This is a genomic window from Altererythrobacter sp. B11 (assembly GCF_003569745.1).
In the GTDB taxonomy this organism is placed as follows: Bacteria; Pseudomonadota; Alphaproteobacteria; order Sphingomonadales; family Sphingomonadaceae; genus Croceibacterium_C.
The window spans coordinates 3,329,262-3,444,604 of sequence record NZ_AP018498.1; the positions used below are offsets into that span (position 1 = coordinate 3,329,262).

Sequence of the window (115,343 nt, forward strand, 5' to 3'; positions counted from 1 at the left end):
ATGAGATCACATTGGACAATCAGATCGACAAATGAAGTCGGATTCTGGCGAACGTTTATTATAATTACATCTTTACTGCCCAACATATTCACCATATTCCGCATCTCTTCTTCATCAGAAAAATGCGGCACTATCCCAACAGCGAATCTCTTGTCTGCGCCGGTGGGATAATATTTTGGCATCAGAAGCGCCGGGTCACCCATCGGTATTCCCTCCAAGCGCTGTCCTGTCGCAGCCTCGAGGACGCCTCGAGTGAGCGGCCCGCGAACGGCAAAGACATTCTTGGCCTTGATCGGCCTCTTTGGAATCGCTCCGTCGATCGAGCCACTCCCCCAGATCCTGCTGCGCGGTCCGGCGGAACCCACCACACTTCCTATTGCCCGGAGATGAGAAACCGCATTGCCGTGAACCTTGAGAATTTTCCGGCCACTCACGAGAGGAAGAATAAATTCGTTCAGACGATCTCCAACATTTGGTGTATTGGTAAAATATACCGTTGGCGTTCTGAAAGGGTTATGCCAAACGGATAATATATCACTAATAGATCTAGAACAAATTTTCATCCTACGGGCGGGCATTTTTGCCTCCCATACGCATAAAAGATAACTTCATAAGATGCACTATAAGCCGCATCATTTCACCTGATTTTATCTCGCTTAGGAGGATTCCAACACTTAGCCGCAAACGCTGGCTCAGCGTGGTCATGCGGAACGCACGCCTAAGGGAGGATACGGTGATCCAACTCTCAACCTCGGCGGCTTGAGCGGGCGATGCCACCCCAGCAGCCTGCGCGACGTGAATGTCAGCTCGGTATTGGGCCCATATTCGGGGCATATCCATTCGTGCGATAGCGTCGGGGCCAGATGCATTGTTCGAGTGCGAGCGCCTCCTGACCCCAATCTCGCCAAGATAGGCGCCATCTCCGATCAACAAGCTGCGCAAGAGAAGCACGCTGTCTTCCGTGGGACAGCGGGCATTGATTCCCGGATATATCAGCAAAGCATCTTTGTTGTAGGTTCGCGCCGCCCCCACAAAATTCCTGCCCCGGCCCTCTGTGACGTCCTTCAAACTCACGCTGCGGTCAGATGGGAACGCGCCTTTGCGGGCGTGTAGGACCGCCCCGTCCTGATCGATCGCTTCATAGGCCGTCTCGACAAACGTCGGGCGGTCGGGTTGCAACATACGTCTCACGGTGATGGCTGTGCGGTCCGGCACCGCGATGTCATCCCCGGCGGCTAGAACCACGAACCTTCCGCGCGCTTGCTCAAACAGCACGTTGACATGCTCCGCAATTCCGAGGTTGACGCGATTTCGCTGGACGGTGAGCTTATGCGGCCCCCGGTATCGTCGGGACACAGCCCGCAGGATATCGAATGTGCCGTCAGTCGAGCAATCGTCGGACGCGATGATCTCGAGAGGCTGGTAAGTCTGAGCGAGCGCCCCCTCGACCGCCTCCAGGATGTACCGTTCCTGGTTATAGGCCATGAGCGCAAACGTCACGAGCGGACGTTCTGCCGGAAAACTCTTATCCATGATAGCTGCGGATCGGCCAGCCGCATTTTGCGTATACGCGTGCGACTTGAGAAGCGTATGGATGGGGGCCGATTTTCCCGAGCAGAATACGACCTCCCGCCAGAGCACCGGCCGTTGCCGCCAAGCCAGATGCCGCCCCACCAGCGATCGGTAGAGAAAGGGAAAGGACTAAGAGCCCCACCGCGACCGTGGAGTATGCCGCAAGGAGGCGCAAAGACAGCCGGCTCATCCTGAAATCGGTCACTTTGCCTGCAAGCCTGAGCGTCACAGTGAAGTAGACGGCGTAGGAAGCAAGGAACGCGATACCTGCAACAACAAGGCCAAGCCGAGGAAGAAAAATGTATATCAGCCCTGCATAGGGAAGCAAAAATCCAAGCTCCATTAAAAGGTAGAGCTTAGAACGTCCTGCAGCTACTACAGAGAAACTAAGAGCCCAGCTGGCGATCTTCAGCATGTTCCCAACGGCCTGCCATTGCACCAGAATGACCGCGAGAAAAAATTCCTTAGTGTATAGCACTGAAACTGCGAGCGGCGCGAAACCAATCAATAAGAACAGAATTGGGCCAGCGAGCAAAAGGCTGATTTGCATTTGCTCGTTCATCAGATGCGCCGACGCGGGCCGATCGTGGGCGATTTCTGCTAGGCGAGGGTAATAGTCCATTGCCATCGCGTTGAGTAAGAAGCCGACATAGGTGACCGTTATGCCCCAGGCGGCCGCGAACTGACCTGCCGCTTCCAGACCAAGTTCGCGCGCTATCCCGCCTCGAACGATCAGGAGTGTTCCAGTGGTGGCCAAGCCCCCCAGCATGAACACGAAACCCAAACTCGCCATTCGCTTCCACACGCGCCAGCCGTCCGAAACCGAACCTGTCGCATCCTTTACCGAGGGCAACTTGCGCACGTACCAAACAGCCACGGTAACTGCAGTTAAGGGCTGCAGGAGCACAAACCAGAGCAGTCCACGCGAGCCAAACTGCCATATAGCGAAAATGCCACCGATGGTGCCCACCAGAGAGCCCAGCACGGTTACCCGCCCCAAGCTACCCACAAGACGCATCCCGCGTAGAAGAGCAGTCTGCGAGCTTGAAACCAGCGCGAGCAGCACTGCTACACCTATCAGGCCAACCTCGATGTCGTGATCTGGCCGGCCGAAGAGGGCGCGGGCCAGAGGCTCCCGAAACAGCCAGATAGCGAGGAGAGCAAGGGTGCCCTGAACCAGATTGGCCGTCAGCAACACACGGCGCACCAAGCCCAGTTCGCTTTCATTCTTCTTGGCTTGGGCAATCTCGCGCACACCGGAATTCCCGACGCCCAAGCCAGCAACAGCAGTCGCCGTGGATTGCAGACTATTGTAAATGCTCAACGCCCCGACCCCAGCAGGCCCGAGGAATACCGCCACTGCCTTGACGCGGAGAATGGACAACACAATGCCGACAGCTTGAGTGCTGCCAGTGATCGTCATAGCGCGCAACAAGCCGCGGGCCGAGATTAGCCGCCTCCTGTCATGGGCGTTTCGAGAGCCTGCGCCGTGGCTGCGCTCACCATCATACTGGATCTTGCGTCGACATGAGGCCCTATGGGAAGGCTGAGAACCTCGCGCGACAGTTGTTCAGCGAGAGGCTGCTTGCCAAACGAGAGTGGTTGCGAAGCATATGCCGCCTGCCGGTGGGGCGGTATCGGATAGTGGGTGAGCGTAGCGATCCCAGCGCTCTGAAGGGCATTCTGCAACTCGTCGCGGCAAAGGCTGCGTATCACGTATAGGTGCCAGACGGGCTCAGCCCACGCTGGCACAAGCGGCAAGACCAAGTCGGTCTTCGCGAGCTCTTGAGTATAGATGGCAGCGATGTCCCGGCGGCGACGTGTCCAAGTATCAAGATACGGCAGCTTCACGCGCAGAATCGCCGCTTGGATCGGATCGAGGCGCGAATTCACGCCAACGGCCTCGTGCACGTATTTCTGGGGGCTGCCATAGTTTCGCATGATGCGGATGCGCTCCGCAAGCGCTCCGCAGTTGGTAGTAACTGCCCCTGCATCTCCCATCGCACCGAGATTTTTGCCCGGATAGAAGCTCCAGCACACCACGTCCCCATGGGCACCGATCCGCCGGCCCTTGTATCTTGCGCCATGTGCCTGTGCCGCGTCCTCGATCACGAAAAGACCACGGTCGCGCGCGATGGCGAGTATCGGATCCAAGTCGACCGGCTGACCGTATAGATGCACCGGCAACAGCGCACGCGTGCGCGGTGTGATGGCCTCTGCGATCATCTCATGATCGAGATTATAGGTTCGAGGATCGGGTTCGACCGGCACCGGGACAGCGCCGACGGCAGTCACTGCCAACCAGGTGGCGATGAAGGTGTTCGAGGGAACGATGACCTCATCGCCTGGACCGATGTCTAGCGCCCGCAACGCAACTGTGAGCGCGTCCAGACCGTTGGCCACGCCCACGCAGTGGTCTGCCTCGCAATACTCTGCCCAATCATCCTCGAACGCGTTCACCTCTGCACCGAGGATGTACCAACCGCTATCCAGTACGCGCTCCACGGCCGCGTCTATCTCGTTTTTCAGTTCAAGATAGGCTGCCCGCAGGTCGAGGAACGGGACGTTCACGAAGCACCCCGAACTTGCTCAACGAACTCTGCATGGCTGCGAAAATAGTCGCCTTCCTCGTACGGCCTTGAGGCGAGAACCATGCAAACCGCCCCTTGGCTGAAACTGTCCATTTCACGCCAGACCAAACGGCTGACGTACAAGCCTTTTCGTGGATCGCGCAGCCAGAATTCCGTTCTGGCCGTGCCATCATCCAACTTGATCCTGAAGCTTCCGGAAAGGGCGAAGATGACTTGTTCGAGTTCCCTGTGTGCATGCCCTCCCCGCTCGGCGTCCACCGGCACATTGTACAGGTAGTAGACCCGTCTGATAGGAAACGGGACGTGCGTCTCGCCTTCGACGAAGGTTAGATCGCCTCGAGGATCCGATACTACCGGCAGGTCTATCAGACGGATCAGATCTGTGCCTGAATCCGGCGTCATGCCTCTGCTCCGGCCGCCAGAATTTCGTGAAACGTCGGCTCAGCGCGATCGAAATGTTCGCGCAGATACTCGAAATAGAGGTTCAGCTCATCCTCATGGGTCTGGTTCATGCCGAAGCGCCGATAGAACGCGATCGCCCGCTCATTGTCCTTGCGGACATCGAGAACTGCTTTTCGCCTGTTCAGTGCATGAAAGCCGATGTGGAATGAAAGCATTGCGCTTTCGTAGGCGGCCTTCGGCGGTTTGCCCTGCGCGAGGACCCAGCTTCCCCAGGTGAATGCGTCCTCTTCGATGTTATATATCCGAACCAGCCCACAACGCATGTCATCGATCTTTCGCTCGATGACATAATAATATTCCAACGCCGCCGTCTCACGGCGCTTGTATTCGGCGAGCCAGGAACGCTGCTCTGATAATTTACCGCTCACAGATGACAAATGCGCATTATAATTCGAATTCGTTCTCAAGCTAAATATGAACTGAGCGTCCGTAATCTCGACGAGGCGCAGGCGTAGGCGCACACCTTCGATCCCTTTCATCGAGTCAGGTTCCATTGCTGATATTGATTTAGCGCCTGACGTAATCATTGGATGATCGCATCGGTTCTTCCCATAGCTACCGCAGTCGGTCGCAATCGCTCCCGACTGATCACTGAACCTCTAACGCGCCTCGATCGCGACCGCCCTCAAGCGGCGATCAACCTCGCAGCCGCTATCTCCACCCGCATTTCTCTGTTCATCAGTTCGATGAGGACGGCCACTCGTTCGGCTCCGGACCTGCCGATCAAGGTTCCGCAAAAACTGTCCAAGGTGCCACCTACGACGCGCACGCGGTCACCCGCTGCAAGATCACCAGGATAGGCGATTTCCCCGTCCGCGATGCACCAGTCCGTCATTGCCTCCACGAAGCCAGTCGGCAGGGCCGCCGGGCGCGCTCCAAACGAGACGAGGCCGACACATCCGATCGTACCGTTGACCGACCGCCAGCGCTGGACGTCGAGATCCAGCTTTACAAAAACGTAAGATGGAAACAGCGGTGACAAGGTCGCCTGGACCTGGCGTCCCGGCCGTTTCGCCCCACGCCACATGGGGCAGAAACTCTCGAAGTCCTGCCGTGCGAGGTGCTGAAGCGCCAGCTTCTCCCGACGAGGTTGTGTGCGCACCGCAAACCACCGAGCGGCATCCCTAATAGTCACGTCGGCCGTCTGTGGCCGTGACGAACGCGTGCCGAGCTTCGGCGGACGATGCAGCATCACTTCGCCCCGAACCCGGTAAGCATAACCCTGACCGTGCGGAACGCGATAAGAATGTCGATCCAATACGAGAAGTTCTTGATATAGTAGAAATCCAGTTGAAGCTTGGTGTCGATGTCGCCGACCGAAGTGACGTGGCCTTGGCTCACCTGGGCCCAGCCGGAAATGCCCGGCCGCACGATGTGACGATAGCGATAGAACGGGATTTCCTGCTCGTACCATGCGGACAATGCGAGCGCCTCAGGCCGCGGTCCAATCCAGCTCATCTCGCCCCGGACGATATTGAAGACCTGCGGCAGCTCGTCGAGGCGGGTACGGCGCAGGAACCCGCCGACCCGGGTAATGCGATCGTCACCTTCCCGCGTCATGAAAGCGTCACGCCCGGGCGAGTCTGGCGTGCCGCGCATGGTGCGGAACTTGAGCATTTCAAACGGGCGCCCGCGATAGCCCATGCGCCCTTGGCGGATCATCGCGGGTCCGGCGCTGTCGCGCTTAATCAGGAGCGCGATCAGCCCCATTGCCGGTAGGAGCAGCGGCAAGGCCGCCAGCGCCAGAACCAGATCCCCGGCACGCTTGATTTTTCCGTAGGCATTCCCGGGCACCAGCGAGCCGAAGCTGTTCTCGGACAGGTGCTCTATCTGGACTTTGCCGGTCTCAGCCTCCCACACCTGCTTATAGTGGTAGACCGGAACGCCGCTGATCGCGGCGTCTGCGAGAAAGCGCTCCCAGTCGGGTTCGTGGTCGTGATGAAGGTCAGCGACGATCGCCGCGCCGTTGCGAGGCAGATCGGGCGTTATTAGAACGCCGTGACGCAAGGTCGGCAGGCTACACAGGTAATTGACACGACCTCCCGAAACGAGCGCGTAGTGCCGAGGTGGACGGAGCGACCGAAACGAAGCGAGCGTCAAGAGCGCCGCAAGCGCGCCAATGAAACCGCCGCCGAGAAGAAAGACCGAATAAGGCAGGCGCAAGATTGCGACCAAAACCACGTCTAGCGCGAAGGCCAGGCCGACAACTGGCATCACATAGGCATAGGCGTTGACGCCCGGATAGGACTCAAGCCGGCGCAGCAGCAGCAGCGAGACAGTGGAGCAAAGTCCCACACCAACCAGAGAATAGGAGATCACCTCGCGCTCGAGCGACAGCCCGCCGCGCATCGTGAGGAAAGCGAGGAACGGCATACCGACCGCGCAAACAAGCGTGAACGAAAGCGCCAGGCGCAACGAACTAATGGCACGCGCACTTAATGACGGCACCTCGAAAGCCGCCATGGGGAGCATGCGTGACATATCAGCTACCCCCAATCATGATACCATAAGGAATATCGGAGATTCCAGAGACAATTTTGATAAACTAGGTTCTTTCCCGTATCGAAACAATAGGAAATATTTATACTTAATTATTATAGTTAACATGCTCAGGTGCAATAACGAGGATGACAAAGCGTCGTTCGACTTCGGGGCATGTTTCCTCACATGCGGCTCGAACGCAGTGCCGTGTATGTGAAGCGCGCCGCCGACCTTCCCGCGGGCGGCGTCGGCGCTAGGGCATTTGGCCTCAATCCCATCGCCATACGCGCACCCGCTGCTACCCATCGCAACAGGGCCGTCGCTAGGCGGCTTCGGTATTGTCGCCGACCACATGCGCCAGCGCCGCCTCGCCTAGGCCCGCTGGAGCTGCCTCTCCTCACTCATCCAGTCAACGGCGTGTGGACCTCGGCCGGGATCAATTTGGCGCTGGCCCTGATCGAGGCTGATCACGGCAGCGAGGTGGCGCTTGGCGTCGCGCGGGAGCTTATCGTGTATCACCGCCGTTCAGGCGGGCAGTCGCAATTTCCCTCGCTTTCCGAGCTGGCTCTGGATTCCGATCGCATTCGACGCTCTGACGTTTGCAAGGGAGCATCCGCACGAGGTCCTAGACGTGGAGCGATTAGCAGATGCGGTTCATCTGAACCCGCGCCAGCCAGCCGGGCGTTCCGCCGGGAAACCGACGAGACGCCTGCGCGCGCCGTGGAAGGCCTGCGCGCCGAAGCTGCCAGATCGCGCCTCCAAGATGGCTCGGAGCCAGTTGAACAGATCGCCCGCTCGTTCGGGTTCGCCGATCCCCAGCGCATGCGTCGCGCCTTCATCAAGCTCTATGGCGCTCCGCCTTAGGCTATCCGCCGGGCCGCTCGACAAGGCCGGGCTTAATTGCGGCGGCCGGGATGTTCTCGTTGTCAACGCCACGAGCGATGCGGGGGCTGCCCCCTGATCTCAAAAAGATCGTGCCGTTCAGGCGGGCGCCCTTACGGCGGCACGGGGCTTCAGCAAAGGCTGCGGGTATCCGTAGGTGAGAGATCGCCATACCCATTCGGCGAGGCCGAACCGAAAAAACCGCAGCCAGACCGCGCTGAACGCGCAGAGCCCGGCGAAAATCGTCAGGCCGAGCAGGCAGAGCCCGGTGATGCTCCAGCGGGACATCGATCCCAAGCCCCAGCCGTAAAAGACGAACGCGCCGATGAGGTTGGAGGCAAGGTAGCCGGTCAGCGCCATCCGCCCCATCGGCGCCAGCACCTTCTGGATCTGGCGACCGCGGCCGCGCGTCAGAAACAGGCAGAGCAGCGCAATATAGCCGAAGGCGGCGAAGGCGAGCGCGGCATAGGAGGCAGTAACGACGCCATAGGCCGCGCCATGCGCCGCTATGCCCAGGTGCCGGGTGCCCTGCACGACGCTCAGCAGCAAGCCCGCAGGGAGACACCACCAGACGACCCGACGGAGGAAGGGACGCCAACGTTCGATGTCGGTCAGTACATTGCTGCGCGCTGCCCACAACCCTAGCAGGAAGAGCCCGAGCACGCTGGCATTGTAGACAAGCGTATCGGCCGTATGGACCCGGTACATGTCGAGATAGTATCGCCAGTTCGCCATCGCATAGGTTGAAAAGCTGCTCCCTCGATAGGCTTGGACGCTGGCCGGCATCAGCCCCTCGATCTGCGCCGGGCCAAGGCCGGCGAGATTAGGCAATGGGCCGCCGACGGCGGCCTCGGCGATTCCCTGCGCCACCGGCGGCAAGACGACGAGGGCTAGCCCGCCAACCAACAGCGCACGGTTGCCCCAGCCACGAAACAGCAGCATTGAGATGCCGAGCAATGCATAGAGGATCAGGATATCGCCGAAAAACAGGAAGGTGAGATTGCATAGGCCGATCGCCAGCAATACGGCCATACGCCGGAGATAGAAGCGCGTGAAATCCTGTCCGCGCGAGTTGGCGCGCTCCATTAGGATGCCGAAGCCGACCCCGAACAACAACGCAAAGCACGACCGCGCCTTGCCTTGGATTAGCAGAACGTCGACCGCCGCAAATCCCAGGTCGACGGGGCTCGCCCTCAGCAGAAGCTCTCGGCTGAGAAACCCCGCGACCATCGCGACGATATTGAACAGGATCACACCGCAGAGCGCCGCCGCACGTAGGCTGTCGATGAGATGGATCCGGTCGACAACGGGCGTCATGTCAGCGGTTTGGCTCTCGCTAGGATCTGGCATGGATTTCCCCCTTGGGCGAACCGCTATGCCGAATTGATGAGCGCGAAAAGTGTCTTCTGCACGAAGCTGTGGCGACTCACGAACTTGTATCTCTAACCATGATTGGACATCAGCCCCGACTTGGCGGTCGAATAAGTCGTCCCATCCGCGACTTCATGCGTTGTCATCGCAAGCTTACTAGGCCGTGAACCCATAAATTCGAACGAACGCACGTGGTGGGAGTAGCTCTGATGCTGCGGCGATGTAGCCGGCACGGGTAGCGGTCAGTGGCTCGATCGGATCTCGCATATCCCTAGATTTTTACAGCCTGATTCAGCTGTCGGGGATAGGGTGGTGGCGGAGAGGGAGGGATTCGAAAATCGACCCTATCTCACTGGCCAACATACCATTTTCCCAAGCCGAGAAGCTTTTCCCACAGCTTTCCCCACGCGAGCAAGATAATCGCGTGATTTTAAACAATTTTTTGCTCTTTCCGAGGTCCATTTTAATACATGTGCGGCTGCCCGCAACCAGCGATCTTTGCATCTCGACCGAGATTTCACACGCTATTTTTCCCGGGGGGCAGATAAGGGGGGGCCCCAGTAGCGAAACCGGTCGCAAAACGCAGACGACGTGGCTCTTCCCACCATCGTGCTCGCCAATAGGATTATGATGCCCCGCGTCCGCCTGCTGATCGACAAAGGGGGCCTCGTAGCCGACCCACCGACGCAAGGGCTTTTGTTTGGCGATGAGTACCGGCCGGCTCCACGTGTTTGGCCTGTTCGGGCAGCACCGGCATGATCGATGGCCGTGATGAAGCCCGCGGATCGGCTCCTAATCACTTCATCGCGCTCGAGGCGCTCTGTCCTTGGGTTATCGATCCCGATAGAGCTTGCGGGTCTTCCTCCGCTTGGCGATTACGCGCTTTCTCGCAGCAGGATACACAGGCGGCGACAGTCTAGAAGGCGACGGGCTTAAGAGCCTGCCATGACTCCCTGCCAACCTTCGGCACGCATCAGCGACGCATCTTCCGATCCGAAGGCCGAACTGGAAGAGGGATTATTCCAACCAAATGGAACAGCGATTGGCTGAAGTAAAAAAGATCCGCGACAGCCGGATCGCTTAGGCATGAACGACCGTGTCCCCTGGGTCATATCCTCGCGATCACCGCCACGACGTAATGACAAAGAACAGGTTAATGCGCAGCCTTCATCGACGGTTCTGAGAGGCCGAGAAGCCGGGCTGGTGAGGTGGTTCCGCCTTCTTGGACAGGTCGGCGACGAAGTTAAGCTAATCCCCGATGTGATTATGCCGCCAGTCTGGTCGTCAGATCATGGGGGGCATGCCCCCCATGATCTGGTTCGCTGATCCGCCCGTAGGCCTCTGCCGGGGTCCGCCCGGCGAGACCCGAGTGCGGTCGCTGCGTGTTGTAATAGGTGATCCATCGCCGGAGGCCAGTGCGCAGCTCCGAGCCGGTCTCGAAGGCGTGGAGATAGACGCATTCATACTTCAGAGATCGCCACAGCCGCTCGATGAACACATTATCCATCCAACGGCCTCGACCGTCCATGCTGATCTTGACCTCTGCGTTGCGCAGCACGCTGGTGAAGGCGAAGCTGGTGAACTGGCTACCCTGATCCGTATTGAAGATCTCCGGCTTACCGAAGCGCGCCAGCGCATCTTCCAGTGCGGCGACGCAGAAGCCGGCGTCCATCGTATTCGACAGCCGCCAGGCCAGCACCTTGCGGGTCGCCCAGTCCATCACCGCGACCAGATACAAGAAGCCCCGGCGCATCGGGATATACGTCACATCGGCGCACCACACCTGGTTGGGGCGCTCGATCACCAGTTTGCGCAGAAGATACGGATAGATCCGGTGCTGCGGGTTCGGATCGCTGGTCCGAGGGCGCTGGTAAATCGGCGACAAGCCCATCTTCGCCATCAGCCGCCGCACACGTCGTCGGCCGACATCGTGGCCCTCGCGGCGCAGGTGCCGGACCATCTGGCGGCTACCATACCATGGCATGTCGAGGAACGCCGCGTCGATCATCCGCATCAGTGCCAGCGTCTCGTCGGTCTCCGGCACCGGCGCATAATAATAGGAAGACCGGCTGATCGACAGCAGCCGGCATTGCGCCGCAATCGACAGCCGGTGGTGAGCAGGTTCGATCATCGAACGCCTCCGTGCCACGCTCATCGACCGGAGGCTTTGGCTAAAAAATCCCGCTCCACGACCAACTGGCCGATCTTGGCGTGCAGCTTCTCCACCTCGGCCTCGCTGGCTGCCTTGGCTGCATCGCCGGCTCCGGAGAACGTGCTCCCCATTCCCTCGACAGCCTGGCGCTTCCAGGCCGCGATCATCGTATGGTGGATGCCATGCTTCGCTGCCAGCTCGGCCAGGGTCAGGTCACCCCGGAGCGCCTCCAGCGCCACCTTCGCCTTGAAATCTGCGCTGTACCGCTTCCTCGTCTTCTTCATTTCCCGTCCATTCCTCAGGTCGGGATTAGCTTAGCACCCTGTCCAGATTTCCGGGACCACCTCACTGGTGCCTGAAAGGCACCGGGTTTTCGATACAAAGCACCTTATCGTGCACGCGCAAATATAGGACATATCTCGCTGTCCCGGAAACGACATCGACAAGTCCAACAGCCATTCCGTTCCCACAGCAAGAAAAATCCCGGACCGGTCAGCACAACCGCAAAGCGCTACGACAACAAGCGAAACGATGGCAGCAGTCCGCCTTTCGGGTCACGAATAAGAACAGATTTCGCGAGATCGAACCGAATGCTTAATTCTTCCCTGCTTGACCGCCGCAACCTTGCCGTCCCACGCGGCGTTTCCACAGCAACACCGGTCTTCGCAGATCGGGCATCAAATGCCGAAATCTGGGACGTGGAAGGTCGGCGCTATATCGACTTTGCCGGCGGCATCGCGGTTCTGAACGTTGGCCACCTCCATCCCCATGTGACCAGAGCGGTCGCCGCACAGCTCGAGCGCTTCTCGCACACCGCCTTTCAGGTCATGGCTTATGAAAGCTATGTGGCGCTCGCGGAGCGGCTGAACGCGCTGGCCCCGTTCGAAGCGCCCGCCAAGACGATCTTCTTCACCACCGGCGCGGAAGCGACCGAAAATGCCGTGAAGATCGCCAAGGCGGCGACAAAGCGCACGGGGATCATTGCTTTTACCGGCGGCTTTCATGGACGCAGTGCACTGGCAAGCGCGCTGACCGGCAAGGTCTTCCCTTACAAGTTCCAGTTCGGCCCCGTCGTGCCGGACGTCTTTCACCTGCCCTTTCCGAACCCGGCTTATGGTACTGATGTCGAAGACAGCTTGAAGGCGCTCGACTTCCTCTTCGCAGCCGACATTCCGCCCCAAAACGTCGCGGCCATCATCATTGAACCGGTGCAGGGCGAAGGCGGCTTCCATCCGGCACCGGCCGCGTTGCTGTGCGCCCTGCGCGAGATTTGCGACCGTCACGGCATTTTGCTTATTGCCGATGAAGTCCAGACCGGCTTCGCGCGGACCGGCCGCATGTTCGCCATCGAACATAGCGGGATCGAGCCCGACCTCGTCGCCGTTGCCAAGTCCCTGGCTGGCGGCTTCCCGCTCTCCGGCGTCATCGGCCGGGCCGACGTCATGGACTGCGTGGAGCCGGGTGGCCTAGGCGGCACCTATGGCGGCTCACCGGTCGGATGCACGGCTGCGCTCGCCGTGCTCGATGTTATCGCCGAGGAAAACCTGATCGAACGCGCCATGGTCATCGGCACCGCCATGTCCGAACGGATCGAGCAGTGGCGCGGCCGGAACGACCTTATGCTCGTCTCTGCGCCACGAGGCCTAGGCGCCATGATCGGCTTCGATATTCTCGACCCCGCGAGGAATGGATTGCCTCTTGCCGGTGGCGCAAAGCCAGTGATCGAGAGAGCGCTCGATGCGGGGCTTGTCGTACTAGGTTGCGGCGTGCACGGCGAAACCGTGCGCCTTCTGGTGCCGCTAACCGCATCGGACGCGCTGGTCGAAGAGGGCTTCGTCCTGCTCGAGCAGGCCCTGAAGAGGCTGCCATGAGGTTGCCCGAAGCTTGGGAGCCGGTTGGTCTGGTGCGACCGGAGCTGGTTCGTCAGACGGCCCTCATCGGCGGCGAGTGGGTGAGCTCAGACCGAAAGCTAACCGTCACGGACCCTGCAACCGGTGCCTGTCTGGGGTCGGTACCGGATCTAGGTAGCGAAGCGACGCTTCAGGCAGTGGCAGCCGCATCGGCCACCTTCCCCGCCTGGCGCCAGCATAGTGCGCCCGAGCGGGCCGCCATTCTGCATCGGTGGCATGACCTCATTCAGGCGCATACCGAAGATCTTGCCCGGATCATGACGAGTGAACAGGGCAAGCCTCTGGGCGAGGCGCGGGGCGAGGTCGCCTATGCCGCATCGTTCATCAAGTGGTTCGCCGAGGAAGCGCGCCGCACCTACGGCGATGTCATCCCCGGTCATGCGCGCGACAAGCGCCTTGTCGTCATGCGCGAGCCGGTCGGCGTGGTCGCAGCTATCACGCCATGGAACTTTCCGCTGGCCATGATCACGCGCAAAGTCGGTCCGGCTCTGGCGGCCGGCTGCACCGTCATCGTCAAACCTTCGGACCTCACGCCCTTCTCCGCGCTGGCTCTGGCCTTTCTAGCTCGAGAAGCCGGATTGCCCGACGGCGTGCTCAACGTCGTGACAGGCACGGCGGCACCCATCGGCGATGTGCTGGTGAGCCATCCGGATATCGCCAAGATCAGCTTCACCGGATCGACGGGTGTCGGCACCATGCTGGCGACCCGCGCCATGGCCAGCGTCAAGCGGGTCTCGCTGGAACTTGGCGGCAACGCGCCCTTCATAGTCTTTGACGATGCCGATCTGGGCGAGGCCCTCAATGGCGCGGTCGCATCAAAATTCCGCAATGCCGGGCAGACCTGCGTTTGCGCCAATCGCTTCTTCGTGCAGGCCGGCATCTACGATCGCTTCGTCGACGGTCTGGCGGAGCGGATCGACGCCATCCGTGTCGGTGCAGGCCTGATCGAGGGGGTCGATCTCGGCCCGCTCATCAACGAGGCGGCCATTGCCAAGTCCAGCGGGCATGTCGCCGATGCGCTGCACAAGGGCGGCACCCTCGTGACCGGTGGCAGAGCCATCGATGGTGCGGGCCATTTCTTCAAACCAACCTTGATACGCGATGTGACTCCCGATGCCCTGCTCTGCCGCGAAGAGACCTTCGGCCCCGTTGCAGGCATTGTGCGTTTTGATACGGAAGCGCAGGCGATCACGATGGCGAACGATACCACTGCGGGCCTGGCTGCCTACCTTTTCACCCGCGATCTCTCGCGCAGCCATCGCGTTACCGAGGCCCTTCAATGTGGCATGATCGGCCTCAACACGGGTCTGATTTCCTCGGAAGTCGCGCCATTCGGCGGCGTCAAGCAGTCCGGCTTCGGTCGCGAAGGGTCGCGCTATGGCATGGATGAGTATCTGAACTTGAAACTAGTCTGCACGAGCGTCGCACCGATCTGACGCGCACGCCGCCAGCTGCTGAGAGGAGACGGGCATGGTGAAGCGACGCAAGGTGCTGTTCCCTGTGGGGCTTGGCCTGCTTCTCGGTGCAAGCCCACTGCCGGCACTCGCTCGCGACCATGCCGATCTGCTGATCTGCAACGCCAACGTGCTCACAGTCGACGACGCTTTCTCCATCGGTTCTTCGGTTGCCGTACGCGACGAGCGGATCGTTGCCGTTGGCGGGCTGGACCTATGCGAGGCCTATGAAGCAACGCGGAAGATCGATCTGGGCGGCAAGACATTGATGCCCGGTTTTACCGATACGCACGTCCACCCAACCCCGGTTGCGCCCGGCGACATCGAATCCGGGGCCGCGCGCAGCATCGCGGAGCTTCAGGACATGTTGCGCGCTAAGGCGCGCGAGCTCGGGCCTGGCAAATGGATTACCGGCAACGGCTGGGACGAGGCGAAGTTCGCCGAGCAACGCAACCCCTCTCGCGCCGATCTCGACGCCGCGGCACCGGCCAATCCGGTCTATCTGACGCGCGCGGGAGCGCACTCCGGCGTCGCCAACTCCGCGGCGCTGAGGATTGCCGGCATCGACAGAACCACCCCAGATCCCGCCGGCGGCCTCATCGAACGCGATGCGCAGGGTGAGCCGAGCGGCATTATTCGCGAGCGCAATGACCTGGTGCGCAACTTCATCCCGCAGCCGAGTTGGGCCGAGATGCGTCCCCGCTACATCGGCTGGATGCGAGACGTTCTCGCCCTTGGCATAACAACCGTCTTCAATGCCAGCGGCACGATCGACGATGAACCAGTCGGCGAGGGCGGCATCGCCGACCCGCCCCCCAATATGACCTTCCGCCGGGCGCGGGAGATTTACGCTGAAATGGGCGACTGTCTGCCCCGCATGACCATGTATATTTCGCATCCTGGCGAAGAACGACTCAAGGCATTCGGCCACCGCACCGGCTATGGCGACAATCGCCTGCGGCTTGGTCCCATCGGCGAGAACCTGGTGGACGGCGGCTTTACGGGGCCAACCGCTTGGCTCTTGGTCGATTACAAGGGACAGCCGGGCTTTCGGGGCAAAGGCCGCTTCACCGATGAGGAACTGCAATCGCTTGTGGACTCAGCCGCTGCGCTCGGCTGGCAAATGGGCCTGCACGCCATTGGCGATGCCGCCATCGTGCAGACTGTGAACGCCTATCATCGCGCGCTCGCCAAGACCGGCAGGGCATCGAGCAACCATCGCTGGTTCCTCGACCATTTCACGATCATGCCGCCGGACGCGACCATGGAGATCATGAGGACCGACAACATCATGATCGCCCAGCAGCCAAACTTCCTCTACAACCTCGAGGCGCGCTACCAGCAGACGCTCGACGAGTGGCGGTTGGCACACAATAATTCGGTCGCGACACCCGCCCACAAATTCGGACTGTTTGTGGCCTTCGGCAGCGACAATCTGCCCATCGGCCCGCTGGTCGGCCTCTACACGGCAATCACGCGCAAGGGGCAGAGCGGCAAGGTCCATGGCATTGAGGAGGCGGTGTCGCGCAAGGAAGCGATCCGCATGTACACGTCCAACGGACCGTATCTCTCCTGGGAAGAGGGGGAAAAGGGGACTATCGAGCCGGGTAAGCTCGCCGACATGATCGTTCTTCCCTTCGATCCGCTGACGTCCGCCCCGGAGACGATCCTGAACGGCCAGGTCGAGATGACATTTGTGGGCGGAAAGCTCGTCTACCAGCGCCCCTGAACGCCGGCGCCAATGCGCCGCCCCGACCATGAACAAAGGGCCGTGCCTTGTGGCACGGCCCTCTCCTTTTGGCTTCAGCGGTTCGCGATCGCTTTGCGCCACACAAAAAAGTGAGCGGCATCACGCGGATGCCGCTCTATCTGAGCCCGTGCAATAACTGCTAGAATTTTGCGTTCAGGCGAACGTACCAGAAGCCGCCATTGTACCCGAAGGGCGACGAGTCGATGTAGCGCGAGCCGCTCACAGTCGCCTGTGTGGCCTCATACCAGTTGGCATTGGGCTGGCCGGGCGCGCGGTTGTCCTCGTCCGGATGATTGTCGAAGATATTCTCCCCCCCGACAGCGAGCGTGAAGTTGTCGTTGATCTTGTAGGCGACCTCCAGATCTGCGACGAATTCAGAGCCGATATCCAGCTTCCCCCCGTTGGCCTCGGTGTTCCAGTTGACCCAGCCATCGTAGAAGTAACCGCGTCCGGTGATCGACCATTTGCCGAGAGACCAGTTCTCGGTGAGCGTGACGCGCCACGGGGGCAGTCCCTCTTCCATCTGGTTCTCACGCAGTGTGTCGACGACATTGGAGCTTCGGCTCACGACGCGGGTGACATTGTAGTTGACCGCCAGCGTCGTGTTGAACAGGCCGATGCCAGTATAGCCGCGATGGCTCGCCGTAATGTCGACGCCCTGTGTCCGGGTTTTGAAACCATTGGCGAAGTAGCGCATGTAGCTCACTGTCGCCCAGTTGGCCAAGCCGGCTTCCCGCAGGATCGTGCGCTGATCGTCGGTCGTGATGTTGATGTAGGAGGCCAGCCCCATGCGATCGCGGACAGCGATGTTGTAATAGTCCACGGTCAGGTTGAAACCGCCGCCAGGAGTCAGCACGAAGCCGGCGGAAAGGTTGGTCGACTTCTCTGGCCGCAGCGGTTCCGCGCCGAAGGCAATGGAGGCCGGATTGCTGGCAGGCAACGTGATGCTGTCCGCCGGGCTGTTGCCCTGGAAGAAGGTGATACCGGCGGTCGTGTAGAGCTGACCCGGCGTTGGAGCGCGGAAGCCGGTGCTCGCCGTGCCGCGGATCGCGATGAGTGGCGAGAAGGCGTAGCGTGCAGACACCTTACCGTTGGTGGTACTGCCGAAATCCGAGAAATGCTCGTAGCGACCGGCGAAACCGAGCGTGAAGCCCTCGAACAGGTCGCCCTCGATATCGAGATAGCCAGCATAGCTGCGGCGGCTGTTGTTCACGACGAAGTTGGGAGAATAGCCGGGAAAACCGCTGACGCCAGGCGCCTGAGTCGCGACCCGGCCATCGCTGAGATACTGCACCGAATAGAGACCGGCCTCATAGGAAGGCAAATCGCCCAGCACGATCTCATAGGATTCGGTACGGTGTTCTGCACCCACCGCAATGGTGATCGGGGAAGCGAGGCCGATTTCCCAAGGATAGGCCAGGTCCGCGTTGAAGTTGGTTTCGCGCTGTTCGAGCGATCCCATGTAGAAATCGGTGGGCGAATCCGGACCGAGCGACGAGTTGAGCGAGTTCGACATCGTATAGTCTACGCGGCTCTGCCCGTAGCTGGCGCTCACATCATAGGTGATTCCGTTGTTGAACTCGCCCTTGTATCCGCCCGTGAGCGAGGTGTCGGTAACCTTGCCCTTGAACTGTGGCGTGAAACCATTGGGGTAGAGCGAGAGGAAGTTATAGGTCGCGCCATTGGCGTCCCATGTGCCGTCGGGCAACTGGTCGAGATAGATGTCGTTGAAGACGCTGGAACGCCCGTAGTTCGCCGTCCCGGTATCGGTTCGGTTCGGGCCCACGGCATCGACCGGCTGGCGCCAGTTGAACTGGAATTCCTGCCGCGTGAGGCCATAATTGCCGAACAGATAGACTTCTGCTTTGTCAGAAACGGCCAGGCCGCTGTTAAAGAACAGGCGGTAGGAGCGGACTTTCGGATCGCCGATCTTCTGGACCGGATCGTCGATGTCCATGTCCGGATAGGTGAGCTTGGTGGCAAGCGCGCCGATGCGCTGGCCGCCGCGACTGGTGTAGCCTGCGTCCAAGAACTCGCCTGCCACGTCCATGAAGCCATCGGGACCGAGCGGCAGGCCGACATTCATCGCAGCCTGATAGTTCTGGCCGTCGCCCTCATAATATTGACCATAGCGCGTTCGCACGTCGCCGCCCGAGCGGGCACTGCGCAACGTGTAGTTGATGACGCCGGCAATGGCGTCCGAGCCATATTGGGCGGAAGCACCATCCCGGAGTACTTCGATGCGTTCCACAGCGATGACCGGGATCTGCGAAATGTCCGGTCCCTGCGCACCGCTCGCCAGCGCACCACCGTTGAGCTGCACGAGGGCCGAGCGGTGACGACGCTTGCCATTCACCAATACCAGGATCTGATCCGGTGGCAGGCCCCGCAGCGTGGGAGGACGCACGAAGCCCGAACCATCCGAATTGATGCCGACGAACCGGCCAACATTGAAGGACGGAATGAGGCCACGAAGAATCGTGTTCATGTCTCCCGAAGATTGGGTTGCAAGGTCGCTAGCCGAAAGCACGTCGACGGGTGCCGTCGATTCAAGCGCGGATCGGTCAGCGCGGCGTGTCCCGGTGACGATGATCGCTGAGGTCGCTTCGTCTTCCTGTTCGGCAGTTTGCGCGAAGGCCGGCGCGGCGTCGATCAGGGCAACCGCTAGCGCGATGCCACTGGTCCAGGTCTTGATCTTCATCTGCTTCCCCCTGTCATGGAATACAAGCGGGCATTTCGTCCCGCGGCCTCATGTCGGCAGCGTCATGGCCGTTATGCGCCTGCATTCTCCTTGCTGCATGTGCGAGTTCATTTGCTGCAGTGCGATCATGACGCTACCGCCCCCCCGGGCGGAAGGAGCCAAGCACGCACGTCCTGGTGCCTTTTGCGCACCGGCTTCCGAGGTAATCGGGAACGGAAAACAAGCCCGCCATCATAGCGATGGCGGGCCTGACTTTCGTTAATATTCAAATATTAAATCACTCAGCGTCTTGCAAAAGGATAGGTCTCACGCTCGATAGTTTCACTCACCGCCCGGTGTGCCTCGAGCATCGCAGCGTCCGTATGGGGACTCGCGGCCGCGTCGGAGTTCGCAATCGCAACAAGGCCGAACGGCTTGCGGCCCACCACACAGGGTCGTGTTTCCGTCTCGCTGTAGACCCACTCAACCGGGTCGTAGAGACTGTTGTAAGTGTAGGCATAGCCATGCGGCCAGCGGTTGACTGTGATCGCCGCAATATCGCGAGCTGGATCGAAACCTCCGGGACCGAGCAGCCGCGCGAGCTGGCTGCGCGTCTCGCGCTCGAAGGTTTCGAAGCTCAGCCCGAGAAGCTCCGCGCGCCCGATGCGATGCTGGTCTCGGCGCGGCAGTCCGGGGCTGTTCATGAACTTGGTCAGGTGCAGTGCAATCGGCTCATCGGGCGAGCGCGCATGGCTGAGCGCCCCGAGGCTCGCAGCCTCGGTCAATGCAACCGAGTCATGGAACATGGTGGGTGTGGAGATGCTCGAGACCCCCAGGTTCTGGAAGGCCCGCCAGTTGCGCAACACGACGTTCGTGTAGATGAGCGGTCCCTTCACGCCGTAGGCCAGCGCCTCCTTCTGTGTCTCGGGCAATTCCGGCATCATGTAGGGAATCGCCATGTTCCAGCACGCCAGAATGACCGACTTTCCGCGCACGGACTTGAGCTGATCGCCATTGGCATAGGTGAGAATGGCTTCGCGGGCCGAGCTCGGATCGCCATCATGACGTACATTGACGACAATGCTGTTGAGGCGAATGCGCACGGGGTTGCTCGGCAAGTCGAGCTGGCCATAGTCGAACATCGCGGTGCCCATGTCTTCCTGCGTGCGGCCGCTGGTCGCGTTCGGCACAAGCGAGGAGACGAGCAGCCGCGCGACGGTGGCGTTTCCATCTGGGAAATGCACCGCGACGTGAGTTTCCTTCTGGCGGCCGTGCTGGCCGCCCGGAAGATCTGAGAAAAGCCCGTCCGGAATGGGGCCGAGACCGAGGCCGGAAAAGCCGGGATAGCCCTGCACCCAGCCAAACAGCGCCGGCGTCGCGTCGGCGCCAACACAGAAGCTGCCTGTCCCCATCTGCTGGAAGAACCAGAGCGCCTGTGGATCGATTTTGACGGTCTTGAGGTAATAGTCCTGGAACGACGTTGTAGCGAGAAAGGCCTTCTTGTCCGCCACGCTCATGCCTGCCAGATAGTCGGGTTGCTCGGCCGCGACGAGCCGAAGCAAGTCCCCGCGCGCCTTGGGTGAAAGCGGTGTCTTGGCCAGGAACGCCGACGTGAAGACACTGTCCGATCTGCGACCGGCCTCCGGCACAACGAGCCGGTCTACCTGCCAGGTTTCCTTGTCGAAGAAGTGCCCGCGGGCAAGCCCCATCTCGCTGTAGAGCGTCGCGTTCTCGACGTTCGCGACCTCGTAGCGGGCAAGATCGACACCCATGTCGTCGAGCACCTCGCGCGCCCAGAGATTGTAGCGCGCTGGGGATTCGATGTTCAGCGTTCCGCCGTTGATGACGACCTTCTTGCCGTCGACCATGAACTCGTTGCGCTTGGCATGGCCGCCGAAATCATCGTGATTTTCGAGGATCAGGATGCGCGCGTCCGAGCCGACCGCCTTGCGATAGAAATGCGCTGCCGAAAGTCCGCTCAGCCCGCCCCCGACGATGACGAGATCATAAACCTCGCCCTGGTCCTTCACGCTGTCCAGATCCAGCGCACCGTCCCGCATCAGATGCGCGACTTCGAAAGAGCCCGGGTGGCTGCCGCGCATGCCGGTCTTCGCTGGCGGGTAGGTCTCGCCCGCGCCACCCACCGTCAGTTGCGCGGCCGCAGACCCACCCCAACCAAGCGCGCCGATGGCGACCGCTGTGCCGCTAACGAAGTCGCGGCGGGTGATCGGGCAATGCATGCCGAGGCGACGGTCCTGTTGGGTCATGTCGAAGATCCTTCATTGCTGGATATCTTGGGGGCTGCCAGCGGATCGAGCGGCTCTGCCCGACCCCTTCGAAAGACGAGAAACAATACCAGGAAGAACAGAGTGATGCCGACACTGGACCAGAATTCGGACGAGACCCGCGGCGTGATCGCCATCGCCAGAAGGATGACGCCGATACCCAGTACGCCGGCATAGCTGAGCCACGGAAAGAACCAGGTGCGGATCGTGATCCGTTCAGGACAGACGTTTTCGAAGATCCTGCGCAGGCGTATCTGCGAGGCCGCGATCATCAGATAGACAATCAGCATGAGCGCACCCGAGGCATTCACCAGAAAGCTGAAAACCAGTTCGGGCGAGAGGACTGAGGCGGCAAGGGCGACATAGCTGAAAGAGCTTGCCACGAGGATGGACCGCACCGGTACCTGTCGTCGATTGACCGCCACGAGCGCCTGTGGCGCATCGCCGCGCGCGGCGAGCGTGAAGAGCACGCGCGAGGTCACGTAAAGGCCGGAATTGAGACAGGACAGCACGGCGATCAGGACGATGATGTTCATGATCGTCGCTGCGCCCGGAATGCCCATCACCTCCAGCGCGGTGGCGAAGGGAGACGTGCCCGGCACTACCGACGTCCACGGCGTCACAGAGACGATGAGCAGGATCGAAAGAATGTAGAAGATCAGAATGCGCAGCGCGACCGTCCCGGTCATGCGGGCGACGGTGCGAGCGGGCTCTGCGGATTCGGCGGCAGCAATGGTGGCGATCTCGGCGCCGACCAGAGCGAAGATTACGCTGGTCGTCGCGGCCAGCACCGCCGTGCCGCCATTGGGAGCAAATCCGCCATGAGCCGTCAGATTGCCAAATGTCGGGCCGGTCCCGCTGGTGAAACCCAGCACATAGGCGCCCGCGACGAAGATGAACACGACGATGCCGACGACCTTAAGCGAGGAAAACCAAAACTCGAACTCGCCATAGGAGCGCGCGGACATGAGATTGACGGCTGTCAGCAGCCCGGTCAGGACCACGCCGATCAGCCAGACCGGCAGATCGATCCAAGTTTGCATGATAACGGCGCCGGCAATGGCTTCAATCGCCACGACGATCACCCAGAAATACCAGTAGAGCCAGCCGCTCAGAAAGCCCGCCCAGTGGCCGAGGCCGATACGAGAAAATTCGGGAAAGGACTGCACCCCGGGGATGGCCACCGCCATTTCGCTCAGCATACGCATGATGATGAGAACGATGATGCCCGCCAGGCCATAGCTCAGGATGATGGCCGGGCCGGCCGAGGCGATGGACGTGCTGCTGCCGACAAACAGGCCGGCGCCGATGATGCCGCCAATGGCGATCATCGAAACGTGGCGGGCCTTCAGCGACCGCCCAAGCTCCGGTTCCTTTTCACCTGGATAGACCTCCGCAGCCGAGACGGGAACATTGGTGGGTTCTGTCATGCCTTGGGGCCTCATTTCTTGTTTCGATCGCGCCGGACGGTCGGTGCCGTTCAGGGCTTACGCACCCATCTGAGGTCGTATTCCGTCGTCCAGCCTTGGTCCGCGCCTTCTGTTCCAACAGAAAGTTCGCGGATCGTGCCGTCTTCCATGGCGTAGAGGGTCCAGTGGCGCAGGCGCATCTTGCCTTCGTCGAGCGGTCGTTCGGTGATGAAGCGCATTTCGCCGGGCTCGATCAGCATGCCGCGAAAACTGGTGGTCGACCCGTTGTCGGTCGCCCAGTAGTAGCCCCAGTTCGACAGCAGCGGCGAGTAGTTGAAGAGGCCGATTCCATTGCCGGTCGATCGGCCATTGATGACCGTCCAGGTTTCCTTGATGACGCAATCGTTAAGGATGAGCTCCATCTTGACTTCGGCAGTCTTCGCCTCGCCCGAATAGACATCCCAGTCGCCAAGAACATAGTCGAGGGCACGAAACCTCGGATCGTTCTTGCAGATATCCGCGTCTGGGGTCTGCGCCTGCGCGATGGCAGGCAGCGATGCCAGGGCAAGGCCGCAGACGATCGAAAGAAAGCAATTATGCCGCATGTTTTCACCTGCTCCGTGTTCGATCAGTCGGCAGTGTCGAGGACGGCACGCAGCGTCTCGATGATCTGGTCGATCTGCGCAGTTTCAATGACGAGTGGCGGCGACAGGGCGATGATGTCGCCTGTCACGCGAATGAGTACGCCAGCCTCCCAGCAGCGTCGGAAGACCTCGTAGGCGCGCTTGCCCGGCCCGGCCGGGCCCGCCGCTAGTTCGATGCCAGCAATGAGGCCGATATTGCGAATATCCGTGACGTAGCGCGCATCGGCCAGGCTGTGCACGGCCTCCTCCCAATAGGGTTCGATCTGCGCCGCGCGCTCGAACAGCCCTTCCTCCTGATAGACGTCGAGCGCGGCGAGCGCGGCGGCACAGGCCAACGGATGGCCCGAATAGGTGTAGCCATGCGGGAGTTCGATTGTGCCCTCGGCCGCCGCGTCGCAGATCGTCTCGTAGATGCCGCCGCGGATCAGTACGCCGCCCATCGGCACTGCGCCATTGGTCAGTCCCTTGGCCATCGTGATCATGTCGGGCACCACGTCGAAACGCTGCGCGCCAAAGGGTGCACAGACACGCCCGAAGCCGGTAATCACTTCATCGAAAATCAGGATGATCCCGTGGCGATCGCAGATTTCGCGCAACCGGGCCAGATAGCCTACCGGCGGTACCAGCACGCCCGTCGAGCAGGCGACCGGCTCAACGATACATGCCGCGATCGTCCCGGCACCGTGAAGCGCCACCAGCCGCTCGAGATCGTCCGCCAACTCCGCGCCATGCGCCGGCATACCCCGGGAAAACGCGTTGCGTTCCGGATCATGCGTGTGGCGGATGTGGTCGACGCCTGCCAGCATGGCACCAAACATGGCCCGGTTTCCGACGATGCCGCCAACTGAAATGCCACCGAAATTGATGCCATGATAACCGCGCTCGCGACCAATGAGACGCGTCCGCGCGCCCTCGCCCCGCGCTCGCTGATAGGCGAGCGCAATCTTGAGCGCGGTCTCGACAGCTTCGGACCCGGAGTTACAGTAGAAGACCTGCCCGAACTCCGGCGGAGCGAAGCCCAGAAGGCGATTTGCCAGCTCGAACTGCCGCGGAACGGCCATCTGAAAAGGCGGCGCGAAATCGAGAGATGCGGCTTGTTCCCGGATCGCAGAGACAATGCGCGGGTGCAAATGCCCGATGTTGCTGCACCATAGACCTGAAGTCCCGTCGAGCACTTCGCGGCCGTCCTGACCGCGGAAATACATGCCTTCCGCCCCGACGATCATGCGTGGCGCCGCCTTGAACTGGCGATTAGCTGTGAATGGCATCCAATAACCAGAAAGGTCGTTTGCGCTCATGCGCGACTGCTCCCTCTTCGCCTTGGGCAAACCTTGCCCGGGCCGAGCGAGAGGGGGGAGATGCCAATGCTGAATGGAGTGGTGCTGAACGAGCACCAGGCAGCCCTATTGCATCCCCTTTTTTTCCGCGGCGACGATATGCTGCAACCAGCGCCTAAAACGCGAAATCACAGGCGCGTTCCAGCGGTCGTCGCGCGCAAGAAAGGTATAGGCACCAAAGTTGACTGGTGAGAAACTGCCTGACTTGAGCTTAATCGGCACCAGCCGGCCAGCTTCGAGGTCGTCGCCCAGCAACATCCGATTGGCCAGTGCGATACCGTAGCCCTGTCGCGCCGAATTGAGTGTCAAATGGGCATGCCAGAGCCGCGAACCCGTAATGCGGCCCTCGACCTCCACACCCTGGGCCTGCAACCAGTGCACCCATTCGAGATCATTTTCTTCATGCAAGAGCGGACATTTGAGAAGATCGGCGGCACTGTCGATCTCGGGGAGCTGCGCCGCGCAGGCCGGACTGGCAACGGGAAAGACATCGGGCCGGGCAAATTCGAAAAGGTGGGCAAGACGTGAGACGTTTATCACTTCCCAGTCGCGCAGGTATCGAATGTCGCCATGCACTTCCTTGCCGCGGAAATCCGGACTCTGGTCAGCAGGACGAAAATCGACGTCGATTTCGGGATTGGCCGTGATGAAATCGCCGAGCTTGTCCGCAAACCAAAGGAAGGCAAAGCCAGGGACGCACCAGAGGCTGAGCCTAAGCTCATGGTGGGCTCGGATCAACTTGCCCGTTGCCGAGGTGATTGTGGTCAGGGCCGCATAGATTTCCTGATAATATTCCTGCCCCTCCGGTGTCAGTCCATTGGCGGCACCATTGCGGATGACGAGTTGGGCGCCTACCCAAGTTTCCAGTGATCTAATGTGTCGGCTGACGACAGCATGGTTGATTTCGAGTTCCTTGGCGGCGCGACGGATGCCGCCTAGCCTCCCGACCGCTTCAAAAGCGCGAAGTGCGGCGAGAGGGGGGAGCAATCGGCTATCGGACAAAATGAGACCTTCGTTGCTGCGCGGTGGGTGCCCGCACCGTTCACCCCTCGAGTCGGTGCGGTGCCTTTCACCCAACAGTCACCGGGTGTCACAATGCCGTCAAGTGCCCCAAAAATGTAAATGTCCCCGCGCCCCAGCCGGTGCCCGTAGTGCACCGCCACATTCAGCAATGGCAACTTGTGCTCGACCATCGGAAGATGGATCACGCGAATGCACAAGTCGGAAAGCGCGAGAAGGGGTATGGTATGGCGGAATGGTCCGACAAGATGTTGGGGATGGGCCGTCCGATCGGGCGTCGCGATTTCATCGGCGGCGTCGCCGCAACAGCCGTCGCAGGGTCAGCCCTCGTAACGAGCAAACGTACGCTCGCGCAATCCGGCGCCTCAGCCTCCGGGGCGCCCGTTCCCGACGCCGCAAACTATCCGCCGTTGAGGACCGGCCTTCGCGGCCAGTATCCCGGCTCATTCGAGGTGGCCCATGCCGCGCGCGACGGCGGATTCCAAGGCGAGATTTCGGCCGAGGACAGCGGCGAACACTATGATCTCGTCATCGTGGGTGGCGGCATCTCGGGGCTCTCCGCAGCCTATCTTTATCGGCAGGCGCTGGGTGACGACCGCAAAATACTGATACTGGATAATCATGACGACTTTGGCGGACATGCCAAACGCAATGAGTTCCACCACGACGGCCGCACCATCCTCTCATACGGCGGCACGATGAGCATCGAGGCCCCCTTCCCCTTAAGCTATGTTGCGACCAATCTGGTGACGAGTCTGGGCGTCAATCTGGACAGCTACGAGCATTATGAGGCGGACCCCTACAAGGGTCTGGGCAGCGGGACCTTCTTCGACCGGGAGCATTTCCTCGGCGACAAGCTTGTCACGGGGACAGGCACCAAGCCCTGGGATCAGTTTTTCAAGGAAGCGCCGCTGCGCGCGGATGTACGCGACGACCTGATCCGCCTGCATACGGAGAAAGTGGATTATCTGCCGGCCCTTTCGGCCAAACAGAAGGCGGAATTTCTGCGCAGCCTTAGCTATCAGGATTTCCTGCTGAAACATGCCGGCATGCTGCCCGACAGCCTGCCTTATTTTCTCGGTCGCGGGTATCGCAACAACAAGCGCGTGGACACGCTGCCGGCCTATGAAGCCGCGATCCAGGCGGACGCCGTCGGCTTCGCTGGCATGGAACTGCCCGGCTACATCAAAGCGGAATCGAAACATTTCCACTGGCCCGACGGCAATGCCTCCATCGCGCGCATGCTCGTCAGCCGGTTGACGCCGGGCGTCTTTTCCGGTCCGCTCGACCAGGAGAGCGTCGTGATGGCGCCGGCCAACTATGCCGCGCTCGACAATCCCGCCAACGCGACGCGCATTCGCCTGTCCAGCATGGCGATCCGCGTCGAGCATATCGTCACCCCTGTGCTCAGTACGGAAAAGGCCGTGCGCGTGGTCTACGTAAAGGACGACAAGCGGATTTCGGTCACCGGCGCGAACGTGATCATGGCGTGCTTCAATATGATCTTGCCTTACATAGTACCGACACTACCGGAGGATCAGAAGGCAGCGCTGCACTACGCCTCCAAGGTGCCGATGCAATATACCAATGTGCTGGTGCGCAACTGGAGACCCTGGGCCAAAATGGGCGTGCGCGCCATTCACGCTCCCAACGGCTATCACCCCTCAGTCTCCCTCGATATTCCCATGAAGATTGGCGGCTATGAGAGCGCGATGGATCCCGACCAGGCCGTCGTGGTTCACATGGTCCGCAACCCGAATCAGCCCGGCCTTCCCCGCAAGGATCAGAACCGCGCCGGGCGCTACGACATGCTCAACACGCCCTTCGAGACCAGCGAGCGGGAAATCCGCTCGCAGCTGCAGCGGATGCTGGGTAGCGCCGGCTTTGACGCCGCAGAGGACATTCTGGCCGTCACGGTGAATCGCTGGCCGCACGGCTATGCCTATACCTACGATACGCTCGCGGACCCCGATCTACCGGACGAAATGCGGCCCCATGTACTCGGCCGAAGGGCCTTCGGCCGTATCGCCATCGCCAACGCCGACTCCGGCGCTGCCGCATACACAAACGTCGCCATCGATATGGCCAACCGAGCTGTGCAGGAATGCCTCATCAGCCGTGGCCTGACCTGACGACGATCACGAGGGACAAATGCGCAAGATCTTCAATTTCGTCGACGGTACCATCGTGTCTGGCGGAAACGCCTCCCTGGGCGATGTCTTCGACCCCAACCTTGGCCAGGTCCAGGCGCAGGTCTGCTTCGCGGACCAAGCGTTGGTCGATGCGGCCGTGGCCAGCGCCAAGGCTGCGCAGCCGGGCTGGGCGGAGCTCAATCCCCAGCGGCGCGCACGCATCATGTTCAATCTGAGGGTGCTAATCGAAGATAATATGGACGAGCTGGCCCATCTGCTCTCGTCCGAACATGGCAAGGTGATTGCCGATGCGAAGGGCGACATTCAGCGCGGGCTGGACGTCATCGAGTTCGTCTGCGGCGTGCCTCACCTGATTAAAGGTGCCTTCACGGAAGGCGCCGGCCCCGGCATCGATGTCTTCTCGATGCGGCAACCACTCGGCGTGGCGGCGGGCATCACGCCATTCAACTTCCCGGCGATGATTCCGCTGTGGATGCTCGCGCCAGCGATCGCCTGTGGCAATGCATTCATCTTGAAACCCTCCGAGCGGGACCCCTCGTTGGGCGTACGCCTGGCAGAGCTGGCCCTTGAGGCAGGGCTGCCGGCGGGCATTCTGAACGTCGTTCACGGCGGCAAAGACGTTGTCGATGCCCTGCTGGATCATAGCGATATCGCCGCCGTCAGTTTCGTCGGGTCCTCCGACATTGCCCATGCGGTCTATGCGCGTGGTGCGGCGGCAGGAAAACGCATGCAGTGCATGGGCGGGGCCAAAAATCACGGCATCGTTCTGCCCGATGCCGACATGGAGCAGACCGTCGCCGACATCATGGGTGCAGCCTTCGGCTCGGCCGGCGAGCGCTGCATGGCACTGCCCGTCGTCGTCCCAGTTGGTGCATCAACGGCGACCGACCTGCGCGAACGGCTTATCAGCGCCATTGCTAGTCTGCGCGTGGGCATTTCGACCGACAGCGAAGCCCATTATGGCCCCGTGATCAGCGCGGCGCACAAGACCCGGGTCGAAAACTATATCCAGATGGGTGTGGACGAAGGCGCCGAGCTTGTCGTCGACGGGCGGGGGTTCAGCCTGCAGGGCCATGAGGAAGGCTATTTCCTGGGCCCGACGCTGTTCGACCAGGTCACGCCCGCCATGCGCAGCTATCAGGAAGAGATCTTCGGTCCTGTCCTCCAGATCGTACGTGCCGAGACGCTGGACGAGGCGATCAGCCTCGCCACGAACCATCAGTATGGCAATGGCGTCTCGCTCTTCACCCGCAATGGCGCGGCGGCCCGCCAATTCGCCTCGATAGTGCAGGTCGGCATGGTGGGCATCAACGTGCCGATCCCGGTGCCGGTGTCTTATCACAGCTTCGGCGGCTGGAAGCGCTCGGGCTTCGGCGACCTCAACCAATATGGCGAGGACAGCATCAAGTTCTTCACGCGCACCAAGACGGTCACGCAGAGATGGCCCTCGGGTGACGCCGTAAGCGATCAGGGTTTCGTCATGCCCACCATGCGTTAGCGCCTCCAGCCGAAGAGACCCACGATGCATGTTTCAATGGCGCCGGACATGAATCCGGCGGCGGACGGCCTGTTGCAGATCGATCTCGATGCGGTCGTCGCCAATTATGAGGCCATCGTTCGACAAGCAGCGCCTGCGCAGGTCGGCGGCGTGGTGAAAGCCGATGCCTATGGCCTGGGAGCGCGAGAGATCAGTCACGCGCTAATGGCGGCAGGTTGCCGGCATTTCTTCGTCGCCCATCTGCTGGAGGCGGTCGAACTCAAGTCAAGTCTCGCACCCGAATGCTTTGTTTATGTGCTCAATGGGTTGGCGCCCGGCACCGAACCGCTGTGCGCGAAGCTCGGCGCGGTTCCGGTCCTCAATTCCCTCGACCAGCTGACACGCTGGGCAGCGCTCGCAATGAGTCAGCGCAGCCAGCTCCCCGCTGTGATACAGGTTGACAGCGGCATGTCACGTCTTGGCCTGCCGGCGAACGAGATCGCAGTGCTCCTTAAACAGCCTCACCGGCTGGACTGGATAAAGCTCGTCCTCATCATGAGCCATCTGGCCTGCGCGGACGACCCCGACGCGCCGAGCAACGCCAGCCAGGAGGCGGCTTTCCTGCAGGTCGCAGAGCAGTTCCCGCATGTGCCGCGCTCGCTCGACAATTCCGCCGGCGCATTCCTCCGCAAGCCGGACCATCACGATCTTGTGCGCCCGGGCATTGCCCTCTTTGGCGGCGCGCCGCAATTCGCCCACCCGAACATGATGCGCCCGGTCGTTTCGCTCGAGGCCAAAATCGTCCAGGTTCGCGAGATTCCCGCCGGGGCGAGAGTCGGTTACGGCCTCGATTTCACGGCCTTCCAGTCCAGTCGCATCGCGACCATCGGCATCGGCTATGGCGACGGCTGGCTGCGGCATCTGGGCCGGTGCGGAGGCGCCTTTATCGCGGGCATCCGCGTGCCGATTGCCGGGCGCGTGTCGATGGACAGCATTACTCTGGATGTGAGCCATGTGCCCGAGAAGCATCTGCAGCCCGGCGCGCCAGTGGAGTTGATCGGACCGCACCAGACAATCGACGACGTCGCGGCCGATGCGAACACGATTTCCTATGAGATTCTGACCCGGCTGGGCCGACGATTTCACCGTCGCTACCTGCCCGCCGCCAACCGTCCCACCCCGCTCGGGGGGCGTGCATGAGAGTTGCGATCCTTGGTAGCGGCGTCGTAGGCGTCACTTCGGCCTGGTACCTCTCGAGGGCGGGGCATGAAGTGACCGTGATCGATCGCCAGCCGGGTCCGGCGCTGGAGACGAGCTTTGCCAATGCGGGCGAGATATCGCCCGGCTATGCGTCACCCTGGGCGGCGCCCGGCATTCCGTTGAAGGCGCTGCGCTGGATGTTCATGAAGCATGCTCCGCTCATCCTACGGCCGCAGGTCGATCCGGCCATGCTGCGCTGGCTGATGGCCATGCTCGGGAATTGCACATCCAGCGCCTATAAAATCAATAAGCGCCGCATGGTCCGGGTAGCAGAGCATAGCCGCGCTTGCCTGATCGCGTTGCGGCACGAGACCGGCATCGCCTATGATGAGGCGAGCCGCGGTACCTTGCAGCTGTTCCGCGAACACAGGCAGCTAGACGGCGTGGCCAAGGACCTGGCGGTCCTCAAGGCCGACGGCGTACCCTTCGATATACTCGACCGATCTGGCTGCCTCGCCGCAGAGCCGGGCCTTGCCTTCAGCACAGCGAGCTTTGTCGGCGGGTTGCGCCTGCCCAATGACGAGACCGGCGATTGCTTCAAGTTCACCAATGCCTTGGCTGCGCTCTGTGCTGCGCGGGGGGTCGCCTTCCTCAACGAGCATCGGATCTTACGCCTGATCTCGAACGATGGCCATATAACCGGAGTCGAAACCAATCGCGGACGCGTTCGTGCCGATGCCTATCTGGTCGCGTTGGGCAGCCATTCGCCTCAACTCGTCGCGCCGCTCGGCCTGCGGCTGCCTGTTTATCCGGTGAAAGGCTATTCCATCACGATCCCGATCGTCAATGAACCCCGCGCCCCCGTATCCACGTTGCTGGACGAGACCTACAAGGTCGCGATCACGCGCCTGGGCGACCGTATCCGGGTCGGTGGCATGGCGGAAATTTCGGGCTACAACGATGCTCTGCCAGCGCGCCGCCAGGCGACACTGAAGCACGTCGCCTCTTCGCTCTTTCCCGGTGCTGGAGATATGGACCGCGCCAGCTTCTGGTGCGGCCTGCGTCCCATGACGCCCGACAGCACACCCGTGATCGGCGCCACGCCCTTGCGCAACCTGTTCCTGAACACCGGTCATGGTACGCTCGGCTGGACCATGGCCTGCGGTTCGGGTGATGTGATCGCATCAATCATCTCGGGCGCCGAGCCGTCCATCGAAGCGCGGGATCTGGCGATTGCGCGCTATTCAGGCGCGCACTGACGAAGGAGTGAAGGCTCGGAGGCGCCCTAGCCGTCGGTTAAGGTATTGAGCACCGTGATGCCGATGACCTGCCCCCCTACTTTCCTCCAGCCTCGATTAGAGTCCGGTCCTGATGAAGCGATTGCTGGCCGACGCCCGGCGCACACGTCGTTTTGGGATTACATTGGATTGGCGCTCGCTTGTCTTGGGCCCATGATAGACATGGATGCGAAGGACGACCCGACCGGATAGATGGTCGACGATGACGCTCTCGATGAATGGTTCTGCCGAGAGGTGCTCCCTCTTGAAGGGCCGCTTACGCGTTTCATCCGGCGGAACTGGAGGATTGCGGATGACGTGATGGACCTTAGGCATGATGTCTATGAACTGGCGTTCACCGGAGCTCGCAAGGACCTACCGATAAACACGCGGCAATATCTGTTCACGATCGCGCGCAACCATTTGATCAACTCGGCCAAGCGAGCGCGCATCGTCTCATTCGAGCATGTCGCCGACCTCGAGACGATCGAACGTGATGTTGATCTATTCGAAGCCGAACGCCACGTCACCGCTCGTGACAGCTTGCGCCGTGCACTCGCCGGTCTTGAGAAATTGTCGCCCCGCGTGCGCGAGATAGTCGAGTTGCGAAAGATCGAGGGTTTGACCCCGCAGGAGACCGCGGAGCGGCTCGGGATCGGCAAGGACGCGGTCAATGGCCAGCTGGTCATGGGGATGAAGGCGCTGGCGAACCACATGCTGGGCGGATCGGGCCGGATCGTGCGACCGCGCTACGGCGCGCGCGCGCGCGGAGAAAAGCCATGAGCCGGGCCGAACAGGCAGCAGACCAGGCGGCGCGCTGGGTGCTGGCGCAGGAAGAGGAGAACTGGAGCGAGGCCGATCAGGCCGAGTTCGAAGACTGGCTCGCCGAGTCCGACGGCAACCGCACCGCCTATCTGCGGCTGCGCCACAGCTGGCGCGAAGCCGATCGCATCTCGGCGCAGAGCCGCAACCATCCCGAGCCGGTCGAGCGCGGCGAATATCGTCCGCCTTCGCGCTGGTACGTGCCAGTCGGCATCGCCGCCTCGATCGCGCTCGCACTGGCCGGCGCCTATCTGTACCGGCCCGAGTTGCTCCAGCCGGCGACCGAGCAAGTCGTGGGCGACAGTTATGCGACGCCGGTCGGAGGCCGCAAGATCGTCGCGCTCTCCGACGGGAGCAAGGTCGAACTCAACACCGCTTCCAGCGTTCGCACCGTGCTGCTGCCAAAAAAGCGTGAGGTGTGGCTCGATAGGGGCGAGGCGTACTTCGAGGTCGCGCACAAGGACGGGCAGCCGTTCATCGTCCATGCGGGCAATCGTCAAATCACGGTCCTCGGCACGAAATTCTCGGTCCGCCGCGACGGCGACGCGGTGACGGTGTCGGTGCTCGAAGGCCGGGTGCGGGTCGACGAGGTCGAACAAGGCCTGGCAGTGCGCTCGTCGGTGATCGTCGGCGGCGACATCGCGATTGCGCGCGGCCCCGCAACGCTGGTCGCGTCGCGATCGGAACAAAAGGTCGAAGATGCGCTCGCGTGGCGGAAGGGCATGCTGAGTTTCGACCAGTCGAACCTCGGCGAGATCGCCGCCGAGTTCAATCGCTACAACACCAGGAAAATCGTCATCGCCGACCCGCAGGCGGCTGGCTTACGGATCGGCGGCATGTTTCCCTCGGACGATCTCGACGCCTTTGTGCGCCTCCTGCGCGACGCTTACGGTCTCAAAGTTGAGGAAACGCCGTCCGCGATCAGGATCGGCAGCTGACAAGGCATCGCTCCGGCGATCAGCGACGGCGCTCCGACCTTTCTCGGCCCTTTCCGTCGATACGGATCAGCACCGCACGGCTAGACTGATCTCGTTCGCTTGTCCTCACCCGTTCGAATTCACCATAGATCAAAAGTGATTTTCTGATCACATCGATCGGCGGCTCGACTGTCTCATCCCTGAAAGGGCGCATCGCGCGGCCAAGACACAGGGGGTTTTAATGCGGACATTCGGAATGGGAGCGCTCACGACGGGCGTGTGCGTGGTTGCGTTGGCAGTGCCGGCTCAGGCGCAAGCCCAGGAGCAGGAGTACAACATTCCGGCAGGCAGTCTGAGGTCCGCATTGGATGCCTTCGGCCGCCAGTCGGGCAAGCCGATCATCTATAAGGTCGACGAGATCCAAGGGCTTCGCTCACGCGGATTTCGCGGAACCGCGACGCCTCAGGCGGTGCTCGATGCGATCCTGGCAGGAACAGTGTTCACCGCGCGGATCGATAGATCGGGCGCGGTCGCGATCGTGAAGGCGGGAAACGACATCGACACCCCGTCCAGCCAAAACGATTCAGATAATGTCGGAGCACCCGCCGAGATTCTCGTGACCGGCAGCCGTATTCGCGGCAGCCAGTCACCTTCCCCCACCGTGGTCTTCAGCGCAGAGCAAATCCACGAAGAGGGGTTTCAGGACCTCGGCGAGCTGATCCGAAGTGTACCGCAGAACTTCGGCGGTGGGCAGAACCCAGGTGTCGGCAGCGGAGCGACCACGAACGGCGGCAATCTCGTCAACCAAAACCTGACCGGTGGGTCGGCGCTCAACTTGCGCGGACTGGGCCCCGACGCCACTCTGACGCTGCTCAACGGCCGCCGTCTGTCGTACACCGGCTTCTTCCAGGGCGTCGACATCAGCGCCATTCCCCTCGAGGCGGTCCAACGCGTTGACATCGTGCCCGACGGCGCGTCGGCCATCTACGGGTCCGACGCCGTCGGCGGGGTCGGCAACGTTATCCTGAAACGCGACTTCAGCGGCCTGACCGTTGGCGCGCTCTATGGCGGCGCGACCGACGGCGGCCTGACGACCGAGGAATACGACGCCACGGCAGGCTTGCGCTGGTCCAGCGGCGGGATCATCGCGACCTTCAAGCACTCCAATTCCGACCCGATCTTCACCGACCAGCGCGACTATACCGCGGATGTCTTGAGACCGACGACGATCTATTCGGGCAACGATCTCGACAGCGGGCTCGTCAGCGCGCACCAGTCGCTGAGTGACGCGGTCACGCTCCATGTCGACGCGATGCATACCGAGCGCAATCTGCGGACCAACCTCGGCTATCCGACGGTTTACTATCAGAACGAAAACGATACCAAGACCACCTTCGTCGCGCCCGGCGTTGAGTTTTCGCTGAAGAATGGTTGGCGCATCGCGCTCGATGCCTCTTGGAGCCGCGACAAGGTCGAATACAGACAGTCGACGGTCACGATCGCGACGGGCGACACCCGGATCAGCGAGGGGTGTTATTGCAACGAAAGCCGCGTCTACGAGCTCGGGGTCGAAGGCCCGCTGCTTCGCCTGCCGGCGGGAACGGCAAGGCTCGCGGCGGGCGCCGGATACCGCACACTCGACTTCGAGACGCTCAGCTACACGCGCGGCACGGTCGTCTACGATAAGCACCAGAACGCCAAGTTCGCCTATGCGGAGCTCAATCTCCCGCTGATCAGCCCGGAACAGGCGATTCCCGGTCTGCACCGCCTCACGCTGACGGCGGCCGTGCGCGGCGAGGACTACGACACCTTCGGCACGGTCGCGACGCCCAAGTTCGGCGTGATCCTTGATCCCAGCGACGATTTCACACTGCGCGGGACCTGGGGGCGTTCGTTCAAGGCGCCCACGCTCTACCAGCTCGCGCAGACCCCGATCGGATACCTCTACAGCGCGTCGGCGCTGGGCGGGACGCAGTTCCCGGCGGATGCAACCGTCCTGATGGCCTATGGCGGCAATCCCGATCTGAAGCCCGAGCGCGCGCGGACCTGGACGGCCTCGTTGGGCTACCACCCCAGCGCGGTACCGGGCCTCGAGGCGGAAGTGACTTATTTCGACGTCAACTACACTGACCGTGTGCTGGTACCGATCGCGGACCTCACCCATCCCCTGCTCGACGATACCTATTCCGACTTCATCGACTACGCGCCGACCGAAGCGGACAAGGCTGCGATCGTCTCGCGCCAGACGTTCTACAACATTGCCGGTACGACGTATGACAGCAGCAAGGTCGTGGGTATTCTCTACAACGACTACACCAACGCGGCGCGCTGGAAGGCGCGGGGCATCGACGTCTCGGGCTCCTATGCGTTCCAGATGGCGGAGAGCCGGCTGGCCCTGCGCGCGTCGCTAAGCTGGCTCGACAGCGCGAAGCAGAACAGCGCCGGGCAGCCGGCGATCGACCTGTCCGGCACGATCTACAATCCCGCCGAATGGCGCAGCCGCGCCGGGGGGGTATGGACGCTCGGCGGGCTCGGGGTCTCGGTCTTCGGCAACTATACCAGCAGCGTGACCAACGTGCTTGCGACTGGCGACAGGGAAGAGACCGGATCGTTTCTGACGTTCGATGCGACGATCCGCTACAAGACCGGAGACGCTCAAGGCCTGCTTTCCGGACTGGAATTCACGCTGTCTGCGCAGAACCTGTTCGATCGCACGCCACCCTTGAACACGGTCAGTTCGTCGATCGTGCTGCCGTACGATTCTACCAACTATTCCGGGGTTGGCCGTTACGTGAGCGCCTCGATCTCGAAGCACTTCTGAAAGCCCGGCCGGTGAGCACACCAAGGCTTACAGACCGCACGTGCAAGGCTCTCATGGCGGCCTTTTGGGGACTGGGATTGGTCTTCGCCGTTCCGGTGCTAGCGGAGCCCATCTCGCCGAAAAGGCTGCTCGAAGTCACGGATTTCGATGGCGTCGCCATCTCGCCCGATGGTCGCTGGGTTGCATTCAGGACACAACAGGCCTCGGTCGAGCGCAATACCTACGACACCGCGTGGTATGTGCAGCCGACGGATGGGCTCTCACCGCCTCTGAAAGTGGCGGACGGCGGCTTGCCACTACGGGACTCCGGCGGCCTGCCACAACCCGCCAGGGCGCTTTGGTCGGCCGACGGGCAATCGATCTTCTATCTTGCCTTCCTTAATGGAAAGCTGGACGTCTGGCGCGCCGCTACGGACGGCTCCGGAGCCCGCCCGCTCACGCATGAGCCGGCTGACGTGCGCGATTTCTCGCTGAGCGACGACGGCTCCCTGCTCATCTACACCGTTGGAGCAAGCCGCGCTGCAGTGGCCGCTGCCGAGCAGGACGAATACGATCAGGGGATACGTATCGACGAGACGATCCCGATCGGACAGGCGCTTTTCCGCTCGGGTATGATCAGCGGTCGGCGCGCGACGCAGCGCTTCCTGAAGAACGGCAAGGGTTCGGTGGACCGTTACCCGCTGCTGGTGGGTATTCCGGACCAATGGCGGGCGGTCGATCTGGCGAGCGGCGAGGTGCGCGATCTCACATCGTCAGAAGCAGCACGCCTGACTGCTCCGGCCTCGACCGCGCCTGAGGACCTCCCTTCCCCGTGGAAGGTTGCACTCGATCCGAAACATGCGCGGGTGGCGCTGCTCACCCGGACGGGCGATGACACAGGTCTGGTGACCAAGCCGGATGTAACACTGAGCGTACTCTCGGCACGCGGGGCCGGCCGCCCCACACAGTGTAGCGCTGAGCTCTGCAGCGGCAAGCCGATCACCGAGGTCCAGTGGCGGCCCGGCAGCGATGATGTGCTGTTCACGATAACCGATCCTGATGAAGGCCTGGCGCAAGCGATCTACCGCTGGAATGTCCTCACCGGCGCGGTCGAGCTGGTTACGCGGGAGAATGGTCAGCTCAATGGGCGGGACTTCAGGAACACGCCGACATGCGATGCCTCGCACGACCTGCTGGTCTGCATCGTCTCGAGGGCGGATCGCCCGCCGCAGATCGAAACAATCGATATCGCAACCGGGCTGCGAACGGTGCTGTTCGAGCCCAATGCGCTGCTCGCTCGGGACATGCGCGAGAGAAGCCCTGCCCGCCTGCTGCGCTGGACCGCTGCAAATGGTGAGGAATTTACCGGGCAGTTTTTCGAGGCACGCGAAGCCGCGACTGCTCCTTCTCCCCTATTCATCACCTACTATCGATGCACTGGCTTTCTGCGCGGCGGGCTTGGCAATGAATGGCCTCTTGCCTCGCTTGCCGAGGCGGGCATTTCCACCTTGTGCATTAACGATCCGCCCCGCCAGCCTATGGACGCCGTCGCACGCTACAACCGGCCGCTTGCCGGAGTCCGCAGCGCGATCAATCTCCTGGCGGGGAAAGGGCTGGTCGATCGGAAAAAGGTCGGCATGGGCGGCCTGAGCTTCGGCACCGAGATCACGTTGTGGACAGCATTCAATTCGGACCTCCTTGCAGCCGCATCAGTCTCGACGGTCTCGATGACGCCGAACGGATACCTCTTCTTGAGCTTGCAGGGCGACATTGCCGTCCAAAGACTGAGAACCGTCTGGGGTCTGGGCACTCCGGAAGAAACACCTTCACGTTGGGAGCGACTTTCGATCACGCGGCACCTTGACGAGGTGACGGCACCGATCCTCATGCAAATCCCGGAACAGGAATACATGTTTGCGCTGGAATATGCGATCCCGCTGATAAGGCGGCAACAGGCCGATCTTTACGTATTTCCGGACGAGCCACACCAGAAATTCCAGCCACGCCACAAGCTAGCAGTGTATCAACGCAATCTGGACTGGTTCAGATTTTGGCTACAAGGTTACGAGGACGCGGAGTCTTCCAAAGCGGAACAATATGAACTGTGGCGACAGTTGCGAGTGGCGAGCCCTAACGGGCAATAGAGAAGCTGCCCGTGCCCGTCTCCGATCTATTTACCGCTCGTCCAAACGCACATCGGGGGTTTGAAAAAAGGCCGACATTCCATGCTGAGGAGTCGGAGGCTATTTACGCCGACAAAGCGGACCTTCGCCTGCTCAGACGGTCGTCGAAAGCTGCCTTCGGCTCAAATACTTGCTGGGGCACGAGGTCGATTGACTGCGGAGACTCACCGACCTTCGCGATAGCAGGCGTACACAACCAACAAGCCAGGGTGCATCGGCTCTCCGGGGCTAATCCGCTTCGGTGCTTGGCGCCTCATCTACTCGAATGAAGTTTTCTTCCACCTGCAGATGGGGGAGATCCTCTGGCGTCACCCAAACGTCCGCATTGATGGAACGACGGGAAGACGTCGCGTCAAGGAGCGCTGCAAGCGGCAATGATTGTTTGAGCGCCCCCCCATCCGGGGCGTCGTTCCTCGGGCGCCCGATCTCGAGTGTTCCTTCTGTGAAGCCCGTCAGGATGTAATTGGGATTGACGATCCGCAGCGTCCCCTGGGTGATCGCATAGCTTCCCGGCACGCCCGTGTCCGCGTCAGTGGCAAGGACACCATCGAAGAGATCAACCCCGGCATCGCGCGGTGCGATCGGGCCGCTTACGCCATATCGCAATGGAAGATAGTCACCGAGCAAGGGTATCGATATTGAAGTCGCCGTCACGGTTAGCGCAGCGGGGTTCACCAGCAGCGTGCCGGGCGCATAGTCGATCGTGTAGTTGCCCGAGGTGAGCCCTGCGGCGGTAAGGTCGTAGCTGCCGGCATTGACCGCGCCCTGTGCCGCCCCGCCATAGGCCAGCGTACCGCCCAGCACCGCAGCCGTCTCGCCGTTGACGAAGCCGCTATAGGTGACGCCATTGCCGCCGCTCCACGCCAACCCGTCGTAGGTCTTGGCGGCGTCATTGGCAGTCACGGTTAGCGCGGCGGGGTTCACCAGCAGCGTGCCGGGCGCATAGTCGATCGTGTAGTTGCTCGAGGTGAGCCCTGCGGTCGTGAGGTCGTAGCTGCCGGCATTGACTGCACCCTGTGCCGTCCCGCCATAGGCCAGCGTACCGCCCAGCACCGCAGCCGTCTCGCCATTAACGAAGCCGCTATAAATGATGCCATTGCCGCCCGACCACGCCAGCCCGTCATAGGTCTTGATCGCGTTGGCAGCGGTCACGGTCAGCGCCGCCGGGTTCACCAGCAGAGTGCCCGGTGCATAGGCGATCGTATAGTTGGTGGCGGTAAGCCCCGAGGCTGTAAGTCCATAAGTGCCAGCATTGATCGCGCCTTGCGCCGGCCCGCCATAGGCCAGCGTGCCGCCCAGCACTGCAGCCGTCTCGCCGTTGACGAAGCCGCTATAGGTCACACCGTTGCCGCCGCTCCACGCCAGCCCGTCATATGTCTTCGTGGCGTTGCTGGCGGTCACTGTCAGCGCGGTAGGCGAGATCACCAACGTGCCGGGGGCGAAGCTGATGTCGTAGCCGAGCTGGCTCGAATACAGGCCGGACAGCGTCAGTCCCGCGCCCGTATAGGTGGCAGCATTCGCGCTGGATGCCGTGTAGGATGCCGTGCCGGAGACCAGCGCAGGGGTGTAGCCGGTGGGGCTGAAGGTGAGAGTGCCAACATCGGTGCTGGTCGCCGATCCGTCATAGGCCTTGGACCCGCTGCCGCCCGTCACCGTCAGCGCAGTAAGGAAGCTGCGCAGCAGCGGCGCGCTGAGCCCGTCATAGATGCGCCACGTCGCGGTGGTGCCGGCCGCATCATCGATGCTCCATCCGGCCCCGTTGAAGGTTGCCAGGGTGGTCATCTGGGCAGCGTTGCGCCCGGTAATCCCGCTTGCCGCACCGCTGGTGACGCCGAGCGAAGTGCCGGAGCTGGTGGTATTCCAGAAGCTGGCGGTCACGGTGCCCGAGTTGCCGCCGATCAGGCCGCCAAAGGAGGTTGCGGAGGCGGGCGCCCCGGTGGCGAAGCTGTTCGCCACGGTGCCGGTGTTGGTGCCGACCAGGCCGCCAGAGACCACACCTCCTTCGACCATGCCCGTGGCATAGCTATCAGTGATGGACCCCGCGCTGGAGCCGACCAGGCCGCCTGCCGCAGACGTGCCGGCCCCGCTTGTCACCCTGCCGGTGGCGAAGGAGCCGCTGATCGTCCCCGCCGCATTGTTCCCCACCAAACCGCCCGAGCGGCCATCACTGCCCGACGTCGCCGTTCCGGTGGCGTAGGAGCCGGTGATGGCGCCGCTGTTGGTGCCTGCCAGGCCGCCCACCGCGCTGCCATCGCCGGTGGAGACCGCTGCCGAGGACGAGGAGCCGGTGATCGTGCCGCTGTTGTTGCCCGCGACTCCGCCCAGCGAGCCGGTGCTGACCGCGCCGGTGTTGGTCACGCTGCCACTGGTCGTGACTGCACTGATCACGCCGCCATTCACGGCGGCGAGCAGACCCGCATCTCGCCCGCGCACCGTTCCCGCGATCGTGAGATTGCTGACACTGCCGCCGCTACCGATCCGCCCGAAGAGGCCCGCTGGGCCGGTGGGACGCGAAATCGACAAGCCGGTGATGCTGTGGCCCGCGCCTGCCAGGCTTCCGGTGAAGCCGGTGGTGGCGTCTCCGATGGGCACGAAGCCCGCGCCCCCGTTCCAACCCGCGGTGGGCGTCGCATCGATGTCTGCCGCCAGTACGAAATTCTGGGCGAGCAGGCTGGTGGATGCCAGCCCCTGCAGGCCGAAAAGGTCGGCGATTTGATAGGGCGTCGCCAGCGCACCGTCACCGCCGGTCGCGCGGAGGAAGCTTGCGCCGCTGTCCAGCACGAAATTCGTCGCGGCGAAGCTGGGCAGCGAAGCCGCGAGCTGCCGCCAGTCGCCGCCCGCCAGGCGAAACGCGCTCACATTCACGGCGCTGGGCGCTGCGACGCTGCCCGATCCCGCGAGCGTGAGCCCGCCCGAAGTGGCGGTTATCGCGCCGTCTAAAGTGATCGCGCCGCCTCCCGTGGTCGACAGAGTGAGGGTCGAGCCATCCGTCCAGCCGATCGCACTGGCCAGCGTCAGTGCGCCGCCCGCCGACAAGGTGATATTGCCGCTCAGTCCGAAGCTGCCGCCGCTGGCGAGGCGCAGCAGGCCCGAGGAGGCGAGGCTGGTGTTCAGCGCATAATTCCCCGATGCATCGAGGTACACGCCGTATCCGCCCGTGGTGGTGAGCGCACCGACGCTGCTGCCGAGGAAGGACAGGTCGGTATCGGCATAGCTGCCGCGCACCGAGAGATAGTTGGCCCAGGTCGCGGTCAGGCTCGGCTGTCCCGTGATCAGATGCATCGCCGTTCCGTACAGCGCCACATTCTGCACGCCGTTGACACCGGTCATGTCGGAAAAGGCCGCACCGGCCGTTGCGCCGCCGTCCAGATAGGTGAGCACGCCACTGGCGTTCAGTCCCTCCGCAGGCGCGAGGATATAATAATAGCCATCGTTGCCGGTCACCGCGCTGCCCAACAGCGCTCCGCCCGAAACGGCGGCCACGGTGGCACCGCTCAGTGCCGCGCCGCTGCCCCCGATGCTAGCCGTCCCGGAGATCGCGACGGGCGTGGTGGAATAGCGCCAGCCCAAATAGGGATAGAGGTTGGTTCCCGTGCTCCACGCCGATGACGAGAAGCCTGCCGGAAGGCTGCCCTGGAGTTGCGCCGTCGTCCGTCCGGTGACGCCGGGCGCGCTGCCACCCGCAAATCCCTGCAGCACGCCGCTCGTTTGGGTATTCCAATAGCTGTTGGTAATCGCCGACCCCAACGCGTTGTTGTACCCCACGAAGCCGCCGAGGCTGGTGGTGCCGCTCACGCGCCCCGTCGAATATGCGCCAGTGATCGTGCCGTTGATATAGTTCACGCCGACGAAGCCGCCGACGTTGGAGGCCCCGCCCAGGGCGACCACCGCGCCGGTCGCATAGGAATCCTGGATCGAGCCCTCGTTGTGGCCAACGAAACCGCCGATCGGGCCCGAAGAGCCGGTGACGGTGCCCGTGGCGTAGGACCGGAGAATCGTCCCGCCATTGCCCCCGGTGAAGCCGTTCCCGCCGACCAGACCGCCCACATAGCCGAAGCCAGCGGTTGCGTTGGTCCCGGTTACGGCGCCCGTCGCATAGGATTGCGTGATCGAGCCGCCGTTCACCAGATATCCGGCCAGGCCGCCGACCTGATAGCCCGCGCCCGTAACCGCGCCGCCGGCCCAGGAATCGCTGACCGCACCGCCATCGACCGTGCCGATCAGCCCGCCGGCATTGGATTCAGTGGTGGACGTGCCCACTACCGTGGTCGTGGCGCTGGCGTTCGACAGCGTGCCGCCCTGCATATAGCCGATCAGCGCGCCGACGGTGCCGCTGCCGGTCACGCTGCCGCCGGTGAGGCTGACATTTGCGATCGCGGCGTTGGCGGTTGCGCCGAACAGCCCGACATAAAAGGCCCCTCGGTTGATCCCCAGCCCGGTGATGTTGTGGCCCGTGCCGTCGAAGCTGCCCGTGAACGGGAGGGCATTGTCGCCCACCGGAAGGAAGCCCGCTGCCCGCCACAGTCCGGCGTAATTCCCGTTGCCATCCGCGGTAAATGCGCTCGTGAGATCCAGGTTCGCGCCCAGCGAGTAGCTGGCCGTCTTGTCGGTCGCCATCAGCTGCAACGCCGCGCCGGTGGCGATCACCGAGGAATATTCGTTGCGCAGCATCGGTCGGGTGTCGCCCCCCAGCATCACCCAGGTGTTGCCGAAATCGAAGCCGGCATAGGTCGCCTGTGTGCGGGCGTTGGCTGTGGTGATGCCGGTGCCACCGGTGCCCGCGCTCGTCGCCTGCCCCGTCGTGTTGATGTCCCAGTAGCCGTCGGTCACGCTTCCGGCGGTCGCATCGACGGTGCCGATCAATCCGCCCGTGCCGGTCGTGCCGGTCACCGCGCCGCTGGCATAGACGTTGGTCAGCGTGTAGCCCTGCAGCGTCGAGCCGACCAGCCCGCCTGCGGAGACACCAGTGCTGGTAACCGAACCGGTAGCATAGGAATTGCTGATGCTGGTTGCACGGTTGCGGCCGACCAGCCCGCCCACCTCGCCGGCGCCGCTCACGCTGGCGGAGGACGAAGAACCGCTGATCGTCGCTTGGTCGCTCAACCCGACAAGACCGCCGACTTCTCCACCGACTGCGGAAACGCTTCCCGTCACGTGCACGTTGCTGATCTGCACGGGGTTGAAGCGACCCGCCAGACCGCCCACGGTGCCCGCGCCCAAGATCGCCACATTGCTCAAGGTCAGGTCACGGACGCCGCCCGAAAGAAGGCCGAACAGACCGATGGTTCCCAGGTCGGGCCGATCGATCGTCAGGCGATCGACAAAATGGCCAAGCCCGGCGAACGTGCCCGTAAACCCATCGATTGGCGCGAAACCCGCGCCGCTGTTCCACCCGGCAGTGGCCGATGCATCGATGTCGCCCGCCAGCGCATAAGCGCCGCCCCCGCTCATCGCCTGCAACTGGGTAAGGTTGCGGATCAGCGTATAGGTCGTGCCGTTGACCTGAAACACGGAGCTCGCGCCGGGCAGGGAGATGCGCGCGCCCGAAGCCAACACATAATCGTTTCCAACTCCCACCACCAGATTGAGATGCGCATTGGAACCAGTGAGCGTCAGGTCCCGTGCAATCGTGATATCCCCGCCCGCCGTAAGCGTGAATTCCGCGGCGGCGTGGGTGTCGGTCAGCGCGGCATTGATCGTCAGATCGCCGGCCGATTGAAGCGACAGGATGCCGTTGCTGGTCAGCGGGCCGGTGACCGTAAAACTTCCGTTGTTCACGAACGTGAAGTTGCTGCTCGACGAAGATGCGGCGAGCCTGGCGACGCTGTTGTTGGCATTGCCCAGACTGATACTGCCGCCATTGGCGGTGGTCGCCGACAGCGTCCCGACCCGCACAGTCCCGCTCGACTGGCTGATACCGCCCGCCCCCGCCGACAGGATCAGCGCGCTATCCGCGTTCGTGCCGAGGATATTGGCGTTGATAAAGATGCCGCCCGTGGCCGAATCCGCCAGGAGCGAAAGCGTCGTCGCCGCGTTCCACGTCACCGGCGCTGAGATCGTTATATTGCCCGCCTCGCTTCCAGCGCCGACAGTGTTCAGGGCTACGTTGGTCGTGGCCAGATAGCTCGACAGTGTCGTGTTGTTGATGTTCGCCCCGCTGCCCAGAGGCAGCACCAGCTGGGGTTCCTCGCTGAAGTCGATACTGACATTGGAGGACCCGGTGCTGGATACCGTGATATTATAGGGATCAACGAGCCACGTGCCCGTCTTGCCCGACGCGGCCAGCGTGGAAATGCGCAGGTCCGGCGCAAAGGACAGGCTGGCCGCCGATGTCTCGACGAAGCCGCCATTGCCGCCATCGGGCGCCGATGCGTCGATCGTTCCGCCCGCGGAGACCAAGCCGCCCGCCATGTCCGCGAGCAGCAGCACGCGTCCGGATCGGTTGGACAGCGTCCGCGCCTCGATCGTGCCGGTATTCGCGACCACTGACGAAAGCGCCGCGTCCGCCGCCTCGGCGCGCAGCAGCACGTTGCCGCCGTTCGCCGCGATCAGTCCGCCGTTCTGGACCAGCGTGTGCGTGGTCGCGCCGTCGACCTCGATCTTGAGGTGCCCGTCGGCGCCCGCGTCGAGAGTGACCGTCGAACCCGCCGCCAGCGCGACGTCGCCGTGCTCCGCGTGGATCGCGCCGGTGTTGTTGATCGTGCCACCGATCAGCACGACCGATCCGCCGGGGGCGGCGGTGATCCGCCCGTGATTGAGGATCGATCCCGTCGCCCCGCCCAGCGCGAAAACGTCTCGCCCGGCGAGGAAATCGGCGTCGGTGATGTTGGCCGTCGAAGCGACCAGCCCGCCGACATCGACCTGCGCGGTGCTGCTGAACAGCACGCCGTTGGGGTTGACGACATAGACCTTGCCATTGGCCGCCATTCGACCGGCAATCGTGCTGCTGGCGCCCGAGATGACCCGGTTGAGTGTCACCGCATTGGCATCCGGCTGGCGGAACACTACGCTGCCCTGCTCTCCGATATCGAAGCTCTGCCAGTTGATGATTCCGCGCTGGCTCGCCTGGTCGACCGTCAGTGTCGTGCCGTCGGCGCCGATCCGCACCGACCCCGCCATTACAGTGCCGCCGCTGGGCAGCACCGCCGGATCGGACGTGGTCTGCGCGCGGGCGGAGGGAGCCAACGCCAGACTGGCGAGCGAGGCCCCGGCCAGCGCAAGCGTGACGACGCGGCGCCGCGCGGCTTTGGCTGAGGGAGGGGGAACCGAGGCGGCGTGATTCAAGGCGGTGCTGCGGGCCATGGGGTGTTCCAATCAGAAATGCTTGGAGAGGGTGAGCCAGCCGCGCGCATTTCTGCGGCTGCCATCCTGATTATGGCGCGAATCGGCGCCGCCGGGGTTGCTGCCGATGGGCACGGCCACCACCGCACCCAGCACGAAGCCGCGCGGCAGCGAATAGGATACGCCGACGCCCGCGCCGCCAAGCGTATAGCTGCCCTTCGTGCCCGGCAGCGCCCCGCCGGGCCACGTTTTCGCGCGTTGCCGGATCATCCCGATATCGGCGAAGCCGTAGAGATCGAGGGCCGTCGACGCGAATTGCGCACCCTGATGCACCTCCAGCGAGGCAATATAGCCGGTGTCGCCCAGCCCCTCGTTGACCGGATAGGCACGGACGCCCGCCGGGCCGCCCAGCGCAAACTGCTCGGATGAATCGAGGTTGTTGAGCGCCCATTGCCCGGCGACGCTGGCCCGCACGAAGGTCGCGGCGCCCACACGCTGATCGTGTGAGGCGCTGGCTTCGGCCTTGGCATAGGCGCCGTCCGTGCGGGCGGTGACTCGATCGAGCGCCTGGTCGAACGCCAATCCCGACAGATCGAGCCCACCCACGGTCATGCCGATCGAATAGCGCGATCGGCCACCCGCCGCATCGAGCGACTCGCCGCCCAGCGACAGCGACACACGATGGATATGCTTGCGGTGCGCGGGCGCGCCCAGCAGATCGTCATTATATTGGCCATGTTCATAGGCGGCACGGAAATCGAGGGAATCGGAACTGCTGCGCACCAAGGGGTAGGTGAGATCGATCCCCTGCGTCCACGCGTCGCCGCGCCCGTCGAGGGACGCGAACGATCCACCCAGCTTGTAGCGAAGATAGCTGACGTGCGCCTCGACCCGCCATCCGTCGAAACCGATCGGGACGCTCCAACCCAGCCAGCCATAGCCGAGACCTTCGGATCCCAAGGCGAGCGCCGATACCCGGTCGCCACGCCCGGTGAGCCCGTCGATCGTGAGCGTGCCGATCGCGCGATATCGCCCTGTTGACACCGCACCGCCGTTGTCGCCGCCGACGCTACCGCGCAGCAGGGGCGCGTCCCGTACGGTCAACGCCAAATCGCTGGTGCCATGCTCGGCGCCCGCCTTCAGCACGCCATCCGCACTCACGCCCGGCAGGTCGTTGGCGATCAGCATCCCCCGCTCCAGTGCGTCCGCCGAATAGGGCATGCCTTGCTTCAGCCGGGCGCCAGCCACCCGCGCCACGAATGCGCCATCCGCGCGGCGGGCCTGATCGTCGAGCACGAGTTGGCCGAAACGCCCCTCGATCAACTGAATCCGTACTGTGCCGGCGGTGATGTCCTGTGGCGGCAGCACCGCGCGGGCAAAAAAGCCACGACGGCGGTATACATCCGCCAGCGTTCGCGCCGCCGCGCGAAGCTCCTCCAGCCCCAACGTCTTCCCGACGAAGGGCTGCACCGCAGCAGTGAGATCGGCAATCGGAACGAGTGTCGCCCCCTCGATAGAGAAGCGCTGGACTAGCACGCGCTCCTCCTCAGGGGTCGGAGATGGGGTCAACTGCTGCGTCGCCTCCGGAACGCGCTGCGGCGTGGTGGTGAAAACGCCCTCGCGGAGCTGGCGTTGCAAGCTGCCCGCGTCGGGCGCATTCTGCGCGGCGGCGCCGTGAGGAATCAGGGCGGCTCCACTGCAAAGGAGCAGAAGCAGCCATCCGGGACGCGAGAAAACTTTGCGCGAAACTGCGTCTCTTCGGACGCCCGCGGCACTTGTCACGATTTGCTTCCCCTCGCACTCCAGCGCCGCGCTAATGCGATCCCCGGTACCTTTGCTTAGGGTCACGTTCCTTATCAACTCGTCAACGCAGTCGGTGTGGCTGACCTTTGCGGGATCACGCGATGGCTCATCATCGCCTCCTTGCCGGGGCCGACGCGGCAGGCACCCTTTCGGTGCTTCCGAAGTAGCGCGCTGGCGTGCTGCCCGTTGCCTTCTTGAACATGGTGATGAAGGCGTTGACGGACTCGTAGCCGAGCGAACTGGAAACCGTCTGGACCGGGGATCCGCCTGCCAGTTCACGCAGCGCGACCACAAGGTGCAGTTGCTGTCGCCAGCGGCCGAAGGTGAGGCCTGTTTCCCGCACCATCAGGCGTGCCAGCGATCGCTCGCTCATCGCGACGCGCTTGCCCATTGGCTGAGTGTGCTGCGGTCAGAGGGTTGGGCCGTTAGCGCGTCGGCCATGACGCGAATCTTGGGATGTGGTGAAACGGGAAGATTGAAGCGCTCGCGCGGCATCTCGGCCAGCTCATCGAACGCGACCCTCGCAAGCCGGGCAACATGGCCCTCTGCAGGATAGTCGGCGCCTTCGCGGGCAAGTGGGCCCACGATCTCCGGATCATCGGGGAGATAGCCAGTGTGCAGCGCTCTCGCGAAAACTGCGCGGCGCTGGACTCAACGAACAGATAGTTCGGTCGAGCATTCTCGGTCGTCAGCCTGTGTGCGAATGGATGACGATGTGCGGCTTCGCGCGGGCCGCCTCCCGCCTGTCGGATTCAAAGGCGGTGTCTGGAGAAAGCTGACGTTCGCTCGCAATAAAAATGCCGCCATCAGCCGTTGAGTGGCGGCTATTGGACGTCTTGCAGCGGTCCGTCACAACCAGGCGCCCGTGGATGCACGCCGCCGTCCTTCACCCGGATGTCTCGGGGGCGGCAGTGCATCGATCATCATCCGCAAATTGAGGCATGCGCTTGCCCTTCGTGCGGCTCGGGAGATGGAAAAGGCGGCAACGGTTGCAGTGGTAAGTCCGGAGCAGCAAGCCGGAGCACCGCACGAAGACGTGCGCGTCCTCCTCCGACCGGTAGGAAACCTTCTTCAAACAGATGCTCGATCGGGTTCGCACTCGGTCAGCCGCGAGACCTTCGCCCGGGCCCTTTTGCCAATTTAATCCACACCGGCGCATGATCGCTCGTTTTCTCCCATCCGCGCGGCCGCGTATCCACCTCCGCCTTCCTGAGGCGGCTGGCCGCGGGTGCATTGAGAAGGAAGTGGTCGATCCTCAGCCCGGCGTTCCGCTCGAACGCCCCGCGCCAATATTTCCAGAAGGTGTAGATCGTCTCGTCGGGATGCAAATGCCTGAGGGCATCGGTCCAGCCCTGCCCGAGAAGCTGGCCGTATGCTGTCGTCACCTCGGGCGCGAACAGCGCATCATCGCGCCAGCGGTCTGGTGCATAGACGTCAAGGTCAGTGGGTATCACGTTATAGTCGCCGGCGACCACCACCGGGGCATCGAGGCCGATCAGTGTCCTGAGATGCTCCTGCAGCCGGTCGAACCAGCGAAGCTTGTAGTCGAACTTCGGCCCTGGCCGAGGATTGCCATTGGGCAGATAGAGCCCCGCCACAAGCACACCATTGATGGCCGCCTCGATATAGCGGCTCTGCATGTCTTCCGTATCGCCGGGCAAGCCTCGGCGCGTTTCGTGGATCTCCCCGATCCGGCTCAGGATCGCCACGCCGTTCCAGCGGCTCTGGCCGTGCCAGACGGCGTCATATCCAGCGTCGCGGATTGCCTTTTCAGGGAAGCGCTCCTGCGGCGCTTTCAGCTCCTGCAGGCAAACGATGTCAGGAGCGGCAAGATCAAGCCAGCGCAGCAGAACCGGCAGCCGCCCGTTGATCCCATTCACATTATAGGTCGCGATTTTCAATGTTCACCGTCGCTCGGGGTCGGACGGTTGCCCATCAATTCGCCAAGACGCACGGGGCGTTCCGGGGCCCAATCTTCGTTGAAGACGATCGTGCCCTGCCTGAAGAGCATCACAATGGTGGAGCCGAGAAGGAAGCGCCCCATTTCCTGGCCCTGCTGCAGATGGATGTTCCGGTCGGCATAAGTCCATTCGGATATCCTGCCGGTGCGCTTTGGATTGACTACGCCGTGCCACACCGTCGCCATGCTTCCCACGATAGTGGCGCCGACAAGCACCATCACAAAGAACCCGTGTTCGGACGATCGGAACACGCATACCACGCGCTCATTACGCGCGAACAGATTGGGCACGCCGCGCGCGGTGGCCGGATTCACGGAGAACAGCGCGCCAGGAATGTAAATCATGCGGGTGAGCGTCCCGCCGCATGGCATGTGCAGGCGGTGGTAATCCCGGGGTGAGAGATACAGGTTGGCGAAGCTGCCGTGACGAAACTCGGCCGCCAGGGCCGCATCGCCGCCCAGCAGCTCGGTGGTGGTAAAGCGATGGCCCTTGGCCTGAAGGATGTGGTGGTCGTCGATGGCGCCGAACTGGCTGATCGCACCGTCCACCGGGGAGAGGAAATCGGCCGCCGCCAATGGCCGCACGCCGACTTTCAGCGGGCGGGTGAAGAATTCGTTGAAGCTCTTGTAGCTGGCAATATCCGGATTCCCGGCTTCGCCCATGTCGACTCCATACCTGCCCACAAACCAGCGGATCAGTCGCGTCGTCATAGCGCCTCCCTGCGCTCCAGCGACACGGCCGGCGAAGGTGGTCAGATGCTGCTTGGGAAGCAGGTACTGAAGCAGGACTTTCAGGCGATCGGACATGCTACCTCATAACGCAGGCAGATCCGTATAGTGTCATGAACGGCGAAGGATATCTTTGCGAAGAGGTGCGCGTCTCCGGGGGAAAACTATCGATCAGGTCTGGATTCTGGCATGCGCCAAACACGCTAGGCTAATGTCTACGTCCAAGCCTATTCTCGCTGCTCAGAAACTCAGCGAGTAGCACAGGCGAAAATTATGATTCAGCCAACATGCGCCCACCAAAGCGGCTTCCCAAAGCCCGATTTCTGCTTTTTCGGAGGTTCGTCGATCGCACTTCAACTACCGCGATCAGCTCACTAGCTAGCCGCTCCCTGAATGTTCATGGCCTCAGCGAAGACCCGGTTCGATCGCACGCCGGCAGAAGTCCCGAAAGCTTGTCGCACCGGTATGCTCCGCTCGGCGCGTCGCAACGTTGTCGATGCCTTTCTCCTTCGCTCGGTACATGTCGACATAGCCCTGCGCGACGGACTCGCTGGCGCCGCGATCGAGGAACTGCTGCTTGAATCGGTCATAGCTGATCTGTTCGTAGCGAACCGAGCGGCCAGTGACCTCCGAGATGATCGCGGCCTGATCGTTGAACGAGAGATCGTCCGGCCCGAGCACGGGGACATCGGCCTGGTCTTCCCAATGGTCGCCGTGAAGCAGCCGCGCGGCCGCGGTCGCCATGTCGCGCGTCGCGGTGAACGGAAGCTTTTTCTCGGGGTCTATCGGACCGAAGAACGCGCCTCTGTCCTTCATCAGGCCGATCTGCCGAGCGGTATTTTCCATAAATGATGGCATGGCGAGGCCGCGAAACGCGGCTCCCGTTTCCATCAGCATGTCGTCCATCGCGATCGAAGCCGTCACGGGACCCGCGCAGTCCTGCCATCTGGTTCCGCGACCAAGCGCGGTGATCGATACAACCCGAGCCACGCCGTGCCGGCGGATCGCGGCGGCGGCCGGGCGCGTGAAATCCAGATAGGCTTGCTCGAGCGTTTGCCCCCACGCCGGCGGCGCAAGCCAGAATATTGCCTCGGCTCCGGCGAAGGCACGCTCGGCAACCTCCGCATCGCCATGCGATCCTTCGATGATCTCGACACGATTGCGCACATCGTCGGCCAGCTTGGCGGGGTCGCGTGCTACGACACGCAAGGGCGCGTCGACAGCGAGCAGGTCGGTCACGAGCTGTTGGCCGATCTGACTAGTGGGGGCGGTAACGACAATCATCATTGGTCTCCGTTTCTCAGTTCACAGCCGGACCGAGAGCTCGACGTCGTCGGTGAAGCTCATGGTGTAGTAGCCGTTGGTGACCGAGCTCACGTGCTCGAGATAGTCGGGACAATAGTCCGCGTTATCGGCCACGATCACCGCGCCAGGGCGCAGCCGGTCTTCCACCAGCGCCAGCACGTCGCTGTACAGCGACTTCGCACCGTCCAGGAGCAAGAGGTCGATCGTCGCGGGTAGGTCATGGCTAAGGGTCGTCAGCGCATCGCCTTCGCGTAGTTCTACAAGATCGGACAGGCCGGCCGCGGCGAAGTTGGTTTTGGCGATGGCCACTTTCGAAGGCTCGAATTCGCTGGTGATCAGGCGCCCGCCGCCATTGTCGCGCAGAGCCGCGGCGAGATGCAGGGTCGACAGGCCAAACGACGTGCCGAATTCGACGATCGACCGCGCGCGTGTCGCCCGGGCAAGGATGTAGAGCAGCTGGCCGGTCTCACGCGACACGGGAAGGGCGAAGTCCTTCAAGCTGGTGTAGAGATCGAGGTAATCCTCCTTGCTTCGCATCAGGCGGATACGATCCTCGGTCGAGAGTGCCTCGAAGGCTGGGCTCGCGAGCGGCGACGATGCCTCAGCCTCGCGAAACAGCTGATCGAGAAGCGGCGCAACCGGCGCGCTGGAAATAGTGTTCATCGTGTGTCTCCAAGAGCCCGAGCGACTTGCCTGCCTTCGCTTTCAGAAATACGAATAGTTCGTCAGGTTCGCTAATCGCATTTCCGGAGCAGATAGTGTCCGAGCGCCAGAGTCCGCAGATTTCCTCGCGCAAGGAGCCGAGGCAGGCCCGAGCCAACGCCCTCGTCGCCGCCGTTCTGGATGCAGCTGTTCAGGTTTTGCGAACCGAGGGCGCTGCCCGATTCACGACCGCGCGCGTGGCGGAGCGCGCCGGCGTGAGTGTCGGGTCGCTCTATCAATATTTCCCGAACAAGGCGGCGATCCTGTTCCGCCTGCAGAGCGACGAATGGCGCCAGACCAGCCAATTGCTGAGCGATATCCTGACCGATCGAGAGCGTCCGCCGTTCGAGCGCCTGCAAAGACTAACCGCCGCCTTCCTTCGTTCGGAATGCGAAGAGGCTGCCGTTCGCCAGGCACTGGGCGATGCTGCCCCGCTTTATCGCGATGCGCCCGAGGCGATCGATGCGCAGGCGGCCGGCTCTCAGGTCATCCACGATTTCGTGGGCGAGACTCTGCCGGGTGCAAAAGGAACGACCGTCCAACTCGCCGCTGATCTGCTCCAAGCAACGCTGACCCAGGTAGGCAGCAGCTTCTCCGAGACACCTCGCAGCGAACAAGAGATCACGGCTTATGCGACGGCGATGGCGGACATGTTCTCCGCTTATCTGACCGAACTGGCGGGGCGAGGTTCGTGAACGGCGTCCGGATCCATTCTCCAGACTGAGAAACCGATATGGGGCGCGAAGCCGCCACCCCTCGCTGACGGGCGGGGAAAGCGCCGATGACCGGTCACCGGCGCTGCCGAAGGCTGCCCTAGGTCGCTTTCCGCAAATTTTGGAAATCAGCCCGGATGACTTTCCCGCCGTCGCGCAGCTCCTCGAGGTAATCGGACCAGCGCTGCATCATCCTCACGCGCTCGTCCCAATATTCAGATCGCATGCCAAAACCGACCGTCCGTTCATTCGCAAGCCGCCGTCCAATCTACCTTCGCCGAAGACTCGAAATGTCGGGCTCTGGGACAATGCGGTCTTCAAAGATGCGCGCGAAAACGGCCGCTGGTCGAGGAAGCGGCCGTTCGCGGAAGGAGTTGTACTAACCTGGCGCTGTCTCTCGCTGTGCTTCGAGCGCCTCCTTCAAAGCCGACAATTTTGCGGCGGCCTGGGCCGCGTGCGGACCAATCCATCTTTCGTGAATGGCCTGGATCGGCACGGCATCTAGATAATTGAACCGCTCGCGCCCTTTGCGCACCACAACTACCAGCTTCGCATTTTCCAGCACGTTTAGGTGCTGCATTACCGTGCATCGATCGAGCTGCGGCAGGCAGCTGCAAAGCTGCTTGGTCGTGAGCGGCCGCAGGCGCAGTTCGTCGCAAATCGACCGTCGGGTGGCGTTGCTGAGCGCTTTGAAAACCGCATCGAGATGCTCATCGTTTGACATGTTATATTTTTATAACTTAATTGGTCGGTGATCAACTGGAGATGTTCCGATGGAACTCAAGTTCAGAGTCTTCGCCCATATATCCAAGCCAGTGCACGAGGTGTTCGAAGCCGTTGCCGATCCCGCCCAGCTCTCCTGTTATTTCACAACTGGCGGAGCCCAGGGCCGGCTTGAGGAAGGCGCGACGGTCAGTTGGGACTTCCACGACTTCCCACGCGCGTTTCCGGTGCATGTGGTCGAAGTGGTTCCCGATCGGCGGATCGTGCTCGAATGGAGGGCTAACGAGCCCGAGAATGCAGGGCCTGACTACAACACGACCGTCACGATGGAGTTCAAGTCTACCGACGACGACCGAACGCTCGTGGAGATCGCAGAGGAAGGCTGGCATGAAACGCCCGGTGGCCTCAAGGCGAGCTACGGCAACTGTATGGGATGGAGCCAGATGGTTGCAGCCCTCAAACTCTGGCTCGAGCATGGCATCAATTTGCGAGAGGGAATGTACAAATAGCCGTTGCTCGATTTGTCCAGCTTCAATCCAGTGGGCGAAGCCCGTTCAACCGCTCAAGCAATGTGATCGGGGGTGGTGCACCTGCTCATAGGCCACGACTGGAGACGCTGACATAGCCGTCGTTTGAGCCAGCGGGACGCCTCCCTATAAGCTGCCCTCCATTCAGCGACGATAGCACCACCGCGATCGACCGGAATTGGGCCGTAAGCGGACTATCCGCCTTTGGCGAACGGACCGTGAAAGTTGCCACTTGCGAATATGCGTCAGGCGAAGATTCTGGGCGGCCACAGAGACCATAGCCTTATTTCCGACGGGACAAGCCAGCGATGCAGCCCGGGTTAAGGTGGGCAGCTCATCTCGCCCCTCCCTTATCGGGCCGAAGGAGCGCAATCGACTTCCATTATCAGGTGGAAAACTAAGACTTCGGTCTGCGCGGGGACCTTCACATGTGTGTGTATCCGGTGCCGATGCGACACCAAAGGACAACGGCATTCCGCCGATTTGCCTCCAAAATAGACCTAATTCAGCCCCCGGGGCGAAAGGGCGCCGCAGAAGAGGCGAATCGGCGAGGCGATCCGCCACGCCGTCGATATTGGACATGGCCGAAGCCCAGCGGCGGCATCCGGGCGGTTTGCATCTTTGCGCCGCTATGCTTTGATGTCGGCATGAGGATCCGGCCGACCAATGGAGAGATGCGGAATCGCGCGACGTCCGCGAAACGCGCATATCGCCGACCCGTGCCGCCGCTACATCCCGCCCGCTAAACCGTCATGGCCGAATCGCCCTCGCGCTGGCTCGCGCTTAATGATCGGCTTGCCGCCATCGATCCGGATGACCCCGGTCAGCTCACCGATGCGATCGCGGCCACCTATGAGACGATCGCGGAGACCCCGGCGCAATTGCTGCAAGACTATAAGGGCTTCAGCGAGAAGGCGCTGACCGAGGCGTTGGCGACGCGGGCGGCGCTGGTCATGAAGGGCGAGATCGCGGTCACCGAAGCCAGCGAGGAGCGGCTGACCCTGCTGGATGCGGCACGGCTGCTACGCGCACTGGAAGCAAATGCGCTGGAAGGCACCTTCCGGACGGAAAGCGACCTTGGCGAGGATCTCGAACGCCTGTGGGTCACCACGGACGGCCGTTACTATGTCGTGCCGCGGATCGCGCCACTCGCGGCGCTCGACGGCAAACCGTTCCTGCGCCGTGCGCTGCGGCATTATCGGGTGCTGCCGACCGAGATGCCCGGCTTCAGGGTCCGGCTGCACCGCACGCCGCTCGCCGCGACCTCGGCGATGGCTGCCGGTGATCGGGCCGGCAAGCAGCGAAGCTTCGGCGCCGCCTTGTTCCCCGGACTCAAGGCCGTGCTTTCCGATCCGGCGATTGAGGGGTTCACCGTCATTGGTCTGGATGGGTTCGATGGTGACGAGATGATCGACGCCCATCTCGCCCAAGCGCGCGCTGAAAATGCTACCGCGATCGTCTGGGGTGAGTTGACGATGCCGGAGGCGCGCGTGACGCAAGTCCAGCAGGATCTGGCGGACCGCGCGCTCGATGGCGATTCGGCGCTTCGCTATCTGGTCGCCGGTAGCTGGCACCGCGATATCGACGCGGAGATGCGCAACGTCGCGGTGATCCTCGACGGAAATGGCGAATTGCTGTTCGAAGTGCTCAAATGGGCTAAGTTCGACATTGCAGGGCGGACCGAGAGCATCGTGCCTGGCAAGGAAATCCATGTGCTGGTCTGCGAGGACGAACTGATCACGGTCGCGGTCTGCCGCGATTTCCTCGAAGGCACGACCGACGTTCCCTATCTGCGCCTCAATGTCGATTTGGCGATCGTGCCCTCGATGATCTCAGGAATTGCGGAACATGCGACGATGGATGGCCATGCCGTGACCGCCAAGCTGATGCGTGTGCGCTACGGCACCCGTACAATGGTCGTCGCCCAGCCGGCGGTTTCAACCGAGGGCGATGTCGGCCAGGTCATGGCGCTTCCCGACGATCCGATGACCGATAAGGCGGTGCTGGTCGACGGCGCATGGCACGCCTGCCCCTTGGCAAGCTCTTAATCGGTCCTCATGTACAAGCGTGAAGTGTAGTGTATTGTACGATCAATCTTGGAAGGAATGCGCGAGACATGGCGGCACTGGTTCGCACCAAATCTCTCGATCTCGGCGATGCGTTGCCCGACGCGGCGCGCGTCGCGATCCGCCAACTGCTGGCTGACGATCCGCGCGCGTCGCGCCGGGTCTATGCGGCGCTGGCGCGCAAGATCTGGTCGTTGCTGATCGAGCGGCGCTTCGATCCCGAGATCCGTGATTGGCACAGCCTGCTCAACGCGGTGAAGGCAAGGGTGCGAAGCGACGACGCCGCTGCGGCCGAGCGCATCACCGCGCTTGCCGACCTGCTCCACGAGTCGATCAATCTCGCTGAAATCAGCCCGGCACGCGAGATGGCCGAACGGCCCCGGGCACGGGCTGTGCTCGAACAGCTGGCGCAAGGCAGCGGGTTCGTCCGCCGCCGCGTCCTGCTGCAATCGCTCGGGATCGGCAGTTCCAACCTGACCAATGTACTGACCCAACTCGCGGCGCACAGCCTGGTTGAGCGGCGTGGCAATGGCAAGGAAGCGGAATTCCGCCTGACCCGGCTGGGCCGCGAACTGATCAACGGCGCTGCCAGCGCTGTCGCTGCACCTGCCGAAGCCAATCCGCTTGAGCAGCATATCGCTTGCGTCTTACAGGCGAGTACCATGCTGCCTGCGTCCGAGCATTATTGGTTCGTCCATGGTGGCTTCGAAACCAAGACGGCGCACGTCAGCGTTTTCGACGACGCCGGACATGGCGGCTTCTTCGACAATATGATTCGCGTCGACGCGCAGCAGCATCGCCGGCTCGGGCGCAGTGTCGAAACGCAGCTTGGCCCGACCGAAGCGCCCCGACGGCTGGTGTTCAACGACAGGTTCTTCGCGCCGAGCGCCACCAAGCGCGATCGCATGCTCGCGCTCGCCAATCACCCGTAGCGCGATCACGGGCGGTGGATCCGGCGATCGCCAAGCTAGCGCTCAAGGTAGCGCAACCGGTGCTGTTCGCCGGTTTCAAGACGTTGCGCCGGGAATGGGCGCGGCGGCGCGGTGATGACGATCTCATAGCCGGCATTGCCGAGATCGACGATGCGCTTGAAGAAGCCGTGGCGGCGCTGGCCCAAGATCCCAAGGACCTGGCAGCGGCGGTGCAAGGGCTGAAGGGGCTGATTTCGCGCCCCGACATATTCGCCAGCGGCGCGCCGCGCGACTGGATCCGCACCGATCTCGTGCAAATGACTCTCAAAGGGGCGGTGCGCGCCGCCATCCGCGGCGAGAATGACGCGCCCTGGGCGGAGGCGGCAATCCTTCATTATCGCGCCTTCCTCGGTGACGACGAGGCGCATCCGGATGAGGGACTGGTTTATGCCGAGGCGCTCGACTTCGTGCTGCGCAGCCTCCGCCGGGACCTGACGCTCGGCGATCGCATGATCCTGGGCGCCATCGAAGGCGTTCGCGAGGAGGTCGTGCGGATGCGTCCGCCCGACACCGGGGCGATTGTCGACACGCATGCCCTGGCGAAGTTGCGCCAGATTCGCCGCGCGCGTTTCTTCCGGTCGTCGGAAACCCAGATCGAGATCGCCGGTCTGGCGGAAGCGGTGATCAGCGGATCGCTGCGTGGCGCTTCGGCGGAGGTGCGGGCAACGATTTTGTCGTGGTGCACCCGCCTGGCCGCATTCACCCATGATCCGCGCGCACGGCTCTGGCTCGATCACGCCCTCGCCTTGGAGGCACCCGCGAGCGATGCGTTGCTGGTCGCCCGCGCCTTTGTCGCCGCGATCGACAATGGCGAAGCCGGCCTGGCGTTGCTGGATGTCGACAAATCCCCGCTTCAAGCGACAGCGACGTTGCAGATCCTGCGCCACACCCTCGGCACCGAAGGGGCGCTGGCGCGCGGTGCGGCCGCCGGCATCGACATGGCCGCGCTCGACAGCGATGGCCGCTATGTCCTTCTTACCAGCCATGTCGAAACCGGGCGGTGGCAGGACGCGGCGCGAGCGACTGCGCTGCTGGTCGAGAGCGACTTCGAGGAGACCCCGGCATTATTATGGGTGGCAGCATCGATCCTCGTCGCCAGCCGCTTGCCCGATGATCTGCGCGGTCTGGTCCTGCAATCGGTCCCCGGCAATCCCGCGGGCTTTCCTCTTGGCGACGACACGGCATCGCTGCACGCGCGCCGTCTCGCCCGCACGTTGATCGAGCGCGCGGCAGCGCATTGCGACCTGCTCGAGCTTCCACGCGAGGCCAGCGGCGCACGGCGCTACGGGCTGTGGCTGGGGCTTCGCGATCCGGACATGACGAGCGAGGCGCGCGAGCAGCTGCAGATGCGGATGCGCGAACCCGGCGGCGAACTGGCCTGGCTGCCACTGGCACTGGGCTTCGGCCTAGAAGTCGATCGCGACGCGGCGGAGCATGCCATCGACAAAAGCCTGGCCCGCCATCCTGACGGATCGCCGGAGACCGCCGGCGCTATGATCGCGCTGCTGCTCGACCATGCCGAACGGGATCCGCGAAAGGCGATCGACTTGCTCGGGCGTCATCGCGCGGTGTTCGAAGCCTACCTCGAAGCCGGCAGCATCGTCTCCCTGGAGATCAAGGTGTTGGCCGATGCCGGGCAGACCGAGGCTGCGCGGGCGTTGCTGACCGCCCAGGATGAGGGGACCTTGCCGGCGCATGTCCGGGCAATGCTCAGCCGCACATTCGACCAGGAGGAGCCGGCTGACACGATCGCCGCGCTCGAAGCGGCCTATGCGAAAGAGGAGCAGATCACCACGCTGCTGGCGTTGCTCAGGCGCTACCGCCAGGCCGGGACGCCACCGCGCTATGTCGAACTCGCCCGCGATCTTCTCGGCAAGGTTCCCGATATCGAGTTCGCGCAGGATATCATCGCGCATCTCTCAAGGTTGCGCCGCGACGCCGAAGCGCTCGAACTGGTGGCGCTGCTTGGCGACGCCGTCGAGCGCTCGACCGAGCTGTTGGGCGAAGCGGCCTGGCTCTATTACCGGCGCAGCCAGTTCGGCGATGCCGAGGCGGCGCTGGCAACGCTCGAAGCTCAACGCGACGATCCCAATGACCGGGCTCTGCGCTATCAGCTGCTGGTAACCGCGGGCCGCTGGGAGGCGCTGGACGGCTTTATCGATGTGCAGTGGCAGCGACGCGATGCGCGCACGCCGCTCGAGCTTGCTCAATGCGCGAATTTGGCGGCGCAGACCGGCGCCAAGCGCGTCGCCGAATTTGCCTTTGCCGCCGTTGCCGCTGCCCCGGATTCGCCCGAAGTGCTGGTTGCGGCTTATTCGGCGATGACCAGCGCCGGACTCGAGGAAGGTCATCCGGATGCAGCCGGCTGGATCATGCGCGCCGCGGATCTTTCCGGCGAGTCTGGCCCGGTGCAGCGCAAGTCGATCGAAAGCCTGCTCCACGGCCAGCCCGAATGGGAAGCGCGTGTCGAGGAAGCCGTGAAGGCGCAGGCGGCGGCGGCTCTTCCGATCAACATGATTGGCACCATGCTGAGCCGGCCCTGGCTCGAACTGCAACTGGCGCCGCTGATCGCCAACCCGCAGCTTGCTGATGCCCGTAAGCGATCGGCGGTGGCGCTGGCGAGCGGGCGCAAGCGCATTGATGAAGAGGAAACCCTGGAGACGCGGACAATCGCGCTCGATCGTACCGCGATCGTCACGCTCGCCGCGCTCGACATGCTCGAGCCAGTGCTGGACGCATTCGACCAGATCCATGTTCGCCACGACTTGTTCCGCGAGCTGTTCGAGCAACGCAACCGGTTGACCTTCCATCAGCCGAGCAGGATTACCTTCGCGCATCGGCTGACCGATCTCGTGACACGCAGCAAGGTCCGGGCATTCCAGCCATCACGGGTCGCCGATCTCGGTCTCGTGGCCGATATCGGCCAGGGCCGGGCTGAAATGCTGGGCGAGGCCGCCGGTCAGGATGACGGCCGTCACTTCTTCGTCCATCCATTCCCGATCCGGCGCGTCGGTTCGCTCCTATCCGAACCCGCGCCGTTGGAGCGCTTCGCCCCGCAGCTGGTCAGCTGCAGCGGCGTCGTCGACGCGCTGGTGCGCGCGGGCCGCCTCACCAAGGCCGAAGCCGCCGCGGCGTTTGGCTATCTCGGCCTGCATGAGGAACGCTGGCCGGAAGAACCGCGCCTCGCGAAGGGCGCGACGCTCTATCTGAGCGATCTCGCGGTGTCCTATTTCCGCTATATCGGCCTGCTCGACCGGATCGTCGAGGCCGGCCTGATCCCGGTGGTCTCGCAATCGGAGCTCTCTCAGGCACGCGCGCTGCTCGATGTCGAGGCATTGTCCACTGAAGTCGATGCCGTGCTCAAGCGCGCGCGTAGCGCGATCCAGCGCGCGAGCGACGAAGGCAGGATGGTGTTCGACCCGCTTCCGGCGAGTTCCAGCGCGGATCAGGAGGATGACAAGGAACGCGACGAGGATGGGGACGCCGAGGCGCTGAGCAGCCTGGCGGCGCGTGCCCCGATACTTATCAGCGACGATCGCTTCCTCAATCGGCACGGCTTTTTCGAGCATGACGGCGAGCCGACTCGGATTCTGTCGTCGCTCGACCTGGTCTCCCTGCTGGCCAATAGTGATCGGCTGGATCGCGCGCGCGCCAGTGATTTCCCGGTCGCGCTGCTCCGCGCCGGGGCGCTGTTCGTTCCCTTGGACGCCGCGGCGTTGACCGCCTTGATCGCGGAGACCGAACTCGACGAGGGTTCGGCACCGGAAGATGCCGAACCGCACATCTTCGAGACCGGCGAATTGCGGGCGCTGCGGGAGAATATGCGCCTCGCGCAGGCTCGGGGATGGTTCGACCCGGTGACCGACACCGCCTGGCTGGTGCAGCTGCACCATGCCATTGCCACGGCGCTGCTGGCGCAGTGGGGCGATGGCGTGCCAGCAGAACTGGCCCGGGCGCGCGCCGACTGGCTGGTCCGGTTGCTCGACACAAGGGGCTGGGCGGATTCGCTGGTCCGGCGCAATCTCGACGATCTCGCCGCCCATGGGTTGGTGCTCGATCTCGCTAAGCTGGCCGGACTGTGCGACCAGCTCGATGGAGGAGCACGCGCCAGCTACGAGAGCTGGCTGGAGAGCCGCGTGATCGGGCCGGCGTTGGCGCGCGAACCCTTGTCGCGACCGATCCTCGAAAATCATCTGCGCGGCCTGGTTCGCAATGTCGGGCAGGATCTTGTGGCCCGCGACGAAACGATCGACCCGGTGCGCGCGGCGCGCTTTGTCTTCGACGGTCTGCCTAGCTTCCTGCAACTAGGCATGCTGGGCGATGAGGCGTTCCAGGATGTCGTCGGCTACACTGTCGAATCGACCATGCAGGTGGGTAGCGCCAGCTTTACGCGCCAAGCGGTGCTGGACGCCGCGACGGCGATCTATGCCGATCCGGCCCACGCGCAACCGGTCACGGACGAGCAGGGCCGGTCGTGGCAACTGACCACCGAACCCGACCAGGCTTGGCACCTGCGCTTTCACGGTGGCGAAAAGCGATATCGGGTCCGGGGCCTGATCGGACTGCATCCCGATGCCGGCAGCCGTATCGCGATGCTCGATGCTGTGCTCGCCGAACAGGATATCGCCCCGGAGGCGCTGTCCGAATGGCGCGCGCGCCTGCTGGACCGGCGGCTCGATGCCAGCGAGATCGAGGATCTCGACATCGCGATCCGGGCGTTTCCGCCGATGGTGTCGCAGATGATCATCGACACGTTCAACGAGGGCGGGGTCGCCCCCTCGGGGCTGGTCCCGCGCGAGCGCGATTATTACCGGCGGCTGGTTGGAGCGAGCGATGCGGCGACGCTCCAGGATTTCCTGGCCGATCCGGCGCGTGGCGCACTGGACTGGCTCGCTGGGGACGCGATCGAACGCGCGGCCTTTCTGCTGCTTCGCGCCGCCCGTCCGGGCATCGTCGAGGAAAGTCAGTTCGGCCCGCTGACGCCGGAGGCTTGGCGGGCCTTGACGACATGGGCGCTCGCGCATGGCGACCTGTTCGCCAAGGCAGGGCTCGCCGAGATCGCGATGCCCCGGGCAAAAGACGATCCGGAGCTTGAGCAGTTTGTGATCGCGGTTGCTCGGGAGATCGAGGCACTCGATCCCGCCGATACTTCGGGTCCGTTGCATCTGCTGTCCTGCCTCGCGATTTTCGCCGATGGCGAACTGAGCCTGCAGGGGACCTTGTCCGACTGGCCACCCTATCGACGGCGGCTGGCGGCGCTGGCGCAGGCATCGCTGATCGCGCGCGTCGTCAACGGCCAGATCGACACCAAGCGTTTCGCTGACTTCTGCGCGCAGGAACGGGGTTGGCGCTTCGTTGCGCAGAACCTCTGCGACTTGCGGCTCGAGCCGCGCTGGCGGCCCGACCTGATCGCCGCCGAACAATTGCGTCACGAGCTGCTTGGCCGCCTCGCCAACGCCGTCTTTGCACTGGACGAGGCACAGCTGACCCCGGGGCTGGCTGCCTGCTTCACCGCTGCCAAAGGTAGCCTGCGAACCCGTCTCGAAGTCCCGATGGTATTCTGGCCCGGCCCGCTGGAAGGCGGGATCGGAACCGTGCTGCGTGTGCCGCCCGACGAGATGCTGGCGGCGATTGAGGAAGGGCTGGACCGCGACACGCTCGAGCTCGAGGCCGTTCACCGTATCGTCAATATCGAGACGATGTTCACCGTGCCTGACGCGCTGGCTGAACGTGCCGCCACGCGTATCCGGGAGACCGGCCCACAGCTGCTGGCGTCGCTCGCGACGGAACAGGTTTCACCCTTTCTGCTCGGTCTTGCGCATTTCGCCGCCGCGCGCCGGATGACGGCACTCGCCGACACCATTCAGGTGATGGCGCGCTATCATCGCGAGCGCGCGCCGGTGCCGATGCGCGAGGAGATGCAGCTTGCCCTATATGCCGCAGCAGCGCGGGAGGATCTGAGCGCATGGCGCGACAAGCTCGGAAGCTGGACGCTGGAGCTGGCTGGCCGAGTCGAGGACGAGGAGGAGGCCGAGGCATTGCTCGGCTGGATCGATACGTTGGGCGACATCGATCCGGGGCTGCGGACTCGGACCGGGCGGGCGCGGGCCAATCTCAACCTCGTCCTGCGGCGTTGAGCCGGATGGCGAGAATGGGGATCGGCGCATGGAGTTTCTGAAGTGGCTATTCGGCAGCGGCTCGCGCGAGGCTCCCCGCACCCACAGACACCCGCCCTCAGGCACCGCTCGCGGCCGCCAGAACAGCCTCAGCGCCACCGCACGACGCGTCGCATCCGAGGGTTTCGCTGACCACCCATGGCGATCATTTCGCTAAGCTCGACGCGCTTAATCTAATGAGCGGCTACGCGCTCAACCGTCCGCAACTCGGACATTTGTCATAGAGTGCAGAATTGCGACGTCGACGGCCGCTGATCGATGTCGGCTTGTTTCTATCCGCTGCTTTAAAGCGCCCATTCCGCTCGCCACCACTTTAACGGACGCTGGCCTAGCCCTTGAACAAACGACCGCTTTTGGGATCGCGCTGAACAGTTCCGAATGGCCGAAATTAGGGTGCGAAGCTGTCGTTCCGCAGCTGACCCCTTATCAGCGGGTCCTTGGCTCGACATCTAGTGCATCTACCAATATGTTCAATGACTTATCTGGTTGTTCGCTTCTGATTGGCAGCAACTGAATCGCCGGCAATCTCCGGTCAAGCGTCGATCACGTGCGATGAGGCCCGCTCCCATACGCATTGACAGCAGGTTTCTTTCGTATCCAGCAAGCTGGCGGTTGCCCATCAACAGCCGGCTCCGCTACCTCTCACGCCGTAGGGGGAAAATGATCCAATGGCATCTCAGTTGAACAGCGGCGGCGATCTTGGTTTTGAGGCAGACCTGTTCAAGGCCGCTGACAAGCTCCGGGGCAATCTTGAACCGTCAGAATACAAGCACGTCGCCCTTGGCTTGATCTTCCTCAAGTACATATCCGAGGCTTTCGAGGCGCATCGCGCGAAATTGGCAGAAGAAGAATTTGCCGACCCTGAAGATGCCGAAGAATATCTTGCCGCCAATGTGTTCTGGGTGCCGCCCGAAGCGCGGTGGGAGCATTTGCAGGCCAACGCCAAGCGCCCACAGATCAATTTCACCGATGTGAACACCGGCAAGGAGCGGGTAGGCGACATCGGAAACCTGATCGACAACGCGATGGACTCTATCGAGCGCGCGAACGCCGCCGTGCTCAAGGACGTGTTGCCCAAGGAATATGGCCGTCCGCAACTCGACAAAACGATGCTGGGCGAACTGATCGACCTGTTTTCCAAGGTCGGGATGCACAGCGCAGACGGCAAGGCGAAAGACCTGCTGGGCCGCGCCTATGAGTATTTCATCAGCCAGTTTGCCGGGGCCGAAGGTCGGCGCGGGGGTGAGTTCTTCACCCCGCGATCCGTGGTGCAGACCATCGTGGAGATGCTGGAGCCGCATCATGGCCGGGTTTACGATCCCGCCTGCGGTTCCGGCGGCATGTTCGTGCAGTCCGAGCGCTTCATTGAAAACCATCAGGGCCGCCGAAGCGACATCGCCATCTATGGGCAGGAGCGCAACCATACCACGTGGAAGCTCTGCAAGATGAACCTTGCCGTGCGCGGCATCGATGCGGACATCAAGTGGAACAACGAAGGATCGTTCCTCAACGATGCCTTCCCCACGCTCAAATTCGATTATGCGATGGCCAACCCGCCGTTCAACATTTCGGACTGGTGGCAGCCCCAGCTTGAGGGCGACGTTCGCTGGAAATATGGCCAGCCGCCAGCGGGCAACGCCAACTTCGCGTGGTTGCAGCATATCATCCACCACCTGGCCCCGCGCGGCACGGCGGGCGTGGTGCTGGCCAACGGCTCGATGTCGTCGCAGCAGTCGGGCGAGGGCGACATTCGCAAGGCCATGATCGAGGGTGACGTGGTGGATTGCATGGTCGCGCTGCCCGGACAGCTTTTCTACTCCACGCAGATTCCGGCCTGCCTGTGGTTTCTGGCCCGCGATAAGAGCGCGAACGGCCACCGGGATCGGCGCGGGGAATTCCTGTTCATCGATGCCCGCAATCTTGGCCACATGGTGGACCGCACCCGGCGCGAGTTCTCAGAAAGCGACATCGCTGCGATCACCGGAGCCTATCACCGTTGGCGGGCCAAACCGGAAGCCGGGCTTGGCGAGTATCAGGACATTCCGGGCTTTTGCCGATCCGCGAAGCTGGAGGAAGTCCGCAAGCACGGCCACGTGCTTACACCGGGGCGCTACGTCGGGGCGGAAGATGTGGAGGGAGACGATTCCCCGTTTGAGGAACGGCTTGGGGCATTTCAGGCCAAGCTGGATGAGCATTTCGGCGAAAGCGAGCGCCTCGCAAATCTAATTCGTGAGCGCCTTGCCGGAGTTGTCGCTGGTGGCTGAATGGCGGGACGCTCAATTGAGCGAACTTATCGACATCAAGCATGGCTTTGCCTTCAAGGGTGAATTCTTCGCGGATGAGCCAACGAGCGACATCCTAGTGACGCCCGGCAACTTTGCGATTGGGGGCGGCTTTCAACTCAACAAGCCCAAGTTCTACAACGGCCCGGTGCCGAAGGAATACGTGCTCAATCCGGGCGATGTGATCGTCACGATGACCGATCTTAGCAAACAGGCCGATACGCTTGGCTTCTCCGCTGTCGTGCCCGCCATAAAGCCGCGTCTGTTGCACAACCAGCGGATTGGGCGCTTAATAGCAAAGGATGCGTCGGCAAATTTGGGTTTCATCGCTTGGCTAATGCGGACACGGCCCTACCGGCACGAGATTGTTGGAGGAGCGACCGGCTCAACGGTCAAGCATACTTCGCCCGGTCGCATTCTGGCCCATCGCTTTAAGCTCCCTTCGCCCAAGGAGCAGCAAAGCATTGTCGATGTTTTGCAACCGCTGGACGACAAAATCGAACTCAACCGGCAGATGAACGAGACGCTGGAGGGGATGGCGCAGGCAATCTTTCGGGATTGGTTCGTCGATTTCGGCCCCACGCGCCGCAAGACGGCTGGCGAGGCCGATCCGGTGGCAATCATGGGCGGCCTGACCCCAGACCCCGCCCGCGCCGCCGAACTCGCCGCCCTCTTCCCCTCCGCCGTCGGCGACGATGGCTTGCCGGTGGGATGGAAGCGGCTGAAGCTTGCTGACATCGCGGCCCAAGGAAAGGGGAGCGTGAACCCGCTAGGGCAGCCGAACAAGACCTTTGAGCATTACAGCCTGCCCGCGTTCGACAAAGGGCAGGAACCGTCGATGGATGCTGGATCGTCCATCAAGAGCAACAAGACGCCGGTGCCTGCGGGTGCAATCCTGCTTTCCAAGCTCAACCCGGAAATCCTGAGGGTTTGGTTGCCGAATGCCTATTCCAACGCAGCGCAGATTGCCTCAACAGAATTCCTTGTTTTTCTTCCGAAGGCTGGCGCTTCGCGCAGCCTGCTCTTTGCACTTTTCCGCGATCCTGATTTCCGGGCGCTAATGCAAGGTATGGTAACTGGCACCTCCAAAAGCCACCAACGGATTTCACCGCCAGCCCTGTTGGCACAGGAAGTAATCTCCGCCGATCCAAAGCTATTCGTGGCGTTTGAAGCATTGGTCGGCGTCATGTTGGAACGGCTGTTGGCAAGCCGCGCCGAAAGCAAATCCCTCGCCGAAACCCGCGACTATCTCCTGCCCCGGCTGATGTCCGGCGCAGTGCGCGTCGCGCAAAAGGTTGAGGCCGCCTGATGGCCGATCCCTATTTCCGCTCGCTGCCGCTCTTCCCCGCCTACACCATCGGAGATGTGGCGATTGACGGGCTGGTGCCGGCCTGCCGGGTGGAAAGCTGGCAAGACTTCATCGCCGCGATGCGCTCGCCCGATCATAACCGGGCGGCTGGCGAATTTGTCTATCGCGGGCAGGCCGGGCATAACTGGCACCTGTCGTCCACGCTCGCCCGCCTGTTCGATGGCGGCGCGGTGCCGGGGCAGCACCAGGAAAATCTGCTGGCGCAATTCCGCCTCGCCATGCGTGGGCGGGGGCTGGATTGCAGTAAGCTGGACGATGAGGAGCTGTGGGCTTTCGGCCAGCACCACGGCTTGCGCACTCCGCTGATCGACTGGACCAAATCGCCCTATGTCGCGCTGTTCTTCGCCTTTGACGAACCAGACGTGGAACGTGTGGAGAACCCATCGCGCGCGGTGTTCTGCCTGAACATGGCGGCGATCCGCGCCGACGAAAACCTCTCGCAGATCATCTTTGAGCCGACGCACCACGAAAACGCGCGGCTAGTCAATCAGGCCGGGCTTTTTACGATCACGCCCAGCGGCAAGGACAATTTGGTTTCGGCGATCCTCAACGAACTGGCCGACAACGAGGTCATCAACCCCGACGATCCGATGGACGTGGCTCGCTATATTGCCAAGATCCATGTGCCCAACGAGAACCGGGTGGAGTGCCTGAACACCCTGCGCAAGATGAACATCCACCACGCCAACCTCTTCCCCGATCCTGGCGGGGCGTCGAAATATTCCAATGACTGGCTGGCGCGCCTGATCGATGAAGAGAAGCGCGACGCGGCGGAAGCCCTCGCATTGGAAGCGGCGGCGGATCAAGCAGTGTCTGAGTCTGATGAACCGCTGATCTCGGACAGCGAAATTTCGACGGACGCCATCGTCGGATTGCTGCGCAATACACTGCGCAACGACAGCGAATTCCCACCCGAAATGCTCACCGCTTGGGCACCAAAGCTTATCGCGCTGTATGAACGGACGGCGGAAACCGACTGGCCAGAACGCCCCTCATCGGAAACGCGGCTCAAGCTGGAATTCCGCAAATTCCTGATGAGCAACAGCGTAAACCGCGCCGTCGCCGATACCGGTGCACGGCGCTTAATCGAATTCTTAAAGGCCAGTTGGCGGGCTACGAATGCCCCGTAAGCCGTCCCGCCTTCAGATTTGGCGCAGCCGGCTGGCCACGTCCCGCGCCGCTGCGAAGTGGCGGGGCTTTTGGCACGAAACCAATTTTCCGATGGCAATCGGTCTGTTCATCGCCTGTGCCGGGATCACCGTTCTTTGGTGGCGGGTGGACCCTCAACCCCTGAGCAACCTCTGGCCCGAAATGGGCGGGATGACACTGGACGTGTTCTTCATCCTGATCGTGTTCGCGCTGTTCGAGCATCGCCGCAACAAACGCCAGGACATCGCCCGCCAGCGCGAAGTGATCGACGACTACAAGCGGTGGGATCACCCCGAGGCGCATTTGCGGATTGCCGGGGCCATTCGCCGCCTGAACCGGCTTGGCGTTTTTGCTCTGGACATGGCCGGTGCGCGGCTAACCGATTTCAACTTCGCACGCATTGGCGTTCAAAGCCTCAAGGGATCGAAATTCTATGATGGGCGCTGGGGAGAGCGGTTTGGCGACAGCTCAGTCACACTGAATAAGGTCTCTTTCGATCATCTGAACTGTAACGACGTGATTTTTTCCCCTTACAATCCTCTGTCGGGGTTTGGCGGCTTGGCAATGGATTTCTCGCTTTTCGTTGATTGTTCCTTCGTCGAAACCGACCTGCGCAATTCAAGATTCAACGGCTCCGAAATTCGCTGGAGCGCGCCGCCCCCGGCAACGCACTTGGAATATTGGGACGAAGAAGATGGCACGCCGGCCTGCGCGCAGATCAGCTACGGGCCACTTTACAAAGCAGACCTGCGGGGGGCTTCGTTCAACGGCTGCCAGTTCAAGAATGCTGATTTTCGAGACGTAGACAATATACTTGAGGCGGACTTTACCGGGGCCAAAGGGCTGGAGACTGCCTATTTCGACAATGACGAAATACGTTTGGCGGTGCTGCGGCAGACGGCGAATGGATCGACAACGTGAGCATCACCGAAGATATTGTCGAATTGGCGGCTCTAGAAACGCTGCAAGAGCTTGGTTGGTCCTACCTCCACGGCTCTGTGATCGCACCCGATGGTAGCGCCCCAGAGCGCCGTTCGTTCGGCGATGTCGTGCTGGTCGGGCGGCTGGAAGCTGCGGTTGCGCAGATCAACCCCGGTGCACCCGAGCCCGCGCGCAATGAGGCCATGCGGCGTGTGCTGACCGGCGAGCTTCCCTCGCTAGTCGAGGAAAACCGTCGCATCCACAAGCTGCTGACCGAAGGCGTCGATGTCGAGTTTCGCGGGGACGACGGCAAGACCGCTTCCACCAAAATCTGGCTGATCGACCTGGGCAATCCTGATGCGAACGATTGGCTGGCGGTGAATCAGCTTGTCGTGGTTGAGAACCGGTCCAACCGCCGCCCGGACGTGGTGCTATTCGTCAACGGCCTGCCGCTCGCCGTGCTGGAATTGAAGAATGCCGCGTCGCAGAACGCGACGATTGCCGACGCCTTCAACCAGCTTCAAACCTACCTCCACCAAATCCCCAGCCTGTTCAGCACCAACGCAGTGCTGATCACGTCGGATGGCATGGAAGCCCGGATCGGATCGATCACCGCCGATGCCGAACGCTTCATGCCGTGGCGCACGGTGGACGGACAGGACTTTGCCCACCGAGGAACCCCGGAACTCGAAACCCTGTTACGCGGCGTGTTCGCCCGCGAAAACCTGCTGGCGCTGATCCGCGATTTCATCGTGTTTGGCGACAAGGGCGAAGGGCCGTTCAAGATCGTCGCGGGCTATCACCAGTTCCACGGCGCGCAAAAGGCCGTGCGGCAAGCGGTGGAAGCCACCCGCCCGGACGGGGATCGCAAGATCGGTGTTATCTGGCACACTCAAGGATCGGGCAAGAGCCTGTTGATGGCGTTCTTCGCCGGGCTAGCCGTGAAATCCGAGGCGCTGGAAAACCCGACGCTGGTTGTTCTGACGGATCGGAACGATTTGGACGATCAGCTTTTCGGCACTTTCGGGCTTTGCCGAGACCTGATCCGCCAGAACCCGGAACAGGCCAACAGTCGCCAGGACTTGAAGCAACTTCTCGACAAGGCAGCGGGCGGCGTGGTGTTCACCACCGTGCAGAAGTTTTCGCCGGAGCGCGGGGAAGAGAGTTTCCCGCTGCTGTCGGATCGGCGCAACATCATCGTGATCGCGGACGAAGCCCACCGCAGCCAATATGGCTTTGAATCCAAGCTCAACCGGGAAACCGGGCTTAGGCGCTATGGCTATGCCCACTACATCCGGCAGGCGATGCCGAACGCTTCATTCATTGGCTTTACCGGCACTCCGATTGAGGCAGCGGACATCAACACCCCGGCCATCTTCGGCGAATACATCGACATTTACGACATTAGCCGCGCCGTGGAAGATGGCGCCACGGTGCCGATTTTCTATGAAAGCCGCCTTGCCCGCATCGAACTGAACGAGGACGAAAAGCCCCTCATCGACGCGGAAATCGAAGCGTTGATCGAAGACGCCTCGCTGACCGAAGCCGAGAAGATGAAGGCGAAGTGGTCCGCCGTGGAGGCATTGGTCGGGGCTGACAAGCGGTTGGCCCAGGTCGCGGCGGATATGGTGACGCACCTTGAAGCCCGCACCGAGGCGATGAACGGCAAGGCGATGGCCGTCTGCATGAGCCGCAGCATTTGCGTGGCGCTCTATGACCGGATTATCGCCCATCGCCCGGAATGGCATTCGACGGACGACGACAAGGGCGCGGTCAAGATCGTGATGACCGGGGCGGCCTCCGATCCGCTCGATTGGCAGCAGCATATCGGCACGAAGAAGCGGCGGGACGACCTCGCCAAGCGGGCGCGCAACCCAGATGATCCGCTACGGCTGGTGATCGTCTGCGATATGTGGCTGACTGGCTTTGACGCGCCGTGCATGAACACCATGTATATCGACAAGCCGATGCGCGGCCACGGTTTGATGCAGGCGATTGCCCGCGTAAACCGAGTGTTCAAGGACAAGCCCGGCGGGCTGGTGGTGGACTACATCGGCGTGGCGCAAAACCTGCGCAGCGCGCTTGGCCAGTACACCGATTCAGATCGCGACAAGACCGGCATCGACGAAGCCGCCGCCGTTGCCGCGATGATGGAACGGTATGAGGCCATCCGCGACCTGTTCCACGGCTTTGACTATCGGCCCGGCATCGATGGCCAGCCGCGTGAGCGCCTTATCTGCCTTGGCGGGGCGATCGATTGGGTGCTCAAGTGGCAGGAATCACAGGCCGCCAAGCAAAAGGATGCCGAGGACAAGAAGCGCGCCCATCGCCGTTATCTCGACATGGTGCTGGAACTCTCCAAAGCCTATGCGCTGGCCTCAGCCAGCGACGAAGCGCGGACAATCCGCGATGAGGTCGGCTTCTTTCAGGCGATCCGGGCGGCGCTTGCCAAGACGACAGCAACTGGAAAAATCAGCGAGAAGGATCGCTCGTTTGCTGTTCAGCAGCTCGTGGACCGGGCCGTTGCCTCTTCGGAAATCATCGACATCCTGAAAGTCGCGGGCATCCAGTCGCCTGATATTTCGATCCTCTCCGACGAATTCCTGATGGAAGTCGAGAAGATGGAGATAAAGAACCTTGCGCTGGAGGCGTTGAAGAAGCTCCTCAACGGAGAGATTGTCAGCCGCTCCGCGACCAATCTGGTTGAAAGCCGCGCCTTCTCGAACCGGCTGGAAGAAGCCGTGGCCCGCTATCATGCGGGCGCGATTTCAGCCGTGGAGATGATTCAGGAACTCATCGCGCTGGCCAAGGATATGCAGGCCGCCCGCGCGCGGGGCGAGGAACAGGGGCTTAGCCCGGAAGAAATCGCTTTTTATGATGCCCTTGCCGAGAATGAGAGCGCGGTGGCGGCGATGGGCAACGAAAAGCTCCGGCTGATCGCCCACGAACTGCTCGAACAATTGCGTGGCAACGTGACCGTGGACTGGCATCAGCGCGAAAGTGCCCGAGCCCGAATGCGTGTGCTGGTGAAACGCGTCCTCAAGAAACATGGGTACCCGCCCAACCTATCCGAAGAAGCCGTGCAGACGGTCCTTGCGCAGGCCGAAATCCTCCTTCGAGAAATCACCGCATAATTACCTCTTGTCGGCGATTTCTGGGATTAACAACACGCTTAGATTAGCTTGGTGATGCCGTAGCCGACCCGATATTCCACCGATACGAAAGCGGGTGATCGGCAACAAACAGACTTGCGCCAACGTCGCTCCATCCCTCACCCAAACATGCCGTTCGGCGCAAGATTGACGAACGGCGGCTATCAGGAAGGAAACGAACGCAGACGAACGACTGATTCTGGGGCGCGAAGCTGACGCACCGGTTCGCTGTTTGAAACGTCCGCTATCCTGATCTGCACTCCTGAGAGGAGCCGTTCCGGACCGTCCCCAAGAGGCGACATTCGCTCACTGATCTCTGAGCCGTTTGCAAGGCGCCACCTCTCTCATAGAACCGCTTCGCCGGTGGCCCCGATGACCAAGTGAACAACGGTCCGGTGTAGCCTCATTTCGGGCCCCGCTGACGCCCGCTCTCGATGAGCTTCTTGAGGCTGTCGACGGGGACCAGGGTCATGGCGCGGATCTTGACGATTTCGACCTCGCCGGCAGCGATCAGCTCGTAGAATTTGGACCGGCTGATACCGGTCATACTGCAGGCATCTTTGATGCGCACGGTGAGAGCAGCGGGGGCTGAGTGCTGGCTCATGGTTGGGCTCCTTTCAAAAGGTTATCTTGCCCCTTCGGCTATGGCCTCACCGGTGCGCCGGATCGATCGACGCGACGAGCCCCGATCGTCCCGTCCATTCCTGTCTCGCGGTGATGGCTCGCCCTTGCCTGCTGGCAAGGGATCTGCACCGATCGTCAGACATGCCGGAGCAAGCCTTAGCGTATCCAATAAGCGGCGCCGTCGTGGCCGCCATGCTGCCACTAATCGACAGCGGTTCTCGTGTCGCTGAAAGCCCTGCCAAGCGCTTCGGCGGGTCAGCACACATCGCGTTCATCGGGCGCCGCCAACCATGCCGTGGGCGGCCCAGCAACGCCTGTTCTTGCGAGGCGCTACCACCTTCCTCTCGCAGAGGTCGGCAAGGCCCCCGCTCGACTTGCGCGGGCATCCCTCGAGCCTGCAAGATTTCCTGTCATCGGGGATACGCTGCTCCGCCCCCTGCCCCGCTTCCATCAGCCGCCGCGCAGCAGGCCGTGAGCAGCAGCCAATCGAGCGCCTTCATGGCCGCCCCATCTCGCCGCAGCCGCCTCGGGCTCGATCCGGTACCGCAGCGTCCATGGCCGCCCGCTTCCATCGATGGTGCCATTAAAAACCACGGAGTTCTGCGGGTTTGGTTGAAGCATAGCGCCATGCCTGACGACATGGCGCCATCGGCGCCGAAGCCAATAAGGATGTGCAGACAAGAACTTATGGCCCACCGACCGCAGGGCATGGCGCCATTTGTTTGATCTTGCCTTACACCCTCCCCTCGCCCTCACTCCGACCTTTGCCAATGTTCTATATATGTTCTATAGTCCTGCTCCATCGATTCTTTGCTTTCAGGAGCTGCCAATGCCCATCCGGATCGAGCCTGCAGAAGGTACCAGGCTGAAGCTCGGCGGCGACGTAGAGACCATGGTTTCGCTGTCGCTCAGGGCCCAGCGTGAAGGCTTTGCCCTCGCCTTCTCCGACGGCACGCTGCTGCGCGGCAGCTATGATCTGAAGCTGCGTGAGCTGCGCCTGCAGCTCGCCTCAGAAGGCCGCAGCAACTGCGCGATCAGGCGCTGCCGGCATGGGGATATGGCTATGCTGGATGCCCCGATCGACTGGATCAGCATTGCCGCGGGAAGCGATGCGCTGTCTCCTTCGGAGAGCTCAGAAGAGGCCGATGCGACGCAGTTGGAGCTCGCGATCCGCCCCGCTCTGGCGGCATGATTTGTGCAGCCACTCCTACAAATATCGGCGTCAATTTGCTTGCCCGAAAGCACCTCGCAGGAGCAATATCGAGGCCATGGAACAGCCCTATCAGGCAGCGGTGCTGAGTGTGCTGGCACGCCTGCCGCAATGGATCAGGAGCGATCTTGCCGCAGCTGATCCGGCGGCAAGACAGCGCGCCGAAGAGACGCTGGCAGCGATGATTGCCGACGCCCTGGCCAAGGATCTGCCGCGCGCCGCATAGGCGGGCGGCTTGCCTCTCGCTGAGCGGCAGAGGCATGCGAGAAAGCAGGCCTTCAGGCGCAAGTTCAGCACTGCAGGATGAGCACTGCCGACTACTACGGGCACGTGCCTGCTGGTCTCTATCTGCTCAGCCTGCTGTCTCTTCTTACCGCCTCAGCAGCACTCTTTCCGTGCAGGCAAGACCCCGCGCTGCGATGCGCGGGGTCGCCCTTCTCCTAGTCGGCAGGGTTCCAGATGATGGCGAAGGCGTTGTCATCATCCTGCCCGGCAGCACGGCCGAGATTGGCATAGAGGCGGCGCGGTCCGAACTCGGGGGCGGCAAGGCTGAGCGACACATAGTCGCGGCCCGAGGTCTCGCTGCGGCGCAGCCATCCGGCGCCGATCTCCACCCCGGCAGAGGTAACCCGGTAGTCGGGCTGGGCCTCGCTGGTCTTGCCTGCATTGGGCATGATCATGATCTCGGCCCTGATGGAGAGCGTCTTGAGCTCGCCTTTGAAGCCCTTGCCCTCGCGGGTAACAAATCCGATTGCAGCCATGGTCCTGTCTCCTGTGTGTGTCGCTCCGACCCGGTGCCGGGCGATGGGCCGACTAGAGGGACGCGCGTGCAGCGGAGCGGCGCACCCGCAGGGCCGCAGCCTAAGCGAAGGACCGGTGCCAGGGGCTTGTTTGCGCGTCAGCGATCTTGCGCGAGGAGGCCGCATGCGGCCGGGGAAAGAAGCCCCGCAGCACCGGTTGCGCTGCACCGCGAGCGTCCCAGGTCATGGCCCCGTGAGCCGGTACTGGCTGGAAGCAGAGCAGCAGGAGAGCATGATTGGAGCAGTTGGTGGAGCACTGCCTAGTGGCAAAGCGAGCTGGTTTGAAGGCTCTGATCCGGGTTCTGCGAGTATGATCGTGGCGCCTCGGCAGGCGGTGTGATCCACCTCCAAGGCCTCACCTCACTGCCGGGGCTCTACCTTCCGCGTTCGGCGTTGATCGCATCCTGCAGCTGCTCGATGTGCCGCTCGCAATATTCCTCGACCACCCGCTGCAGCTTCTCGATCCGCTCGCCGATCCACTCGAGCTCTTCGGGCGTGATCACATAATGCGGCGAGTAGCGGGCCTGCACATAGGCGACCTGGAGCAGTTCGAAGCAGCGCCGGGCGAACTTGGTATCCCGCGGCCACACCGCGATCAGATCGAAGACCAGCGGCTCGGCCTGGCTGCGCAGGAACTTCAGCTTGTGCGACTTGGGTGAGTACAAGGTGAGCGTCAGAAGCAGGCAGTGGTAGAGGCGCTCCGTCGCTTGGTGGAAGTTGAAGGCTGCTTCGTTTCTGTTGCCTCGCTCGATGAGAAAGCGGGCCGAAGCGAGAAACGCATCTGCGCTCGGAAACCACTGCGCATAGTTCGCCTTCGCCTCTTTCAGCTTGGCATGCAGCGTCAGCGGTCGCGGCTTCTCGAGCGCGTGATCATCGGCTTCATAGAGCGCGATGCCCTGCTCGTAGATGTCGATGAAGAACGGCCGCCCCCGCTTCAGCTGGGTGTTCACATCCGCGAGGCTATGAACGATGAAGTTGACCGGGGCCGAGATGCGTTTGGCGATCGTCACCTCGCGCAGCAGATGCTCGTCGGCTTTGGCCCAGAACTCCTGCACATCGGTGAGCCGCTCGTCGCTCACCACCACCAGGATGTCATAATCCGAGTAGTAGCCCCCCACCGTATCCTCGACCCAGTCGCCCCGGGCATAGGAGCCGTAGAGGATCACCTTGAGGATCCGCCCCTGCTTCTTCCACTTCTGCGTCGCGAGGCTCGTCGCATCCTCGAACTCGGCAAACAGCAGCCGCACGACCTCCTCCAGATCGCGGCGCTTCCGCTCGGGGAGATGATCAAGGCTGGTCTTCATGGCTTACAGCGCAACTGTGCGGCATAGGCGATGCCATGCGCAAGAGGGAGGTGCTTCCGGAGCAGTTCTGCGGCATCGGCCGGTGCATCAGCCGGGCGGCGGATTGCCCCGACTGCCGGCGGCGAGCAGATAATCCGCCGCCTTGCTCGCAGCACTCGCCGCCCGCACGATGGCCTTCTCGTCGGCACGCAGCACCTCGAGCCAGGCACCGATATAGTCAGCATGGCGCACCGTCGGCTCGATCCCCAGCGAGGCACAGGTAAAGGCACAGGCAAGCTCAGCAATGAGCTCTTCCCTGGCATAGGCAGCCGAGCCGAACCGGCCGCTCTGGTCGCGCTGCAGCCGGCTGGCATGGCCGGTCCAGTGGCCCAGCTCATGCAAGGCGGTGCGGTACCAGTTGACCGGTTCGCCATAGACCGACTGCGGTGGAACCTGCACATAGTCATGCATCGGGCTATAGAAAGCCTCGCCCCCGCCGATGCGAAAGTCGGCCCCCGACATATGGATGAGACTGTCGGCAACCGCGATCGACAGCACCGGATCGGGCAGCGCAGGCGCAGCGGTAAGCTCGCCCGGCAGATCCTCGCATTGATCGACATGGAAGACGGTAAAGCGCTTGAGGAAGGCGATTGTCCGCGCCTCGCGGTTCTCCTCGCCTGCGCGCTCCTGCTCGCTCCTCGGGGTGAAGCGATCGGCATAGCACACGGTGGTGCCCTTCTCGCCCTTGCGGACATGGCCGCCTGCCGCCTGGGCCTGGCGGTAGGTCAGCCAGCGCTGCGAGGACCAGCCATGCTCGACGACCGCGGCCCACAGGATGAGGATGTTGATCCCGGAGTAGCTGCGGCCGGTAGCGGCATTCTGCGGCATGGCCAGCGGGCAGCTGGCGGCATCCCAGGGCTGTACCCAGGGCAGTCTGCCCTGCTCGAGCTCGGTGATGATCCGGGCGGTGACTTCGCCATAGAGGCTGTGGACTTGGGTATCGCGCATGGCTCTTCGCTCCTGTTCCTGGCGCCCGCACGCCCCGCCGGAAGGCGGGTGGGCGGCAGGAGCGAGCCCGCAGGGCCTGCCCCGCAAGGGCGGCCTGCACCCGCAAGGGCTGCAACGAAGAGGAAGACCCCGGCACCGCCGGGGTTGCGGGACGTCCGGGCAGGCCCATGGGAATCGCACCGCCCACCCGGCTGCCGGCATCGGGCGCCGCGTGTCAGGCGAGGAGAGGAGAGAGCAGCCGACGCAAAATGCCGCAGCCTCGTGTGCGCTGCCACCTCCAGCGACGCTCGCACGGGGGAGACAGGCCTTGCCTGGGTCCAGCGGCCGCCGCGCCACGGACCCTATGCAGCGAGAGGGGCCTCACCGCGCCGAGCAGAACATCGCCCAGTCATCCATCAGCAGGCGCCGCTTCTCGAGCAGGTTGCCGCGGCGATAGGCCGCCTCGGTCTTGTTGGCGACCACATGGGCAAGCGCCGCTTCGGCGACTTCCCCCTGGTGCTGGGTCTCCTCGCTCACCCAGTCGCGAAAGGCCGAGCGGAACCCGTGAACCGTATAGGGCTCCTTCATCTCCTTGAGCAGCTTCGTCAGCGTCATGTCGGATAGCGGCGTATTCCCGCGAATGCCGGGAAACACCAGCGAGCAGCCCGCGATCCGCAGCCGCTCGCAGCGTTCCAGCAAGCGCACCGCCGGCCGCGTCAGCGGCACCACATGTTCGCGCGAGGCCTTCATCCGCTGCTTCGGGATCGTCCACAGCTTCGCCTCGAGATCGATCTCGTCCCAGGTCGCCCCGCGCACTTCGCCTGAGCGGGCAGCGGTGAGGATCGCGAACTCGAGCGCCAGCCGGCTGAAGCTCTCGCGCTTGCGCAGCCTCACCATGAAGGCCGGCACATCGGGATAGGGCATGGCGGCAAAATGCCCGTCCTTCTTCGGCTGACGCGGCAGGCCCCTGGTGATCGCTCGCATCGGCGCCTCGCTGTCGCGGTAGCCCGAGGCATAGGCCCAGTCGAGCACGGTGCCGATCCGCTGGCGTACGCGCCGGGCAGTCTCGGGCTTGCTGAGCCAGATGTCCGCCAGCACATTGCGGATCATGGGCCCTGTGATGGCATTCACCTGCAGATCGCCGATCTCGGGAAAGACATAGCTCTCGAGCGTCCTGAGCCATTGCTGCTCGTGTTTCTCATTGCGCCAGGTCTTGCGGTGCTGGGCGAGCACCTTGGCCGCCGCCTCGCGAAAGGTCGGGATGCCGGCTGCCTTGCGCCGCTCGAAGATCGGATCGAGGCCCATCTCGACCCAGGTGCGGATTTCATGAGCGCGCTCGCGGGCGAGCTTCAAACTCACCTTCTTCGCGCTGCCGAGGCCAAAATCGCGCCGGTGACCGTTCTTCTGCACCCGGCACACCCAGCTCTTCGATCCGCTCGGCTGGACGACCAGCATGAGCCCGTCGCCATCCCCGAGCTTGCCCGGCCGCGAAGCTGCCGCGACGCCAGTCCTGGAGAGTTTTCCCATGGCCGTTTTTTCCCACACCTGTTCCCACATTTCCAACTTGGACGCCGGTGATCCGGCATGGACGCGAGGGGATGCGAATCAGCCCTAAGCCAAGGAAATCCTTGGACTTTTGCGGCTTGATTCAGATGTGGCAGGATAGGGTGGTGGCGGAGAGGGAGGGATTCGAACCCTCGGTACCCGTAAGGGCACAACGGTTTTCGAGACCGCCCCGTTCGACCACTCCGGCACCTCTCCGCAAGAAAAGCGCATGGGCGCGCAGGGCGCCGGTCGGCTGGGAGCGCGGCCGTTAGCCCAAGCCGGACAGCTTGCCAAGCCCCATCGCGCCCCGCGTCACCCGCGATCGGGGATTGGCCGGGGTAGCAGGCTTGTGCAGGGGCAAAGGAGGTCTATATTTCCGGAACATGGACCATTCGAGAATCTATTCGCCGCAGGCCGGCCGCCGGATTGAGTTCCCCCGCCATGCCGAAGCGCGCTTCGCGATCGGCGACGTGGTGCGCCACCGCATGTTCGATTTCCGCGGCGTCGTGTTCGATATCGATCCGGTCTTCGCCAACAGCGAGGAATGGTACGAAGCGATCCCGGAGGATCTGCGCCCGCGGCGTGACCAGCCCTTCTACCACCTGCTGGCCGAGAACGAGGAATCCTCCTACGTCGCCTATGTCAGCCAGCAGAACCTGCTGCAGGACCGTGACGGCGGCCCGATCGAACATCCCAACCTGCCCCAACTCTTCGACGAATTCGCCGGCGGCAAATACCACCTGCGCCGCAGCCTGACGCATTGAGCGGGCGCGTCGGCCGCGTAATGCCGGCCGCGCACCCTGGCCCTTCCGGTCAGCTCTTCAGCTTCCAGCCGCTCTTCAGGATGCGGTAGGTCACGAAGCCCAGCACGAGGTTGAGCACGCCCACGCCGATCGCCGCGCCGATTACGGCCTGATTGCTGTTGCCGATATCGCTTTCCCCGAGGAAGCCGAAGCGGAAACCCGAGATCATGTAGAAGAACGGGTTCAGCCGGCTCACCAGCTGGAAGGCCGGCGATAGCGCATGGATGACGTAGAAGGTGCCCGACAGCAGCGAGAGCGGCGCCACGACGAAATTGGTGACGGCCGCCGCGTGATCGAACTTGTCCGCCCACAGGCTGGTGAGCAGGCCCATCAGCGCCAGCAGCGTGGCGCCCATTAGGCCGAACCATACGATCGCCCAGGGATGCGCCGCCATCATCTGCACATCGGGCCACAGCCACATGGCCAGCGCCAGCGCGCCGCCCACCATCACCGAACGGGTGATCGCCGCTCCTACGATGCCGATCATCAGCTCCGCCTCGCTCAGCGGGGGCATCAGCACGTCGATAATCGTGCCCTGCAGCTTGCCCGCCAGCAGCGAGAAGCTGGAATTGGCGAAGGCGTTCTGCATCATGCCCATCATGATCAGGCCCGGCGCGACGAAGGTGGCAAAGGGCACGCCCAGTATCTCGCGCCCGCCGCGGCCCATGGCGACGGTGAAGATCACCAGAAACAGCAGCGTGGTGACCGCAGGTGCCCACACTGTCTGCGTCTGCACCTTGAGAAAACGCCGGACCTCCTTAATATAGAGGCTCCACAGCCCGATCCGGTTGAAACCCGTGATCTGCGGCTGGCCCTTGGGCGGAAACCTGCGCCCGGCGCCCGTGCCGGAATCGAGGAATTCGGGTGACGTACCGGCCGGTGCCGGAGTAGCTTGGGCTTGATCGGCCATAGGGGGGCGACTATCGGCCCCTGCTTGCGCTGGCAAGATGTTGCGCGGCCCGCCCGCATATGAATTGGTGGATTTTAGATGAGCTGGACCGAAGAACGCATCGCGACACTGACCAAGATGTGGGAGGGTGGCGCGACGGCGAGCCAGATCGCGGATGAACTGGGCGGCGTGTCCCGGAACGCGGTGATCGGCAAGGCGCACCGCCTTGGCCTGAAGTCGCGCCCCTCCCCCGTGAAGCCGAACGAGGAAAAGGACGCGGGCAAGCCGCGCAAGGCCGAAGCCAAGCCCGCAGCGCCCAAGGCGCCGCCGCCGGCCAAGCCGAAGGCGCCCGCCCCCCGCCCTGCGCAGCAGGCACGCCCGGCCGAGCCCGCGCCGGAAGAGCGCGAGGCGCCGAGCCAACCCACCCCCGCCCCGGCGGCGGATTCCCCGCGCGTTGTTTCCGTCGGCCCCGGCGGCTTCCTGCGGCAGGGCCCGGGTGACCAGCAGGCCCCGATCCCGCCCGCACCGCCCCGCCGCCTGGTGCCCGCGCGGCCCAGCCCGGAAATGGCCGACAAGACGAGCCTGCTCGATCTCAGCGACCGGGTATGCCGCTGGCCGATGGGCCATCCGGGTGAACCCGATTTCCATTTCTGTGGGGAGAAGGTGAACCCCGGCTTCCCCTATTGCGTGGAACATTGCGGCCGGGCCTATCAGGCGCAGCTGCCGCGCGGCGCCCGCCGGCCCCCGCCCCCGCTGCCCTTCGGCGGCCCGCGCGTTCGCTGACCGCCCGATTTTCCGAAGTTTCAGAGCCCGCCGTTCCCACCCCGGAACGGCGGGTTTTTCGTGCCTGCGGCTGCGGAGGCGAGTGCGATTCCAGATGGGGCTGGAACACGCTGGAACAGGGTTCATGCCAAAAGTGTAACCTTGCACTCCCCGGCGCGAAAAAGGGGGCAAATCTGCGGCTTTGGAGGGGGCTACGGCGTGCATGCGACAAGGCTGCCGCATGGCCTACGCCGTAGGAAAGCGACGCGGCTCGCGCTCGCTCGCTTTCGCCACGCGGGCTGCTCCTTCGAGAGCAGTTGATTAGTTCGGCGGCTCACTTATCCATGATGTGCAAATCAGATGCAGCATGGCAGGGGCAGTTATGCGGGGGAATGTAGGGAATGGGCGCCGCGCCCGATGGACGCGGATGGGCCGGCTTGTGGCGCAGCTGTGCGGCGCGGGGGTTCTTTTGCTGGCGCTTCCAGCCGCGGCCCAGCCGACAGGGGGTGAAGCCGGTTCCGCAACGAAGGCTGTGGCCGAAACGGGGCAGCTTCCCACAAGTGCCTTCGCCCGCCTTCCCTTCGTGGAAAAGGCAAGCTTGTCCCCCAATGGTGAGAATATCGCCGGGCTGTTCGGCGTAAACGGCGAACAGCGCATCATGATGATGCCGGTGCTCGGTGACCGGTCGCAGAGTGTTGGGGCGCGCGTGCCCGATCAGACCGAAGTTGCCTGGATCCGATGGGTGGGTGACGACAATATCATCGTCGGGCTTACCACGCTCATGCCGGTGGAAACGAGCCGCTGGTACGTTTCGCGGCTGATCGGAATCAGCCGCAAGACCGGCGAAATCACGAAGCTGTTATGGGATCTCGGCGGGCAGAATGCGGCCGATGTGCTGTGGATCCCGGAAGACGGAAGCACGGAAATCCTCGTCGCCGGTCAGGGCAGCATCTACGAGTCTGCGGAGTTCTGGCCTGCCGTATACCGCGTGGACGTGGCAACAGGACGGCAGAAACTGGTAGAGCGGGGACGAACCGGCGTGCTCGACTGGGGCGCGGACAATTCGGGTCAGGTGCGCCTCGGGATCGCCTATAGCGACCGCACCACCACCTCCAAATTGTTCTATCGCGCGCAAGGCAACCATTCCCTGCGGGAAATCGACCGGGCGAGACTCGATGTGGACGAGGACCTCACCATCCCCTTCTTCTTCGGGGAAGCGGATCACGGCTATATCATCAGGGAACTGGAGGGCGGGCGCTCCGCAGTTGTCGAGACCGATATCACCACCGGCCAGGATGTGCGGACCATCTATGCCGATCACGACGTCGAAGATGTCGTGATGTCCCCCGACGGTACGAAGCTGCTCGGAATATGGGCTACCGACGTCGATGAGGAAATCGTCTGGCTGGACCCCGGCGTCGCCACTGCTCAAACGGATCTGCAAACCGCTGCGCCGATGGCGAAGGCCAGGATCGTGAGCTTCAGCGCCGATCTGGGCAAGATGCTCGTCCGCTTCAGCACGCCGGACAACCCCGGCCTACTGTACTATTACGACAATACGACCGGCGATCTCTACCAGCTCGCCGATGCCAACCCGGCGATCGGCAGCAAGCGGCTCTCACGCGCGAAGCTGGTGCGTTACAAGGCTCGCGACGGACTGGAGATCGAAGGCGTGCTCACCACGCCGCGCGGCCGGGCGGAAAAGAACCTGCCGATGGTGGTGATGCCGCATGGCGGGCCCTGGGCACATGACGAGCTGACATATGACTATTGGGCGCAGTTCCTGGCGGAGCGCGGCTATCTGGTGCTGCAGCCGAACTTCCGCGGATCGACCGGTTATGGCGTGGAGTTTGAGAAGGCGGGCCGCGGGCAACTCGGCTTTGCCATGCAGGACGATGTTACCGCCGGCGTGAACTGGGCGGTATCGCAGGGGCTGGCCGATCCGCAGCGCGTGTGCATCGTCGGCGCCTCCTACGGCGGCTATGCGGCCATGTGGGGCATCGCCAAAGACCCGGACCTCTACCGCTGCGCCATTTCCATCGCCGGCGTGGCCAACCTGCGGCGCGAGGTGAACGATTTTGGCGATTCCATTCGCGCCCGGCTCTACCGCGGGCAATGGCAGGCCATGACGCCGGATTTCGCCGCCGTCTCGCCGCTCAATGCGGTGGAGAAGATCAAGGCACCGCTTCTGCTGATCCACGGGAAGAAGGACGTGACGGTGGATTACGCCCAGTCCGACCGCATGTATTCGGCGATGAAGAAGGCGGGCAAAACGGTGGACCTCGTCTCGCTTCCGCAGGCGGACCACTATTTCACGCGCGAAGCGGACCGGCTGACCCTGCTCACCTCGATCGAAGAGTTCCTGACGAAGTACAATCCGGCGGACTGAGCGCCGCTCCTGCGGGCTTCACGCGCCCGCCGCCGCGACCCTTCGCCGCTCCGCCTCGGCCAGGCTGGGCACATGGCGGTCGACCACGAAGGCGGCCGCCGCGATCACGGCTGCGGAGAGGGTCAGCACGGCGAAGAAGGGAATTGTGCTGCCCCCACCCAGCGCCAGCAGCCCGCCGCCGAAAGCCGTCGCCGCGATGGCGCCCACGCGGCTCATGAAGATGCCGAAGCCGATCCCGGCCGAGCGACAGCTTTGCGGATAGGCGTGGGTCATCATCACATACATGCCGGCGATGGCGGCGCTGAAGAAGCCGCCGGCCGCGCCGATCAGCCAGGTGACGAGCGTCTGCTGCGCCTGTGCGGGCGGGACGGCCGGATTGGGCGCCAGCCCCTCCACCGCCCAGCCCAGCGCGATCAGCAGCACCACCAGCCCGCCGCTGAGCGCCAGCATCACCGGGCGCGAGCCGAAGCGGCGCATGGCGAGGCCGACGATGATCGAACCGATCATCGAGGTGATCCCCGCCCAGGCCACCGCATTGCCCGCCGCCGCCAGCGAGAAGCCGCGCTCCGTCAGCATCACCGTGGACCAGCTGAGGATGCTGTAGGCGACCAGCGCCGCCGCCGCGAAGGCCAGGCCGATGCCGGTGTTCACCCGCGTGTTGCTGGGGTGGAGCACTCCCACGGAAGGCCCGTCCCCCGCGTCCGTCTCATGCCGTTCGGGCACCAGCTCCGTATCCTCGCGCAGCACCAGCCGCGCGTTGCGCAGCGCCGCTTCCCGCCGGCCGCGGGCGAGGAGGAAGGACGGGCTGTCGCGCAGCACCGCGGCGATGATCGCCACCAGCACCAGCGTGGCGAGGCCGATGCGCGTGAACGTCCCCGGCCAGCCATGCGCGACGGCGAGATCGGGCCCGATCCAGCCGACGATCGTGCCGCCGATCGGCGTGCCCACCGAAAGCGTGCTGACCGCCACGGCGCGCCAGCGATCGGGCAGCCATTCGCCTGCCATGGCCAGCGCATTGGCATAGGCCGCGCCGAAGCCCAGCCCGCCCAGAAGGCGCCAGCCCGCCATGTGCCAAACGCCGGCGGAAGTGCCCGCACCGACCGTCGCCAGCGAGAACACCAGCGCCGCCAGCGCCAGCGTCCAGCGGCGGCCGATCGTGTCGCCCAGCCAGCCCCCGCCCCACGAACCGAGGCCGAAGCCCACCAGCGCCGCACCCATGGCCCAGCCGAAAGTGGTGCTGTCCGTGTCGAAGCTGTCGATCACCAGCGGCGCGACGATGCCGAGCAATTGCAGGTCGATCCCGTCGCACACCAGCACCAGCATGCAGGTGGCGACGATCGCCCATTGGAACGGGTGCATGCGCGAACGGTTCAGCGCCTCTGAAAATGTAACTGCCATCGCTCTCCCATCCGCCAGTGTTTCCTGGCTTGTTATGCGGTTCCTGCGAACCGATGCTCAGCCATCCGGGGCGGGCGGCACGGTCACGGCTCCCCCGCTCATCTCCACTACGCCGAAGCGATTGCCCGCCGGATCCGTGAGCATCGCCAGGATCACCACGCCCGGCACCACCAGCCGCGGAAAGGCGATGCCGCCGCCGAGTTCCACCGCCCGCCGCTGTGTCGCTTCGATATCGTCCACGCCGAAATAGAGCACCCGCTCCGTAAGGGGGCCGAGATCGGCGGGCTCCACCCGCAGCGTGCCCGGCAGCGGCCCTTGCACGGGTACGGTAAAACTGCCGTCATCGGCAATGTCCCAGCCCAGCAGCGCGCCATAGAAGGACCGCTGAGAGACGAGATCGGGCGCGGCGATATCAAAGAAGACGAGCGGCGCAGGAGTGGACATGGCAGGCACCTCCTCGGCATGGATCGGCGGGTAAAGCGGCAGGAATGCAGCGCCAAGCGCGGGGGCGATCGCCAGCCGGCGGATATTGGCCGGAGCCCCGGCGCGGATCCCGCGCGGCCCGACTCGCTCAGTATGCGGGGCAATGTCAGCAAGCCTTCTCATTCGCATTGTCCCCTCCTCTTCCGCCCGCCCCGGGCGCCTGCACGCTAATCCTCGCGATACTGGCCGAAGTCCGGCGCCTCCTCGGCCTTGTCGGGCGTGGCGGCCAGCACGGCGTCGGCCCGGGCGCGCATGGCTTCCTTGTAGTAGCCGTGGGTGACGATGTAGGTGCGGTTGGCAAGGATGCCGTCCGCCACCAGCGCCCCGGCCTCTTCCGGCTCCATCCAGTTTTCGCCCACGATACGGCGGGACAGCTTCTTCTCGCTATCCAGGAAGCCGCTGCCCTGCAGCAGATGCGAGGGGCGATTCTGCTGGGTTTCGTGAATGTTGGACTTCACCGGGCCGGGCAGGAGAATGGAAACACCGATGCCTTTTTCCGCCAGCTCCGGCTTCACCGCTTCGCAATAATGGCAGACCGCCGCCTTGCTGGCGGCATAGATCGCCAGATGCGGCGGCATGACCACTTCGGCAGCCAGGCTGGCGGTGGAGACCACGTGGCCCCCGCGCCCATGCGCCACCATCTGCGGCATGAATTCCACAAAGCCATTGATCACGCCGCCGACATTCACGCCGAAACCGAAATCGTAATCGGCATAGGTCGCTTCCAGCACCGGGCCTTCCAGCCCCACGCCGGCATTGTTCACCAGAATGTCGATCCCGCCGAACTCGCGCTCCATCCGCGCCGCCGCCTCGCGATAGGCTTCGCGATCGGTGACATCGAGTTGCAGCGCGCTGACCGCGTTGGAGCGGGCGCCGCCGGTGAAGCCTTCCATCGCGCGGTCGATGTGGTCCTGCCGCAGATCGGCGATCACCACCTGCGCACCGCGATCGAGCAGCACCCGCGCGATGCCCAGGCCGATGCCGCTGGCACCGCCGGTGATGAACGCAATCTTCCCTTCGAAACTTCCGATGGGCATGCACCTCTCCCGTAATGTTGCGCCTCTATGTGGCAGAGGCCCCGCAGGTCGTCTATGGCCGGCCCGACTTAAACAGACGGAGGATACACATGCCCCTTTCGCTTCACGCCGCAATCATTCCCAGCAAGCTCCAGATTCTCCGCTCCGGCAAGGGCTGGCTGGACAAGGCCGAAAGCTGCGGCATTCCCGAGGCGGAACTGGTGGAAGCCCGGCTGATCGACGACATGCTGCCCTTCGCCTATCAGGTGAAGAGCATGGCCGATCACAGCAAGGGCGCGATCGAAGGCGTGCGCGCGGGCGTGTTCACGCCGAAGTTCAAGGACACGCCGCCTGCCACCTTCGCCGAGATGCGCAGCCTGCTGGACGATGCCATCGCCTTCCTCGAGTCGGTGACGGAAGAAGAGATGGAAAGCTTCATCGGCAAGGACATGCGGTTCGAGATCGGCGAGAAGAAGCTGCCCTTCACGGCGGAGGATTTCCTGCTGACCTTCAGCCAGACCAATTTCTTCTTCCACGCCTGCACCGCCTATGGTGTGCTGCGCATGAAGGGCGTGGCCGTGGGCAAGCTCGACTATCTGGGCGCCCTGCGGCTCAAGGCTGCCTGAGCCCTGACGTATAAAGGGGCCGCGGGATCTTTGCCCCGCGGCCCCCTCCTCTCCAACCCGGAGAAAGAAAACCCCCGCGGCCGTGAGGCTGCGGGGGTTTTCCGTTCAATCAGTCTTCCTTCAGGAAGGCCGGCAGGTGATCGGGGTCGCCCCCTTCCTTGCCGCCGCCGTCACGGTCGCGCCCGCCGCGGGGTCCGCGATCCCGGCCACCGCCGCCGCCGCCACGCGGCCCGCGACGATCGCCACCACGGCCACCTTCGCGCTTGTCGCCACGATCGCCGCGGTCGCCACGATCACCACGCGGTTCACGCGGGGGACGCGTGTCCTCCAGCTCCTCGCCGGTTTCCTGGTCCACGACGCGCATCGACAGGCGGACCTTGCCGCGGTTGTCGATCTCGAGGACCTTGACCTTCACTTCCTGCCCTTCGGACACGACGTCGGTCGGCTTCTCGACCCGCTCGTTCTTCATTTCGGAAACGTGGACGAGACCGTCCTTGCCGCCCATGAAGTTCACGAAGGCGCCGAAATCGACGATGTTCACGACCTTGCCGTTGTAGACCTTGCCGACCTCGGGCTCTTCCACGATGCCCTGGATCCACTGGCGTGCAGCCTCGATCTGGCTGATGTCGCTGGACGAGATCTTGATCACGCCTTCGTCATCGATATCCACCTTCGCGCCGGTTTCGGCCACGATCTCGCGGATCACCTTGCCGCCCGTGCCGATCACGTCACGAATCTTGGACTTGTCGATCTGCATCGTTTCGATGCGCGGAGCGTGAGCGGACAGTTCGGTGCGGGCGGAACCCAGCGCCTTGGTCATCTCGTTCAGGATATGGGCGCGGCCGCCCTTCGCCTGCTCGAGCGCCTTGGCCATGATTTCCTTGGTGATGCCAGCGATCTTGATGTCCATCTGCAGGCTGGTGATGCCCGCTTCGGTGCCGGCCACCTTGAAGTCCATGTCGCCCAAGTGATCTTCGTCACCCAGGATGTCGGACAGCACGGCGAAGTCGTCACCTTCCAGGATCAGACCCATGGCGATGCCCGAAACCGGGCGCGCGATCGGCACGCCGGCATCCATCATGCTGAGGCAGCCGCCGCACACCGTCGCCATCGACGAAGAGCCGTTGCTCTCGGTGATGTCGGACAGGATACGGATCGTGTAGGGGAAGTCTTCCCTGCTCGGCAGCATCGGGTGCAGCGCGCGCCAGGCGAGCTTGCCGTGGCCGATCTCGCGACGGCCCGGAGCGCCGAAGCGACCCACTTCGCCGACCGAATAGGGCGGGAAGTTATAGTGCAGCATGAAGCTCTGATACGACAGGCCTTCGAGGCCGTCGATCATCTGCTCGGACTCCTTGGTGCCCAGCGTGGTGGTGCAGATTGCCTGCGTTTCACCGCGCGTGAACAGCGCCGAACCATGGGTGCGCGGCAGGAAGCCGACCATCGCCTCGATCGGGCGGACCTGATCGAGCTTGCGGCCGTCGATGCGGCTGCCGTCCTTGAGGATGGCGGTACGCACGATTTCGGCTTCAAGCTTCTTGACCAGCTTGCCGGCCGTCATCTGCGTCTGGCCGTCGGCATCGGCATAATGTGCCTTCGCCTTCGCACGGGCCGCATTGAGCGCGTCCGAACGGGCCGACTTGTCGGTCAGCTTGTAGGCAGCGGCGATATCCTTGCCGATGATGCCGCGCAGCTCTTCCTTCATGGCGGACTTGTCGTCCGACATGTCGATTTCCCACGGCTCCTTGGCGGCCTGCTCGGCCAGCTTGATGATCGCTTCCACGACCTTCTTGCTTTCGTCATGCGCGAACATGACGGCGCCCAGCATCTCTTCCTCGGTCAGTTCCTTGGCTTCGGATTCGACCATCATCACCGCGTCGTGCGTGGCAGCGACGACGAGGTCGAGGCGGCCATCCGCAAGGGCGGTTTCCTGCTTCGGGTTGAGCACATATTCGCCGTCCACGAAGCCCACGCGGCAGGCGCCGATCGGCCCCATGAAGGGCACGCCGGAAATGGTCAGCGCCGCACTGGCGGCCACCATCGCCACGATGTCCGCCTCGGTCTCGCCATCATAGGAGAGGACCTGGCAGATTACGTTGATCTCGTTGTAGAACCCTTCGGGGAACAGCGGGCGGATCGGGCGGTCGATCAGGCGGCTGGTAAGCGTTTCCTTCTCGGTCGCGCCACGCTCACGCTTGAAGAAGCCGCCCGGAATGCGGCCGGCGGCGGAGAATTTTTCCTGGTAGTGGACGGTAAGGGGGAAGAAATCCTGCCCTTCCTTCACGCTCTTCGCGGCGGTGACGGCGCACAGCACCACGGTTTCGCCATAGGTCGCCAGCACGGCGCCATCGGCCTGGCGCGCGATGCGCCCGGTTTCCAGAGTGAGGGTCTTTCCGCCCCACTCCAGCGATACGGTTTTCGTTTCGAACATCTGATATCCTTCACTCCGCCGGCCCTATTGCCTGCGGGGTTTGCTGCCGGGTGTCTTCCGTCCCGGTCCGGTGCGGGGCCTTTGATGCCCCTGGCCCCTCCGCCGGATTGCGAAGGATGCCCATAAAGCGAAAGGGCGGCTCCGATGGAACCGCCCCCTCGAAACTCTTATTTACGCAGACCCAGCTTCTGGATCAGGTTATTGTACCGCTCGACATCCTTCTTCTTGAGGTAGGCGAGCAGGCTGCGCCGCTTGTTGACCATGATCAGCAGGCCGCGGCGCGAATGGTTGTCCTTGTGGTGTTCCTTGAAATGCTCGGTCAGGTTGCGAATACGCTCGGTGAGGATCGCAACCTGCACTTCCGGGGAACCCGTGTCGCCACTCGCGCGGGCGTTGTCTTCGATGATCTCAGTCTTCTTTTCGGCAGTAACCGACATGCATTTCACTCCGCGGTATCCGGCAGGTTGAAACCCCGCACGACGCGTGCCGTGCCATCCGACAATTCCATCAGGGCGACCGGAACTGTGCCAGCCTTCGCCCAATAGAGCCCATCGGAAAGGGGCTGTCCGGAAAGGACCCGGCCCTGGCGGACCGCCTGCGCGCTTTCCGGATCGAGATTCAGGGCCGGGATACCGTCCAGCCCCGCCTCCAGCGGCAGGAGATGGTCTTCAAGGGGCGCGCCGTTACCGATTTCTTCCAATAAGTCCAGCGAAATCGCCTGATCTTCGGTGAAAGGGCCGGCCTTGATCCGCCGAAGCCAGGTAACATGGCCGACGGTGCCGAGCGCATGGGCAATGTCGCGCGCCAGGGAGCGTATATAGGTGCCCTTGGATACATTTGCGACCAGCGTGGCGCTTTCCGCCAGTTCCAGCGGCGCCGCGGGATCGAACGGATCCGGGCGGCCCGCGGTGGCGGCGAAGGCGGAATAGAGCGGCGCGCCCTCCCCCGCATCCGCGCGGCCGGCGAGGTGCAGCGAATGCACGGTGACGCGGCGGCTCTGCAGTTCCACCTCCTCACCCGCGCGGGCGAGGTCATAGGCGCGCCGGCCATCCAGCTTGAGCGCGGAATAGGCCGGCGGCACCTGCTCGATTGCGCCCGTGAAATGTTCGCAGATCGCCGCCACGGCCGCAATCGGCGGGCGGCGCTCGCTGCGGGCCACCACTTCGCCTTCGGTATCCAGCGTATCGGTTTCCTCGCCGAAGCGGATGGTGAAGGCATAGGTCTTGCTGGCGTCGAGCATCCGCCCGGCGAGCTTCGTCGCCTCGCCCAGCGCGATCGGCAGCACGCCTTCGGCCAGCGGATCGAGCGTGCCGCCGTGGCCGACCTTGACCTTGCCATGGCCGGCCTTCCGCAGCACGCGCTTGACCGCGCTGACTGCCTGGGTGGAGCCGAGCCCGCGGGGCTTGTCGAGGATGAGCCAACCATGGGGCATGGGCGGCGCCTTAGCGGCCCTTCCCGGCAATGTCAGCCTTCGCTGCTGTGCTCGCTATGGGCGTGTTCCTCCGCCTTGCCCTTGTGCGCGGCCTTGGGCGGCTCGCCCGCGATCCTGACCAGCGACTTCAGCGGATAGGGCTGCCCCGCCACGATGATGGTGGAGAAGCGATCGAAGGTGTCGGGGCCCTTCGTCTCGAAGCCGATCGCCTGGGCGAAGGGAAGATCGGGCGCGCGGGCGAACAACACCGCCTTGTACCAGTGGCGTGCGCTGTCCTGGATATAGACCGTCTCGCTGCCTTCGCTACGCCAGTCCCTTATGCCGCCGTGATTGGCGAAGGGGATGCTGGCATCGGCCTGCGCCTCTGCAGCGGCATTCTTGGCCGCCGGCGCGTCATCCTTACCCGCTTGCGCCGCCAGGGCAGGCATGGCCGGGGCCGCCAGCGCCAGCAGGGGAGCGAACAGAAGTGCATGTCTCATCTCGAAGATCCTTTCGCAGGATGCCCCCACGCCCTCCATCTGGCGCGGGGCGCGCGCGATTCAAGCCCGGTCATGTGGAAGTATGCGGCGCCTGCGAGGCGCCGCCGGTCACTGGACCAGCAGCGCCACCCAGTGCGCCAGCGCCATGTAATGCCCCTCCGCCCACAGCACCGGCGGCAACACCACCTTTTCGATGATGCCGAGGCCCGGAAACAGCCAGGGGATCACCAGCAGCAGCAGGAACAGCAACGGGAAGCCATAGGGGCGCAGCTTCTCATAGGTGCGCGCCGCATCGCGCGGCAGCAGGCCCTCCACGATATGCGATCCGTCGAAGGGCGGGATCGGCAGCAGGTTGAACAGCGCCAGGAAGATATTGATCGAGATGAAATACTGCAGCGAAACGAGCAGGAAGCCCAGCACTCCGGCCGGCTGCGCCGTCAGGCTGCCCGCCAGCAGCCCCAGCAGCACCGCTCCGATAGCCGCCAGCACCAGATTGGTGCCCGGCCCCGCCGCCGCGACCGCCATCATGCCATAGCGCGGATTGTCGAGCCGCCACTTGTTCACCGGCACCGGCTTGGCCCAGCCGAACACCGGCGCGCCGGTGAGTGCGAGGAGGCCCGGCAGGATCAGCGTACCGAAGGGATCGACATGGCGGATGGGGTTCAGCGTCAGCCGGCGCCGTTCCTTCGCCGTGGGATCGCCCAGCAGCAGCGCCACCCAGCCATGGGCGACCTCGTGGAACACGATGGCGATGACAAGGGCCGGGATCAGCGCCAGCGCGAGCAGGATGGTGTCAGGCATGCAGCCTCCTAGCTAGGGAGTGCGCGCCCTTCCGGCAATGGCCCGGCATGGCGCCAGACGCGGGCCGTCAGCCGAAGAAACCCAGCGCCTGCGAGAAATGGCGCCGGCACAGCGGTACATAGCTCTCATTGCCGCCGATCTCGGTCTGCGCGCCCGCTGCGACCGGCTCGCCCTCCGCGTCGATCCGCAGGTTCATCGTCGCCTTGCGGCCGCAATGGCACACCGCCTTGATCTCGACCAGCGCGTCCGCGATCCCCAGCAGCACGGCGGAGCCGGGGAAGAGTTCGCCGCGAAAATCCGTCCGCAGGCCGTAGCAGAGCACCGGGATATTCGCCTCATCCGCCAGCCGCGCGCATTGCCACGCCTGCGCGGGGGAGAGGAACTGCGCCTCGTCCACGAACACGCAGGCCAGCGGCGTTGCTGCATGCCGGCGGCTGACCTCCGCCCACAAATCCGTCTCGCCGGTGAAGCGATGCGCATCGGCTTCCAGCCCGATGCGGCTGGCGATGGGCTTGCCGGCGGAGCGATCGTCGAGCGCGGCGGTCCACAGCATGGTGGCCATGCCCCGCTCGCCATAGTTGAAATTGGCCTGCAGCAGGTTGGTCGATTTCCCCGCATTCATGCTGGCATAATAGAAATAGAGCTTTGCCATGCGCCGCCCCCGTCCCTTCGCCGCTCAGTCGTCCTCGCCATCCAGATCTCGCGCCACGCGCGGGTCGGACAGCAGCCGCTCGATCCGATCGGCCTCGTCGAAGCTCTCGTCGGCCAGGAAGCGCAGCTTGGGCGCGAATTTCAGGCCGAGCCGCTTCGCCACCTCGCGCTGGAAGAAGGCGGTGTTCTGCCGCAATGCGGTGAGCACCTCCTGCTCGTCCCCGCCCAGCAGCGGCTTCACGTAGACCTTCGCCTGCCGCAGGTCGGGCGACATGCGCACTTCGGTGACGGAGACGGTGCGGGCCGACAGCGTATCGTCATGCACCTGCTGGCGGGTAAGCAGTTCCGACAGCACATGGCGCACCCGTTCCCCCACCTTGAGCAGGCGGACGGAATGGTCTTCGGAGCTGTGAGGTTGGCGGGCCATGGTCAGTCCATCTTTTCGATAATGCGCCGGATCGACCGGATGTTGCGCGCGGTACCGCGGCAGCCAAGGCGCCGGGCGATGAAGCCGGCGGTCAGCTTGCTGGCCCCCGCGCCATCGACATAGTCGATGTGCAGCGCCCGCGTGCCGGGCGCAAGTTTCTCGCTCCCGCGGCCGGCGTGATCGGCAATGAGCGTCTCGAAGGCCTCGGGCGCAGGCTGGGTTTCGAGGAAATGGACATGGACGAGATTGTCCTCGCCCGTGTCCGCGAAGGGGCTTTCCGCCACCGCCGCTTCCAGTTCGGCCCGGCTGCGCACGGCGGCGAAGGTATCGATGTCGAACCGTTCGCGCACCACATAGGCGAGCTTTTCGGCCAGCCCCTCGCTCGGCCGCTCCTCGTGTGAGAACAGCACGTTGCCGCTGGCGACCACCGTTTCCACCTCCGCGAAATCCTCGCGCTCCAACGCGTCGCGCAGGTCCGCCATCAGCAGGCGATTGCCGCCGACATTGATAGCGCCGAACAGGGCAGCGTAACGGGTCATGCCACGAGCGGAGGAGTCAAGCTGCCGAGGCGAACGGTCGCGGCGCAGCGCCGGAAAGCGGCATCGGCATGCTCGGCCGATGCCCCGTTCCAATGCGCTGTCCGCTCAGCCATTCACTACAGCGTCCGTTCCTGTTCCGTCACCTCGAACACCTCCAGATTGTCACCCGGCTTGATGTCGTTGGTGTCGGCAAGCACCACGCCGCATTCGAGACCCGTGCGGACTTCGTCCACATCGTCCTTGAAGCGCCGCAGCGATGCGATGGTGGTGGCGGAAACGATGACGTCCTGCCGCGTGAGACGCGCATGGAGGCCCTTGCGGATAACGCCTTCCAGAACCAGCAGACCAGCCGCCTTGTCCTTCTTGCCCGCAGGAAACACCTGCTTGACCTCGGCACGGCCGACCACGTTCTCGACCCGCAGCGGGCCAAGCTCGCCGGCCATCTCCTTCGCGATCTCCTCGGTCAGGTGATAGATGACGTCGTAATACATCATCCGCACCTTATCCCGCTCGATCAGCTGGCGTGCCTTGGCATTGGGGCGGACGTTGAAGCCCACGATCGGCGCCTTGGAGGCGGCCGCCAGCGTCACGTCGCTTTCGGTGATCGCGCCGACGCCGGAATGCAGCACACGGACCTTGATCTCGTCGTTCGAGAGGTTGTGCAGCGCATTGGTGATCGCTTCCACCGAACCCTGCACGTCGGCCTTCACCACCAGCGGGAATTCGATCACGTCGCTCTTCAGGCCGGCGAACATCGCATCGAGATTGGCCGGGGCCATCGCGGTGCGCTTCTCGGTCGCCTTCTCCTGGCGGTACTCGGCCGCCTCACGGGCGCGCTGCTCGTTCTCCACCACGGTCAACTGGTCGCCGGCACGCGGCACGCCGCCCAGGCCCAGCACCTCCACAGGCATAGAGGGGCCGGCTTCCTTGATCTGATTGCCCTTGTCGTCGATCAGCGCGCGCACGCGGCCGCTTTCCGTACCGACCACGAAGGTATCGCCGCGCTTCAGCGTGCCGCGATTGACCAGCACGGTGGCCACCGGGCCACGGCCCTTGTCCAGCTGCGCTTCGATCACGGTGGCTTCGGCGTCGCGATCCGGTCGCGCCTTCAGCTCCAGCAGTTCGGCCTGCAGCAGGATCTTGTCGATCAGATCGTCAAGGCCCGCGCCGGTCTTGGCGGAGACTTCCACATCCTGCACGTCGCCGCTCATCTCCTCGACCACGACTTCGTGTTCGAGCAGGCGCTCGCGAATGCGCTTCGGATTGGCCTCCGGCTTGTCGGACTTGGTGATCGCCACGATCATCGGCACGCCCGCGGCCTTGGTGTGATTGATGGCCTCGATCGTCTGCGGCATGATCCCGTCATCCGCCGCGACCACCAGCACCACCACGTCGGTGACATTGGCGCCACGCGCCCGCATCTCCGTGAAGGCAGCGTGGCCCGGAGTGTCGAGGAAGGTGACCTTGTCGCCGCCGTTGGTGGTGATCTGGTAGGCGCCGATGTGCTGGGTGATGCCGCCGGCTTCGCCCTTCACCACGTCGGTGCCGCGCAGGGCATCGAGCAGGCTCGTCTTGCCGTGATCGACATGGCCCATGATGGTGACCACGGGCGGACGCGGCTTCAGCGTCTCTTCCGCATCGACCTCGTTCGAAGTGTCGATATCGGCATCGCTTTCGCTGACGCGCTGGATATTATGGCCGAATTCCTCGACCAGCAGCTCCGCCGTGTCCTGGTCGATCGTCTGGTTGACGGTGACCATCATGCCCATGTTGAACAGCGCCTTCACCAGGTCGGCGCCCTTTTCGGCCATGCGGTTGGCGAGTTCCTGCACCGTGATCGCTTCGGGCACGATCACGTCGCGCACCTGCTTGTCACGCTGCTTGGACTGCCCGTCGCCATAGGAGCGACGCTCCTTCTCGCGGGCACGCTTCAGCGCGGCGAGGCTGCGCGCACGGCGCCCCTCGTCCTCGTTGAGCGCCTTGGTGACGGTGAGCTTGCCCGAACGACGCTTGTCTGCACGGTCGCCGCGGCTGGCGGGCTGCGGCGCGGCGGGCTTGCGCTCCTCGCGCTTCTTCTCGGCACGCTTCGGCTCGGGCCGGGCCACCGGGGTGAACCTGCGCGGAGCCGGCACGGTGCTGGCGGAGCTGGTCTCCTCCTCCTGGGCGGCGGCGGCGGCCGGCTGCTCTTCCTCGGCAGGCGCCTGCTGAGAGGGGGCTTCGACGGCAACCTTCTCGGCCGCCTCGCGCGCCTTGGCAGCTTCTTCCTCTGCACGGCGATTCTCTTCGGCGCGGCGCTTCTCGTCCTCCAGCTGCTGCTGGCGCGCTTCCTCCTCGCGGCGGCGAGCCTCTTCGGAGAGGCGCATGCGCTCGTCCTCCGCCTCGCGCTGCAGGCGCGCCACGCGTTCCTGCGGAGTCTCGTCCGAAGGAATGTTGCGTGCAGGCGCAGGCGCAGGCCTGCTCGCCGCAGGGGCGGGGGCAGGAGCCGGGGCGGGTGTGGGGGCCGGTGCAGGCGCGGCGGCGGGAGCCGGTGCCGGCTCAGGCGCGGCGGCGGGAGTCGCCTCCTCGGGCGCGGCGCCGGGCTTGGTAAGTTTGCGGCGGCGCTTCACCTCGACCGCCACCTTGTTGGTGCGGCCATGGCTGAAGGTCTGCCGGACCTCCCCCGCATCGACCGAACGCTTCAGCCCCAGCGGCTTGCGGGTGCGCGTCGGTGTGGTGTCGTTATCGCTCATACGCCTCTAACATTCCTTCAAAATTCATTCGCAGCCCCGGACATCGGGGGAGGCCGCGCCTTCCGGCGCGGCAGCCGATGCCGCCAGGCTCGTATCGCTTCCAGCCGCGCCCGCGGCCGCCGTGTAATTCAGCAAGCGCCGCAGCGGGGTGGCTACCCGTTGGGCCGATGCCCCATCGGCCAGCGCCAGGTGGACGACATTGTCGCGGCCCAATGCCACAGACAGGGCCGCGCGGTCCAGTGGCAGCCGGATTCCGGCAAGTCCGGACCCTTCCGCATCCATGCCCACGCGATAGGCCTGATCGAGCTTGCGACAGCCATCATCGCTGGCGTCGTTGGCGTGATACAGAGCAGCAACGCCCCCCGTCCGCGCCTCGCCCGCAATACGGTCCGACCCCAAGATAAGGCGTCCGGCGCGCATTTCGAGCCCCAGCCGCTGCAGAAAAGCACGCTGAAGCGCATCTTCCATCCGCTGCGGCAGATCTTCGGGGATGCTGATCTGCCCCGTCTTGAAGGCGCGTGAAAGCGCGCCGCGCAGCTTACCGGAGGCGAGCGCCTGTTCCAGCTCCGCCCGATTCACGCCGATCCACGCACCCCGTCCCGGCGCGCGCGCCAGCGCATCGGGCAGCACCTCGCCATCGGGCGAGAGCGCCAGACGCAGCAGCTCGTCGCGCGCATCGTTGCGCCCGGTCAGCACGCAGCGGCGTTCAGGCATGTCGCCATGCCCGCCGCGCTTCGCAATGTCTTGAGCGGCTAGCGGCTCATTGCGAGGATTCCGCATCAGCGGCCTCCTCTTCTGCGGGCGCTTCGGCAGCCGGGGCCTCTTCGTCCTCGAACCAATGGGCGCGGGCCGCCATGATGATCTCGTTCCCCTGCTCTTCCGAGAGGCCGAACATGCCCAGCACGCCGCCCTTGTCCTCGCTCCGCTGCGGGCGGCGCAGGGCCGGCCCGTCGGCGTTGCGGCGACGCGGCGCCTCGCGCTTCTTGGCGATCAGTTCGTCGGTGGCGAGATCGGCCAGATCGTCCAGCGTCTTGATGCCGGCCTTGCCCAGCACCACCAGCATCTGTTCGGTCAGGTGCGGGATTTCAGCCAGCGCATCGTCCACACCCAGTTCGCGCCGCTCGGCACGGTGGGTTTCCTCCTGCCGCTCCAGCGCGTCCAGCGCACGATTCTGCAGTTCCTCGGCCAGATCCTCGTCGAAGCCTTCGATCGCGGCGAGCTCGTCCAGCTCGACATAGGCGACCTCTTCCAGCTCGGCGAAGCCTTCGGCCACCAGCAGCTGCGACAGCGTCTCGTCCACGTCGAGCTCTTCCTCGAACATCTTGGAGCGCTCGGCGAATTCCTTCTGGCGCTTCTCGGAGGCTTCTTCCTCCGTCATGATGTCGATCTGGCTGCCGGTCAGCTGGCTCGCCAGCCGCACGTTCTGGCCGCGGCGGCCGATGGCCAGGCTCAGCTGGTCGTCGGGCACCACCACTTCGATGCGCGATTCTTCCTCGTCCAGCACCACGCGGCTGACGGTGGCGGGCTGCAGCGCATTGACCACGAAGGTCGCCGTGTCCTCGCTCCAGGGAATGATGTCGATCTTCTCGCCCTGCAGTTCCTGCACCACGGCCTGCACGCGGCTGCCCTTCATGCCGACGCAGGCGCCGACCGGGTCGATGCTGGAATCATGGCTGATCACGCCGATCTTGGCGCGGCTGCCCGGATCGCGGGCGGCGGCCTTGATCTCGATGATGCCATCGTAGATTTCGGGCACTTCCTGCGCGAACAGCTTCTTCATGAAGTCCGGATGGGCGCGGCTGAGGAAGATCTGCGGGCCGCGATTGTTGCGTTCCACCTTCATGATCAGCGCGCGCACGCGCTCGCCCACGCGGGCGGCCTCGCGCGGGATCTGCTGGTCGCGGCGGATCACGCCTTCGGCGCGGCCGAGATTGACGATCACATGGCCGAATTCGACTGACTTGATCACGCCCGTCACGATCTCGCTCGCGCGGTCCTTGAACTCTTCGTACTGGCGCTCGCGCTCAGCATCGCGGACCTTCTGGAAGATCACCTGCTTGGCGCTCTGCGCATCGATGCGGCCGAGATCGACCGGCGGCAGCGGATCGACGATGTAATCGCCCACCTTCGCCCCCGGCTGCAGCTTTTCGGCCTGCTCCAGATTGACCTGCTTGAAGTAGTCCTCGACCTCCTCGACCACTTCCACAACGCGCCACAGGCGCAGGTCGCCGGTCATTGGATCGAGCTTCGCGCGAATGTCGTTCTCGGCGCCGTAGCGGCTGCGCGCGGACTTCTGGATCGCCTCTTCCATCGCTTCGATGACGATCGCCTTGTCGATCATCTTTTCCGAAGCGACCGAATTCGCGATCGCGAGCAGTTCTGCCTTGTTGGCGGAAATCGGACTGGCCATCAGTCGTCTGCCTTCTCTTCCTCGGGTGTTTCTTCGATTTCTTCCGCGCCGCTCATGTCGATCGGCTTGGTCGCGGCGATCAGTTCATTGGTCAGAACCAGCTTCGCCGAATGAATATTCGCCAGCGGCACTTCGATGCGGCCGGCCTTGCGGTCTTCCACCGCCACCACGCCGCCTTCGATGCCCAGCAGCCTGCCGCGCAGCTTGCGATGATCGCCCACTGCTTCGTTGAGCGAGAAATTCGCCTCGTGCCCTGCCCAGGCGACATAATCCTTCTCGCGCGTCAGCGGCCGGTCGATACCGGGGGAGCTGACTTCGAGATTGTAAGCACCGGCGATCAGCTCCTCGCCCGCTTCCTCGATCGCGTCAATCCGATCGGAAATACGGCGGGACAGCGCCATGCACTGTTCGACCACCAGCTGCCCGGTGGCCGGATCCTCCGCCATCACCTGCAGCGTGCGCTCTTCCCCGGAGCCGGTCAGCTTCACGCGCACCAGTTCGAATCCGAGAGCTTCCGCCTCGGGCTCGATCACTTGTGTCAGGCGCGCGATATCCGCCATCGGTTCTCCATATGCGCCACGAAAGTGGCAACGGGGTTGCGGGCCGGCCCCCGGAAGGCGCCAGCACCAGACCTTGTCACGACAATGTCGGGATGAAGCGGCAGATAGGCGGGGATTCCGCGTTTTGCAACCCGATTCGGCCCCGGGCGGCGCGATTCCCACTCCTATTCGCTGAGGCTGTGCTTCTTGATGCAGTGGCGCAGCTGGTCGTAGCTAAGGCCCAGCGCCTTGGCGGTCTGTCGCTGGTTCCAGCGATTGGCACCCAGGTGGTGCTCCACGATCCGCCGTTCATAGGCGTCCACCGCCTCGCGCAGATCGGCGATCGAATCGAAATCCTCCTGCGCCGGGGTCAGCGCGGCGAAACGCGGCGCTGGCGATCCCGCCTCCGCCATGCGAGGCACCGGTGCCGGTTTCCACGGGCTCTCGAAGGGGTCGAACTGCACATGGCCGATCGGCCTGCTCCAGTCATCCCAGCGATAGACGGCGCGCTCCACCACATTGCGCAGTTCGCGGACATTCCCCGGCCATTGATAGTCTTCCAGCTGCGTGCGGACATGGTCGGCAAAGCCGGGCCAGTCGTGCCAGCCGATCTCCGCTGCCATGCGGCGGCCGAAGTAATCGCACAGCACATCCACATCGCCTTCGCGCACGCGCAGGGGCGGCAGGGTGATGACCTCGAAGCTCAGCCGGTCGAGCAGGTCGGGGCGGAAGCGGCCTTCTTCGGCCAGCCGCGGCAGGTTCTCGTTGGTGGCAGCCACAATGCGCACATCCACGCGGACCGGGCGGGAGGAACCGATGCGCGTCACCTCGCCATATTCCACCGCCCGCAGCAGCCGCTCCTGCGCGCCCATGGAGAGGGTCGCCAGCTCGTCCAGGAACAGCGTGCCGCGATCGGCCTCTTCAAAGCGGCCTTCGCGCGCCTTGGTCGCGCCCGTGAAAGCCCCCGCCTCGTGCCCGAACAATTCCGCCTCGATCAGCGTTTCGGGCAGAGCGGCGCAGTTCATGATGACCAGCGGCTCCTCCCACCTATCGGACAGGCGGTGGAGGCGTTCGGCGATCAGTTCCTTGCCGGTTCCGCGCTCCCCGATCACCAGCACGGGGCGGCGCATGGGCGCGGCGCGGCTGGCCCGCTCCACCGCGTCGAGGAAGGCCCCTGATTGGCCGACAAACTGATTGCCCCGTTCCATGGCCGATATATAGCGAATATTCCCAATATCTGGCAATCGTCACCACAAAGCCTAACCCACTAAAATGGCAAGTCATTGTATTTGCGGCATTATTTCTGTTTGGCACGCCCCTTGCTGAATGGTGAACATCATTCGTCAGGAGGAAACGACCATGTTCGATCGCAGCTTTTTCGTCAGCAAGCTCGGCGTCGCCGCGCTGGCGAGCATCGCCGCGATGTCCGCTTTGAATATCTTCGCGCTGACACAGCAAATTGATATGACGCCGGGCGCGGCCATCGTTGCCGCACCGCTGGTGGAACTGGCATGAGCCGGGAAGAGGACAATCCCCTGTCGCCGCTGCTGGGCGGCTCGTCATCGCGGATCGACCGCGAGATCGAGCGGCTGCGCACCAGCCCGACCCCTACGCGCAACGCACCAACCTCGGGAGTAGCCTGGATGGGCATTTTCTCACGCACGCGAGACATCATCGCTGCCAATTTCAACGAGTTGCTCGATCAGGCAGATGATCCGGCCAAGATGATCCGCATGATCATCCTGGAGATGGAGGAAACGCTGGTCGAAGTCCGGGCGAGCGCCGCGCGCACGATTGCAGACCAGAAGGAAATGCATCGCCACACGGTAAAGCTGGACAAGCTGCAGGCCGACTGGGCCGAAAAGGCCCAGCTGGCGCTGAGCAAGGACCGCGAGGATCTGGCCCGCGCCGCGCTGATGGAAAAGAAGAAGGCCGGCGACATGGCCGACCAGCTCAAGCAGGAAATCGCGGTGCTGGACGATGCGCTGCGCGCCTATGAGCAGGACATCCAGAAGCTGCAGAACCGCCTGCGCGAAGCCCGCAGCCGGCAGAGCCAGATCGCCGCACGGCTGGAAAGCGCGGAGAACCGCGTGAAACTGCGCAGCCTGATGACCAACGAACGGGTGGACGAAGCGCTGGCCCGCTTCGATCAGCTCGAGCGCCGCGTGGATTATGCCGAAGGCCGTGCCGATGCGCTGAACATCGCCGGCGAGGACAAGCGCAGCCTGGCGGACGAGATTGCCGCACTCGAAGGCTCGGACAAGGTGGATGCCGAACTCGAGGAAATGAAGCGCGCGCTCGGCAAGGGTGCGACGCACACCGATGCACAGAACAAGGGGGACTGATCCATGGAAGACCTGATGCCGGCGATTGCGATCGTTTCCATCTTCCTCGGCCTGCCGTGGATCATCTTCCACTACATCACCAAGTGGAAGACCGCCGCCACCATCACCAACGACGATGAGGCCTTGCTGGAGGAGCTTTACCAGCTCGCCAAGCGCCTCGACGAGCGGATGGACACGGTGGAGCGGCTGGTTGCCAGCGACAATCCGGAATTCAAGCCCGCCCGCCTGCAGCACGATCGCGAGGTGGACAACCAGCCCCTGCGCGAACTGGATCGCATGCTGGGCAAGAAGGGAGACCGTCTGTGAGCAGCGTCCGCACCAAATTCTATCGCGACAAGCAGAATGCCAAGTTCATGGGCGTCTGTTCGGGCCTTGCGGATTACACCGGCGTGGACACGGTCTGGTGGCGGCTTGGCTTCGTGGTCCTCACGCTGGCAGGCTTCGGCTTCACCATCCCGGCCTATCTGATCCTGGGGGTGTTCGCCGCCAAGAAGCCGCCGCATCTCTATGTGGACGAGCAGGAGCAGAAATACTGGCAGCGCGTGCGGCAGAGCCCGCAGCGCACCGCCCGCGAAATCCGCGCCCGCTTCCGCGACATCGATCGCCGGCTGGCCGAGGTGGAAAGCTATTACGTCAGCAGCAACCCGCGCCTCTCTGCCGAGATCGAGCGGCTGCGCTGAACATCTGAGTAAAGGGACTTACGATGGATAACGGAACTCTCGCGCTGCTGATCCCGATCGTTGCGCTGATGATCCCGATCGTGCGGTTGTGGACCAAGCACCGCCAGGAAATCATGCAGATGCAGGTGGACTCCACCGCGGAAAAAGCGGCGCAATACGCCGCCAGCAACCGCGAGCTGGAAGAGCGGGTGCGGGTGCTGGAACGCATCGTGACGGACGGCGGCTACAATGTCGCCACGCAGATCGAGGCGCTGCGCGACACCCGCCGCACCGAGCAGGCGGACAGGGACGAGCGCGAGACCGCGATCAACTGAACCGCATCGGATAGCCATTGAGGGAGGCTGATCATGAATTGGGGAGGTCCGGAATTCGTCCTCACCATTATCCTGCTGAGCACGGCAGGCTGGCTGGTGAACAACTGGATCCGCGCGCGGCACGGCTATGCCCTGGAAGATGAATGGGGCGGCAAGACCGAACGCGCCAGCGATGCCGAAACCATCACCCGCCTGCGCGAGGAGAACGAACGGCTCGTCCTGCGGCTGACGGCGAGCGAAGACCGCCTGGCGGTGCTGGAGAAGATCGTGACGGAGCCCGGCTATCACCTGTCGGCGGAGATCGAGAAGCTGCGCGGCACGGAGACGGGCGGGCAGCAGACCGGCAAGCGGAGCGCGGCATGACGGGTCGCTGCCTGACTGCAACGGACCGGGGCGAGGACAGCGAAGGCCCGCGCAATGGCGCCGGGTGCAAGGAGATTAACTAGGTGTCACCGAACGAAATCATGGAGATCATCCGGCTCGCCATCGTTGGCACCGTGGCGGTAACCGGCATCAGCATCGCCGGATGGATCTACAACACGCGGCAGAAGATCAAGAACGGCTACCCCCTGGAAAGCATGTGGGGCAAGCCGCTGCATCCGCAGATCACCAGCGAGGCGACCGAGCGGATGAAGCTGCTGACACAGGAAAATGCCCAGCTGCGCGCCCAGATCGGTTCGCTGAAGGACCGGCTCAACAATGTGGAGCGGATCGTGACCGACAGCGGTTACCACCTCGGTTCGGAAATCGAGAAGCTGCGCGACGGCGGAGAGAAAGTCCTATGAACACCACGAGCATCATCCTGCTGGTCATCCTGATCGTGGTGATCGTCAAGGCGCGGCGCGGCGAACTGGGCGAATTCGGCCGCTGGAAGCACCGCGACGACGATACGCAGCAGCGCGAGCTGCGCGATCCGCGCCGCGAAGCGGAGCTGGAACGCGAGATTCGCGAGCTGCACGAGCGCATCAAGGTGCTGGAGCGGATCGCGACGGAAGACCGCAGCGCGCGCGACTTGTCCGACGAGATCGACAGGCTGCGCGACAGGTAGGAACGGTAATGGGGAGTATTGCGATGATGAGCGAGGATCTTCTGATCGCCGCCTGCGCCCTGATCGGCCTGCTGGTGATTGCCGGCACCGTGTTGAAGGGCTGGCAGGACTGGCTGGCCCTCAAGTCCCGCGAACTGGACCGCGGCCGCGCGCCGGTGGAGATCGAAGGCGGCGTGCGCGAAGGCGCGGCACGCATCGAACTGGCCGATCTCAAGGAGCGCATCCGCAAGCTGGAAGCGATCGCCAATGGTGTGGACCTGTGAGTCGGCGCTCGCTTCTGCCGCCACGATGGAGCCTTCCGCGCGGCGGCCGGGCTTGTTAGACGCGGCCCATGCGATCGCTCGATGATATTGCCGAAGAATATGAATTCCTCGAAGGGGATGAACGTTACCGCCTGCTGATCGAGCTGGGGCGCGAGCTGGAGGAGATGCCCGCCGCGCTGAAGACGGACGCGACGCTGGTGCGCGGCTGTTCCGCCAGTGTGTGGGTCTATCCCACCGAGCAGGGCGAGCGCCTGCACTTCCTGGCCGACAGCAACGCCGCCATCACCAAGGGCATCGTGGCGCTGGTGATCGCGGCGGTGCAGGACCGGCCGGCGGAAGAGGTGGCACGGATGGACATCGCCGCCGCGCTGGAACCTTTCGACCTGCGCAACCAGCTCAGTTCCAACCGCACCCAGGGCGTACCCAACATGATCGCGCTGGTGAAGCAACACGCCGCGCGAATCGCGGCCGCCTGATGATTCCCCGGCCGTTTTGGTTCGCGGCCGGGTTGTTCTTCCTCGCGCTCGGCTGGATCGGCCTGATCCTGCCGATGATGCCGGGTTTCGTGTTCTTCCTCGTCGCCGCCTTCTGCTTCGCCCGCGGCAATCCGGCGTGGGAGCGCAAGATGCTGGAGCACCCGCGCTACGGCAAGCCGTTGCGCGACTGGCGGGATCGGCGGGCGATCTCGCGCCGGGCGAAGCGCGCGGCGATCATCAGCATGGCGCTGGCCGGCGCGCTCACCTGGTTCCTGATCGGCTTTCCCTGGGCGCTGGTTTCGATCACCGTGCTTGTGGCGGTCGGCGCGTGGATCTGGACGCGCAACGAATAGGCTCAGCCGCCAAGGCTTTCGCGCACCACGGCAATGCCCGCTTCGCGCTGGCGCTTCAGCTCCGCCTTCAGCCGGGCGGGATCGCGCGCGATCACGAAGCCGAAGCTCACCCCGCCCTCCTTGCCGATGGTCGCATGGTGCAGCCGGTGCGCCTGCACCAGTCGCCGCGCATAGCCGCTGCGCGGCACCCAGCGGAAATAGCGCTGATGCACCAGCCCGTCATGCACCAGCGTGTAGATCACGCCATACGCCAGTATGCCGAGGCCGATCCAGGTGCCGGGCCACCAGGCGCCGGCCCCCATCACCAGCGGACTGCCGACGGCGAACATGGCGATGCTCATCCCCGCGCCCACCAGCGCGAACAGGTCGTTCTTCTCCAGCAACCTGTCGTGCGGTTCGTGATGATCGCGGTGCCAGGCCCAGCCGAAGCCGTGCATCACATATTTGTGGCTCGCCCAGGCGACCCATTCCATGGCCGCAACGCTGGCAAGCACGATCAGCAGGGGGGCAATCCATTCCATGCCGCCTAAATAAGCGCTTCATCGCGGCAAAGACAGCCCTCGCTTGCCTTGTGGGCGATCCCGCGCCATTTGCCCGGCATGGCCAGCAAACCACGCACTCTGTACGAAAAGATCTGGGACGAACATGTGATCGAACGGCGGGAGGACGGCACCTGCCTGATCTTCATCGACCGTCACCTCGTCCACGAAGTCACCAGCCCGCAGGCATTCGAAGCACTGCGCATTACCGGGCGCAAGGTGCGCCGACCGGAACTGACGCTTGCCGTGCCCGATCACAACCTGCCCACCACCGCGCGCAAGGATGCCGCCGGGCAGCGCCTGCCGATCGCAGACGCGCAGAGCGCGCAGCAGCTGGCCGCGCTGGAAAAGAACGTGGCGGATTTCGGCATCCGCTATTTCGGCGCCACGGCGCGCGAACAGGGTATCGTCCACGTCGTGGGTCCGGAACAGGGCTTCTCGCTTCCCGGCACCACCATCGTCTGCGGCGACAGCCACACCGCCGCGCATGGCGGCGTGGGCGCGCTGGCCTTCGGCATCGGCACCAGCGAGGTGGAGCACGTGCTGGCGACGCAGACGCTGCTGCTCAAGCAGTCGAAGACCATGGAAGTTCGCGTGGAGGGCGATCTGCCCCCCGGCGTCACCTCCAAGGACCTGATCCTCCACATCATCGGCGTGATCGGCACCGCCGGCGGCACCGGCCATGTGATCGAATATCGCGGCAAGGTGTTCGAGGAGATGAGCGTGGAAGGCCGCCTCACGGTCTGCAACATGAGCATCGAAGGCGGCGCCCGCGCCGGCCTGATCGCGCCGGACGAGAAGACCTTCGCCTATCTCAAGGGCCGCAGCTTCGCCCCGCAGGGGCAGGACTGGGAGGGAGCGGTAGCTTATTGGCGCGGCCTGCGCACCGACGAGGGCGCCCGGTTCGACAAATCCGTGGTGATCGACGCCGCCAGCGTGGAGCCTACCGTGACCTGGGGCACCAGTCCGGAAGACACGGTGGCGATCGGCGGAGTCGTGCCCACGCCCGAAAGCTTCGCCGATCCTTCCAAGCAGGAAGCGGCCCGCGCCAGCCTGGCCTATATGGGCCTCGAGCCGGGGCAGAAGCTGGCCGAGGTGGAGGTGCAGAACATTTTCATCGGCAGCTGCACCAACAGCCGGATAGAGGATCTGCGCGCCGCGGCCGAAGTGCTGCGCGGCCGGCGCAAGGCCGACAATGTGAAATGGGCCATCGTCGTCCCCGGCTCCGGCCTGGTGAAGGAACAGGCCGAGGCGGAGGGGCTGGACAAGGTGTTCACCGACGCCGGCCTCGAATGGCGCGAGCCGGGCTGCTCGGCCTGCCTTGGCATGAATCCCGACAAGGTGCCGGCGGGCGAACGCTGCGCCAGCACCAGCAACCGCAATTTCGTCGGCCGCCAGGGGCCGGGTGCGCGCACCCATCTGGTAAGTCCCGCCATGGCCGCCGCCGCCGCGGTGACCGGGCGGCTGACGGATGTGCGCAAGCTTGCCGCAGAGCCCGCGTAAGTCCGCCTTCGCCCCGGTCGTCGCGGCCGACACGCGCGTCCTCCTGCTCGGCAGCCTGCCGGGCGAATCCTCGCTGGCGCAGGGGCGGTATTACGCGCATCCGCAGAATCGCTTCTGGCATCTCGTCGGGCGAGTGATCGGGGCGGACCTGCCGGCGATGGATTATGATGATCGGCTCGCCGCGCTGCGCGCCGCGCGGATCGGCCTGTGGGACACGGTCGCCTCCGCCACGCGCAGCGGCAGCCTCGATGCCTCCATGCGCGACATCGTGCCCCGCCCGCTGGCGGAGCTGACCGCCACCCTGCCCGAATTGCGTGCCGTGGGCTTCAACGGGCGCAAGGCGCAGGACATCGGCATGAAGCAGCTGGCGGGCAGCGGGCTGGCGCTGATCCCCCTCCCCTCCTCCAGCCCGGCCCACGCCGGCATGACGCTGGCCACGAAAGAAAAACTGTGGGCGGAGATCGGCAAATACCTTGTGTGAGGGCTTGTCTCCGCGCGCCGCTCGTCGCATTGAAACGGCATGAGCAAGAAGAAAGATCTGGGCCTTGGCGGCAAGGCTGCCATCGCCGGCGCGATCGGCTCCGCGGCGGTGGCTGCGGCGCTGCTGTTCGTGAACAAGAAGAAGAAGGACGAGAAGCTGAAGCGCTTCACCACGCCCTTTAACGAGCCGCCGGAGACCGATTGATGGATCCCGTGCGCGAAGTGGAAGGCCGCGCCTATCCCTTCGGCCGCAAGAACGTCGATACCGATCTCATCATCCCGGCGCGCTGGCTGAAGACGATCAGCCGCGAAGGCCTGGGCGAAGGGGCGTTCGAAGCGGTACGCCAGGAACCCGGCAATGTGTTCGACGATCCCGAATTCGCCGGGGCGCCGATCATCGTTGCGGGCGACAATTTCGGCTGCGGTTCCAGCCGCGAACATGCCGCGTGGGCGCTGCTGGACATGGGCGTGAAGGCGGTGATCGCGCCGAGCTTCTCCGACATCTTTTCGGGCAACGCCTTCAAGAACGGCATCCTCACCGTGGCCCTGACGCAGGAGCAGGTGGACCGGCTGCTGGAAGTTGCCGCCACCGATCCGATCAGCATCGACCTGGAGACGCAGACGGTGACGACGCCGTTCCAGGATCGCTTCACCTTCGAGATCGATCCCTTCCGCAAGCATTGCCTGCTGGAAGGGCTGGACGAGGTGGGCCTCACGCTCGCGCGCGATGCGTCCATCACCACCTATGAAAACCGGCTGGCCGCGCACCGGCCCTGGCTGGCACGCGGCACCGCCGCAGCTGCCTGAGGCGGCAGCAGGCTTGCCGCCCATGGCGACGCCGGGCTATTGGCCGCAGACATTGATTCAAGGGGCCCACGAATGACCGACTTCAAGGATCGCGAGCGCGGCGAAGAAGCCAAATATGCGTTTGACGAAGAAACCACCTTCCGCATCGCCGCGCGGCGCAATCGCCTGCTGGGCCAGTGGGCTGCGAAGCTGATGGACCTGACGCCCGAAGAGACCGAGGCCTATGCCAAGGCGGTGGTGCAGGCCGATTTCGAAGAAGCGGGCGACGAGGATGTGATCCGCAAGCTGCTGGGCGATCTCACCGCCGCGGGCTGCGACATGGACGAAGCCGGCGTGCGCGCTGCGCTGGAAGACAAGTCGGTCGAAGCGCGCCGCCAGCTGATGGGCGGGGTCTGAACGCATGGCGATGCCGGCAGCCGAGATCGAGGCCCTGATCCGCGCGGCTCTGCCCGATGCGGAGGTGGTGATCGAAGATCTGGCGGGCGACGGGGACCATTATCTCGCCCGCGTCACCTCCCCCGCATTCGCGGGCAAGAGCCGGGTTCAGCAGCACAAGATGGTGTATGATGCGCTGGGCGGCCGCATGGGCGGCGAACTGCACGCCTTGCAACTCACCACAGCCGTTCCCAACTGAGTCGCCAACGCCACACAGCAAATCAAGGCCTCCAGATGTCCGATACCAATGAACGCCTCGCCAAGATTGTCGGCGAACACGATGTGGTCCTTTTCATGAAGGGCACCCCGCTGTTTCCGCAGTGCGGCTTCTCCAGCCGCGCCGTCGCCATTCTCGATCACTGCGGCGTCGCCTATGACAGCGTGGACGTGCTGCAGGACATGGAAATCCGCCAGGGGATCAAGGCCTTCTCCGATTGGCCGACCATCCCGCAGCTCTATGTGAAGGGCGAATTCGTGGGCGGCAGCGACATCATGATGGAAATGTACGAAGCCGGCGAGCTGCAGCAGCTGCTCACCGAAAAGCAGGTCGCCAAAGCCAACTGATCCGCCGCTGCCCCGGGGCTCCGCCCCGCGTGAAGCAGCCGGCGCAGACAGACAGAAGAGGCCGGAGGGTTCAGCCTTCCGGCCTTTTTTGTGCGCTTTGCGGAAAGCCCCGCTTCGGGGAGGCGGGGCACTGGCACCGCGGAGACCCGGCACCGGCCCCGCCTCGGTCGAAGAGTCGGGTATGCGCGCTATTATGCACGGGCCGTGCCAGCTTGGCAAATCCGCAGAAAGCGTACCGAGACGATGGTTAGCGCAGCGTCAACATTGATTGACACTGTAAAGCGGGCCGACAGGTGCGCGGGGCGCGAAGGGGAAAATATTGGGAACGAAGGGGTGCGCTTCTACCGACTTTGCCCTTCTAACCGCCCAACCAGTCCGCTGTGAGCGCACCCCTGTGCCCGTCCGGCGCCAGTGCGGCGCGCAGGGCTTCCAGCAGCGACGGCAGCGCCTGTGTGAAGGCGTAGGGCGGGTTGACGATGAAAAGGCCCGCGCCGTTATAGATGCCGGGCTGGTCGCCATCGTACAGCCAATGTTCCACCGACAGGAACTTCGGGATGCCGAGCTTGCGCAGCCTGCCCTTCCACTGCTGATGCGTCGCGCGGCCTTTCAGCGGATACCAGATAACCGTCACCCCATGCGCCCATTTGCGGTGTGCTGCGGCGAGGGTTGCCGTGACCCGTTCGCGTTCGTCCGTTTGCTCATAGGGCGGATCGACCACCACCACGCCGCGCGGCGTTCGGGGCGGCACCATCGCCAGCCACAGCTCGTAGGCGTCGCGCTGATGCACGGCTGCGGGGGTGTCGCGCATGGCCGCGCGCAGGGCCTGCACGTCCTCGGGATGCTTTTCGTTCAGGATCAGCACGTCCTGCGGGCGCAGGAGTTGCGCGAGGAATCGCGGCGAGCCGGGGTAGAGGCGCGGCTCCGCCCCGTCATTCACCGCCCGCACGGCGGCGCGATAGTCATCCAGCAAGGGGTTCGCATCGGAAAAGGCGCACAGCACGCCTTGCGCAGCTTCGCCGGTGCGTTGGGCCTGCTCGCCACCAAGATCGTAGAGCCCGCAGCCGGAATGGGTGTCGATCAGCGTCAGCGCCCCCGGCTTCTGCTGCAAGGCCCGGACAAGGGTGATCAGCAGGCTGTGCTTCACGACATCGGCACTGTTGCCGGCATGGAAGGAATGGCGATAATTCACGGCAATTCAAAGTCCTGCTGGGTCTGCCCTGAAACGAACCGCCCGGCCGGCGTGCCAAGGGCGACATTGTGGAAACTTCGCTGGTGCCTCACGCGGCATAGCTCGCCTAGGCAGAGATTTCCGCAAACTGCCCCGGCGCGATCCCTTCGACCGACCATTCGCCGATCGACCAGCGCACCAGCCGCAGCGTGGGCAAGCCGACCGCGGCTGTCATGCGGCGCACTTGCCGGTTGCGCCCTTCGCGGATGGTGAGTTTCAGCCAGCTGTCGGGGATAGACTTTCGCTGGCGAATGGGCGGATCGCGCGGCCACAGGTCCGGCGCGTCGATCCGCGCAACTTCGGCAGGCAGGGTCATGCCATCCTTCAGCATTACGCCCTGCCGCAGGCGCTCCAGCTCCGGCTCCTGCGGATCGCCTTCGACCTGCACAAGATAGGTCTTGGGCATCTTGAAGCGTGGCTCGGCAATGCGTGCCTGCAGCCGCCCGTCATCGCAAAGCAGCAGCAAGCCCTCGCTGTCGCGATCGAGCCTGCCGGCAGGATAGACGCCCTTCACCGCGATGAAATCCGACAATGTCGACCGGACCGCTGGCGATCCGCGATCGGTGAATTGCGACAGCACCCCGAAGGGTTTGTTGAACAGAAGCAGCCGGGCCATCCTGAGTTCCTATCGCGCATGTGCGGTTATGTCTTCAGGGCCATGCCGCCGGCTTTCTGCGTTCGAGCTCACCCGGATGGAGCCAGGTTGCGCCTCCGGGCCTGTTCTAAGGTTGGCGGACGGGCCGGTTAGATGGGCCGAACACCGCAAGAGGAGGAATGGCGCGCCTGGCAGGACTCGAACCTGCAACTCCAAGCTTAGAAGGCTCGTGCTCTATCCAGTTGAACTACAGGCGCGTCGCAGGGCGCAATAGCGTGCTTTGCGGCCGGCGCAAATCGTGTCAGGAAGAAAGCCATGGCGGGGCGGCAGGACATCGTGGGGGGCGTGGAAGGCGCGCGGCGCCAGTTCCGCTATTTCGACTATGTGATGGCCGCCTTCGTCACCATCTTGCTGCTGTCCAATGTGATCGGCGCGGGCAAGGTGGCGGTGGTGGACCTGCCGCTGCTCGGCGCCTGGCCTTTCGGCGCGGGCGTATTGTTCTTCCCCGTATCCTATGTGCTGGGGGACGTGCTGACCGAAGTCTATGGCTATGCCCATGCCCGGCGGTGCATCTGGGCGGGCTTCGTGGCGCTGCTGTTCATGGCCTTCATGGCCTTCGTCGTGGTGGCGCTGCCGCCGGCGGAGAACTGGGGCAATCAGGCCGCTTACGAGGCGGTGTTCGGGCAGGTGCCGCGCATCGTCTTCGCCTCCATCGTCGCCTTCTGGGCGGGCGAGTTCGTCAACGCCTATGTGCTGGCGCGGATGAAGATCTGGACGCGCGGCAAGGCGCTGTGGAGCCGCACGATCGGATCGACCGTGGTCGGTCAGGGCGTGGACAGCGCCTTGTTCTACCCCCTCGCCTTCCTCGGCGCGGCGGGGTGGACGCCGGATCTGGTGATCACCGTGGCGCTTACCCAATGGGCGCTGAAGACCGGGTGGGAGGCGCTGCTGACCCCGGTCACCTACGCCGTGGTGGGCTTCCTCAAGCGGCGCGAAGGGGTGGAGGTGTTCGACGAAGGCACCGATTTCTCGCCCTTTGCGCATGGCACGCGGGCACGGGGCTGATCCGCCACCGTCATCGGCGCGCAATCCGGTGCCCTTACCGTCCCTTGCAGCAACCCACCCATTTCCTTCCCCTTTTCAGAAAGTCAGCATGAACCTTCCGACCCTTCTCGCCCCCACCTACACCCAGATGCTGCAGGCTCTGTCCGCCTGGCTGGCCAAGGCGCAGGCGCAATTACCGGGCGACGAGGGCGAGGCGCTGCTGTCCGCGCGGCTGGCGCCCGACATGTTCCCGCTGGCGACGCAGGTGCGCTTCGCCTGCGTGCAGGCGCAGGAGGGCATGTATCGCCTGCTGGGGCGGGAGTTTCCGGAATCGATCACCACGCTGCTCGACGAAGGGCGCAATGCCGGCGAGGCGCCCGGCTCCATCGCCGATGCGCAGGCCCGGATTGCGGAGACAGTGGCGCTGGTGGAGCAACTGGCGGCGGAATCCTTCGATACCGATGGCACGCGGCCGATCGCGCATGAGCTGCCCATGGGGCTGGTGTTCGACCTGACGGCGGAAACCTATGCACGCGATTGGGCGCTGCCGCAGTTCTATTTTCACCTGATGACCGCCTATGCCATCCTGCGCAGCAGGGGCGTGGAACTGGGCAAGGCGGATTATGTGGCGCATATGTTCGGCTATGCGCGGCCCGGCACGCTCCCCGGCGGCGGGCAATAGGGGGCGTCGCGCCCCGGCGGATCAATCCGCCAGCAGCGCGATCGCGAAGTAGATCAGGATGAAGGTGCCGAAGCCGAACAGCGTGCCGGCAACGAACGCCAGCCGCACGATCAGCGGATCGATATTGAGGTAATTGGCCAGCCCGGAGCAGACGCCGAGGAAGCGGCCGTTCGGCTTGTCGAGGCGCAGCTTGCCCGGCGATCCGCCGCTGCGGCGGTGGTCGGGGGCGCTCATGCGAGCACCCCGACGACCGAGCTGACCTGCGGGCCGGTGGCGAAGCTGGCGACCAGCAGCGCCGCGGTGATGGCGAAGGCGCCGAAGGCGGCCAGCGCGCGGGTGGCGAAATCGGAAGTGGCAGTCATTGTTTCAGTGTCCCTGTTATGCGTGATGTCGGCGGTCGCGTCGCCTCAGGCGATGATGCTGGCGACGGTGTGAACCGGAGCGGTGGCGAAGCTGCTGACGAGCAGCGTGGCGGTGATCGCCAGCGCGCCGAAAGCGGCGACGAGGCGAGAAGCGATTTCATTGCGAGCGTTCATGTTTATTCCCCTTCTTTGGTCCGGGCGGCCTGTCCGCCGGATGTCCCTTTGATTGCATGAGCCGTGCCAGTTTGAAGAAATGGCGGATTTCTGCGATTTCTTCTCCGCCCCCGCCAAAGATGAACCTAGGCTTTCACACAGGTTTGGGAATTTTCACCAATTTTCGGGAAAGCGGTTTTGCGATGGTCTGGCGCAGGCGATTGCCCTAACCCTGCGGCCCTTCATGGCACTCGACCGGATCACGCTGGCTCATTTCCGCAACCATGCGGCGACGCGGCTCGATGGCGCGGCGCATTTCAACCTGCTGGTGGGGGAAAACGGCGCGGGGAAAACCAATGTGCTGGAAGCGCTGTCGCTCTTCGCGCCCGGCCGGGGCATGCGCCGCGCGCCGCTGGCGGAGATGGCCGGCATCGGCGGGCCCGGCGGCTTTGCGGTCAGCGCGCAGCTCGATGCGGGCGACGGGGGAGAGCCGGTGCGGCTCGGCACCGGCACCGCGCCCGATCGGCCGGGGCGGCGGCTGGTGCAGGTGAACGGCGCCGAAGCGAGCGCGGTGAGCCTGGGCGAATGGCTGGCCATCGGCTGGCTGACCCCGGCGATGGACCGCCTGTTCGCCGACAGCGCGGGCGCGCGGCGGCGCTATATGGACCGGCTGGCCGTGGCGCTCGAACCCGGCCATGCGCGCCATGCCCTGCGCTATGAACAGGCGCTGCGCGAACGCAATCGTCTGCTATCGAGCGAGGCGGAGCCCGATCCGCGCTGGCTCGATTCCATAGAGACACAGATGGCCCTTTCCGGCGCCGCGCTGGCGCAGGGGCGGATGCAGCTGCTGAGCCTGCTGGCGGAGGAACTGGCCGCCCTGCCCGATCAGCCCTTCGCCCGGCCTGCCCTCTCCTATCAGCCGGGCGGCCCGGTGGAGGAAGCCGCGCTGGCCGCCGAACTGGCCCGCCAGCGGCAGCGCGACCGCGGTGCCCAGCGCACGCTCACCGGCCCGCATCGGGACGAGATGGAGGTGGTGATGGCCGGCAAGGGCCAGCCCGCCGCCCATTGCTCCACCGGCGAGCAGAAGGCGATGCTGATCGCCATCACCCTCGCCCATGCCACGCTCGCTGCGCGGGGCCGCCCCGGCCTGCTGCTGCTGGACGAGGTGGCCGCCCATCTCGATCCGCTGCGCCGCGCCGCCCTGTTCGAACGGCTGCGCGAAGGGCAGGCGCAGGTCTGGCTGACCGGGACCGAGCGGCCCCCCTTTGCCGAGATTGAAGGCGAAGCGGCGCTGTGGCGCGTCAGCGGCGGCGTGGCCGAGCGGCTTTAGCGGCTCACTCCCCCGCCGGCGGGATCGCCGCCGCCACCTGATCCACCGTGGCGCCCACCAGCGTACTCACCCCTTCGGCCGTGGGATGCACGTGATCCTGCTGGATCAGCCGCGGCTGGTCATAGATCGCGGCGAGGAAGAAGGGCACCAGATCGGCGCCATATTGCTTGGCGAGGGCGGGATAGAGCGCATCGAAATCCCGCTGGTAATCCGCGCCCAGATTGGGCGGCGCGC

102 protein-coding genes and 2 tRNA genes (2 of these 104 cut by a window edge) are annotated in these 115,343 nt (G+C 63.7%); 49 read left to right on the plus strand and 55 right to left on the minus strand.

What is annotated here, in order from left to right; translation table 11 throughout:
• The 8 genes from AEB_RS15650 to AEB_RS15685 all read right to left on the minus strand — a co-directional run.
• Nucleotides 1-578 carry the 5' portion of a polysaccharide pyruvyl transferase family protein gene (locus tag AEB_RS15650; RefSeq protein ID WP_119083963.1) on the minus strand. Its footprint begins 277 nt before the window's first position, so the window shows 578 of its 855 coding nt (coding positions 1-578); the start codon lies at nt 576-578; its stop codon lies beyond the left edge, outside the window.
• Entirely contained in the window at nt 565-1,533 is a 969-nt protein-coding gene (locus AEB_RS15655) for a glycosyltransferase (RefSeq protein WP_119083964.1), read from the minus strand. Before AEB_RS15655 ends, AEB_RS15650 begins: the two co-directional genes overlap by 14 nt.
• Nucleotides 1,526-2,995 carry an O-antigen translocase gene (locus AEB_RS15660; RefSeq protein WP_119083965.1) on the minus strand — a complete coding sequence of 490 codons (1,470 nt, stop codon included), beginning with the start codon at nt 2,993-2,995 and terminating at the stop codon, nt 1,526-1,528. The genes AEB_RS15655 and AEB_RS15660 overlap by 8 nt, the downstream gene beginning before the upstream one ends.
• Nucleotides 2,996-3,021: 26 nt before the next feature.
• A complete protein-coding gene (locus tag AEB_RS15665; RefSeq protein ID WP_119083966.1) occupies nt 3,022-4,143 on the minus strand; it encodes a DegT/DnrJ/EryC1/StrS family aminotransferase in 1,122 nt (373 codons plus the stop codon).
• Nucleotides 4,140-4,565 carry a sugar 3,4-ketoisomerase gene (locus AEB_RS15670; protein WP_119083967.1) on the minus strand — a complete coding sequence of 142 codons (426 nt, stop codon included), beginning with the start codon at nt 4,563-4,565 and terminating at the stop codon, nt 4,140-4,142. Before AEB_RS15670 ends, AEB_RS15665 begins: the two co-directional genes overlap by 4 nt.
• The gene (locus AEB_RS15675) at nt 4,562-5,104 is read right to left on the minus strand and encodes a GNAT family N-acetyltransferase (RefSeq protein ID WP_197714447.1); all 543 of its coding nucleotides are present in this window, start codon (nt 5,102-5,104) and stop codon (nt 4,562-4,564) included. Before AEB_RS15675 ends, AEB_RS15670 begins: the two co-directional genes overlap by 4 nt.
• A gap of 146 nt (nt 5,105-5,250) precedes the next feature.
• Nucleotides 5,251-5,817, minus strand: a complete 567-nt coding sequence (gene nusG / locus AEB_RS15680; RefSeq protein ID WP_119083969.1) for a transcription termination/antitermination protein NusG — start codon at nt 5,815-5,817, stop codon at nt 5,251-5,253.
• Nucleotides 5,817-7,088 (minus strand): sugar transferase, encoded by a 1,272-nt coding sequence (locus AEB_RS15685; protein WP_231958781.1) that lies wholly within the window; start codon nt 7,086-7,088, stop codon nt 5,817-5,819. Before AEB_RS15685 ends, nusG begins: the two co-directional genes overlap by 1 nt.
• A 204-nt stretch (nt 7,089-7,292) precedes the next feature.
• Between AEB_RS15685 and AEB_RS18660 the strand changes: the two genes are divergently transcribed.
• Nucleotides 7,293-7,970: a helix-turn-helix domain-containing protein gene (locus tag AEB_RS18660; RefSeq protein ID WP_442858038.1), complete on the plus strand. Its 678-nt coding sequence runs from the start codon at nt 7,293-7,295 to the stop codon at nt 7,968-7,970.
• Nucleotides 7,971-8,087: 117 nt separating this feature from the next.
• On the opposite strand, the gene AEB_RS15695 is transcribed toward AEB_RS18660, so the two are convergent.
• Complete coding sequence (locus tag AEB_RS15695) at nt 8,088-9,338, minus strand: DUF418 domain-containing protein (RefSeq protein ID WP_119083971.1); 1,251 nt, start codon at nt 9,336-9,338, stop codon at nt 8,088-8,090.
• Between the two features lie 1,285 nt (nt 9,339-10,623).
• Nucleotides 10,624-11,795, minus strand: a protein-coding gene (locus tag AEB_RS15700) for an IS3 family transposase (protein WP_119081383.1) whose coding sequence is annotated in 2 segments (ribosomal slippage) — nt 10,624-11,531 and nt 11,531-11,795 — 1,173 coding nt in all. Because the reading frame shifts where the segments join, the coding sequence is not laid out codon by codon here.
• A gap of 306 nt (nt 11,796-12,101) precedes the next feature.
• Between AEB_RS15700 and gabT the strand changes: the two genes are divergently transcribed.
• From gabT to AEB_RS15715, 3 genes are read left to right on the plus strand one after another with little or no spacing between them, the layout of a single operon-like run.
• Nucleotides 12,102-13,382: a 4-aminobutyrate--2-oxoglutarate transaminase gene (gene gabT, locus AEB_RS15705; RefSeq protein WP_119083972.1), complete on the plus strand. Its 1,281-nt coding sequence runs from the start codon at nt 12,102-12,104 to the stop codon at nt 13,380-13,382.
• Nucleotides 13,379-14,857, plus strand: coding sequence for an NAD-dependent succinate-semialdehyde dehydrogenase (locus AEB_RS15710; protein ID WP_119083973.1), 1,479 nt, complete (start codon nt 13,379-13,381; stop codon nt 14,855-14,857). Before gabT ends, AEB_RS15710 begins: the two co-directional genes overlap by 4 nt.
• Before the next feature lie 34 nt (nt 14,858-14,891).
• Nucleotides 14,892-16,604, plus strand: a complete 1,713-nt coding sequence (locus AEB_RS15715) for an amidohydrolase (RefSeq protein WP_119083974.1) — start codon at nt 14,892-14,894, stop codon at nt 16,602-16,604.
• A gap of 160 nt (nt 16,605-16,764) precedes the next feature.
• On the opposite strand, the gene AEB_RS15720 is transcribed toward AEB_RS15715, so the two are convergent.
• From AEB_RS15720 to AEB_RS15745, 6 genes are all read right to left on the minus strand, one after another.
• Nucleotides 16,765-19,326, minus strand: coding sequence for a TonB-dependent receptor plug domain-containing protein (locus tag AEB_RS15720; RefSeq protein ID WP_119083975.1), 2,562 nt, complete (start codon nt 19,324-19,326; stop codon nt 16,765-16,767).
• Nucleotides 19,327-19,607: 281 nt separating this feature from the next.
• A complete protein-coding gene (locus AEB_RS15725) occupies nt 19,608-21,572 on the minus strand; it encodes an NAD(P)/FAD-dependent oxidoreductase (RefSeq protein ID WP_197714449.1) in 1,965 nt (654 codons plus the stop codon).
• Nucleotides 21,569-23,020, minus strand: a complete 1,452-nt coding sequence (locus AEB_RS15730) for an amino acid permease (protein ID WP_119083976.1) — start codon at nt 23,018-23,020, stop codon at nt 21,569-21,571. The genes AEB_RS15725 and AEB_RS15730 overlap by 4 nt, the downstream gene beginning before the upstream one ends.
• 50 nt (nt 23,021-23,070) lie before the next feature.
• Nucleotides 23,071-23,604 (minus strand): hypothetical protein, encoded by a 534-nt coding sequence (locus tag AEB_RS15735; RefSeq protein WP_119083977.1) that lies wholly within the window; start codon nt 23,602-23,604, stop codon nt 23,071-23,073.
• 23 nt (nt 23,605-23,627) lie between these two features.
• Nucleotides 23,628-24,941 carry an aspartate aminotransferase family protein gene (locus AEB_RS15740; protein WP_119083978.1) on the minus strand — a complete coding sequence of 438 codons (1,314 nt, stop codon included), beginning with the start codon at nt 24,939-24,941 and terminating at the stop codon, nt 23,628-23,630.
• A 105-nt stretch (nt 24,942-25,046) separates the two neighbouring features.
• On the minus strand, nt 25,047-25,982 hold the full coding sequence (locus tag AEB_RS15745) for a LysR family transcriptional regulator (RefSeq protein ID WP_145985321.1): 936 nt from the start codon (nt 25,980-25,982) through the stop codon (nt 25,047-25,049).
• Nucleotides 25,983-26,227: 245 nt separating this feature from the next.
• Here AEB_RS15745 and AEB_RS15750 point away from each other — a divergent pair, with 245 nt between their 5' ends.
• The 8 genes from AEB_RS15750 to AEB_RS15785 all read left to right on the plus strand — a co-directional run bounded on the left by AEB_RS15750 (nt 26,228) and on the right by AEB_RS15785 (nt 38,790).
• A complete protein-coding gene (locus AEB_RS15750; protein WP_231958782.1) occupies nt 26,228-28,132 on the plus strand; it encodes an NAD(P)-binding protein in 1,905 nt (634 codons plus the stop codon).
• Between the two features lie 19 nt (nt 28,133-28,151).
• Nucleotides 28,152-29,651 (plus strand): CoA-acylating methylmalonate-semialdehyde dehydrogenase, encoded by a 1,500-nt coding sequence (locus AEB_RS15755; RefSeq protein WP_119083980.1) that lies wholly within the window; start codon nt 28,152-28,154, stop codon nt 29,649-29,651.
• 24 nt (nt 29,652-29,675) lie between these two features.
• Nucleotides 29,676-30,830 carry an alanine racemase gene (gene alr, locus AEB_RS15760; RefSeq protein ID WP_231958783.1) on the plus strand — a complete coding sequence of 385 codons (1,155 nt, stop codon included), beginning with the start codon at nt 29,676-29,678 and terminating at the stop codon, nt 30,828-30,830.
• Entirely contained in the window at nt 30,827-32,089 is a 1,263-nt protein-coding gene (locus tag AEB_RS15765; protein WP_119083981.1) for a D-amino acid dehydrogenase, read from the plus strand. Before alr ends, AEB_RS15765 begins: the two co-directional genes overlap by 4 nt.
• Before the next feature lie 231 nt (nt 32,090-32,320).
• Nucleotides 32,321-32,890, plus strand: coding sequence for an RNA polymerase sigma factor (locus tag AEB_RS15770; protein ID WP_119083982.1), 570 nt, complete (start codon nt 32,321-32,323; stop codon nt 32,888-32,890).
• Nucleotides 32,887-33,867 (plus strand): FecR family protein, encoded by a 981-nt coding sequence (locus AEB_RS15775; protein WP_119083983.1) that lies wholly within the window; start codon nt 32,887-32,889, stop codon nt 33,865-33,867. Before AEB_RS15770 ends, AEB_RS15775 begins: the two co-directional genes overlap by 4 nt.
• Before the next feature lie 235 nt (nt 33,868-34,102).
• Nucleotides 34,103-36,667, plus strand: a complete 2,565-nt coding sequence (locus AEB_RS15780; RefSeq protein WP_197714450.1) for a TonB-dependent receptor — start codon at nt 34,103-34,105, stop codon at nt 36,665-36,667.
• A gap of 77 nt (nt 36,668-36,744) precedes the next feature.
• Nucleotides 36,745-38,790: an Atxe2 family lasso peptide isopeptidase gene (locus AEB_RS15785; protein ID WP_231958784.1), complete on the plus strand. Its 2,046-nt coding sequence runs from the start codon at nt 36,745-36,747 to the stop codon at nt 38,788-38,790.
• 267 nt (nt 38,791-39,057) lie between these two features.
• Here the strand turns inward: AEB_RS15785 and AEB_RS15790 are convergent, their stop codons facing one another.
• From AEB_RS15790 to AEB_RS15825, 7 genes are all read right to left on the minus strand, one after another.
• Nucleotides 39,058-46,131: a two-partner secretion domain-containing protein gene (locus AEB_RS15790; protein ID WP_119083986.1), complete on the minus strand. Its 7,074-nt coding sequence runs from the start codon at nt 46,129-46,131 to the stop codon at nt 39,058-39,060.
• Nucleotides 46,132-46,143: 12 nt separating this feature from the next.
• Nucleotides 46,144-47,748: a ShlB/FhaC/HecB family hemolysin secretion/activation protein gene (locus AEB_RS15795; protein ID WP_172593137.1), complete on the minus strand. Its 1,605-nt coding sequence runs from the start codon at nt 47,746-47,748 to the stop codon at nt 46,144-46,146.
• A 274-nt stretch (nt 47,749-48,022) separates the two neighbouring features.
• Nucleotides 48,023-48,304 carry a helix-turn-helix domain-containing protein gene (locus tag AEB_RS18315; RefSeq protein ID WP_197714451.1) on the minus strand — a complete coding sequence of 94 codons (282 nt, stop codon included), beginning with the start codon at nt 48,302-48,304 and terminating at the stop codon, nt 48,023-48,025.
• Nucleotides 48,305-49,016: 712 nt separating this feature from the next.
• Nucleotides 49,017-49,814, minus strand: a complete 798-nt coding sequence (gene xth / locus AEB_RS15810; RefSeq protein WP_119083989.1) for an exodeoxyribonuclease III — start codon at nt 49,812-49,814, stop codon at nt 49,017-49,019.
• Nucleotides 49,811-50,680, minus strand: a complete 870-nt coding sequence (gene asd, locus AEB_RS15815) for an archaetidylserine decarboxylase (RefSeq protein WP_119083990.1) — start codon at nt 50,678-50,680, stop codon at nt 49,811-49,813. The genes xth and asd overlap by 4 nt, the downstream gene beginning before the upstream one ends.
• Before the next feature lie 327 nt (nt 50,681-51,007).
• Nucleotides 51,008-51,886 (minus strand): NmrA family NAD(P)-binding protein, encoded by an 879-nt coding sequence (locus tag AEB_RS15820; RefSeq protein WP_119084701.1) that lies wholly within the window; start codon nt 51,884-51,886, stop codon nt 51,008-51,010.
• 21 nt (nt 51,887-51,907) lie between these two features.
• Entirely contained in the window at nt 51,908-52,570 is a 663-nt protein-coding gene (locus tag AEB_RS15825) for an O-methyltransferase (protein ID WP_119083991.1), read from the minus strand.
• 95 nt (nt 52,571-52,665) lie between these two features.
• Here AEB_RS15825 and AEB_RS15830 point away from each other — a divergent pair, with 95 nt between their 5' ends.
• The gene (locus tag AEB_RS15830) at nt 52,666-53,304 is read left to right on the plus strand and encodes a TetR family transcriptional regulator (protein ID WP_119083992.1); all 639 of its coding nucleotides are present in this window, start codon (nt 52,666-52,668) and stop codon (nt 53,302-53,304) included.
• 397 nt (nt 53,305-53,701) lie between these two features.
• Here AEB_RS15830 and AEB_RS15835 read toward each other — a convergent pair whose 3' ends face one another.
• On the minus strand, nt 53,702-54,046 hold the full coding sequence (locus tag AEB_RS15835) for an ArsR/SmtB family transcription factor (protein ID WP_119083993.1): 345 nt from the start codon (nt 54,044-54,046) through the stop codon (nt 53,702-53,704).
• A 49-nt stretch (nt 54,047-54,095) separates the two neighbouring features.
• On the opposite strand from AEB_RS15835, the gene AEB_RS15840 reads away from it, so the two are divergent.
• The 9 genes from AEB_RS15840 (at nt 54,096) to AEB_RS15880 (ending at nt 72,640) form a co-directional block, all read left to right on the plus strand.
• Complete coding sequence (locus AEB_RS15840; RefSeq protein ID WP_119083994.1) at nt 54,096-54,554, plus strand: SRPBCC family protein; 459 nt, start codon at nt 54,096-54,098, stop codon at nt 54,552-54,554.
• A 770-nt stretch (nt 54,555-55,324) separates the two neighbouring features.
• Entirely contained in the window at nt 55,325-56,620 is a 1,296-nt protein-coding gene (locus AEB_RS15845; protein WP_119083995.1) for a hypothetical protein, read from the plus strand.
• 113 nt (nt 56,621-56,733) lie between these two features.
• Nucleotides 56,734-57,570: a hypothetical protein gene (locus AEB_RS15850; RefSeq protein WP_145985322.1), complete on the plus strand. Its 837-nt coding sequence runs from the start codon at nt 56,734-56,736 to the stop codon at nt 57,568-57,570.
• Nucleotides 57,571-57,584: 14 nt separating this feature from the next.
• Nucleotides 57,585-63,746, plus strand: a complete 6,162-nt coding sequence (locus AEB_RS15855; RefSeq protein WP_119083997.1) for an HTH domain-containing protein — start codon at nt 57,585-57,587, stop codon at nt 63,744-63,746.
• Between the two features lie 707 nt (nt 63,747-64,453).
• The gene (locus AEB_RS15860) at nt 64,454-66,049 is read left to right on the plus strand and encodes a class I SAM-dependent DNA methyltransferase (protein WP_119083998.1); all 1,596 of its coding nucleotides are present in this window, start codon (nt 64,454-64,456) and stop codon (nt 66,047-66,049) included.
• A gap of 16 nt (nt 66,050-66,065) precedes the next feature.
• Nucleotides 66,066-67,376 (plus strand): restriction endonuclease subunit S, encoded by a 1,311-nt coding sequence (locus AEB_RS15865; RefSeq protein WP_231958785.1) that lies wholly within the window; start codon nt 66,066-66,068, stop codon nt 67,374-67,376.
• Nucleotides 67,376-68,566: an FRG domain-containing protein gene (locus AEB_RS15870; RefSeq protein ID WP_119083999.1), complete on the plus strand. Its 1,191-nt coding sequence runs from the start codon at nt 67,376-67,378 to the stop codon at nt 68,564-68,566. Before AEB_RS15865 ends, AEB_RS15870 begins: the two co-directional genes overlap by 1 nt.
• Before the next feature lie 91 nt (nt 68,567-68,657).
• Nucleotides 68,658-69,506, plus strand: a complete 849-nt coding sequence (locus tag AEB_RS15875) for a pentapeptide repeat-containing protein (protein ID WP_172593138.1) — start codon at nt 68,658-68,660, stop codon at nt 69,504-69,506.
• A complete protein-coding gene (locus AEB_RS15880; RefSeq protein WP_119084001.1) occupies nt 69,503-72,640 on the plus strand; it encodes a type I restriction endonuclease subunit R in 3,138 nt (1,045 codons plus the stop codon). Before AEB_RS15875 ends, AEB_RS15880 begins: the two co-directional genes overlap by 4 nt.
• 421 nt (nt 72,641-73,061) lie before the next feature.
• On the opposite strand, the gene AEB_RS15885 is transcribed toward AEB_RS15880, so the two are convergent.
• Complete coding sequence (locus tag AEB_RS15885; protein ID WP_119084002.1) at nt 73,062-73,262, minus strand: helix-turn-helix domain-containing protein; 201 nt, start codon at nt 73,260-73,262, stop codon at nt 73,062-73,064.
• Between the two features lie 849 nt (nt 73,263-74,111).
• On the opposite strand from AEB_RS15885, the gene AEB_RS15890 reads away from it, so the two are divergent.
• On the plus strand, nt 74,112-74,474 hold the full coding sequence (locus AEB_RS15890; protein WP_119084003.1) for a hypothetical protein: 363 nt from the start codon (nt 74,112-74,114) through the stop codon (nt 74,472-74,474).
• Between the two features lie 76 nt (nt 74,475-74,550).
• On the plus strand, nt 74,551-74,718 hold the full coding sequence (locus AEB_RS18225) for a hypothetical protein (RefSeq protein WP_172593139.1): 168 nt from the start codon (nt 74,551-74,553) through the stop codon (nt 74,716-74,718).
• A 214-nt stretch (nt 74,719-74,932) separates the two neighbouring features.
• Here AEB_RS18225 and AEB_RS15895 read toward each other — a convergent pair whose 3' ends face one another.
• The 5 genes from AEB_RS15895 to AEB_RS15915 all read right to left on the minus strand — a co-directional run bounded on the left by AEB_RS15895 (nt 74,933) and on the right by AEB_RS15915 (nt 79,323).
• Nucleotides 74,933-75,253 carry a DUF736 domain-containing protein gene (locus AEB_RS15895; RefSeq protein ID WP_119084004.1) on the minus strand — a complete coding sequence of 107 codons (321 nt, stop codon included), beginning with the start codon at nt 75,251-75,253 and terminating at the stop codon, nt 74,933-74,935.
• A gap of 413 nt (nt 75,254-75,666) precedes the next feature.
• The gene (locus AEB_RS15900; protein ID WP_119084005.1) at nt 75,667-76,596 is read right to left on the minus strand and encodes a HEPN domain-containing protein; all 930 of its coding nucleotides are present in this window, start codon (nt 76,594-76,596) and stop codon (nt 75,667-75,669) included.
• Nucleotides 76,597-76,683: 87 nt separating this feature from the next.
• Nucleotides 76,684-77,583 (minus strand): ArdC family protein, encoded by a 900-nt coding sequence (locus AEB_RS15905; protein ID WP_119084006.1) that lies wholly within the window; start codon nt 77,581-77,583, stop codon nt 76,684-76,686.
• 360 nt (nt 77,584-77,943) lie between these two features.
• The gene (locus tag AEB_RS15910) at nt 77,944-79,089 is read right to left on the minus strand and encodes a tyrosine-type recombinase/integrase (RefSeq protein ID WP_119084703.1); all 1,146 of its coding nucleotides are present in this window, start codon (nt 79,087-79,089) and stop codon (nt 77,944-77,946) included.
• Between the two features lie 144 nt (nt 79,090-79,233).
• Nucleotides 79,234-79,323: transfer RNA gene (locus AEB_RS15915), tRNA-Ser, on the minus strand.
• Nucleotides 79,324-79,490: 167 nt separating this feature from the next.
• Here AEB_RS15915 and hspQ point away from each other — a divergent pair.
• Nucleotides 79,491-79,871: a heat shock protein HspQ gene (hspQ, locus tag AEB_RS15920; RefSeq protein WP_119084007.1), complete on the plus strand. Its 381-nt coding sequence runs from the start codon at nt 79,491-79,493 to the stop codon at nt 79,869-79,871.
• Between the two features lie 49 nt (nt 79,872-79,920).
• Here the strand turns inward: hspQ and AEB_RS15925 are convergent, their stop codons facing one another.
• Nucleotides 79,921-80,820, minus strand: a complete 900-nt coding sequence (locus AEB_RS15925; protein WP_119084008.1) for an ABC transporter permease — start codon at nt 80,818-80,820, stop codon at nt 79,921-79,923.
• 78 nt (nt 80,821-80,898) lie between these two features.
• Here AEB_RS15925 and AEB_RS15930 point away from each other — a divergent pair, with 78 nt between their 5' ends.
• Both AEB_RS15930 and AEB_RS15935 read left to right on the plus strand, forming a co-directional pair.
• Nucleotides 80,899-81,582 carry a GcrA family cell cycle regulator gene (locus AEB_RS15930; protein WP_119084009.1) on the plus strand — a complete coding sequence of 228 codons (684 nt, stop codon included), beginning with the start codon at nt 80,899-80,901 and terminating at the stop codon, nt 81,580-81,582.
• A gap of 406 nt (nt 81,583-81,988) precedes the next feature.
• Nucleotides 81,989-83,950, plus strand: a complete 1,962-nt coding sequence (locus AEB_RS15935; RefSeq protein WP_172593140.1) for an alpha/beta hydrolase family protein — start codon at nt 81,989-81,991, stop codon at nt 83,948-83,950.
• 18 nt (nt 83,951-83,968) lie between these two features.
• On the opposite strand, the gene AEB_RS15940 is transcribed toward AEB_RS15935, so the two are convergent.
• From AEB_RS15940 to AEB_RS15950, 3 genes are read right to left on the minus strand one after another with little or no spacing between them, the layout of a single operon-like run.
• A complete protein-coding gene (locus AEB_RS15940) occupies nt 83,969-85,348 on the minus strand; it encodes an MFS transporter (RefSeq protein ID WP_119084011.1) in 1,380 nt (459 codons plus the stop codon).
• 57 nt (nt 85,349-85,405) lie between these two features.
• Nucleotides 85,406-85,954 carry a VOC family protein gene (locus tag AEB_RS15945; protein WP_119084012.1) on the minus strand — a complete coding sequence of 183 codons (549 nt, stop codon included), beginning with the start codon at nt 85,952-85,954 and terminating at the stop codon, nt 85,406-85,408.
• A 44-nt stretch (nt 85,955-85,998) separates the two neighbouring features.
• A complete protein-coding gene (locus tag AEB_RS15950; RefSeq protein ID WP_119084013.1) occupies nt 85,999-86,868 on the minus strand; it encodes an SDR family NAD(P)-dependent oxidoreductase in 870 nt (289 codons plus the stop codon).
• Between the two features lie 89 nt (nt 86,869-86,957).
• On the opposite strand from AEB_RS15950, the gene AEB_RS15955 reads away from it, so the two are divergent.
• A complete protein-coding gene (locus tag AEB_RS15955; RefSeq protein WP_119084014.1) occupies nt 86,958-87,473 on the plus strand; it encodes a DUF1993 domain-containing protein in 516 nt (171 codons plus the stop codon).
• 109 nt (nt 87,474-87,582) lie between these two features.
• Here AEB_RS15955 and pnp read toward each other — a convergent pair whose 3' ends face one another.
• From pnp to pspF, 13 genes are all read right to left on the minus strand, one after another.
• Nucleotides 87,583-89,901: a polyribonucleotide nucleotidyltransferase gene (pnp, locus tag AEB_RS15960; RefSeq protein ID WP_119084015.1), complete on the minus strand. Its 2,319-nt coding sequence runs from the start codon at nt 89,899-89,901 to the stop codon at nt 87,583-87,585.
• A 167-nt stretch (nt 89,902-90,068) separates the two neighbouring features.
• A complete protein-coding gene (rpsO, locus tag AEB_RS15965) occupies nt 90,069-90,338 on the minus strand; it encodes a 30S ribosomal protein S15 (RefSeq protein WP_119084016.1) in 270 nt (89 codons plus the stop codon).
• 5 nt (nt 90,339-90,343) lie between these two features.
• Nucleotides 90,344-91,333 carry a tRNA pseudouridine(55) synthase TruB gene (truB, locus tag AEB_RS15970; RefSeq protein WP_119084017.1) on the minus strand — a complete coding sequence of 330 codons (990 nt, stop codon included), beginning with the start codon at nt 91,331-91,333 and terminating at the stop codon, nt 90,344-90,346.
• A 32-nt stretch (nt 91,334-91,365) separates the two neighbouring features.
• Nucleotides 91,366-91,812, minus strand: a complete 447-nt coding sequence (locus tag AEB_RS15975; protein ID WP_145985323.1) for a DUF6491 family protein — start codon at nt 91,810-91,812, stop codon at nt 91,366-91,368.
• Between the two features lie 108 nt (nt 91,813-91,920).
• The gene (locus tag AEB_RS15980) at nt 91,921-92,613 is read right to left on the minus strand and encodes a site-2 protease family protein (RefSeq protein WP_119084019.1); all 693 of its coding nucleotides are present in this window, start codon (nt 92,611-92,613) and stop codon (nt 91,921-91,923) included.
• A gap of 67 nt (nt 92,614-92,680) precedes the next feature.
• On the minus strand, nt 92,681-93,265 hold the full coding sequence (locus tag AEB_RS15985) for a thymidine kinase (protein ID WP_119084020.1): 585 nt from the start codon (nt 93,263-93,265) through the stop codon (nt 92,681-92,683).
• A gap of 24 nt (nt 93,266-93,289) precedes the next feature.
• Nucleotides 93,290-93,691 carry a 30S ribosome-binding factor RbfA gene (gene rbfA / locus AEB_RS15990; RefSeq protein WP_119084021.1) on the minus strand — a complete coding sequence of 134 codons (402 nt, stop codon included), beginning with the start codon at nt 93,689-93,691 and terminating at the stop codon, nt 93,290-93,292.
• Nucleotides 93,692-93,693: 2 nt separating this feature from the next.
• Nucleotides 93,694-94,230, minus strand: a complete 537-nt coding sequence (locus tag AEB_RS15995) for a DUF1697 domain-containing protein (protein ID WP_119084022.1) — start codon at nt 94,228-94,230, stop codon at nt 93,694-93,696.
• Between the two features lie 116 nt (nt 94,231-94,346).
• Nucleotides 94,347-96,959, minus strand: coding sequence for a translation initiation factor IF-2 (gene infB, locus AEB_RS16000; RefSeq protein WP_119084023.1), 2,613 nt, complete (start codon nt 96,957-96,959; stop codon nt 94,347-94,349).
• Between the two features lie 24 nt (nt 96,960-96,983).
• Nucleotides 96,984-97,739 carry a DUF448 domain-containing protein gene (locus AEB_RS16005; RefSeq protein ID WP_119084024.1) on the minus strand — a complete coding sequence of 252 codons (756 nt, stop codon included), beginning with the start codon at nt 97,737-97,739 and terminating at the stop codon, nt 96,984-96,986.
• Nucleotides 97,720-99,369 carry a transcription termination factor NusA gene (gene nusA / locus AEB_RS16010; protein WP_119084025.1) on the minus strand — a complete coding sequence of 550 codons (1,650 nt, stop codon included), beginning with the start codon at nt 99,367-99,369 and terminating at the stop codon, nt 97,720-97,722. Before nusA ends, AEB_RS16005 begins: the two co-directional genes overlap by 20 nt.
• The gene (gene rimP / locus AEB_RS16015) at nt 99,369-99,929 is read right to left on the minus strand and encodes a ribosome maturation protein RimP (protein ID WP_119084026.1); all 561 of its coding nucleotides are present in this window, start codon (nt 99,927-99,929) and stop codon (nt 99,369-99,371) included. Before rimP ends, nusA begins: the two co-directional genes overlap by 1 nt.
• A gap of 164 nt (nt 99,930-100,093) precedes the next feature.
• The gene (pspF, locus tag AEB_RS16020; protein ID WP_119084027.1) at nt 100,094-101,116 is read right to left on the minus strand and encodes a phage shock protein operon transcriptional activator; all 1,023 of its coding nucleotides are present in this window, start codon (nt 101,114-101,116) and stop codon (nt 100,094-100,096) included.
• Nucleotides 101,117-101,267: 151 nt separating this feature from the next.
• On the opposite strand from pspF, the gene AEB_RS18230 reads away from it, so the two are divergent.
• The 11 genes from AEB_RS18230 (at nt 101,268) to AEB_RS16075 (ending at nt 105,387) form a co-directional block, all read left to right on the plus strand.
• Entirely contained in the window at nt 101,268-101,423 is a 156-nt protein-coding gene (locus AEB_RS18230; RefSeq protein WP_231958786.1) for a hypothetical protein, read from the plus strand.
• Nucleotides 101,420-102,253, plus strand: coding sequence for a phage shock protein PspA (pspA, locus tag AEB_RS16030; RefSeq protein WP_119084029.1), 834 nt, complete (start codon nt 101,420-101,422; stop codon nt 102,251-102,253). The genes AEB_RS18230 and pspA overlap by 4 nt, the downstream gene beginning before the upstream one ends.
• 3 nt (nt 102,254-102,256) lie before the next feature.
• Nucleotides 102,257-102,559, plus strand: coding sequence for an envelope stress response membrane protein PspB (gene pspB, locus AEB_RS16035; RefSeq protein WP_119084030.1), 303 nt, complete (start codon nt 102,257-102,259; stop codon nt 102,557-102,559).
• Nucleotides 102,556-102,933, plus strand: coding sequence for an envelope stress response membrane protein PspC (gene pspC, locus AEB_RS16040; RefSeq protein WP_119084031.1), 378 nt, complete (start codon nt 102,556-102,558; stop codon nt 102,931-102,933). Before pspB ends, pspC begins: the two co-directional genes overlap by 4 nt.
• A 23-nt stretch (nt 102,934-102,956) precedes the next feature.
• Nucleotides 102,957-103,247: a hypothetical protein gene (locus AEB_RS16045; protein ID WP_119084032.1), complete on the plus strand. Its 291-nt coding sequence runs from the start codon at nt 102,957-102,959 to the stop codon at nt 103,245-103,247.
• 33 nt (nt 103,248-103,280) lie between these two features.
• On the plus strand, nt 103,281-103,610 hold the full coding sequence (locus AEB_RS16050; protein ID WP_119084033.1) for a hypothetical protein: 330 nt from the start codon (nt 103,281-103,283) through the stop codon (nt 103,608-103,610).
• An 83-nt stretch (nt 103,611-103,693) separates the two neighbouring features.
• A complete protein-coding gene (locus tag AEB_RS16055) occupies nt 103,694-104,032 on the plus strand; it encodes a hypothetical protein (RefSeq protein ID WP_442858039.1) in 339 nt (112 codons plus the stop codon).
• Nucleotides 104,029-104,295, plus strand: coding sequence for a hypothetical protein (locus tag AEB_RS16060; RefSeq protein WP_119084035.1), 267 nt, complete (start codon nt 104,029-104,031; stop codon nt 104,293-104,295). The genes AEB_RS16055 and AEB_RS16060 overlap by 4 nt, the downstream gene beginning before the upstream one ends.
• 26 nt (nt 104,296-104,321) lie before the next feature.
• The gene (locus AEB_RS16065; protein ID WP_119084704.1) at nt 104,322-104,558 is read left to right on the plus strand and encodes a hypothetical protein; all 237 of its coding nucleotides are present in this window, start codon (nt 104,322-104,324) and stop codon (nt 104,556-104,558) included.
• A gap of 68 nt (nt 104,559-104,626) precedes the next feature.
• Complete coding sequence (locus tag AEB_RS16070) at nt 104,627-105,034, plus strand: SufE family protein (RefSeq protein ID WP_119084036.1); 408 nt, start codon at nt 104,627-104,629, stop codon at nt 105,032-105,034.
• Nucleotides 105,034-105,387 (plus strand): YbaN family protein, encoded by a 354-nt coding sequence (locus AEB_RS16075; protein ID WP_119084037.1) that lies wholly within the window; start codon nt 105,034-105,036, stop codon nt 105,385-105,387. Before AEB_RS16070 ends, AEB_RS16075 begins: the two co-directional genes overlap by 1 nt.
• 2 nt (nt 105,388-105,389) lie before the next feature.
• Here the strand turns inward: AEB_RS16075 and AEB_RS16080 are convergent, their stop codons facing one another.
• Nucleotides 105,390-105,908, minus strand: a complete 519-nt coding sequence (locus tag AEB_RS16080; protein ID WP_119084038.1) for a sterol desaturase family protein — start codon at nt 105,906-105,908, stop codon at nt 105,390-105,392.
• Between the two features lie 78 nt (nt 105,909-105,986).
• Here AEB_RS16080 and leuC point away from each other — a divergent pair, with 78 nt between their 5' ends.
• From leuC to grxD, 7 genes are all read left to right on the plus strand, one after another.
• On the plus strand, nt 105,987-107,429 hold the full coding sequence (gene leuC, locus AEB_RS16085; RefSeq protein ID WP_119084705.1) for a 3-isopropylmalate dehydratase large subunit: 1,443 nt from the start codon (nt 105,987-105,989) through the stop codon (nt 107,427-107,429).
• Entirely contained in the window at nt 107,410-107,910 is a 501-nt protein-coding gene (locus AEB_RS16090; protein WP_231958787.1) for a DNA-deoxyinosine glycosylase, read from the plus strand. The genes leuC and AEB_RS16090 overlap by 20 nt, the downstream gene beginning before the upstream one ends.
• A 39-nt stretch (nt 107,911-107,949) precedes the next feature.
• Nucleotides 107,950-108,114, plus strand: coding sequence for an isopropylmalate isomerase (locus tag AEB_RS16095; protein WP_119084040.1), 165 nt, complete (start codon nt 107,950-107,952; stop codon nt 108,112-108,114).
• Complete coding sequence (leuD, locus tag AEB_RS16100) at nt 108,114-108,716, plus strand: 3-isopropylmalate dehydratase small subunit (RefSeq protein ID WP_119084041.1); 603 nt, start codon at nt 108,114-108,116, stop codon at nt 108,714-108,716. Before AEB_RS16095 ends, leuD begins: the two co-directional genes overlap by 1 nt.
• A gap of 72 nt (nt 108,717-108,788) precedes the next feature.
• Nucleotides 108,789-109,112 (plus strand): DUF1476 domain-containing protein, encoded by a 324-nt coding sequence (locus tag AEB_RS16105; RefSeq protein ID WP_119084042.1) that lies wholly within the window; start codon nt 108,789-108,791, stop codon nt 109,110-109,112.
• Nucleotides 109,113-109,116: 4 nt separating this feature from the next.
• Complete coding sequence (locus AEB_RS16110; protein ID WP_119084043.1) at nt 109,117-109,350, plus strand: BolA family protein; 234 nt, start codon at nt 109,117-109,119, stop codon at nt 109,348-109,350.
• 35 nt (nt 109,351-109,385) lie between these two features.
• On the plus strand, nt 109,386-109,715 hold the full coding sequence (gene grxD, locus AEB_RS16115; RefSeq protein WP_119084044.1) for a Grx4 family monothiol glutaredoxin: 330 nt from the start codon (nt 109,386-109,388) through the stop codon (nt 109,713-109,715).
• 358 nt (nt 109,716-110,073) lie between these two features.
• Here grxD and AEB_RS16120 read toward each other — a convergent pair whose 3' ends face one another.
• From AEB_RS16120 to AEB_RS16130, 3 genes are all read right to left on the minus strand, one after another.
• Nucleotides 110,074-110,904: a 23S rRNA (adenine(2030)-N(6))-methyltransferase RlmJ gene (locus tag AEB_RS16120; protein ID WP_119084045.1), complete on the minus strand. Its 831-nt coding sequence runs from the start codon at nt 110,902-110,904 to the stop codon at nt 110,074-110,076.
• A gap of 106 nt (nt 110,905-111,010) precedes the next feature.
• The gene (locus AEB_RS16125) at nt 111,011-111,559 is read right to left on the minus strand and encodes a pseudouridine synthase (RefSeq protein WP_119084046.1); all 549 of its coding nucleotides are present in this window, start codon (nt 111,557-111,559) and stop codon (nt 111,011-111,013) included.
• Nucleotides 111,560-111,718: 159 nt separating this feature from the next.
• Nucleotides 111,719-111,795 (minus strand) — tRNA-Arg (locus AEB_RS16130).
• 58 nt (nt 111,796-111,853) lie between these two features.
• On the opposite strand from AEB_RS16130, the gene AEB_RS16135 reads away from it, so the two are divergent.
• Nucleotides 111,854-112,603 carry a queuosine precursor transporter gene (locus AEB_RS16135; RefSeq protein ID WP_119084047.1) on the plus strand — a complete coding sequence of 250 codons (750 nt, stop codon included), beginning with the start codon at nt 111,854-111,856 and terminating at the stop codon, nt 112,601-112,603.
• A gap of 88 nt (nt 112,604-112,691) precedes the next feature.
• Nucleotides 112,692-113,264 (plus strand): DUF1993 domain-containing protein, encoded by a 573-nt coding sequence (locus AEB_RS16140; RefSeq protein ID WP_119084048.1) that lies wholly within the window; start codon nt 112,692-112,694, stop codon nt 113,262-113,264.
• A 21-nt stretch (nt 113,265-113,285) separates the two neighbouring features.
• On the opposite strand, the gene AEB_RS16145 is transcribed toward AEB_RS16140, so the two are convergent.
• The 3 genes from AEB_RS16145 to AEB_RS18555 are packed head-to-tail and all read right to left on the minus strand — an operon-like array spanning nt 113,286 to nt 113,800.
• Nucleotides 113,286-113,498, minus strand: a complete 213-nt coding sequence (locus AEB_RS16145) for a PspC domain-containing protein (RefSeq protein WP_119084049.1) — start codon at nt 113,496-113,498, stop codon at nt 113,286-113,288.
• Nucleotides 113,495-113,626 (minus strand): hypothetical protein, encoded by a 132-nt coding sequence (locus AEB_RS18550; protein ID WP_269461548.1) that lies wholly within the window; start codon nt 113,624-113,626, stop codon nt 113,495-113,497. The genes AEB_RS16145 and AEB_RS18550 overlap by 4 nt, the downstream gene beginning before the upstream one ends.
• 45 nt (nt 113,627-113,671) lie before the next feature.
• Nucleotides 113,672-113,800, minus strand: coding sequence for a hypothetical protein (locus AEB_RS18555; RefSeq protein ID WP_269461549.1), 129 nt, complete (start codon nt 113,798-113,800; stop codon nt 113,672-113,674).
• Between the two features lie 223 nt (nt 113,801-114,023).
• Between AEB_RS18555 and recF the strand changes: the two genes are divergently transcribed.
• On the plus strand, nt 114,024-115,109 hold the full coding sequence (gene recF / locus AEB_RS16150; protein ID WP_119084050.1) for a DNA replication/repair protein RecF: 1,086 nt from the start codon (nt 114,024-114,026) through the stop codon (nt 115,107-115,109).
• A gap of 4 nt (nt 115,110-115,113) precedes the next feature.
• On the opposite strand, the gene AEB_RS16155 is transcribed toward recF, so the two are convergent.
• A protein-coding gene (locus AEB_RS16155) for an arylesterase (RefSeq protein ID WP_119084051.1) crosses the window boundary here: on the minus strand, nt 115,114-115,343 show its 3' portion. 487 nt of this gene lie beyond the right edge of the window; 230 of the gene's 717 nt are visible here — the last part of the coding sequence; its start codon lies beyond the right edge, outside the window — the gene reads right to left on this strand; it ends in the stop codon at nt 115,114-115,116.

Bases quoted from the DNA above. Each gene is read 5' to 3' on its own strand.
- AEB_RS15655 (WP_119083964.1), bottom strand. From the start codon at position 1,533: ATGGATAAGAGTTTTCCGGCAGAACGTCCGCTCGTGACGTTTGCGCTC.
- AEB_RS15660 (WP_119083965.1), bottom strand. From the start codon at position 2,995: ATGACGATCACTGGCAGCACTCAAGCTGTCGGCATTGTGTTGTCCATT.
- AEB_RS15670 (WP_119083967.1), bottom strand. From the start codon at position 4,565: ATGACGCCGGATTCAGGCACAGATCTGATCCGTCTGATAGACCTGCCG.
- AEB_RS15675 (WP_197714447.1), bottom strand. From the start codon at position 5,104: ATGAAAGGGATCGAAGGTGTGCGCCTACGCCTGCGCCTCGTCGAGATT.
- nusG (WP_119083969.1), bottom strand. From the start codon at position 5,817: ATGCTGCATCGTCCGCCGAAGCTCGGCACGCGTTCGTCACGGCCACAG.
- AEB_RS15685 (WP_231958781.1), bottom strand. From the start codon at position 7,088: ATGGCGGCTTTCGAGGTGCCGTCATTAAGTGCGCGTGCCATTAGTTCG.
- AEB_RS18660 (WP_442858038.1), top strand. From the start codon at position 7,293: ATGCGGCTCGAACGCAGTGCCGTGTATGTGAAGCGCGCCGCCGACCTT.
- AEB_RS15695 (WP_119083971.1), bottom strand. From the start codon at position 9,338: ATGCCAGATCCTAGCGAGAGCCAAACCGCTGACATGACGCCCGTTGTC.
- gabT (WP_119083972.1), top strand. From the start codon at position 12,102: ATGCTTAATTCTTCCCTGCTTGACCGCCGCAACCTTGCCGTCCCACGC.
- AEB_RS15710 (WP_119083973.1), top strand. From the start codon at position 13,379: ATGAGGTTGCCCGAAGCTTGGGAGCCGGTTGGTCTGGTGCGACCGGAG.
- AEB_RS15715 (WP_119083974.1), top strand. From the start codon at position 14,892: ATGGTGAAGCGACGCAAGGTGCTGTTCCCTGTGGGGCTTGGCCTGCTT.
- AEB_RS15720 (WP_119083975.1), bottom strand. From the start codon at position 19,326: ATGAAGATCAAGACCTGGACCAGTGGCATCGCGCTAGCGGTTGCCCTG.
- AEB_RS15725 (WP_197714449.1), bottom strand. From the start codon at position 21,572: ATGACCCAACAGGACCGTCGCCTCGGCATGCATTGCCCGATCACCCGC.
- AEB_RS15730 (WP_119083976.1), bottom strand. From the start codon at position 23,020: ATGACAGAACCCACCAATGTTCCCGTCTCGGCTGCGGAGGTCTATCCA.
- AEB_RS15735 (WP_119083977.1), bottom strand. From the start codon at position 23,604: ATGCGGCATAATTGCTTTCTTTCGATCGTCTGCGGCCTTGCCCTGGCA.
- AEB_RS15740 (WP_119083978.1), bottom strand. From the start codon at position 24,941: ATGAGCGCAAACGACCTTTCTGGTTATTGGATGCCATTCACAGCTAAT.
- AEB_RS15750 (WP_231958782.1), top strand. From the start codon at position 26,228: ATGGCGGAATGGTCCGACAAGATGTTGGGGATGGGCCGTCCGATCGGG.
- AEB_RS15755 (WP_119083980.1), top strand. From the start codon at position 28,152: ATGCGCAAGATCTTCAATTTCGTCGACGGTACCATCGTGTCTGGCGGA.
- alr (WP_231958783.1), top strand. From the start codon at position 29,676: ATGCATGTTTCAATGGCGCCGGACATGAATCCGGCGGCGGACGGCCTG.
- AEB_RS15765 (WP_119083981.1), top strand. From the start codon at position 30,827: ATGAGAGTTGCGATCCTTGGTAGCGGCGTCGTAGGCGTCACTTCGGCC.
- AEB_RS15770 (WP_119083982.1), top strand. From the start codon at position 32,321: ATGGTCGACGATGACGCTCTCGATGAATGGTTCTGCCGAGAGGTGCTC.
- AEB_RS15775 (WP_119083983.1), top strand. From the start codon at position 32,887: ATGAGCCGGGCCGAACAGGCAGCAGACCAGGCGGCGCGCTGGGTGCTG.
- AEB_RS15780 (WP_197714450.1), top strand. From the start codon at position 34,103: ATGGGAGCGCTCACGACGGGCGTGTGCGTGGTTGCGTTGGCAGTGCCG.
- AEB_RS15790 (WP_119083986.1), bottom strand. From the start codon at position 46,131: ATGGCCCGCAGCACCGCCTTGAATCACGCCGCCTCGGTTCCCCCTCCC.
- AEB_RS18315 (WP_197714451.1), bottom strand. From the start codon at position 48,304: ATGGGCAAGCGCGTCGCGATGAGCGAGCGATCGCTGGCACGCCTGATG.
- asd (WP_119083990.1), bottom strand. From the start codon at position 50,680: ATGTCCGATCGCCTGAAAGTCCTGCTTCAGTACCTGCTTCCCAAGCAG.
- AEB_RS15820 (WP_119084701.1), bottom strand. From the start codon at position 51,886: ATGATTGTCGTTACCGCCCCCACTAGTCAGATCGGCCAACAGCTCGTG.
- AEB_RS15825 (WP_119083991.1), bottom strand. From the start codon at position 52,570: ATGAACACTATTTCCAGCGCGCCGGTTGCGCCGCTTCTCGATCAGCTG.
- AEB_RS15835 (WP_119083993.1), bottom strand. From the start codon at position 54,046: ATGTCAAACGATGAGCATCTCGATGCGGTTTTCAAAGCGCTCAGCAAC.
- AEB_RS15840 (WP_119083994.1), top strand. From the start codon at position 54,096: ATGGAACTCAAGTTCAGAGTCTTCGCCCATATATCCAAGCCAGTGCAC.
- AEB_RS15845 (WP_119083995.1), top strand. From the start codon at position 55,325: ATGGCCGAATCGCCCTCGCGCTGGCTCGCGCTTAATGATCGGCTTGCC.
- AEB_RS15860 (WP_119083998.1), top strand. From the start codon at position 64,454: ATGGCATCTCAGTTGAACAGCGGCGGCGATCTTGGTTTTGAGGCAGAC.
- AEB_RS15870 (WP_119083999.1), top strand. From the start codon at position 67,376: ATGGCCGATCCCTATTTCCGCTCGCTGCCGCTCTTCCCCGCCTACACC.
- AEB_RS15875 (WP_172593138.1), top strand. From the start codon at position 68,658: ATGGCAATCGGTCTGTTCATCGCCTGTGCCGGGATCACCGTTCTTTGG.
- AEB_RS15885 (WP_119084002.1), bottom strand. From the start codon at position 73,262: ATGAGCCAGCACTCAGCCCCCGCTGCTCTCACCGTGCGCATCAAAGAT.
- AEB_RS15890 (WP_119084003.1), top strand. From the start codon at position 74,112: ATGCCCATCCGGATCGAGCCTGCAGAAGGTACCAGGCTGAAGCTCGGC.
- AEB_RS18225 (WP_172593139.1), top strand. From the start codon at position 74,551: ATGGAACAGCCCTATCAGGCAGCGGTGCTGAGTGTGCTGGCACGCCTG.
- AEB_RS15895 (WP_119084004.1), bottom strand. From the start codon at position 75,253: ATGGCTGCAATCGGATTTGTTACCCGCGAGGGCAAGGGCTTCAAAGGC.
- AEB_RS15900 (WP_119084005.1), bottom strand. From the start codon at position 76,596: ATGAAGACCAGCCTTGATCATCTCCCCGAGCGGAAGCGCCGCGATCTG.
- AEB_RS15905 (WP_119084006.1), bottom strand. From the start codon at position 77,583: ATGCGCGATACCCAAGTCCACAGCCTCTATGGCGAAGTCACCGCCCGG.
- AEB_RS15910 (WP_119084703.1), bottom strand. From the start codon at position 79,089: ATGGGAAAACTCTCCAGGACTGGCGTCGCGGCAGCTTCGCGGCCGGGC.
- hspQ (WP_119084007.1), top strand. From the start codon at position 79,491: ATGGACCATTCGAGAATCTATTCGCCGCAGGCCGGCCGCCGGATTGAG.
- AEB_RS15925 (WP_119084008.1), bottom strand. From the start codon at position 80,820: ATGGCCGATCAAGCCCAAGCTACTCCGGCACCGGCCGGTACGTCACCC.
- AEB_RS15930 (WP_119084009.1), top strand. From the start codon at position 80,899: ATGAGCTGGACCGAAGAACGCATCGCGACACTGACCAAGATGTGGGAG.
- AEB_RS15935 (WP_172593140.1), top strand. From the start codon at position 81,989: ATGGGCCGGCTTGTGGCGCAGCTGTGCGGCGCGGGGGTTCTTTTGCTG.
- AEB_RS15940 (WP_119084011.1), bottom strand. From the start codon at position 85,348: ATGGCAGTTACATTTTCAGAGGCGCTGAACCGTTCGCGCATGCACCCG.
- AEB_RS15945 (WP_119084012.1), bottom strand. From the start codon at position 85,954: ATGAGAAGGCTTGCTGACATTGCCCCGCATACTGAGCGAGTCGGGCCG.
- AEB_RS15950 (WP_119084013.1), bottom strand. From the start codon at position 86,868: ATGCCCATCGGAAGTTTCGAAGGGAAGATTGCGTTCATCACCGGCGGT.
- AEB_RS15955 (WP_119084014.1), top strand. From the start codon at position 86,958: ATGCCCCTTTCGCTTCACGCCGCAATCATTCCCAGCAAGCTCCAGATT.
- pnp (WP_119084015.1), bottom strand. From the start codon at position 89,901: ATGTTCGAAACGAAAACCGTATCGCTGGAGTGGGGCGGAAAGACCCTC.
- rpsO (WP_119084016.1), bottom strand. From the start codon at position 90,338: ATGTCGGTTACTGCCGAAAAGAAGACTGAGATCATCGAAGACAACGCC.
- truB (WP_119084017.1), bottom strand. From the start codon at position 91,333: ATGCCCCATGGTTGGCTCATCCTCGACAAGCCCCGCGGGCTCGGCTCC.
- AEB_RS15975 (WP_145985323.1), bottom strand. From the start codon at position 91,812: ATGAGACATGCACTTCTGTTCGCTCCCCTGCTGGCGCTGGCGGCCCCG.
- AEB_RS15980 (WP_119084019.1), bottom strand. From the start codon at position 92,613: ATGCCTGACACCATCCTGCTCGCGCTGGCGCTGATCCCGGCCCTTGTC.
- AEB_RS15985 (WP_119084020.1), bottom strand. From the start codon at position 93,265: ATGGCAAAGCTCTATTTCTATTATGCCAGCATGAATGCGGGGAAATCG.
- rbfA (WP_119084021.1), bottom strand. From the start codon at position 93,691: ATGGCCCGCCAACCTCACAGCTCCGAAGACCATTCCGTCCGCCTGCTC.
- AEB_RS15995 (WP_119084022.1), bottom strand. From the start codon at position 94,230: ATGACCCGTTACGCTGCCCTGTTCGGCGCTATCAATGTCGGCGGCAAT.
- infB (WP_119084023.1), bottom strand. From the start codon at position 96,959: ATGAGCGATAACGACACCACACCGACGCGCACCCGCAAGCCGCTGGGG.
- AEB_RS16005 (WP_119084024.1), bottom strand. From the start codon at position 97,739: ATGCGGAATCCTCGCAATGAGCCGCTAGCCGCTCAAGACATTGCGAAG.
- nusA (WP_119084025.1), bottom strand. From the start codon at position 99,369: ATGGCCAGTCCGATTTCCGCCAACAAGGCAGAACTGCTCGCGATCGCG.
- rimP (WP_119084026.1), bottom strand. From the start codon at position 99,929: ATGGCGGATATCGCGCGCCTGACACAAGTGATCGAGCCCGAGGCGGAA.
- pspF (WP_119084027.1), bottom strand. From the start codon at position 101,116: ATGGAACGGGGCAATCAGTTTGTCGGCCAATCAGGGGCCTTCCTCGAC.
- AEB_RS18230 (WP_231958786.1), top strand. From the start codon at position 101,268: ATGTTCGATCGCAGCTTTTTCGTCAGCAAGCTCGGCGTCGCCGCGCTG.
- pspA (WP_119084029.1), top strand. From the start codon at position 101,420: ATGAGCCGGGAAGAGGACAATCCCCTGTCGCCGCTGCTGGGCGGCTCG.
- pspB (WP_119084030.1), top strand. From the start codon at position 102,257: ATGGAAGACCTGATGCCGGCGATTGCGATCGTTTCCATCTTCCTCGGC.
- AEB_RS16045 (WP_119084032.1), top strand. From the start codon at position 102,957: ATGGATAACGGAACTCTCGCGCTGCTGATCCCGATCGTTGCGCTGATG.
- AEB_RS16050 (WP_119084033.1), top strand. From the start codon at position 103,281: ATGAATTGGGGAGGTCCGGAATTCGTCCTCACCATTATCCTGCTGAGC.
- AEB_RS16060 (WP_119084035.1), top strand. From the start codon at position 104,029: ATGAACACCACGAGCATCATCCTGCTGGTCATCCTGATCGTGGTGATC.
- AEB_RS16065 (WP_119084704.1), top strand. From the start codon at position 104,322: ATGAGCGAGGATCTTCTGATCGCCGCCTGCGCCCTGATCGGCCTGCTG.
- AEB_RS16070 (WP_119084036.1), top strand. From the start codon at position 104,627: ATGCGATCGCTCGATGATATTGCCGAAGAATATGAATTCCTCGAAGGG.
- AEB_RS16075 (WP_119084037.1), top strand. From the start codon at position 105,034: ATGATTCCCCGGCCGTTTTGGTTCGCGGCCGGGTTGTTCTTCCTCGCG.
- AEB_RS16080 (WP_119084038.1), bottom strand. From the start codon at position 105,908: ATGGAATGGATTGCCCCCCTGCTGATCGTGCTTGCCAGCGTTGCGGCC.
- leuC (WP_119084705.1), top strand. From the start codon at position 105,987: ATGGCCAGCAAACCACGCACTCTGTACGAAAAGATCTGGGACGAACAT.
- AEB_RS16095 (WP_119084040.1), top strand. From the start codon at position 107,950: ATGAGCAAGAAGAAAGATCTGGGCCTTGGCGGCAAGGCTGCCATCGCC.
- leuD (WP_119084041.1), top strand. From the start codon at position 108,114: ATGGATCCCGTGCGCGAAGTGGAAGGCCGCGCCTATCCCTTCGGCCGC.
- AEB_RS16105 (WP_119084042.1), top strand. From the start codon at position 108,789: ATGACCGACTTCAAGGATCGCGAGCGCGGCGAAGAAGCCAAATATGCG.
- AEB_RS16110 (WP_119084043.1), top strand. From the start codon at position 109,117: ATGGCGATGCCGGCAGCCGAGATCGAGGCCCTGATCCGCGCGGCTCTG.
- grxD (WP_119084044.1), top strand. From the start codon at position 109,386: ATGTCCGATACCAATGAACGCCTCGCCAAGATTGTCGGCGAACACGAT.
- AEB_RS16125 (WP_119084046.1), bottom strand. From the start codon at position 111,559: ATGGCCCGGCTGCTTCTGTTCAACAAACCCTTCGGGGTGCTGTCGCAA.
- AEB_RS16135 (WP_119084047.1), top strand. From the start codon at position 111,854: ATGGCGGGGCGGCAGGACATCGTGGGGGGCGTGGAAGGCGCGCGGCGC.
- AEB_RS16140 (WP_119084048.1), top strand. From the start codon at position 112,692: ATGAACCTTCCGACCCTTCTCGCCCCCACCTACACCCAGATGCTGCAG.
- AEB_RS16145 (WP_119084049.1), bottom strand. From the start codon at position 113,498: ATGAGCGCCCCCGACCACCGCCGCAGCGGCGGATCGCCGGGCAAGCTG.
- AEB_RS18550 (WP_269461548.1), bottom strand. From the start codon at position 113,626: ATGACTGCCACTTCCGATTTCGCCACCCGCGCGCTGGCCGCCTTCGGC.
- AEB_RS18555 (WP_269461549.1), bottom strand. From the start codon at position 113,800: ATGAACGCTCGCAATGAAATCGCTTCTCGCCTCGTCGCCGCTTTCGGC.
- recF (WP_119084050.1), top strand. From the start codon at position 114,024: ATGGCACTCGACCGGATCACGCTGGCTCATTTCCGCAACCATGCGGCG.